The organism is Tenuibacillus multivorans, from assembly GCF_900103915.1.
GTDB lineage: Bacteria > Bacillota > Bacilli > Bacillales > Alkalibacillaceae > Tenuibacillus > Tenuibacillus multivorans.
In genome coordinates this window covers 287367-402709 of record NZ_FNIG01000001.1, presented here as the reverse complement: position 1 = coordinate 402709, position 115343 = coordinate 287367, and the positions used below count along the sequence as shown (strand labels likewise).

Sequence of the window (115343 nt, the reverse complement as noted above, 5' to 3'; positions counted from 1 at the left end):
GTTAAAACCTATCCTAAACGCACTGGTGACATAAAATTTTTTTGGAACGGGAAACCATTATATAAACAATTTTTTGATGATATACAAGAAGCGAAAGATTATGTTTGTATTTCTTTTTATATCGTGAAACGGGATGCCTTCAGTGATCGGTTTATGGACTTACTAACTTACGCAAGTGAACGAGGCGTTTCAGTCTATCTAATGATTGACCTTTTGGGATCCTATACCATTAGTCGAAAAAAAGTCGAACGGCTTAGACGTTCAGGAGCAAAAGTCTGCTACAGTAACCCATTACGGCTACGTTCCTTATGTCAGTCCATAAACAATCGAAATCATCGTAAGTTTTCAATTATTGACGGGAAAACGGCTTATATCGGTGGCTATAATATCGGTGATGAATATATTAATGATACTTCAAATTTCCCCTTATGGCGGGATTATCATATAAGGATAACGGGTGATGTCATCCAAGATATTTTGGATGTTTTTACGGGAGACTGGGAGCGGAATACTCAGGAGAATTTAGATTTACCAGTAAATACGGTTAAATCGGGTGATGTCACGTGCCAAATTACACCTTCCGCGGGAGGAACGCTCCAAGCTACCTTTAAGCAATTGATTCATAGTGCCAAACATTCGATAGAGATTGGATCACCTTATTTTATCCCAAGCGAGGAGATTATTCAGCTCTTAGAACAAAAAGCACGCGAAAAGGTGGACATCACGATTCTTTACCCCCATCAATCTGATCATTTGTTTGTAAAAGAGGCATCCACATCCTATTTAATTCGGATGGAAAAAGCCGGGGCGAATGTTCGTTTATTCACGAATGGGTTTTATCATGCAAAGGTAATTTTTATCGATCGTTCGGTTTGTGATATCGGAACTGCAAACTTCGACAGGCGAAGCCTTTTCAGTAATGAAGAAATTAATTTTTTTATATACGACAAAACTAAAACGGAAGAGATCTATCGTTATTTTGAAAAGGATTTACAAGACAGTATGCCCTTATATGAAGACTGGATCAAGCACCCTAATCCACTTACGTATGGCATTAGAAAAAATTTAGCCAAACTACTTCGTCCGCTTTTATAACATCAACCCTAAAGTTGGTGTTATTTTTTTGGTTTTCACAAAGTGTTACTATAGCCACCGCAGTTAAAATACACTTCGCTTTCCGCGGGCAACGCTTCAGCCTCCTCGTGAGCTAACGCTCACTGTGGGGTCTTCAGCTGTTGCTTTTCCCGCAGGAGTCTTCGTGTATTTCAACTGCTTGTAAAGATCTTTCCATATAAAATGATTTATTAAAACAGCAATCTTTTCGAAAACAGCCTATTTTTTGATTATATGGGGTTGCGTTTTATCGTAAAAACGAATATTATATTAGTTGTTGTTTAAATTGTTCGTTTTTAGGGAGTGTGTACATGAATTTTCAATTAAAAGAGAGGCAAACGACGATTAAAACGGAGATTATAGCTGGGATCACCACTTTTTTAACGATGGTATATATCGCGTTTGTTAACCCTTCCATTTTAGGGGATGCAGGAGTTCCATTTGAGCAAGTGTTTCTAGCCACGATTATTGCAACCGTGGTTGGTACGCTGTGGATGGCGTTATTCGCTAACTATCCAATTGCTGTCGCGCCTGGCATGGGGTTAAACGCCTATTTCGCCTATTCAGTTGTGGCAAACAATCCGGAAATCAATTACAGCATTGCTTTTGCTGCTGTCTTTGTTTCAGGTCTTTTATTCATCATTTTATCTGTTACACCGCTTCGAAAGATTTTAATCGAAGCTATTCCGGAAAACCTAAAGTACGGTATAACGGCTGGTATTGGTTTATTCATCGCCTTTATCGGTTTCCGTTTAACAGGAATTGTTACAGCTGATCCTGTTAATCTAGTTAAATTAGGTGATTTAACGAGCCCTTCAGCAGCCCTAGCACTTACTGGCTTAGCCATTACGATTATTTTAATGGCGTTGAATGTGAAAGGTGCTATTTTTTACGGTATTGTTGTAACAGGGGCTGTCGCCTTTTTCACCGGACAGTTACAGTTTGATAACGGCATCATGTCGATTCCATCCTTTGAGCATGGTTTGGCTGTTGTTAATCCATTTACAGCCATTGGCGATGTCATTCAATACAGTCTTTATACGGTTGTTTTTTCATTTTTAATCGTGACGTTATTTGATACGACCGGCACGATGATTGGTGTCGCTCAACAGGCTGGATTAATGAAAAATAATAAGTTTCCTCGCGTTAGACAAGCATTACTCAGCGATTCAGTAGGTACAACGGTTGGGGCGCTGTTCGGTACAAGCCCGACAAGTGCTTACATTGAATCATCGTCAGGTGTTGCTGCTGGTGGTCGTACAGGGTTGACTACCTTAACCGTATCGATTTTGTTTTTATTGGTCTTGTTTTTCTCACCACTCGTAGAAGCAGTCGCTAATTTATCAGCGATTACGGCACCAGCATTAATTATTGTCGGAAGTTTAATGATTAGTAATATTGCTAAGATTGATTGGGACCAAATTGATGAAGCGTTCCCGGCGTTTTTAATCATTTTGATCATGCCTTTTACATCAAGTATTGCAACTGGGATCGCGTTTGGATTTATCGCCTACCCCGTTATGAAAATCGTGATGGGTAAAGCGAAGCAAGTTCATTGGTTATTGTACATTTTTGCACTACTGTTTTTATATCAATTGATCTTTTTGCCGCATTAATCCCAAAGTGAACCCCTGCTATGGAGCTCCATAGCAGGGGTTTTATACTTTAATGCTTTTTCATATCATCAATAAATGTCCAGGCTTCTTGCAGGTCTTCTTCCGTATAATTTTGCTTGCTTTTAACGGTTAAAACCTTTTCCTCAACCTCTTCTTTAGTAAAATTATCAAAAAAGAGCATCGTCGATACAAGTTCTAAAAACTTCGAGCTTTGTTCATTCATTTTGTTAATTAATGCAGTCATATTAGGCGTATCAACATTTGAATCCGTTAAAAAGCTTGTCCCGTTATCGGTAAGCGTATAACGATATTGATAGTAGCCTTTTTCCTGTTCCTTTTCTTCTACTAGAAAACCTAAATTACACAGTTCCTCAATCCGTGTTGATAATTCTTCAGAGTAAGGTCCATAAAAATGAAAGGAATACCGTTCAGAAAAATTGAACCCTGTTTTTTTCAATATGTAAACCATCTTTTGAAGGCGTTTCCGACCAACCACTTCCTGGGCTTGCTCGAAAAACGCCATTAGTTTTGCGTGATCTTCTAACATGTCTTCAGCCCCTATCCCTTTAATATTTCTCTAATCCGTCGTTTGATGTTGCTATCTTCGGGAAGTTGGTTAATGAAATCCTCGGCATAATATAATTTGTGATCCGTTCGTTTTTTGCCGGAAATAGCTTCAACAATATCCGATTGACGTGAGAGTTCTTTAAGTTCACCGTTCGGCATTTGTAGTAAGATCGGTAATCGTTCTTCATCTTCACCCTGGCGATAAAAGTCATAGGGTAAATCCGATGATGAATCGACTTCTAAATAATAAGACGGGTCAATTCCCGCTTCCGTAAAGTAATCCTTCAAGTCCATCAGCTCGCGATACTGGTTGCCAGGGTTAAACTCAATATATTTAAATAAATCGCGGTCAACAAAGCGACGACACAAGTCAGCTAGAATCGCATCGTCCTCTTCCTGCCAAATATGAAAATAGTAAAAAGCAACATTCTCATCTAGCTTTAAGTAATCTTTTAAGGAAACGTCATGATCAAAGAAGCTAATAAAATGCATGGGCTCCAATTTAAATGCGTAATTCGATTCATATAATTCCTTCGCACGATGTAAGATTTTTGTCAGAATAACCTCTGCACTTCTTGTGACTGGATGGAAATAAACCTGCCAATACATTTGATAGCGGCTCATGATGTAATCTTCTACCGCATGCATACCACTTTCTTTAACTACCGCCTGGTCTTCCATCGGGCGCATCACACGCAAGATTCGTTCCATATCGAAATGACCGTAACTGACACCCGTAAAATAGGCATCGCGCTGTAAATAATCCATCCGATCCGCATCAATTTGACTGGAAATCAGACTGACGACTAACTTATTTCGATACGTCTTATTAATGACATCGGCGACATCTTGAGGAAATTGAGGATCCACTTTTAATAAAACCTCATTTACCTTTGTATCACCTAAAATAATTTCTCTTGTGAAATCCTCATGATCTAAACCAAATACCTTTTCAAATGAATGAGAAAACGGGCCGTGCCCTAAATCATGAAGTAGTGCTGCACAGAGACATAGCATACGGTCATCGTCATTCCAGTTCGGCTGCCCCCGGAAATTCTCTACAATTCGACGAACAATTTCATAAACCCCTAATGAATGGCTAAACCGACTATGTTCAGCCCCGTGGAAGGTTAAATAAGTTGTCCCGAGCTGCTTAATACGCCTTAGCCTTTGAAATTCCGGCGTGCCGATCAAGTCCCAAATTAACTGATCACGAACATGAATGTAGCGATGAACTGGATCTTTAAACACTTTCTCTTCGCTTAATTGCTCATGGCGATATGACATCTTTTCCGACCTTTCTACAAGATATATCATTTATTATAACGATTTTTTAGCTGAATGACATCCTTTTTTAGATAAAAATTAATCTATGTTTTGGAGTCGCCAATTTTGGAGGTGGAGTCGCCAACCTGGGTGCTGGACTCGCCAATTTGAAGTACGGACTCGGCGAATCGAATTCCCAGAACACCAAACCTAACCTATTTAAATGATCCAAATTTGAACGTTTGCATCATTATTGTAGTATACAATAAATGGAAGTATGATAAAATGGTGGCACAGGAAGGAAACCAAAGCGAACCAAAAATAGTATGAAAGAAGAGGGAGAAATCGATTAAATGACTAAAACTGTAACAAAGTGGGACAACAGTTTAGGTATTCGCCTACCACAAGCCATGGCCAAGAACAAAGGATTAAAAGATGGCTCACAAGTCCATTTTGAAGAAGTAAAGAAGGGAATAGATTTTCAGGCACGGCCTATGAAGATAGTTGAGCAAGCACCAAGTTACACAACGAATAACTGTGTCCATTTCATAAAAAAAATCCTCGACGAATAGACGTATAGTTCATTTGAAAAAAGAGATACTCGGTCTATGAGTAACTCTTTATTTTTACCCACATTTTATGACCCCTTACTGATTCCAATCATTCGAATCATCATCTAAAAAAGAAGGTGGTTCTTCTTCTTTAATTCCATATTCTTGCTTAAGAAATTGGGCTAGAATGGATTGATTAATTCCCCTTTTAACAGCTGCTGCAATAACAAAATATAGAATCAATAGTCCAATTGCCCAAAATATGAGCGACATGAAAAGTTCCCCCATGAAATACCTCCTAAAAAGCTTTTATCTTATTCTCTAGCTTCTTTTATATTGAGTAACCCGTCAACAAGCAGGACGAAAAACGCTACCCAATGGAGAATCATACCAACAACAGGAATAACTGCAATGACGGAAACCGCTATACCAGTGATAGCGCCCCACTTGGCATAACCGTAACGCCAGGATAGAATTAAAATCCCAATATAAAATAATAGCATAAAAAGCAAAGGTCCCCATGCGTTCGCAAAAATAAAGGCACCACCTACAAAAGGAATACCTAAGAAAAACTCAATCCCCGACGCTATAAGCTTTAAGATTGCCACAATCATTTGAGTCACATCCTTTAATTCCAGTTTATTTTATTATAATAGGTTATAGTTATATTCGCCATTTTTATTAAAATCGATTAAACTACTAACTGTAATCTTAACTGAAGGAACGATCATATGAATCATACACTTTTAAATTTTAAAACGATAAGAAAAATCGACCATCGTAACGCAGCCGATGTCGACATTATAGAGTCATTTGCTACGGATGATACGCTTTGTTTGACCGCAAGTGAAATAGGCGAAACAGCGATTCGTTACTGGGTGCATCAACCTACCGTTGTACTTGGCATCCCGGATAGTCGTTTGCCTTATATTGACGAAGGCATTCAATATATAAAGGATCAAGGCTACCAAGTAATTATTCGTAACTCTGGTGGGCTAGCTGTTGTGTTAGATGAAGGTATTTTAAACATATCACTTATTTTCCCTGAAGCTAAAACCTTCGATATTCACGATGGTTATCAAGCGATGGTTGAATTTATCCGGTGGGTTCTTAATGATGAAGGTTGTCCAATTGAAGCCTATGAAATCGAACAATCCTATTGCCCTGGTGAATACGACTTAAGCATTGATGGTAAGAAGTTCGCAGGCATTTCTCAGCGCCGGGTTAAGAACGGATCGGCCGTACAAATCTATCTTGATATTGAAGGAAACGGACAAGAACGCGCACAGTTATTGAAAACATTTTACGAGATATCGTTAAAAGGTGAATCAACTAAATTTAAGTATCCGGATATTGATCCTACTGTCATGGCGTCACTCGATCAACTTTTTCAAAAAGATTTGACAGTCGAGCAAGTGATTAAACGAATTGAAGATAAGCTAAATACACATGGCGTCACCATTGATGAACGGCCTTTTTCAGAGCAAGAAAAACATTGGTATAAGAATCGTCTTGAGCTCATGCGTGATAGAAATAAGAAAATCCTATAATAATTATTCAACTTTTGAGAACTATTAATCCGATATTGAGAAAAAACTAGCTAAGATTGAGAACCTTTCTGCCAGGATTGAGAAAAACTTAGCCAAGATTAGGAACTGCTGAGCCGGGATTTTTGTTAAATTTTTCGCCAATAATTGTTAACAAAACGTTCACGTGCTTTTCCTTTTAATCGTGCGCATGCCTTGTGATATAGTTAAATTGTAAATGAATTGAAAATAAGGAGTGAAACCAATGCCAGAAGCAGTTGAAACGTTAGATGGTTGGTATTGTTTACATGATTTTCGCCAAGTTGATTGGACAGCTTGGAAATTAGCATCTGAGGAAGAACGCAAACAAGCCTTAAAAGAACTAGACGAGCTTCTTTCAGGCTGGGAAGAGGTTGAATCTAATAAAAACGGAAGCGTCGGATTTTATCAAATCATTGGTCAAAAAGCGGACTTATTATTTATGAATCTTCGCCCAACAATGGAAGAGTTAACGGAGCTTGAAACAGCTTTTAATAAAACAAAAATGGCTGAATTTTTAATTCCTGCCTACTCATTCGTGTCGGTTGTTGAACTTTCAACTTATATGGCTAAAGGAAAAGACCCTGATACAGATCCAGAAATTCAAGCTCGACTTAAACCGATTTTACCAAAATGGGATCACATCTGTTTCTACCCAATGGATCGCAAACGTGAAAGCGACAATAACTGGTTCATGGAGGAAAAAGATGAACGCGGCCGCTTAATGTATGAACACGGTATGACTGGACGCAAATATGCTGGTAAGGTTCGCCAAATTATCACAGGTAGTATCGGTTTTGATGATTGGGAATGGGGCGTGACCCTTTATGCTCACGATATGCTTCAATTCAAGAAACTCATCTATGAAATGCGCTTTGATGAAGTTAGTGCCCGTTTTGCGGAGTTTGGCGAATTTTTCGTTGGCCATCGCAAATCAAAAGATGATGTTGAAAAAATCATGGACGTTTAATTCCCATTATTATGATAGCTGAGTCACAACAGTGGCTCAGTTTTTTTATGCCTTAAAACCTCTCTTCGTTTATTTTTTAGTCATTTGTACCAAAAAGTACAAGCCTACTAATCAACTTTTACCCAATTAAACATATATATGAACTAGTGAGTTATAGAAGCTTTAACAAGTGGCGTTTTCCCTCCACTATTCGGTGAATCTGCCTAGAAAGAGGTGGTATAGATTGGCAGTCATTGCATATAACGAGGCTCAATTAAAACAACTAGCAAGATTAATGCGGGCCGAGGCTGAAGGCGACGGACAATTAGGGATGCTTCTCGTTGGAAATGTCGGTGTCAACCGAGTAATTGTCGAATGTTTAGATTTTGAAAATATTGATTCACTTCCAGATATGATTTTTCAATCACCGGGCGGATTTGAAGCTGTTCAGGAGTCTTATTTCTACCAACGGGCCAGAGATCAAGATATTCGCCTAGCTAGAAGAGTCACTGCTGGACAGGAGTTTGAACCTGGCGATGATTCGTTGTGGTTTTTCCGTCCGTCTGGCGATTGCCCTGCCCAATGGTTTGGACAATGGAATTCTGGGCGATACAAATCACATTGTTATTTTACACCGACACAAGGTGAATGTCCTAGTTTATTTTAATTTCAATAAATTTTTTAAATATGATAGGGAGGTTGATGATTGTTGGATCAGTCAAATGATAGGGCACATCAAGACAAAAAGAAGACACCTGAGAAAAAATCCTTCAACAACCCCAATAATTTGAAAGGCTCTGAAGGAAAGAAGTGGTCAGGAGGTGCTGGTGACGGCAAAAAAATGACGTTACCAGGAAAAGGTAAATTGCCAGGGTTAGCTGGTGGAATGGGAGGTAATACTGGAATGAGTAATTATCAAGGTGGTCAGTCATCAGGAATGCAGCAAGGTATGGGACCTCAGGGTGGTCAAGGAATGGGCGGCTTCCCAGGCGGGCAAATGCCAGGGCAAGGTATGATGCCAGGCGGTTTTCCTCTGCCTTCGGGTAGCGGCCAAACTGGTGGTGGAATGCAGGGTATGCCCCAACAAGGTCAAGGCGGGCAAATGTCCGGATCAGGCCAAATGCCGATGCCAGGCCAAGGACAGATAGGTCAAGGAGGGCAAATGCCTATGCAGGGGCAAATGCCTATGCAGGGACAGATGCCAGGCCAAGGACAGATACCTGGTCAAATGATACAAGGAGCGATGCAACAGTTACCACGTGAGCGCTCATATATCGAGAACATCCTACGTCTAAACCGTGGGAAGTCTGTTACAGTTTACATGACATTTGAAAACAATGAAAATTGGAATGCAAAAGTCTTTAGAGGAATTTTAGAAGAAGCAGGAAAAGACCATATTGTTGTTGCAGATCCGCAGTCAGGAAAATGGTATCTACTGCTTATGATTTACTTAGACTATGTTGTGTTTGATGAAGAAATAGAATATCAATATCCATTCGGGTAAGTCTGATACGTTTCCAGCTTGGGGCTGGAAACGTTTTTTGTTTCTTTTTAGGGACCTACATTAGTCATGATTTATTATAGGGTGATTATTGTCTTTATTGGGGATTCATTATTGTCATTGGGGAATCACAGGAGCTAATGGGCACTCAGAACAGTTCTTTGGGCGAAAAATCATGTTCAATGGGGAATCTTTGGCCTTCATTGGGGAATCAACATAGATCAATGGGGAATTAGCACCGCTCATTGGGGATTCAGCACAGTAAACAATAAAAAAGCTTTGACCGCATCTCGGTCAAAGCTTTTCCTCTTACATTTTTTCTGGCGCTTCCACGCCAATTAACCCTAATGCGTCTTTGATGACGACACGCACGGCTTTGACTAACGTAATTCGAGCCTGCGTTAATTCTGGTTGCTCTAAATCGATTACTTTTACAGCATTATAAAAGCTGTGTAAGTCTGAAGCTAAGTCAAACACGTATTGCGGGATGCGGTGAGGCATCCGTTTTTCCGCTGCATCGGCAATCACCTGTGGATAATCACCTAACCGTTTTAATAAATCTACTTCTTTTTCGTCTTGAAGCAAAGAAGTATCAGCCGCTGCGCCGACGTCTACTCCTTTTTCTTCCGCTTGTCTTAACATACTACAAATACGGGCGTGAGCATACTGGACATAGTAAACTGGATTTTCAGTCGATTGTGACTTCGCTAAATCCATGTCAAAATCTAAATGGGCATCATTAGAACGCATGATGAAGAAATAACGCGTGGCATCAATCCCAACTTCTTCAATCAGTTCCTTCATCGTAACAGCTTTCCCAGTCCGTTTACTCATTTTCACTTTCTCACCGTTTTCAAATAGGCTCACCATTTGCGCTATTTTGATATCTAAAATATCTTTCGGGTAGCCCAAAGCTTGAATCGCTGCATGCATTCGCGCCATATAACCGTGGTGGTCCGCACCCCAAATATTGATTAGTTCATCAAAGCCACGTTCAATTTTATTTTGGTGGTAAGCTATGTCCGGTGTTAAATACGTAAAAGTACCATCCTGTTTTACAAGGACACGGTCTTTATCGTCACCGAACGCTGTCGATTTAAACCAAGTGGCACCATCCGCTTCATAAACATAGCCTTTATCCTTTAATTTTTGAACCGCATCATCCACTAGGCCTTTATCATATAAAGATGTTTCAGAAAACCATGAATCAAACGGAACACGGTAGTTTTCAAGATCCTTTTCAATTCGATCTAATAAATGCTTTAACCCATATTGACGGAATTCTGATAGGCGTTGTTCTTGAACTAATTCGGCAAAACGTTCACCATGCTCATCAACTAATGACTGGGCTAGATCGATAATATCTTGCCCACGATAACCGTCCTCTGGCATATCTATGTCTTGTCCAATCGCCTGAAAATAACGTGCATTGATGGATTGAGCAAGGTTATCAATCTGATTCCCTGCATCGTTAATATAGTACTCGCGCTCGATGTTATAGCCCGCTTTTTCCATAACGTTTGCTAGACCATCACCAAAAGCTGCACCACGGGCATGGCCTAGGTGTAGTGTACCAGTTGGGTTCGCAGATACGAACTCAATTTGTATACGCTGTCCCTTACCTGTATTAGACGTACCATATGCTTCACCTTGATCTAAAATCGTATTGACAACTCCCGTTAATGACGATTGATCAATAAAGAAATTAATAAAACCTGGGCCAGCAATTTCAATCTTTTGTACCGATGCCTTTTCGGTATTTAAATGCTCGACGATATCTTCTGCGATTTGACTTGGTGCTTTCTTCGCAATACGAGCCAATTGCATCGCCATATTAGTCGCATAATCGCCGTGAGCTTTGTCTTTAGGTGTTTCCAAAACAACTTCAGGAAGCTCTTCCTCAGTCGCTAACCCCGCTTCTATGACAGCTGAGGCAATTTCTTGTTTTAACGTAGCTTCGATTTGTCCGACGATATTCATTCAGCATCCTCCTCTTGAAAGTGCAACTCAAACACGTGTCGACGTGGTTCTTGATCATTTAGCGTTACATCATAGTTCATATATATTTTGCCCGACCGATTGCCGATTCCTTTCACAAATTGCATTCGGTGTGTCGTTGTTTCCATACGAAATTTACCATATGGATGATAATAAACACACTCCGTACTTGCACCGATTCGAAAGACTTGGTGCATTTGTAAAGGGCCTTCCCTTTTAACTGAAATTCGGTCATCTTGAATCACGATTGTCGTGACCACGAAACCTAAGTCTTCCATCTGCTCATCATATTTTATCATATGGATGTTACCTTTGTGGACGTAAGAGCCTTTTTCCGTTTTGGAAATGGATTCATTCCCATTCTCATCCTCTATTTCTGTATCAATCTTTATATTAATTGGAATCGTATGACTAGCCAAATTCAATCTTCCTTTCTATCTTACCCAACTAATCCTGATGGTTAATCATTATATATTTTGCCATATATCGATCTATTTGTTTAGTTACATTTGAACCAGACGAAAAAAAACTGTGAAACATTATTATATCGAAACGTGTAGATAAATAGAAGAGAAGAACGTTTAAAACTCAGTCATTTTCTCCATAATATTAAAGAATGTTAACTACAGGAGAGATGACCATGATCAGAAAACTATTACGATTGTTTCTACTAACCGTTGTTTTCGGACTATCAACTGGAGCCGTTATACTCGTCTACTCTGTTATACAAGGCCCCCCTAAATACGAGATAGCTGATAACACAATTGTTTATGATCAAAATGAAGACGTTATTTCCGTGGAACATGGTATTCAAAACCGATTTTGGGTTGAATTAGACGATATCTCTCCCTATGTCATGGATGCCTTTATCGCAGCCGAAGACGATAACTTCTATAATCACTTTGGATTTGATATAAAACGTATTGCAAGTGCGGTTTATCATAATATTCTAGCGATGGACAAAGTACAAGGCGCAAGCACCATCACCCAGCAGTATGCCAGGAACATCTTTTTAACCCATCAAAAAACCTGGGAACGAAAAATACAAGAGGCTTTAATCTCTCTCAGACTCGAAATCTTTCAGGATAAAGACGAGATTCTAGAAGGTTATTTAAACACCATTTATTTTGGACATGGACAGTATGGTATTCAAGCAGCCAGTCAGTTTTATTTTGAAAAGGATGCTGATGATCTTACGTTAGAAGAAGCCGCTTTATTGTCTGCTATACCTAAAGGACCGTCTGTTTATTCACCACTCAATTCATATGAAAATGCGATGAATCGTAAAGATTGGATTTTGAGACGGATGTATGAAACAGACAAAATTACAGCTTCCTCCTATCAACAGGCTAAGCGAATTGATTTAAGAATTGCCGTAACGGCGTCGGAAAAAGAACCCGAAATCGGTCAATATTTTACGGAAACTGCCTTAAATCGAGCGTCAGAGCTACTCGGGATTAGCCGACAAGAATTGGACAGTAAAGGATACGATGTTTATACAACGATGGATCACCAAGCCCAGGAAAAGCTTGAACAAACAATTCAAGAGGAAATGCCCGCTGATACCGAGATGCAAATCGGAGCTGTCACAATTGATCCAACCTCAGGTAGAGTGGTCGCCATGCAAGGCGGCAAAAACTATGAACAGTCACCTTATAACCGTGTAACACAAGCCAAACGCATGACAGGTTCTACCTTTAAACCGTTTTTATATTACGCTGCCCTCGTTTACGGCTTTACACCTTCGACCCAATTAGAAAGCCGAGAGACGAGCTTCACCTTAGAAAACGGTAAGGTTTACTCTCCTGCCAATTATAGTGACAGCTATGCGGACCGACCCGTCACACTCTCCCAAGCGGTTGCGGTTTCCGATAATATTTATGCGATTAAAACGAATCAGTTTGTCGGGCCAGAAAACTTAGTAGATGCCGCTAAAACGTTTGGAATCGAGGCGGAATTACCTTCCGTTTTATCACTTGCATTGGGCACAGCTTCTATTTCTGTTATGGATATGGCAGAATCCTATAGTGTTTTAGCCAATGAAGGTTGGTCAGTCAAACCTTACTTGATTGAAAAAATAGTGGATCGTGATGGCAATATTGTTTATCAGCATCAGGCCAAGACACCCGAGCGTTTACTTGAAGAAAACCATGCCTTCGTCTTAACGCATCTCTTAACCGGGATGTTCGATAAGCGGCTTAATGGTTATATGTATGTAACAGGGTCATCGATTGCCGATCAGCTTACTCACGAATACGCCGGAAAATCAGGAACTACTCCAAGTGATAGCTGGATGATTGGGTATTCACCGCAATATACAACTGCCGTCTGGACTGGGTTTGATGATAACCGTGAAATAAAAAGAGTACAGGATTCACGAGCTGCTAAACAGGTCTGGGCGACTTATATGGAACGATTACACAAAGAAATGCCTGTTCAAACGTTTAATGCTCCAACAGGTGTCGTTGGACTACAAGTTGATCCGATAACAGGTAAGCTTGAAGGCCCTGCCTGTGAGGATCGAACACGTTTAACGTATTATATTAAAGGCACTGAGCCTAAAGAGGTTTGCACACAATAAATGGGGTTGGCGTGATTCGCCAACCCCTTTTATTAGTCCTAATAAACATGTGATGTTAAACCCATGTTTAATTTCATTTTACAAAGGAATTTTAAAAGTTACAATCGTAATGCTAAATGTTCACAATTCATTCATAAATTAAGCAAAGGCTTGCTTTAATTCATCACTTGCATTTTCCCAATACTCTGAGTTGAAATCACGCAGAAACTCACCGAGTAATTGTTTCGATTTGTCATCCATTTGGTCAACAACGATTCGCCCCTTAAGCGATTTATCCATTCGGTTAACATGTTCAGCTAAAATTTTATACCCCCGGCGTGCTTCACGGTCTACTTCTAAATAACTAGCTGCAACGCCATGGTAATATGGACCCTCATCTTTACGCTCAACAGTAACCCAAACAAGCCAGTAAGGTTTACCATTAGGGACTTCTTCTTTATCTGTTACAAATTTAATACGTTTTTCAACTTCACTGCGCGCGTGCATCGCGCCCATATCGACCCACACTTTTTCGTCTGTAGGATCTACGACAAGGGGTGACATATTTTCTAAGCTAATGGTTCCACCACCGCTATAGCTTGGGTGTCCATCAATCGGGTCATCCTTCATAATCGTAAATTGATTGCTTTTTTTATTCTCTTTATCATCAAACGATTTCATCGAGAAACCCTCCTAAAATGTATCTATATCTATTCTGCCATAATGGGTATGGTTTATAAAGTAAGACATATATCTGGTAAAATCACCATCAAATAACCCACCTGCATACCTACAGATGGGTCAAAATTTAACCTACCATTTTCATAACTCCTATGCCGAGCAATACCCAGCCGACTAAAAAGGCCACACCGCCGATTGGTGTAATCATCGCAAATGTTTTGATTGTGCTAAGCGAATAAATATATAAGCTACCCGAGAAAAGAATAATACCGATTAAAAACGTCCAACCCGCTGATGCGAACATACTGCTGTCAAAGCGGAGCAGCATCATACCAGCTATCAATATCGCTACGGTATGAAACATTTGATATTGAACTGCTTTTTCCCAAGTTTGTAGCATTTTTTCACTTAATCGTCCTTCTAATCCATGTGCACCAAATGCACCTAAAGCGACTGCTAGAAATCCATTAACGACACCAATAAGTAATAATGCCTTCATGTTAAATCCCCTTTTACATTTATGTTAAAAATCAAAGATTGAATCGCCGTTTGCATCATCTTCTTCTAAACGACTTTCGCGCTTCGTCGTTTTTTTAGACGGTGATTGAGAGATACCCATCATTCGCGCTTCTGCCTCACTCATCTGAGGTTGCTCTGATTTGGATTGACTAATTGACTCAGAGGTTTCTTCATAGGAATTAATGACCACATCAGCTAGCGACTTGATCACATGCATTTTCGATAGTACATGTTGCTGTGAAGCTGATGAATCCACTTCCTCTAACTCCTTCTTCATTTGTCGAATGATCGCATGATATGAAACAGGCATCCTTAACTCACCTCCATCGCAAAACTACTACTAGTATAACATGGTACACCTTAATTACGCAGTTATATCAAACACTTGTGCAATGACTATAACTACTAAAATAATCGGCACGACAAACTTCACAATAAAATACCATACATTAGCAAGACTTTTGCTTTGAATTTCACTGTTTGCTAATGCTTGTTCTTTGTTTAAATACAAACCAACAAAGAGTGCCATTAATAACGCACCTAATGGCAGCATAAAGTTTGCCGTTATATAATCAATCGAACCTAGAATATCACGATCACCAATTGGTGTGACACCACTCCAAATACCATACCCAAATGATGAAGCAACCCCTAGCACGAAAATAATCGCCGTACACAAATAGGTTGCGGCTTTTCTTGTCATGCCAATCGTCCGTGAGAAGAAAGCTACTGGTAGTTCAAGTAACGATATGGCTGACGATAACGCTGCCATTGACAATAAAACGAAGAAAACAATACCAATCATATTTCCTAAAGGCATACTCGCAAAAATACTTGGTAATGTAATAAATACGAGTGGCGGACCTTCGCCGATACTTAAACCAAAACTAAAGACAGCTGGAAAAATGATAATACCCGATATGATGGCAAAAACGGTATCCATTAAACCAATCCCGACTGTTGCCGTGGGCAATTTATCTTTTGCCTTTAAATAACTACCGTACGTTAACATACCTCCAACACCTAAGCTCAAGGAAAAGAAAGCCTGACCGAGAGCTGTTAGATATAACTTAGGGTCACCTAGCAAGGACCAATCGGGTTGGAATAAAAATTTTAATCCCTCAAAAGCACCGTCTAACGTTAAAACAAATCCCGCCATAAAAATCATTAGAAGCGCTAAGGCTGGCATTAAGAATACATTAGCTTTTTCAATTCCACCTTTAATCCCGCGAATGACAATGAATAATGTGATCCCTAAAAACAAAGCCTGCCAAAATAACGGGTAAATCGTACTAGAAGTCCATTCACCAAACACTTGACCGAAACCACCGTCCGGCTCTGTCCAAAAAGCTCCTGTTACATATCGATATAAATAAAATAAAGACCACCCTGCGACAACACTATAGAAGCTAAGAATTAAAATTCCACCGATGACACCCATAAATCCTGTCCAGTGCCATTTCGTCCCCGGTGCTAAATTCTGAAACGAACCGACAGCATCCTTTTGCCCAGCCTTACCTATACTGAATTCAGCTAACAATAAAGGAATTCCAATCAAAAACACAAAGCCAAGATAGACGAGTAAGAAAGTCGCTCCACCTAATTCCCCTGTAATATATGGAAAACGCCAGATATTACCTAACCCTACAGCAGATCCCATAGCTGCTAGCATAAAACCCAGCCTTGTCTTCCAATAATCTTGGTAACTCTTCAAAACAATCACCTCACAATATCTCAATTTTAATTAATATAGCATATGTCATCGCTATCAAAAAAGTAGCAATTTCACATCAGTTAATATAAATAAAAACACTGCAAAGCTTGCAGTGTGTTAACTCTCCCGTATTCCCTCATTTATCTTTTTATTTTTTCCTCTGTTCTGTACTTTTGCCAAACCCAACTGACAAAGTCTTTCTCTCTAGGGTAAAGATCCCGTCCTAACCTTGTCTCAAATCTGTTGACAAACCTATCATACTTCAGCATAAGACTAATTTCCTCCCCACACCTATAAACTAGATACCCACCACTAACATATTCGTGTTGTCAACAAGATATGACATTAAAATCTGCTGAAGAATACAACCTATTTTATATTATACACAAAAATGAATGGTTTGTAGAGTATTTTTTGAAAATTTCTAAAATTCTTTTAGGGATTTTTAATATTTTGTATCGAACTTATAGTTCATAAGTCGTTTTCTCTGCTCATCAGCCCCCATTAAGATTTCAGCAGCACTTTTATATCTTTTTAATTGATATAATGTATAGCCTAGTAATTGATAATAGAACGTTAAATCAAACGATTGGCCAGTGATTCTAAAAAAAGGAATAGCTTTCTTTTTTAAATAATCTATTAATCCTTCCTCATCCTTTTCGATAAGTAGATTTAATACATGAAATTTAATTAAATAACGTTCAATATTATACTCTTTCGCCATCGACATACCTGAACCAATATACTTCACCGCCATTTCGAAGTCTTCTTTCATATAATATAAGTGGGCGATTAAATACCGACAATGTAACAATTCAGGTTCGTTAATATTAAATTGTAAGCATCTTTTTAGTGACAGTTCAGCCTGATCAAAATCCCTTTTTATAGCCTGAATAAAACCCAAGTGAAAATAGATTTTCACAATGGCTTTGACATCAAATTTATCATCAATTAGGGTGATTAATCGTTGTAAATGTTGCTCAGCTACGTTTAAATCATGGGCATAAATATAGTTAACGCTAATGACAATTTCACATTCAATAATTCTCGTATAATATAATTTGTCTTGAAAGATTCTTAGAGCCCGACGTGCATAAGCATTGGATGTTAGGACCTTTTCAAGATGACTATAAACAATCGCCAACAATATTAATAGTTCAGGATCTTCAACGTCCTTTGAATATTCCTCAGCTTGTTCTAATTGATTTAACGCATCAATATATAGGCCTTTGTTTTTATAATATTCACCCGTAAACTTATAAAAACTATATGCATCTACTGCTTCAAACAGTGTTTCATATTCATAAATCGTTTGGTATAGTTGATCTGCTTTTTTCACTTGATCAGTCATTAAATAATAACCAAACAGTGCAAGTTCATATAAAAACTCAATATCATAATGCGCCTGTGTATCGGTACTGCTTTGCAGCTGGATATAAAGCTTTTTAGCATTGATCAAGTCGTACTCATGAATATATGTCATCCACTGTTTGACCTGATGTAAATTATGAGTATCAGCATAATTGGTTAATTTGTACTGATCAATATTAAGGCGTTCAGCAATTTGAAATAAAATATCCTCATTAGCAGGAATTTGATTATTTTCAATTTTACTTAGTTGTGTAACAGAACAAATTCCCTCAGCTAATTGTTCTTGAGTATAACTTTTCTTATTTCGGTGCCATTTGATCATTTTCCCTACTAACGTCATGTCAACATACCTTACTTTCTAATTAGTAAATTTTGCTCATTTTACCATATTATAATACACAAAAAAAGATGAGACAAAGAAGTCCCATCTTTAAACAATTGCCCAGTTTCCATTTTCAATAATCGGTTCTTTTTGACCGTCTTCTGTGACACCATAGACGACCAAATCAGCTGATCCAATCATAAAGTCCTCATGAATTAAGCTTGTATTAATCCCTTTTTCTCTTAATTCATCTTGACTCAACTTCTCCCCATCCTTAAGATTAGTTGGATAAGCTTCACCTAATGCCATATGACAAGAGGCATTCTCATCATACAAGGTATTAAAGAAAATCAAGTCAGATTGTGAAATTGGCGATGAATGTGGAACAAGCGCTATTTCGCCAATACGAACCGCCCCATCATCGGTTTCAAGCAAGTGCTTCAACGTGTCAGCGCCTTGTTCTGCCTCAAAATTGACGACTTTACCTTTTTCAAACGTTAACGTAAAGCCATCAATTAAATTACCATTATAATTTAAAGGTTTCGTATTTTTAACCGTACCATTAATGCCTTCTCGGTGTGGTGCCGTAAAGACTTCCTCAGTTGGCATATTCGGGTTAAATTCTGCACCATTTTCCGCAATCGCGCCACCACCAGCCCAAATATGACCTTCGGGAAGCTCAATTGTCATATTGGCTGTTTCTGATTGGAACTCTAACGCACGATACTGCTTGTCATTTAAGTAATCACGAATTTGATATAACGTTGCATTATGTTTGTTCCAAGCTTCAATTGGATCATCTTGGTCCACTCGAACGATTGAGAAAATTTGTTCCCATAAGTCTGTTACCGCTTGATTTACATCCTTATCGGAGAAGATTTTCTTCGCCCATTTTTCAGTTGGAACTGACACAATCGACCATTGTACACGGTCGTTCATCATGTAGCTTCGATATTCACTTAATGCCTGACCTGAAGCCTTGGTAGCCTTAGCCACACGTTCTGGATCTACTCCTTCTAATAAGTCAGGATTCGGTGCATAGACTGATAAAATGGCACCGCCATCTTTAACATGACTGACTTGTTTATCTACTAACCAGTCTGGGACATTTTCTAAAATGTGAATGGGTTCACGGTCATATTTTTGACGCGTTAAATATTCATCCGACCAATTGACTAACACACCTTCTGCTCCTGCATCATAAGCCGCATCCACTACATAGTGGACAAACTCTCGCGCTTCAATCGGTGCGTTAATATAGAGTGATTGTCCTTCCTGGATATTGACGCCTTTTTGAATCGTTAATTTTGCATATTTTGTTAGTTGTTCCTTTGTTGGTATCATCATGACACTCCCTCGATCACTTTTCTCTTCTATTATTTCATATTTTGGTAAGCAATAAAAGTTTTTCCTCGTTTTATTTACTACGTCTACCGCAGTTGAAATACACTTCGCTTTCCGCGGGCAACGCTTCAGCCTCCTCGTAAGCACAATTCGCTTACTGCGGGGTCTTTATCTGTTGCTTTTCCGCGAAGAACTGGACGTTCAAGTGTCGGCGTTGGCCACAGGACGTGGCTGATTTAGCCGACCAGGAGTCTTCGTGTATTTCAACAGCTTGAAGAATTTTATATCATACAAATTTATCTGTTAAAACAATGTCTTTTAGAAAACAGCCCTTCCGAAGAAGAGCTGTTTCCTTAGACATCTGACATGTCGATTTGATTAGCTGATGGGTCATTAAATCGTTCTTTATTAAAATTACCTAAAACCCTTGATGTCAGTGTTCCTGATGTCATAGCACCATTAACATTAAGTGCCGTACGACCCATATCAATTAACGGTTCTATAGAAATGAGTAACCCAGCTAAGAAAACTGGTAAATCCATCGCTGATAAAACGATTAAAGCTGCAAACGTGGCACCACCACCGACACCTGCGACACCAAAGGAGCTAATCCCAACGATGAGAATCAACATAATTAAGAAGGTTGGATCTAGTGGGTTAACGCCGACTGTTGGAGCGATCATAACCGCAAGCATAGCCGGATAAATTCCAGCACAACCGTTTTGTCCAATCGTAGCACCAAAAGATGCTGACATATCAGCAACCCCGTCCGGTACCCCAAGATTATTCTTCTGGGTCTGAATATTCAACGGAATGGTCCCTGCACTAGAGCGTGATGTAAACGCAAAGCCAAGAACTGGTATCACCTTTTTCACATAGGTTAATGGGTTTAACCCTCCAAAGCTGATAAACAGTAAATGAATACCAAACATTATCAATAAGGCAACATAGGATGCTAGGACAAACTTGGATAACTCAACAATTCCGGCAACGTCTGTCTTGGCAACAGTATTAGCCATTAAACCTAATATCCCGTATGGTGTTAGGCGTAATATTAAAGTCACAATTCGCATGACGACTCCATAAACTGAATCGATTATCTTCGTAAACATTTCAGCTTGTTCTGGCTTTCTACGCCGTAACCCAAGTACGGCTACACCAATAAAAGCAGAGAAGATAACAACCGCAATGGTGGATGTGGCACGATCACCTGTCATATCCTGAAATGGGTTCGTTGGGATGAACTGTAAAATTCGCTCAGGCGTTGACATGTTTTCAACATCACCTAAACGTTCTTCTAAGTACATCCCGCGCTCTTGTTCCGATTGACCAGCTTCAATTTGGTCAGCGTTCAAGTCAAATGCTAATGAAGTCCCGACACCAATAACGGCAGCTATCATAGCCGTTCCAACTAATATACCTATAATCCAACCTGACATCTTACCAAGCTGTGATGTCTTTTCCAAATTCGTAATGGCTTTAATGATCGAGACCATAACTAAAGGGATGACAATCATCATTAATAATCGAATATAACCGGAACCAATGAGTGAATACCATTCAGTTGTATCGGCTACAAGATTACTTTCAGATCCATAGGCGACTTGGAGAAAGATACCAAGTAATACACCTAATCCTAGCCCAGCAAAGACACGTTTACTAAAGGATACATGTTTCTTTTGCATTTGAAATAACACAACAAGCAACAAAAACATAATCAATGCATTTAATACGAGTAACATTTCTCGATTCCCCTTTCTATTTAATTTATATATATTTTATAATTTCGATGTGGTTACTAAAGACTATTCCAAGAGAAAAGCCCTCACATCTTTGTGAGAGCACCCTTTACGACTTATGATTCTACCCAATTATTGATTCTTGCTGTTACACCTTGTAAAAACCCTTCATCTAGCGCATCTTGATATATCGTTTCAAACGCACGTTGTTTTTCCTGTATTTCCTTTAAAACTTCAGTCGCTCGCTTCATTTCATTTTTGTATTTTGATTTTAGCTCTAATATTTGTTCTTGATATTCTTGGTCCGGATTCCCATCTACAAATAATTCGTAGACATCAAAAATTTCATCCTTCGATCGTGATGGTTCGTGTTCATGAGGGTCTGTTGCGTCAAATATGGCTACACTCAGTTCTCTTATGATGACCATATCTAAGCTTTCAGGGTCAAAACCACAATGGTAGATCTCAATATCATAGCCACGATCTACAGCTTCATTGACGATTTTTTTCAACATCGTAGATTTACCGGTTCCTGATCGTCCTTTGATATAAATGCGCTCTTCCAATTCTTCAGTTAAATTCATAACAAAATCAACGGGTCCATTAGACGTTGCTGCACCTAAATACCGGTGAACCACTGACGATTTCTTATTCAACCAGCTTGTGCGAAAGAGTCGCTCAATGAGATTCTTTGTCTCACGATTGGCCTGGTCCACATTTAAAAATTTAATATAAATATTTTCAACTTCATGATGGTAACTTAAAGCCGTTTCAAAATGTTTGACGGATTGTTTGTATAAATTTTTAAGTTCAGACCGGATTTGAACAAGAAGTTTCTCATTTTTCTTTAAATGTTCTTGATCATATCCTTCGCCAATATAAATGAGATTTTCGAAAAGCTTCGGGAATACTAACCGTTTACTACTCATCTTCGTTCGGTCAATGACAGCTATTTTTAATTTGGGAATCACAACTGCTTCGAGTTGATTTGGTTCAATATGGTTATAAACACATCCTACTTCATACTCTTTTTCATACTTTTCGACTATATCATTTAGTATGGGATGAACAATTGAAGTGAACCCGCCTTCAATATACAAAACACGATCAAGCTGAGATATTAAATCATCATAAAAACGATAATAGCCTCTTGCCGTTGTTCCCCCTAGGAAGTAAGGTCTTTTCATATTTTGCCCCCTCAAGTATCAGTCAGTATATTAGTATATGTTTGTAAAATAAAAAAAGAACTAATCCAACCAATGGATTAGTTCTTTCATCGATTAATCATTTAACGGTTCTAGTTCTTCTTCCGCTATGTCTTCCTTTTTTGAACCAAACCAGCCTATTGCGGCAATCGCAACGAGCACGATATAAAATATCGCCTTCCATAAACCAGAATGGGCAAAATCATATGGTATCCAACCGATATCTTCGTGGGACATCGTAATGACAGCTAGCTTAACACCAACCCAGCCTACAATAATAAAAGCTGCTGTTTCTAAACCAGGGCGTTGTTTTAACAATTTGACAAAATAGGTGGCGGCAAAACGCATAATGATAACACCGATTAAGCCACCTAGTAAAACAACTGTAAATTGGCCTCCATCCATGCCACCGATTTGTGGTAGTGGGGTTCCTGGTAAAGCAACAGCTAAAGCTACTGCAGCTAAAATGGAATCTACCGCAAAAGCTATATCTGCGAACTCTACTTTAACAACCGTCATCCAAAAGCCAGATCCTTTGACATCCCGCTTGGCATTTTCCTCCTCTGCAGTTTCTTCTTCATCTTTTTTAACGTATTTCTTAACAATATGATTAACAGCAATATAAAGTAGGTATATGGATCCTATCGCTTGGACTTGCCAGACATCCACTAAAAAGGAAATAATAAATAATGATCCTAAACGTAATATGAACGCACCAAACAGACCATAGAACAACGCTTTTTTACGTTGTTTTTCTGGCAAATGTTTAACCATAATAGCTAAAACAAGGGCGTTATCTGCTGCTAAAATCCCTTCTAATCCAATTAAGACGAGTAGTACCCAACCGTATTCCAGTAATAGTCCTGCTTCCATTATTCGATCGCTCCCTTACCCTTATAGTTTAAATACAAACCATGTCTTTTTATACTGAAAAAATAAAATAAGGGCTTTTTGTAGAAGGCTCTTTTCGTAAACTTTGTTGCTATTTAGCATGATATTGATTCGCTATCGGCGGACGCTTTCCGCGGGCACGGCCTCAACTTCCCAAAGCTCACTACCGTTCACTTTGCGTGATTTTCGACTCGTGCTGTCCCGCGACGCACACGACGTGCTAGTGTCGGCGTTGGCCACAAATGCTACTTGCGTTACATCCTTGCGTAAGTTTGCGCCGAGTAACCGCAGGCGCAGGACGTGGCCGCCTTTAGCCGACCAGGAGTCGCCGCCTATCGCTCATCAATATTCTTTCACCCATTATCTGATCATTGGTTCTAAAACAACAACAAATACGAAAACAGCCTAGTGGAAAAAGAAAAAGCCTTTACCGCAAACGTAACGGTAAAGGCTAAAGACATATAAAAAACCTTTACGTAACGTCACGTTAACGTAAAGGTCTCGCTCACAACATAGGATCGTTGTCGTTATAGCCGGAGAATATATCATCTCGAAATGACGACTATAACGTTACAAGCTACTCCCCTTTTAAGAGATATCATTTTATTTTGTTACTTTTATCATAATAGATGTCTTGTTTTAAGTCAATTAAGAAATTAGACACAAGCTAAACATAACCCAATGAAGTTTATTCACTCCATTGGGTTATATAAAAATCCTATTATTCAGCTGTAGCTGCTTCGATTTCTTCGATTAACTTATCTAAAATAGCACCATCTACAGTTGAGACTTCGTTACGATAGAAGTCACGAACAGGAACTGCTAATTCTCTAAACGCTTCACGTTGTTCTTCAGATAATTCAACTACTTCTGTTGGTGTATCAGTATCAGTCTTAATTTGTTCTAAGAAATCCTCGTTTTGAGCTTTTTGTTCTTCAAATACCCATTCTTGCATTTCATCTACGGTTTCATCAACCATAGTCTGTACTTCTTCACTTAAACCTTCATACCACTCAGAGTTAACAGTTGTTGTTGCAACATAGTTGTTGTGTCTAGAAAGCATCATATAATCTTGCACTTCGTTAAATGATGCATCCGCAATAAAGAAAATTGGGTTTTCTTGACCATCAACTGTACCTTGATCTAGACCAGTGTATAGGTCACCCCAGCTCATAGACTGTGGATTTGCACCATAAGCTTCGTATGACTCAATAATTAATGGTGACGTTTGAACACGCATCTTGAAGTTTTCAAAATCACTTGGTTGTTCTAAAGGTTTATTAGCAGTCCACTGCATGAAACCTTCTGACCAGAATGATAGTGGTGTTAAACCATGTTCTTGATATTGTTTAACTAAATCTTGGTTTAACGCTTCACTCGTATTTAGAATTTCCTGTGTTTGTTCAACACTATCCGGGAATAAGAAATGCAACGCAAAGATTTGGCTTTCTTTAACCATGTTACCAATGAAACCAGGTGACGTAACCGCTAATTGAACGGCACCGTTTTGTAGCTGTTCTACTTGGTCAACTTCATCTCCTAGACCACCAAATTCATATGGTGTAACCGTGATTTTTCCACCTGATTTCTCAGAAATACGATTCGCGAATTCTTCCGCATACTCATATTGAACTTGTCCGTCTTGCTCTTCCGTTACGAATAACCATTCTTGTTCTTCTATATCACTAGCTGATTCAGATTCACCTTCTGATGAATCGCCTTCACTACCTGTATCACCTGTATTATCTTCTTCCGGAGTATCTTCTTCAGAACCATCATCTGAACCTCCGCATGCTGCTAAAAACAGCCCTAATGTTAACATTAATACTGCTAACAAGAAAAACTTTCGTTTAAAAATTGTAAAAACCCCCTATGTTATTTAAAAAAATTTATGTCAAGATCTCCCTTATAATAATAAAAGAGAAATCTCTTCAAAGAAAATGAGTAAAATAGATATTAACACCATGATTATAATGAAAGGTGGTGTCCCTTTAATGACTTCCATATATGGCTTATTAAACACCGCACTGGCCGTGAATATATCGACCCCAAATGGTGGTGTTGCCGACCCCAATGCTGCCTGGAAGGTAATGATAATTCCTAAGTGAATTGGATCAACCCCCACACCTTCAGCAATTGGTAAGAAAATTGGTGTTAACACTAAAATCACAACAATTGGATCTACAAACATACATCCAATAAAGAAGAATAGTGTCACAATAAGTAAAACATATATTTGACTTGGATCTGAACCTAAAATGGCTTCAGAAAGCATCTGTGGTATTCTTTCTAAGTTCACTAAATAGGCGAATACTTGCCCGCCTGCAACTAATATGAATACAGCAGATGTGACCAACCCAGTCGATAAAGCAATACTTGGGATTTGCTTTAAATGTATGGATCGATAAATAATGACTTCCAAAGCTAAGGCATATAAGACAGATACACCTGCAGCTTCAGTTGCAGTGAACCATCCCATATAAATACCGCCAATAACTAATATTGGGAATCCAAGTGGTAATATAGCATTTTTTAATGCTTGACCACGCTGCTTCCAGGTTGCCTTATCCGTAAGCGGGATATTTTTTATCTTAGCATAAATTACACTATATGTAGCAAAAGCCAAGAATACGATAACACCCGGTATAATACCTGCTATGAATAAATCTCCAATCGATTCTCCTGACACGAGACCATACATGATTAAACCAATACTTGGCGGAACTAATAGAGCTACGTCACTGGCATTTATAATTAATGCCATCGCGCTTGAATCCTTATAGCCTGCTTTTAATAAACGTTCACGCATTGGTCGACCAACCGCAACAACTGTAGCCTGTGTGGAGCCTGAAATAGAACCAAATAAAGTACAAGCTGCCGCAGTAGTTACCGCATAACCACCACGAATATGACCAATAAAAGATCCAACCAAATCTAGGAGGCGATTAGATGTTCGACCTGATGTCATAATATCCGCTGCAAATATAAACAACGGAACACATAATAACGAATATGATTCAATCCCTGTAATTAATTGCCCAACCATAATCGATGAATCTAAATTAAAAGTTGTATAACCTAATAATACAACGAGAAACGGAGCAAGAATTAAAGGAATCATCATAGGGAAATTAAACAATAGTAAAACTACCATAATCCCTAACATTACCGTCAGCATATAGATTTCCTCACCTTATTAAATTTATACTTGCATCTGCTCATCGGCATCACGATCCTCTGGTTTGATATCGTTATAATCTAATGCATCCGTACCGATGTAAACTTCTTTATTGACAATATTAACGTATAGATTACGTAAATATTGTATGCCACCCATTAAGAATCCTAATGGAACAAACATATACATCAAATACAATGGAACTTCTAGTACAGTAGTCGTTTTACCCGTTTCATAAATTCCATTGACATAATTGTATGAAACATACGCTAAAGCAAATAATGCTAAAGAAGTACCTAGAGGAATAATGATAGCCATGGCCTTACGCAAAAACCACGGAACTGTATCGTAGACAGCAGACATACTGATGTGTCTTCCCTTTCGTGCAGCGTAGCTAATCCCCATAAACGTTGAAATAATAATCGCAAACTTAGCTATTTCTGCATGAAACACAATACTTGGTCCAAATAATTCCCGACTTATAACATTCGAACAAACCATTAAAGCAATAATAATAACTGAAGCACTTAATATGAATTCTTCAATTTTTAAAATCGCACGATCAATGGCGTTCAAAGCTTTAACCAAAAAATTAGATTGCGAGTTCTCTTCACTCTTATTCACTATTTTCCTCCCTCCATGCCATGCTATATTTTAACAAAAATATGTAATTGCCCATGCGTTATCTATTTAATAATATATGATTATGACATTCTCTTACAAATGGCATATGATGTGATTTAAATCAATTTAATATATTATAGGTGTATGTTTTTGGTCATAAAATTATTATTCTTTATTATGTTTTGAATTACTACATTATAGTTAAAATTACTCACAATCTGCCCATAAAGGAAATGATATCCATTAAAATATAATGATAATTATTATATTGTTAAAATATTCTGACATAATAAGCTGTTTTTGTCTACCCTATTTCTATAAAAAATAAACCAGCTATCTAAAAAAATCTTGATAGCTGGTTCGTGTCATATTCCTACATTTGATTCGGTTTTTGTAGACTGACCACGGTATCTCCCGTTTCAGCTCGAACGTCGTTAGTTGGTGTAAAGAAATCAATGGATCCTGATTTTCTCACAACCAATAATAAAATACTTTCATCATTTAATTCTTCTAAAAATTGCTCAAACGAAAATTGTTCCGTAATCATCGTCCTTTTGAAAAGATAACCTTTATTAATTTTTTCATTTAATAAGCTCCAATTAGCCCGTTCCTCAAATAACAATCGACCACTAATGTGATTACTAACATCCTCCAATTGATCGCCTTGATTAACCTGAAGGGGGAGCTGGTATAAATGTTGTCGACCAAATGCCGGGGTAAATGTAGAGCTAATTAACGTGTTGTACGAGTCATATTCCGTTAAACTAATCATATATTCGTACGGGGTCAGGTCTATTTGATAATCTGTTTGTTCTGACAATATTTCCCCATGCTCATATGGGACACCCAAGCGACGCGCGTGTGACAAGCGACTCCATGACGAATCACTAATTAGAACAGGTATATTTAAATCTTCTAAAACTTTGGCAAAATTCGCGGAAAATTTACTTGATCCAACAATTAATACACCTGGTTTACTTTCAGCAGATAATCCGAGTTTTTTCGCTATCCAACTTAATGAAAAGCCGTGTGCACATACCGTTGCAAATACGAGACCGAATGTTAAGGACGTTAAGATATCTGCATCAGCAAACCCTGCATCTAATAACACTTCAGCAAAATATCCAGATACCGTTAAAGCTACAATCCCACGTGGAGCAATCCAACCAACTAACAGTTTTTCCTTTAAGGTAAGATCGGTATTAATCGTTGATAAAAATATACTTAAAGGTCGATTAATAAATAACATAAATAATATAAAGAAGATAATATGCCAATCAAATATAGATAAAAGCGTCTCACGATTGAGTGAAGCCGTTAGCAAAATAAAGACAACTGATATGAGAAGAATCGATATATTTTCTTTAAAATGCCTCATATCTCCGATTGATGAGATATGCATATTAGCAATCGTAATCCCCATCACCGTTACCGCGAGTAACCCCGTTTCGTGCATGACGGTATCACTGAAAACGAAAGCCATGATCACGCTAACCAATACAACTGGTGACTTTAAGTATTCAGGTACAAACCCTTTTTCAAACATCCAGCCGATCCCATAACCAAAAAACGCACCGATAATAACGGCTATTAAAGAAGCAAATAAAAAGGATAAAACTGTGGTGAAGGTCACCTGATCCATGGTTAAAAATTTAATAAATTCATAAGCAAACACAGCTAATAAGGCACCAAATGGATCAACAATAATACCTTCCCATTTTAATATCGCTGCAGGACGAGGTTTTAACTTAGCTTGACGAAGTAACGGTAAAATGACGGTAGGTCCAGTGACAATAAAGATAGCACCAATCACAAATGCTACCGCCCAAGATAAACCTGCGATATAATGCGCAGCTAGGGAACCAATAACCCACGCCAGGAACGCACCGATTGTCGTAATCCGACCGATTGGACGCCCTAATCCCTTAATCTCTCTAAAATCTAAATTAAGACTTCCTTCAAATAATATAATACCTACGGCAATCGAAATAAGTGGTCCGTATAGTTCTCCTAGATCCTGTTGTGGATTTATAATACCAAAAATTGGCCCGGCTAATAGCCCCATAACCGACATGACAACAATTGCTGGCATTCGATAACGCCAGGCGATCCATTGGGAAACAACGCCGAGTGAGCCAATGAGCATTAACTTAAATAATAAACTCTCCATATTGAAATACCTCTCCTAATTGACGTAAAAGACTCATGCATTAGTGTATTTTGTGTTATATTGACAATGGTGTAATTTAAAATCACTTATTTTATAATTTCACGCTTGAAATTATATATATATTTGGGAGGGGAGTCAATGACTGAGATTGCTTCATTATTATTATTAATTATTATTTTAATTTTGCTCATCATTCCAGGGTTTTTCATGATCTATGGATACTTTGTTGACCGTAATCAGCAAAGACATTCCGTTTTAAAAAATTACCCATTAATAGGTAGGATGCGCTATTTTTTTGAAAGTATTGGACCTGAGCTGAGACAATATTTATTTACTGAAGATAATTCAGGTAAGCCTTTTTCTAGAAAAGACTATCAAAACATTGTCCTGCCCGCTAAATACAACAAACGTATGGTCGGCTTTGGATCACAACGAGATTTTGATCAACCAGGTTATTACATAAAAAATACGATGTATCCAAAATTAACCGAAGAATTAGCTATTGAACAAAGCCCCGTCATTGAATCGTATGTTTATAACATCGAAAAAGAATATCTTTTCTCACGTAAGGAATATCGGACTAAAACTGATATCCAACCTTATTTACTAGATGATGACCATGTGATTGTAATCGGCGAAAATTGCCCAAACCCTTTTCAAGTTAAAGGACTCATTGGTATGTCTGGAATGAGCTACGGTGCTTTAGGGGACCGTGCCATTACAGCGTTATCCTTAGGGCTTGGACGTGCTGGAGGAACATGGATGAACACAGGTGAAGGTGGCGTTTCCGACTACCATTTAAAAGGTAATGTAGATTTAATCATGCAAATCGGACCAGGGTTATTTGGCGTGCGGACCCACGAAGGTGAGATCTCCTGGGAGGAATTAAAGAAAAAAGCAAATATCGAACAAGTCAAAGCCTTTGAATTAAAGCTCGCTCAAGGTGCTAAAACTCGAGGCGGACACGTTGAAGCTGATAAAGTCACACAGGAAATCGCTGAAATACGGAATATTCCACCTTATCAAACGGTTGATAGCCCGAACCGCTTTAAAGAATTTGACGATCCATATACGATGCTTGAATTTATTGAACGTATTCGAGATGTTGCTGGGAAACCGGTTGGGATTAAAATCGTTGTTGGTCAACAGCGCGATGTAGATGACTTGGCTCGTGCGATGAAGGAGACGGGCAAAGCACCTGACTTCATTTCCGTTGATGGCGGTGAAGGTGGAACCGGTGCAACCTATCAAGAGTTAGCCGATAGTGTTGGTTTACCAATCAAATCAGCGATTCCGATTTTGCATCAAGCCTTAATTGATCACAATGTCCGTGATCGAGTGAAAATCATCGCATCAGGTAAGTTATTTACACCAGATCGAATTGCGGTCGCCCTTGCATTAGGGGCTGACCTTATCCAATTGGCTAGAGCATTTATGGTAACAGTCGGTTGTATTTTGGCTCAAGTTTGTCATACTAACCACTGCCCAGTCGGGGTTGCAACTACTGACTCTAAGCTTCAACAAGCCCTAGATATAAAAGAGAAATCCTATCGCGTTACCAATTATGTCGTGTCTGTTCGCGAAGGGTTATACAATATTGCTGCGTCAGCTGGCTTAGAATCACCGACTGAATTTAAAGATGAACATGTATCATATAAAGACCTTTACGATGTTATTTATGAAAACCACCTCATGACAAGTGAAAAATAACAACATATCAATCAATGGACTCCGTTTATTCGGAGTCCTATTTATTTTGTGTTAACTTTACTCACAAAAATTAAAAAACACACTTGATTTCTCCGAAAAATAGGTATATTATAAATATAATTTACATTCAATGTTATAAAAGTTAACAAAATTTAAGAGGAAAGGAGATTCTACATGAAAAAAGTAGACGCGATTATTCGCCCAGAAACGTTTCAAGAACTTCGAGAAGAGTTCGACAATCTTGGCGTTAATGGGATGACCGTTTCAGAAGTAGCTGGGTGTGGTCAGCAAAAGGGACAAGAAGGTATATTCCGAGGTAATCGATATGAAATTAAACTTTATCCAAAGGTTAAAGTCGAACTTGTCGTTGATGATCACGAGATTGATCCAATTATTGAAACCATTGTTAACACTTGCTCAACTGGGGAGGTTGGCGACGGGAAAATCTTTATTTCTCCAATTGAAAATGTTTATCGAATTCGGACAGGAGAAGTTGGTAAAGAAGCATTAATATAAGGAGGAAACTTTATGATTAAAAAATTATCGTGTTTAACAGCAGGTTTAATTTTACTTCCGACGATGGTTCATGCAGATACACATGAAGATCTTGCCCCTGTTATTGATTCCATTGATATGGTTTGGATGATGCTTGGTGCACTTCTTGTATTCTTTATGCATGCAGGTTTTGCTATGGTCGAAACAGGCTTTACTCGTTCTAAAAACGCATTAAATATTTTAATGAAAAACATGATGACGATTTCCATCGCATCTGTTTTATATTTTTTATTTGGTTTTGGCCTTATGTTTGGCGAAAGCTTAGGTGGATTTATTGGTTCAACAGGGTTCTTTTTACAAAGCGAAATGGATCAAATCGGTTTCTTTGTTTTCCAAGCGATGTTTGCCGCCACATGTGCAACGATTATTTCTGGAGCGGTTGCAGAGCGCATGAGGTTAAGCTCATACCTATTACTTACACTTTTCATGACGGGTCTTATTTATCCAATTGTCGGCCACTGGGTATGGGGTGGCGGTTGGTTAGCTGAATTAGGTTTTGTAGATTTTGCTGGTTCAACAGTTGTTCACTTAACAGGTGCTATTGGTGGTTTAGCAACTGTTTTATTCCTAGGACCACGACTCGGTAAATACACAAAAGGAAAAGTAAATGTTATTCCAGGTCACAACATTCCAATTGGAGCTTTAGGGGTGTTTATTCTATGGTTTGGATGGTTCGGGTTTAATGGTGGAAGTACCTTAGCGGCAGATACAAGTCTCATTCCAACCGTTATTGCAACAACATTACTATCAGCTTCAGCTGGTGTTGTCACATCTGCACTATATTCTTACTTAAAATTTAAACGTATCGACGCAACCCTTACATTAAATGGTGCTTTAGCTGGGCTAGTTGGGATTACAGCAGGTACAGCAAACGTTTCTCCAGTTGGCGCAATCATCATCGGTCTAATTGCTGGCGTAATTTTAGTTGAGGGCGTTCAGTTACTAGATCAAGTTCTCAAAATCGACGACCCTGTCGGCGCTATTACAGTTCACGGGATATGCGGTATTTGGGGTACTATAGCGGTTGGTTTATTTGCAGTTGAAGGTGGATTATTCTACAGCGGTGATGTTACCCTACTAAGTATTCAGGCAATCGGCGTAATAAGTGTAGTTGCTTGGACACTAGTTGTTACAAGTGTCGTTCTCTTCTTTGTCACTCGCTTTGGATCAATTCGGGTATCTCGTGAAGAAGAGGTTTCTGGATTGGATTTCTCCGAACATGGATCCACTGCTTATGAAGCTACGAACAGCATCTACAATGAAAACCTGGATACTCGAGGTGAATTCGGAGTGGGATTAATAAAACGCCTTGACGGAATAGAGAGCACTGAGCCTGATTCAGGGCACCAACCTTCTTGATGTAAATAGGAACTCGCAACTATGTGAGTTCCTATTTTTATATGGTAAAGTGATGGGAATTCACATCGGCTAGGCATAGAATCAAAAAAAAGCCATAGCTCAATCTAGAGCCATGGCTATCCTGTTATGATGGGTTTTTCATATAATGTTCTTCATACTGTTCACGACGACGTTTAGCCGCTTCACTTACCTGTTCATCAGCGTGGTAAGATGAGCGAACAAGCGGTCCAGCCTGGCAATGTTTAAAACCTTTTTGGAAGGCAATTTTCCGTAATTCTGCAAATTCCTTTGGCTCGTAGTAACGTACCACGTTTAAATGGTTTCGCGTCGGCTGTAAGTATTGTCCAATCGTTAAAATATCGACATCATGCTCAAGTAAGTCATCCATCGCTTGAAAGATTTCTTCTTTTGTCTCTCCTAAACCTACCATAATACTTGATTTCGTTGGTACATCTGGCGCTACTTCTTTTACGCGTTTTAGTAACGTTAAAGAACGATCATACGTGGCTTTGGAACGAACTGTTGGTGTTAAGCGACGAACCGTTTCAATATTATGGTTGAAAATATCCGGCTTCGCATCCATTAATGTTCTTAAGCTATCATAGTCACCTTTCATATCTGAAGGTAATACTTCGACGGTTGTACCCGGATTACGATGACGAATCGCTTTAACAGTTTCCGCAAAAACGCCTGCTCCACCGTCTTTTAAGTCATCACGCGCTACAGCAGTCACAACGGCGTGGCGAAGTCCCATAATTTCCACAGATTCCGCAACACGCTCCGGTTCCTGCCAATCTATTTCGGTTGGTAGCCCTGTTTGAACAGCGCAAAAACGACAACCACGGGTACAAACGCGACCTAAGATCATAAAGGTTGCGGTTTTTCGAACGGCCCAACACTCATGGATATTTGGGCAACGCGCTTCCTCACAAACCGTATGTAAGTTTTTCTCGCGCATCATTTTCTTTAAGCCCGTATAGTTTTTATTCGTGTTGAGCTTAATTTTTAACCATTCCGGCTTTCTAACGTATTCATTCTTTTTTGTCATCCATTCCACCCCTTCATGTGATTAATGACTCCCCTTTTTACCTTTAGAAAAATTCCAATCATCTGACTGGTATTTTTCTTTAGCCAAACTGATGACCTCTTGCTCCTCTTCTGCTGTTAACTCATATGGCTTAAGTTGTATATCTAAGCCTTTTTCAAATCCATGATAAAAGGCTTCCTCCACCTCATCTAACGTCAGGTTGCGGCCTAGATAAGCTTCCATAGTTGTAGCTTTATCTGCAAACTTAGTCTTAACACGTTGACGTACGTTATCACTAGGGTAAACAAATAAATCAAAAAGCTGATCGTTATCCATACTAATCGGAACAGATCCATGCTGTAAGATGACGCCTTGCTTACGCGTCTGCGCACTCCCAGCAGCTTTCTTACCATCAATGACAAGCTCATACCAAGATGGTTCATCAAAACAAACGGCTGAACCGGTATTATTCAGTTTCCCTTCTGGTACGGCCATTTCAGCATCAATGTTTAAATTCCGATAACCTTCTAATAAACCTTTCGTAATAACGCGATATGCTTCGGTTACGGTCTTAGGCATTTTCGGATGGTCTTCTGACACAACGACACTATAGGTCAATTCGTGATCATGCAATACAGCACGACCTCCAGTTAGGCGACGTACAAAACCAAAACCATGCTTTTCTACGTTATCTATATGTATCTTTCCATCAACCTTTTGGAAATATCCAACTGACATCGTGGCCGGATCCCATGTATAAAAGCGTAATACTGGCGGAATCTGGCCCTTACTATGCCAATGCAGCAAACACTCATCAAACGCCATGTTGTAAGCTGCATCATGCGAGCCTGTATTAATAAAATACCATGTTTCTTTGGTCATGATGAACACTCACTTTTTCTTAACGATTTATTCCAACAATTTCATCTTAACAATATAGAAGCAAAAGATACACCGAAATCTGAAATAATTTTAGTTTAATTTTAAAACATTTCGCTCAAAATGTGCTATATTATGGGTAGAACAAGAATAAAGAGAGCCTTCTCTAATGGTTAAGGAGTTTTTAAATCATGATTGGTGAGCGCGTCAAAAAATATCGAGAAAAACAAAATATGTCTTTAACAGAACTGGCTGAACGTGCTGGCGTAGCAAAGTCGTATATAAGCGCTCTTGAACGCAATATTCAAAAAAACCCATCCGTTCAATTTTTAGAAAAAGTAGCGTCGGAATTAAACATTACCATTGACCATTTAATCAAAGATGATATGGATGAAGATGAATCGTCAAGTGGGCTTGATGCGGATTGGGAGGAACTAGTTCGAGAAGCGATGAATTCGGGGGTCTCTAAAGAAGAATTCAAGAGTTTCTTAGAGTTTAATAAATGGAAATTGAAGAATGATGATTAAACCGCCTTTCCTTGATAGGCGGTTTTGTTAAGTAAAAATGGAAAAGCCCCCAATTAGGAGGCATTTTCGGATACTCTTTTAGCTTGCACAATTAGTCTGTGAGTAGGGTTATATATAGGCTCACATGTAATTAAGGTTATAATGGATTCTTCAGCATTAGATTTTAAAACTGACACGTCATTAGGTAAAACAACCTCTGTTTGAAAAACAACGTATTTTATCTCTCCTTCTAATGTCTCAACAGTCAATCGATCACCTATACGCATTTCATCCAGTCGATTAAACAACCGACCGTGTTTGTAAGCTCGATGTGCAGCTATCCCCGTATTCCCAACTTCACCTAGTGGATCTGTTTCGTTTAAAATACCAGCACCTATATTTAAGTTTTCCTCAGTTGCCCCTTTTAGCAACGGGAGAGTTAAATTGATTTTATCTATATGCAAAAGGCCGACAACATTTTGGCTCAACTGGGGTGATTCGATGCTGGCGTTCGGTTCACCTTGCGGATCATCACCATGTAATTGAATTTCTTCCCTTGATTGACTTTCAAATAAATCATCTAATTGTTGAAACTCTTCCACGAGTTGTTTTTCTTGTGATGCGTAAATTTGTTTTTGCACATGCGGGAAAACGATTAACCCAATTCCGATTAACATTAGAAGAACTGCTATAAACCGTTTCATCTCTTATCGCCTTCATACTTTTCTACCTTTCGTTTTCTTTTAAATAAAACAGTTCCTACTATTAATAACAATCCACCTGCAATATAAAACTGATATGGAATCTCTTCTCCTGTTTCAGGAAGGAGGCTATCACTTTTAACGTCTTCTACTGTTGACTCATCTGTCACATCATCTGGTAAAGGCTCTAAAGGCCCACCTTTGCCGTCGCCTGGGTCGTCTGTATCGTCGCCCGGTGTAGGTTCTGGTGTATCTTCTGGATTAGGTTGTGGATCTGGATCAGGGTCCGGGTCTGGATTCGGTTCTGGATCTGGGTCTGGTTCAGGATCTGGGTTCGGTTTTGGATTTGGGTCTGGATTTGGTTCTGTTGGTTGTGCTTCAGCCCAGATTAAAATCTTAAATTTAACTGCAAGTCCCTGAAACTCATTCCCTGATTCATATGGTAAAGTAGCCTTAAATTCTATTTCATCCGTTTCACCTTTTTCTAAAAAACGAGGATCAAATCCTGTGAAATCTGCTAAACTTCCCTCATAAAGCTCAGCATCTTCAGAATCAGTGACTTCTAACAAAAATTGATTAAAGAGTTTTTTTGACCCGCTTTCAAATTTAGATTCAGCATGAAAATAGTAATCATGATCTCCAGTATTCTCCACCATTAAATTTTCTCGCATATAATCGCCAGGCTTTAGGTTTTCAACGTCAAATAAAAATTCCTCATCAACATCAATTGAGACATGGTCGGCATATGATTGCATAGGCGTAACCAGTAAGAACAAAACCATTATTATAAACATAATAGATTTCTTAACCAACTCAATGCCTCCTTCCTATTCGTTATGTAAATGGGTAGAGGGATGGAGCCTCTACCCTATAAATTATTCACCATTATTGGCTTCTTCATTTGTTTCAATATAGCCATTTTCTCCTAAATCTTCCTCAGTAATTTCTTGGCCATCCCATTGAGTAGCTTCGAATGAGAAGGTTAAAGTTGCTGAATTGGCTTGGAAGATGTTCTGATAATACTCATTAGTTTCTTCCCCATCAACCACTAACATTTCATCTGTATTATCAATGAACTCAACTTTTAGGCGAAGAACATCCTCATCATATGGATTAAGTGGTAAACCTTCCCAGCTGTCATTTGTTTCGGTTGTCACATTTAGACGATGACCTTTCATATAACGGCTGTCATTAATAGCTGAATAAACTGCATTTCTTGCCTCTGCAATTTCGGTTGAATTAGAATCTTTACTACCGTCGCCATAGATAGAATCTGATGCTAAGTAAAAATCTTTTAAGGTAACGTTATCTTCTTCATCTATCAAATCTTTTTCATAGTTTCCACCACTCTCAGCGCCTAGCGTAATGATAGAAACTTTGAATTGATTTAGATACTCTAGAACATCTTCATTTGCTTGGTCTACCCAAGCATCATCTGGCGCTTCCATCTCATTCACTGCAAAGTATTCCTCTGGCGTCTGAAAATCAACTGATTCAATGGCCATTAGAACTTCTTTAATTGCCAATGAGCCATTATTAACAAATTCGATGTCACGAGTAATGTGGTCGCCAGGTTTTAAGTTAGAAACATCAAACGTGTAAGGACCGTCATATTCGCTCAAATCCATTTTTAACGTACCTGTAGCGAATGAAGCATTTGTATCTTCTACATCGTTAAACGCTGCAAATGTCCCACCGGCTACTAATGCAAGCCCTAAAGCGGCAGACATTGAAGCCATTATTAAATTTTTCTTAAGCTTCATATAACCTCTCCTGTATTTATTGTATTTTTATCATCTTTTTAGAGCTCAGTGATTAACCGTCGCTACGATCTTCACCAGGCATTTGAGTCGCTTCAAAAGTCAATCCGATATCTGCCCGCTCGTTTTGGTACTTGTTTTGAATAAAGTAACGTGAGCCATCAAATCTTGTATCATCGTCCTCAAACGTAAATGTAATTTCATACATTAATGCTTCTTCCGGATTTAATGCAGCTTCATCATCGCCTGTGCCTGTAATATCACCGCTGAAGCCTTGGAAATTATCTAAGGTATCATTATAGACAGAATTTCCCTCAGCATCTTTCACTTCTACATTAAATTGTGAAAAGAAATCAGAATCTGAATTGTTACCAGCACCATCATAAAGCTTTTCATTTAGGTTTAATGCATCTTCATCATCCCAACCAGAAACTTCAATGTCAGTAAGTATTTGATTAATATCTAAGCTGCCATTGTTTTCAAGGACAAGAGTTTCTGTCCAATGGTCACCTGGCTTTAAGTTTTCAAGCTCGAAATCAATCGTTGACTCTTCGCCAATAACTAAGTCAAGAGTTCCTGCTGCAAACGTGTTTTGTGTTTCTTCCACGTCGTTAAACGCAGCCCATGTTCCTCCTCCAATTAATGAAATTCCTAGTGCTCCTGTTAGAACACCGATACCAAGTTTCTTTTTGATATCCAAAATAATTCCTCCTTCTTACCTCTCCCCTGAGGCATTTGTAAATTTTATATATTTCATCGCAACTAACTTTTAGTTAATTACGATAAATAACACTATGAAACATTTTCTGATGAACTAGATTCGTTTTTCGTCTTTTGTTCTTCTCGGACCGCTATATATATAGATTTAGCTGAACTAAACAGTAACCAAACTCCCGGTATGAGTAGTAATATAACTAAACCAAATTTGGAATTCGCAAAGTCCATGGCATAGCCCAAGTAAGGGATATTAATACCACCATGTACCCCGTATATATTTGCCGGTAAAACAGCATTAGGGTCAGCGTATTCATTATGATCACCTTTAGTACGGAACATCAGTTGGTTATCATTGTTAATCACGTCAATAATTCTGTGTGTGACAAATACACCTTCTTCTTGCTGGAACATAATCGTGTCGCCTACCTTTAAATTACGGGCATCAAACTGTGTTTTCACCCCTATAACTGCACCTGTTTTAATGGCTGGCTCCATTGAACCGGAGTAGACCACTTTAAGCTCTTGACCAAAAATGCTTGGTTTACCATCCGTCATGACGGATGTCAGCACTAGTGTTGCGACAATCAATAACATTCCGATCAATAGGGTATTTACAATTCTTCCAGTCCACTTAATCAGTTTGACCTTCATCTTTTCCACCTACTTTTTGCTCAGATTCATCTGTATTTTCCTGAGTGTTTTCTTTGACTGCCTCTCCATCTGGTGTAGGTTGTCTGTCTTTTTCTGGTCCACTGGATTCATTCTCACTAGTGTTAGTTTCTTCAGATTTTGGAGCGTCCTCTTCTTGTTCGGTATTGTTTTCTTCATTTATTTGTTCCTCTGAAGATGTTTCTTCACTTGGTTCATTTTCGTCAGATGTGTTTTCTTCTGGAGTTTCGTGTTCTTTGTTTTCACCATTCTCTAGGTCTTCATTTTGTACTTCTTTATCGGGACTTGGGTTTTCGTTTCCGTTATTTAAACTTTCATCACCATCATTGCTGTTTTCTTGGCCATTACCATTGTTATCACTTCCGTTACCTTGACCGTTGTCATTATTTTTGCCATTGCCGTTCCCGTTACCATTACACTGTCCATTACCATTTCCTTGGCCATTGTTTCCACACTCATTATCTTTGTTATCGTTTTCCTCATTGCCGCCCTCATCGCCAGTTGCATCCTGGCCTTCCTCTACGTCGCTTGGGGCTTCAGCACAATCCTTTACTTGAATAGAATTGCTATAGCCACCGTTATCGCCACCTGGATGACCTTCTGGACGAATAAATCTAAATTTATATTTTCCGTTTTCTAAAGAACCGTTATATTCTAGATTCGTTGACTCACCTGATTTTAGGAGAGGAATATCTCCTTCAAAGATCACATCACCATTATTACCTTTAGATATCTTTATCACATGGTATTTCCATGGTGATAACATATCGCCATCACCACTGTTTCTGACTTCAGCCCATATTCCTGTACATGAACCACCAGAGCCCATACCATCAAAATCTAGTGAACTCTTATCCCATTCCCCAGGTTCATCAGGTAATTCATCTTCACTTAATTCCCATTTAACATGCAGTGACGATGATATGTCCTCAATGTCATTAAAGGCTGCATTCGTTGAACCAACCATCAGTGATAAAATTAAAAAGAATAAATATATACTAATTAATGGTTTAATGTATAAATTTCTACGAAGCTCTTTTTTCCTTCTTTCTGTTAAACGACCTCTCCTCATAATGATAAGAACCCCTCCTGGTAGGGAATTATTGTTCTATGTAAAGAATTTTTGTAGAAGTTTGTTCTTTATATTGAACACATATATAAGTATAGTTGTTTATATTAGGTTTGAAAAATCCAATTTTCGCCCCAAAATTCTCAATAATGAACAAATATTGTTCTCTGTTGAGAACAATACCCCTTTTACTTAAAATTCCTTAAGTTTTCTCCATTTATCTTTGTTCTTTATAAAGAACACCTATACAAAATAAAAAACCTTGCTTCACTTCATGAAACAAGGTATCGGTCATTTGTCCTATTCACTTGCAGCTTCTAATTGCCTGCGAAGACTGATTAATTCTTCTTCTAGACGTGATAATGTTTTTTCAAGCATTGTGACATTACCTCCGTTAGCTTCCAATTTATCTAAATCACCTTGGATACGGATATAATCCATCTTAAGTTGGTCAATCTCTTGTTGAATCTCCTGCTTCTTCATTTCATCACCTCATTCTCTCTCTTTCTATTACTATTGTAAGAAAAATTAGAAGTTTTTCCAAACAAAAAGGCTAGGTATTTTTTCACCTAGCCTATCTATGAAATATAAAGTTTTCTAACACGAGCTGTTGGGCTTCTGTTTGACCTTCAAGCTCATAATCAATTTCAAATGTTTCTAGATCGTATTGGTATTTAGAATTTAACAGTTGAACCTCAAACACTAAGGTGATATAAGGTGCCTTTAATTGATAGTTTTGCATGCTTTTATAAGAATCGATAATCTGACGGTTTTCTTCTGAATATTTATAAATGACATTCGTTTGATTCGTCTCATCTACATAAGTTTGTATATTAATGTCAGAGTGATCAGCCGATAAGACTTGGCCTTGATCCGTTATAATTCTAATATCGTTTATCTCAGGTAATTCGTCACCTGTCCATTTAAGTTTTTTACCAATATATACTCTATCGTGCTCATCAAACAGTTCATCTTGGGCTCCGGCATGGCTCATGCTAACGAATTCACCATCACTACTGTTCGCTTCTACAACTAAGTAACCAGCCAAACCAATGATGATAATAGATAACCCGAGAAACAATCGATGTAGCTTTTTCATCTGAATTTTATCGCAGGATACCCCCACTTCAAGGAGTGGGAAGGGCTTCTAGCCCAATGAGTAAGTGGGGGAGGAATGTGATGTTGCGTTAGCAAACATTCCGACTACGATTTCCTCCTTTCAGTTGTCATTCTTCCACTATGGTATAATGAAAATATATTAATGAAAGGTGGTGAAATAGAATATGGAGTTCACGCTTACGGCTAAAGTCAAAATCAATCCAACAACCGAGCAAGCCAAACTATTACAAGACACCGTACATGCCTATCGAAAAGGATGTAACTTTGTGTCTAACATCATTTTTGAAAGCAAGTTGTTATCACCGGCTAAATTACATAAAAGAACTTATCGAGAACTTCGATCCATTTTTGGACTTCGCTCTCAAATGGCCCAATCTGTCATGAAAACCGTGATCTCCAAATACAAAACGAATCAATCGAATGGTCACCAATGGTCTTTAGTAGGCTTTAAAAAACCACAATATGACTTAGTTTGGAATCGTGATTATTCTCTTGCCAAAGGCTTATTGTCTGTTAATACATTACAAGGTCGTATAAAAGTTCCCTTTAACATAGAAGCAATGGAGCAATACTTTGATGGAACTTGGACATTCGGTACGTCTAAACTTGTTCATAAACATGGTAAGTGGTTTTTACATATCCCCATTACAAAAGATGTGCCTGAGATAGATGAACACGACGTTAATCAGGTTGTTGGAATTGATTTTGGGCTTAACTTCGTTGCAACTACTTATGATTCTAAAGATGAAACAACGTTCTTTAAAGGTTGTCACATCAAACATAAACGTGCTAGGTACAAACATCTTCGTCAACAATTACAACAAAAACAAACGCCATCTGCTCGAAGACGTTTAAAGGCTATTGGCCAACGAGAAAACCGTTGGATGCAGGATGTTAACCACTGCATTAGCAAGGCACTCGTTGACCAATATGGTAAACATACATTATTTGTTGTAGAGGATTTAACCGGTGTTCGTCAAGTGACCGAAAAAGTACGATTGAAAGATCGATACCAAACGGTATCTTGGTCCTTCTATGATTTGCGTCAGAAACTGGAATACAAAGCCATCATAAAACAAGCTAAAGTCATGGCCGTTGATCCAAAATATACGTCTCAAACGTGCCCTAAATGCGGTCATACAGACAAAGTAAACCGTAACAAAATGAAGCATGTTTTTTGTTGTGTAGCATGTCACTATACGTCGAATGATGATCGTATAGGGGCCATGAATCTTCAGCGAAAAGGAATTGAGTACTTGGCTGAAGTAACATCATAAGCATGCCTTATGATGTTGGGTAGCTGTCAGCCTGCCCTAATGTGACACCAATTTAAGATAGGAGATTATAAATCGTTAGCACTATTGGGTCGTCACAAGCCCCCACTTCAAACAGACCGTGAGGTCGTTAAGTGGTGGGTAGTTGACCTAATGGTTCACTCCAATAGAACTTATGATTTAGTATTTTGATCCTATAAGTTTATTTCGACAAAGTGAACCAAATTCCTTTAAAAAAACTAAGGCTTATCGCAAAATTAGCGAATGCCTTAGTTTTTTAGTGTAAAAACCTTAAATATAAATTATTGGCTAAGTTCTTTCCCCTTTAAATAAGAAAAAAGAACGTGGCTTGCAACTCGGCTTGTCATATTTCGAATATCGATAGTTGGATCGATCTCGACGATGTCCATCCCTTGAACCATCTCATGTTTTGCCGCTTCTTCAACAGCTGTTAATAATGTCCAACTATCCATTCCACCCGGGCCTATTGCTGGGCATCCTGGTGCAAAAGCCTGATCAAGAACATCCATATCGACTGACAGATAAATTAAATCGACTTTATCCTTAAGGTAAACAAGTGATTGTTGAATGATGTCTTCAATGTTTTGACGATAAACATCCTGCATCGTATATACCTGTACACCTTGATCCTTGGCATAATCAGCGTATGCCTTAGCATTTGTGAAATCTCTTATCCCAATTTGAACGATATGCTCACCCTTTAGAACCTGGTTTTCAATCGACCGTCTAAATGGTGTGCCATTTGTCGGGCCACCGTCTTCTAAGTTTCGTAAATCGTGGTGAGCATCAAACTGAATGACACCTATTGTTCCTTTATGCTTTTGGTGAGCTTTGATTGATGGAAAACTAACTGAGTGATCGCCACCGAAAACGATGAGATTCTCGACTTCTTGTTTGGCCAACACGTGATCAATCGATTTATAAATACGGTCCTGCGATTCAAGAATATCAGTCTGTTGCATGACAACATCACCAAAATCAACAATCGATTGGTCGCGAAAGTCATGGCCTGAATGATTCGCATAAGTCGAATAACTCGCCATCGCCTGACGAATAGCACCCGGAGCGAATGATGCTCCAGAGTGACTAATCGATGGTTTAGATAAAGGGGCGCCTAAGACACCGTATTTAACCGGACCTGTGTGCTTCTTATCCGGAACGAGTAATTCATTAAATTTTGTCGTATGGCGATCCACAAACTTCGCTTCTCCTGCTGGTTTTAAAAAATTAGACAAGGAGATCACCTCGTTTGTAAAGCTTTTGTCCAGATTTAATCACGGTATTCACGTGATTGACGCCATAATGATACGGGATGTACATGTAATTCGGCGCGTCCCAGATGACGACATCAGCCTGGCGTCCTTTTTTAATTTGTCCTGCTACGTCACCACGGTTAATCGCATGAGCCGCATTAACCGTGACAGCATGCCAGATTTCTTCAGGTGTCATTTTCATTTTTAGAGCTGCTAATGACATGATCAGCTGGATATTTTCCGTGACGCTACTTCCTGGGTTAAAGTCAGTCGAAATAGCAATAGCCGCACCCTCTTCCAGCATTTTTCTTGCGCGAGCAAATTCACCTTTGCCCAAATAAAAGATTGTACCCGGTAAGAGAACGCCGATTGTGTCTGAACCAGCTAATTGCTTGATGCCTTCGTCAGTTGCTACAGCGAGGTGATCGCCTGTCTTAGCACCAAGCTCGACCGCAAGCTGTGTCCCACCTAACGGATCAATTTCATCCGCGTGAATTTTTAGGTCAAAGCCGTGGTCTTTAGCTTTTTGCAGGTAACGTCGCGATTGTTCGACGGTGAACACACCTGTTTCTGTAAAAATATCGACGAATTCGGCTAGATTCTCGTCCTTAATTTGATTGAACATCGCTGCCATGTCATCTAATAACGCATCTGGGTCATCCTTGTACTCTTCTGTAATCGCATGTGCGCCAAGAAAGGTTGAGACAAGGTCAAGCGGATGGTTTTCTCCCGCTTTTTTGGCGACACGAAGCTGTTTTAATTCTGTTTCATGATTCATGCCGTAACCACTTTTCGCTTCTACTGTCGTAATGCCATAAGTCGCCATACGATTAAGATGAAACATCGCTTTTTCATAGAGTTCTTCTTCCGTTGCTTTTCGTGTTGCACGAACCGTTGATAAAATCCCGCCACCTTGCTTCAAAATGTCTAGATACGGTACCCCTTGCTGCTTTAATGCCATCTCATGTTCACGTGACCCACCAAAAACAAGATGCGTATGTGGCTCAACAAGCCCAGGTGTTACGAGCTTACCTTGGCAATCAATTTTTTCATCTGCTTTGACATCTGCCAACTCATCATTCGGGGCGATCGCTTCAATTTTTCCATCTTTAATGAAAACCGCATAATTTTCTTTCACATCTAACTCGTTCATTGCTTTACCGTGAACGGGCCCTTCTTGCTGATCCATCGTTAGGAGCTGTCCAATATTATAAAGTAGTGTTGTTTGTGTCATGTAGAAATCCTCCTATGAAAACTATTTTATAGTCAGGTAAGTTATTGGGGTGAGTCGCCATCGATTTGATTCGTCAACCCGGAGTTACCCCACCCATTCAAAATTTATTAATCATCCAACATTGGGATGTCGACACCTTTTTCGTGAGCTGTTGTCTCTGCTAATTCGTATCCTGCGTCAACATGGCGCGCGACTCCCATACCTGGGTCAGAGGTTAAGACGCGTTCTAAACGTTCAGCCGCATCCTCTGTTCCATCAGCCACAATAACCATACCGGCATGTAACGAGTAGCCCATACCAACACCACCACCGTGATGAACAGATACCCAGCTTGCACCGTTCACCGAATTAATTAAAGCATTTAAAATTGGCCAGTCAGCAACGGCATCTGTTCCATCCTTCATACCTTCCGTTTCACGGTTAGGCGATGCCACCGAACCTGCATCTAAATGGTCACGACCAATAACAACCGGTGCGGAGATTTCTCCTGATGCGACCATATCGTTAATGATTTTACCAAAACGAGCACGTTCGCCATAACCTAACCAGCAAATGCGTGATGGTAGCCCTTGAAACGCCACTTGTTCACGCGCCATGCGAATCCATTTACATAGATGCTCATTATACGAAAACTCTTGTAATAAAACGTCATCAATTTTATAAATGTCTTCTGGATTTCCAGATAACGCAGCCCAGCGGAAAGGCCCTTTTCCTTCACAAAACTGCGGACGGATAAAGGCTGGAACAAATCCTTGGAAATCAAAGGCATTCTTAAGTCCTTCGTTATAAGCTTCCTGACGAATGTTATTACCATAGTCAAACGTAATGGCGCCAGCTTTTTGTAAATCGAGCATTGCCTTAACGTGGGTTTTAATGCTTGTAAGTGAATCCTGCAAATATTGATCTGGATTGTCTTGTCGCATTTTCGTTCCTTTTTCCATGGAATACCCTGTCGGTAAGTACCCATTTAAAGGGTCATGTGCTGATGTTTGGTCTGTGACTAAGTCAGGGATTTCTCCACGTTCAACAAGCTCCGGGAGCACATCAGCGGCATTACCTAATAAGCCGATTGATAATGGTTGGCCAGCAGCTTTCGCCTGTTTGGCTAAATCCAGTGCTTCATCTAATGACATTGCCATTTTATCTAAATACTTGTGATCAATCCGGCGCTTGATTCGTGATTCATCAACCTCTACAGTAATAACAACGCCGTCATTCATCGTGACAGCAAGTGGTTGAGCACCACCCATACCACCGAGACCTGCTGTCACTGTTAACGTACCTCGAAGTGATCCATCAAAGTGCTGACGAGCCGCTTCTGCGAATGTTTCATACGTCCCTTGTAAAATCCCTTGTGTTCCAATATAAATCCAGCTTCCTGCCGTCATTTGGCCATACATCATTAAGCCTTTCTTCTCAAGCTCACGGAAATGATCCCAATTCGCCCACGCTGGAACTAGGTTTGAGTTTGCGAGTAAGACACGCGGAGCATCTTTATGCGATTTGAAAACGGCAACAGGCTTCCCGGATTGGACGAGCATCGTTTCGTCCTCTTCTAACCGTTTTAACGTTTTGACAATCGCTTCATAACTCTCCCAATTACGGGCAGCCTTCCCGATTCCACCGTAAACGACTAACTCATCTGGGTTTTCAGCTACTTCAGGGTCCAAGTTGTTCATTAACATGCGTAAAGCTGCTTCCTGAACCCATCCTTTTGTGTTTAACTCAGTCCCTCTTGGGGCACGGATTTTCTGTTTAACATCTTTAGACATATGCCATTCCTCCTCTTAAGCTAGTAAAAATGCAATTGGTGTTGCAATAATAAGCGTTAAAATAACGCGTTCTACATAAATGATCACTAAATCGGAAATTTTTACTGGAATTTGGGTTGATAAAATAACTGGAATAGATGCAGAAAAGAATAAGATTGATGATATCGATGTTACACCGATAACAAATTTTGTAACAAACCCTGCTTCAGCCACTAACAAGGCTGGCAAGAACATCTCAGCGATTCCCATAGCAGCACCCTTAGCCGCTAGCATGGCATCAGGAATCTGCAATAAAGCCGTAAATGGATAAAAGATATATCCTAAAATATCAAAAAACGGTGTAAACTCGGCTAATAATAACCCAATTAAACCAACTGATAGAATTGATGGAAGTATACTCATCACCATGATGAATCCATCTTTTAAGTTGATCCATATATTTTTACTTAATGACGGGGCCTGTGATGCCGCTCTAAGACCATTCGTCCAGGCCTCTTTAATAATATTACCTTCTACTTTTGGTTCTTCCACTGGTTCACCTGTGTAGTACTTTTCATCTACACGGTTTAATGGCCAAATTCTAACTGTAATCGCTGTAACGATAAACGTAATGATGAGGGTCGTCCAAAAGAACGTATTCCAAATATCCATAAACCCTAAAGTTGAAGCAACAACAATCATAAATGTTGCCGATACAGTTGAAAATCCAGTCGCAATAATCATGGATTCTTTTAATGAATATTTACCTTCTTTATAAACGCGGTTTGTGATTAATAATGCAATTGAATAACTACCAGCAAAGGAAGCAAAAGCATCAATCGCAGAACGACCTGGTGTTTTAAAAATTGGTCGCATGATCGGTCTCATAATAGTTCCGATAAATTCTAGTAAACCGTAACCGACAATAAAAGCTAGAAATACAGCACCAATTGGAACCAATAATCCGACTGGTATCACTAAGCTATTAAATAAAAATGGTCCAATATCTGGGTCGAATAAAAAGGCTGGTCCAACCTCAGTTATAAGCATAATCGCTACAATCAGACCCAATACTTTTAGGCATGAGAAAACAATCGTCACTAAATCCTTATTCCATTCCTTCTTATAAAAGGGATAGATTGCCCCAGCCAAAATCACTATTAAGGCATAGTAAGGAACTATTGAGGGAAAGGTTTCTTCAAACCAAGTGACAATATGATCTAGCATAATCGTTGAATTATCACCGATCGTAACTGGTACAAAAAATACGAATAACCCGATAAAACTAAAAATAATTAACTTTATAATAGTGTTAAAACTTGGTGTTAAATCGCTTTCATAATTGTGCTGAACTTTTCTTAGAGGTTCATTAGACATTGATATCTCCTCCTTTATCTCTATTGTATGAGATAAAGAGACGAGATTTCTTTTATAATTTTCAGAATTTATTAAGTATTTTGTTGGTTATTAATCGACATATTTTACCTTATTTCAATTTTTTATAATTATATTGCTATTTTTTAATGATATTGTTCTTATACGCATTAGGACTCATACTATTCCACTTTTTAAACATTCTACTAAAGTATGATTGGTCTTCATAGCCAACTAAGTAGCCTATTTCCTGCATAGACTTTTCAGTTGTTTCTATTAAATGTTTGGCATTTTCAATTCTTACTTTTTGGATATATTCACTCATAGACTGGCCAGTTTCCCTTTTAAAAAGATGACTTAAATAGTATTTATTTTTACCCACTTGGTCAGCCAATCGATGCAGTGATACTTTTTCAAAATAATGATCCTCTATATATTCTATTAGCCCTTGGGTCACTTTAGAATAAATAGCTTCTTCGGATTGGTTAAGATTACTGAATAAGCTATAGCAAAAATAGACAAGTTTTTGGACAATTACGGATAGTTCTTCACCATTCAGGATGTCATTAAACATAAGTTGATATTGCTTTTCTAAGCTTAAAAGATCCTCATTTCTTAACATGAATCTTCTAATATTGGCCATGACACTCGTTAACTTAATTCGAATAAAATCAGGGTGCGGGAATTGATCTAAATCATTATATTCGATTAAAAATAAGTCAAACAAATATTCCTTAATACCTTGCCGATCTTGATGGGTTAAAAAATATACAAGCTTCTCTTGTTCTTCTGGTGTCAAGATCGGGTCAATCGTATGCAAAGCGAACGGGTGACCATAACGAAAAACTTGATTAATGCCATAATAAAATTTTCGTTTAATGGAAGTCTTGGCTTCAACATAGGAATCCCTAAGCTTATAAATATCTGTATACTCATTGCCTAAACCAACCGTAATAGAGATATCATATTGTTCTTTTAATAATCGCAGCAATCTTATAAAAATACTTTCAAAATCCGTTAAACGGGCATCATGATGTAAAGCCTTTACATTAAAAATAAGAACAATCCACTCTTCTGTTGGGATTACGTAAGGACTATACTCTTGAAGTTCCTCTTGAATAATCTGTAGAACACGACTTCGCCCCATTTTCAGGTTAGTAGTCGAATCAATTTCAATTACAGATACGAACTTTGGATCCTTGCTCTTACCCCGTTCTAATAGTTCTCTTACTTCGCTCATTTCAAAGTGATAATCAAATAACCAGCGATACATGTTGCTATCTTGTGTGACAGCGTTACTTTTCGTTTGTTTGTCACTCAGGTTAGCATGACGAACAATTTTTCGTACACTCGCTGACCATTCATTAGGGGATATCGGTTGAATAAATAATCCCTTAGCATTAACTTCTAATGCTTCCCGAGCTGTTCGGAAAGTTTGATGAGCTGAATGAATAATAATCGTTCCATCCATATACTTTAGTAAATTTTTGATGCGTAACCATTCAAATTCATTGAACAAATCTAAATTAATGATTAATAGCTCAACCTTCTCCTGCCTTAAAACCTGTTCAACCTTTTGTGGTGTGTTAGCTCTCAATATTTCTTGATGAGGAATTTGATTCGTCGAAATTAACCATTCGATTCCTTTTTGTTCTAATTCATCCGCTTCAGCAATTAAAAACCTCATATAAATCACCTTCTAATTTTTCATCCACGCTTGCAAAGCTTCTATATCCTTTGAAAACACTCGATCTTTCTTAATACTTGGGACAATCTCTCTTGCAGCGCGGTAGAGTGATTCGGTTTCATTAGCCATTAAATGGGTACCACGAAGTTCTACCGCCTGCATGGCGCAAATTAATTCAATAGCGATGACACGTCTAACATTTTCAATAATTTGTGAAGCATGGCGTGCCCCGATTGTTCCCATGCTGACGTGATCTTCCTGGTTAGCTGATGATGGGATTGAATCTACACTTGCAGGATGAGCTAGCGTTTTATTTTCAGAAACGAGTGATGCAGCGGTATACTGCATAATCATTGCCCCCGATTGTAATCCCGGTTCTGAACTTAAAAACGGTGGTAAGTCGTTCAGTTGCGGATTAACGAGTCGCTCAATTCGACGCTCAGAGATATTCGCAACCTCAGCCATACCGATTTTTAATAAGTCCATTGCAATCGCAATCGGTTGACCATGGAAATTGCCGCCTGATAACACTTTTCCTTCATCTGAAAAAATGAGTGGGTTATCGGTTGCAGCGTTGATCTCAGTTTCTAATTTTTCCTTTACATACATTAAGGTTTGCCAAGAGGCACCAAGCACTTGTGGAATACAACGGATTGAATAGGCATCCTGAATACGGACTTCTCCTTGCTCTGTCGTTAATTGACTATCGGCTAAATATTCACGAATGCGCCCAGCTACTTCCCGCTGTTCCACATGGCCTCTTGCAGCATGAATTAAATCATCAAAGGCATCGATGACACCATTAAGCCCTTCCATTGTCATGGAAGCAATTTTTTCTGTGTTAAATAATACTTGTTCAGCATCTAAATAGGCTAAAACACCCACTGCTGTCATGGCCTGCGTTCCGTTAATTAGCGCTAGCCCTTCCTTGGCCTTTAGTTGAACTGGATCAATTTTTTCTTGATTAAACGCAATCGGTGTCGGTACCTTTTCACCCTTATAAAACACTTCCCCTTCCCCTAGTAAAACTAACGTGAGGTGAGCCAATGGGGCGAGATCACCACTTGCCCCAAGTGAGCCTTGCTGCGGAATAACAGGATGGATACGATGGTTAAGTAAGTCAACGAGTCGTTCAATAATGACCGGTCGTACACCCGAAAAGCCTTTTAATAATGCATTAGCCCTCAGTAATATCATTGCCCGACTGACTGCTTCAGAGAAAGGTTCACCGACACCACAAGCATGGGAATGGATTAAGTTTAGTTGCAATTCATCGAGGTCATTTGACTCGATTTCAACATCACTAAACTTGCCAAAGCCTGTATTAATACCGTAAACAATTTGGTGATCATCAATATATTCTTCAACTGTAGCACGGCTTTGGTTAACTTTTTCTAAACTTGTTTTGGATATGGAAACGTTTTCAAAATCGTATATAACATGTTTTACTTGCTCTAAAGATAAATGAGTACCTGTTAATTCCATGCTTTCACTCCTTTTGATGTAAACTTAAACAATTTTGACCTGAACTTAAATAAAGATTATTAAAACTTAAACATTTCCTTAATCAACTTAAACAAAAAAATGTTGAACTTAAATAAAAATACTCTCAACTTAAATAATTCCAGAATTTTAGACAAAAAAAAGGCTAACTCTCAGTCTACTTCTGAGAATTAGCCCCCTCACCACTAGTAACTCTGGGCGATTTATTATATGTGATTAATGCCTAATCCCGTAGTCTCATGCTCCAGTCCTTTGATTGGAGCGCCAATTGTGCCGTAAAGTGCAACGGCAATCCATTCCCCTTCAGCTTTATTTTCATAAGGTCGACCACGAACAATACTGAATCGTAATCCAACCGTTCGCATGACATCACCGAGCATGATTTGCCCCCGCGTCACGCCTTCTAAAGCTTCCAGGATTGCATGGTATAACGCATGCATTTCTCGATAGAGTGTTTCATTAACTAATTCATTTCGTTTAGCAGCTGTTTCAATTGCTGAAACGACTTTTTGTAAATCCATCGAACCCGTTTTTCCTAAACAAAAGGAAAAACCAGATTCTTTCACGCGTGTGTCGGCTTCTTCTAACTCATGACTATTAGCTAACACTAAAAGAAGTGCGGATTTGCCGATACCCGCTTGCATTGGTTTATTCATTTGTAACACCAACAATTTCCTTCATACCTAAATTGTAATGCTTATATAGCCAATTGTCAATTATGCTTTTTGATTTGTTGTTGGATCCCACGGAAAATCTGCACCAAATTTATTAGCAAGCTCTTTTGAATCCTTTCGTCTGTTATTACGATATTCAGCTCGACTAGATGCTCCTTCATGAAGCCACTTTTCTTCTTTCGATTCTGGATAAACGGGTGGCACTTCAGTTGGTTTTCCATCATCATCGATGGCCACCATTGTTAGAAAGGCTGTTGTACAAACCTCTCTGTCCCCAGTCAATAGGTTTTCTGTTACAGCTTTTACGAAAACCTCCATGGATGTCCGATGTGTCCATGTGACATAAGCTTCAAGGCAAATCGTATTCCCTTCTTTTACAGGCGTTAAAAAGTCAACGGAATCAATCGACGCAGTTACAACCGGCATACGTGCATGTCTTGCTGCAGCGATTGCTCCAACATCATCAATATAAGCCATTAATCGACCACCAAATAAAGTTCCATGACTATTTGTATCTGGTGGCAGAACATGAGAATTTCTAACCGTTAATGAATTTACACATGGTTTCGCTTCCAAATGCTCACCTTCTTTTATTGCTTTTTTCTTATTATACCACGGATCATCATTGTTACCCATACCTGAAAAATACAATAAAGCCATGACGTTACGAAACGCCATGGCTTTCTAATTAATTAAATCTCGTCACGCTCTTCTTTTTTCTTTATACCTTGTTCAATCGCCAATTTGTTCGCAATTTTAACTGAATCCCAAACGGGTGGAAGTAGCAAGATTGATACAGGCACGGCTGAGACGACGATAAAGTTTTGCAACATGCCGATGCTACTATCATCCCCTCCACCTATCGATAATAACGCGACCGCCACAGCTCCAAAAATTAACGCCCAGAAAACACGAACATATTTACTTGGATCATCATTACCGGTAACGGCAACCGCAGAGGCATAGGCCATCGAGTCAGCTGTTGTTGCCACAAATATAATCGTGATAATGAGGAAACCAAAGGCAAACCAGCTACTCGCCGGCAATTGGTTTAAAATCGCCATCACCGCGGCTTCTTGACCAATATCATTTAGCGGACCGGAAATAATACCCGGTTCTCCCATTTCAAAGAATACACCAGATCCACCTAGTGTAGCGAACCAAAAGTTGCTCACAATTGGTGAAATAATCGCAACCGCTACGATTAATTCACGAATCGTCCGTCCACGTGAAATACGAGCGATGAAAATAGACATCATCGGCCCGAAACCGATAAACCAACCCCAGAAAAAGACGGTCCACCAGTTTAACCATTCTGTATCACCACGTGTTAGACTCATCATAATATAGTTTTGAATTTGAAACGCTTCGGCTGTTAAGAAGGCGTCTAAAACAAAAAGTGTCGGTCCAACAATTAAAATTAAAATCATGAGGATAACAGCGAATGCGACATTAAATCGACTTAACAGCTGAATCCCTTTGTCGACACCTGTAATGGCTGAAATCGTAGCAATGGTAATTAATATAACAATAAATGCAATTTGCATAAATAGTGTACTGGGAACACCAAAAATTTGTTCAAAAGCATACGCAGCTTGTAGACCTAAAAACCCTATTGCTCCAATAGTACCAGCAGCTACAGCTATAATCGATGTTACATCAGCCGCTAACCCAAAGAAATTATACCGCTTAAAAATTTTATCACCGAAGATGGGATAAAGAATCGTTCTTGGCTTTAAAGGCATGCCTTTATGATAATGGGCATACATTAAAACAATAGTCGCAACGGTCCCTAAAACCGCCCATGCCGAAAAACCCCAATGGAAAAAAGCTTGTGCTAATCCGGGAATAGCACGATCCCACTCACTTAAATTTTCGGCACTAAATAATGGTGGCGTCGTGATATAGTGTGACATTGGCTCACTTGCAGCCCAGAATACTCCACCACTCGCCAGTAAGGTCGTTAAAACCATCGCAATCCAGCGAAAGTTAGAAAATTGAGGCTCTTCCTTTTTCCCTAATTTGACTCGACCATAACGCGTAAACATTAAAATAAGTCCGACGATTAATGTTGCTAGCATCAGTAGCTGCCAGAATAAACCAAAGTATGTTGCTGAAAAATTAAAAGAGTTATTTACAACCTTTGTAGTAAACTCAGGCATTAAAAATGCTAGTAAAATGAATAAGACTAAAAAGCCACCGCTTATAAATAACGAGGTCTTTTGAACACCTTCCCCGAGATAGTCATCCGTTTGATACTTTTCCTTAATTTTCATTTTGTTCCTCCTATATTTTCAATACATACGTTAAAAATTGTATTTAAATGTCGAAAAATAGTCAAAATAGTATTTGGAACTATGTTAGAGAATTTATATCTATTCACTCGTCTTCTTATGTTAAGGATAAAATTTCTAATTAATTTAACGCTAAATAAAACATTTTGGATGATTTATAATTTTCTCCCTACGCAAAAAGCTTCATGTTTGTACGCTTTAGTTTGTCACGAACTATATTCCACTATACAATAATGAATGTAGCGAAAGGAGATTATTATGAATCTAAAAAAGTTACGACAAATACGACAAAACGGGCAGGTTGAAGAGGCAAGGGAATTAGCTTCATCCTATTTAGAAAATGACCCTGACCATCCTCAATTATTATTAGAAACAGCCTTTATTTATGACCAATCAGATATGGAACCTCAAGCGATTACATACTATAAACAAGCGTTGGAAAATGGGTTAGAAGATAATGATCGTCGCAATGCACTACTAAGTCTCGGAAGTAGCTATCGTGCAGTTGGCTTATATGAGAATGCGAGAGAAACTCTTGAGGTCGGTATGAGCGAATATCCAGATTACAATGCTTTTTATATCTTTTTTGCCATGACGTTATATAATTTAGGTGATTCAGACCTTGCGATGGAAATTTTAATGACCAAACTGCTGGAAACGACAGATGATGAATCCATTCAAGCATATAAAAAAGCCTTGGCCTTTTACGCAAGCCGATTGGACGAGGTGTTTAACTAAAGAACTGACAAATCGGAACTCGATTGATGACATTGAGCTATTTCAAAAAAATATCAGGTTACTTTGAGAACTATTTCATCAATTTCGAGAAAAAATCCAACAACATTAAGAACTTTTCCTTTAACATTGAGAACTTCTTATTCAATTTTGAGAACTACTCCTCTAACATTGAGAACTTCTCTATTAATATTAAGAAAAAGAAGGCGAATTTCTGTACGAAATTCGCCTTAACTTATTCACAATTTTTGTTTTAATTTTTCTAGCATGTCAGCTGTCATTCGATCGATATCATAAGAAGGGTTAAAGCCCCATTCCTCTTTAGCACAGCTCGCATCAATTGAGTCTGGCCAGCTATCAGCAATCTTTTGCCTGATTGAGTCCACTTCATATGATAGTTCAAATTCTGGTATGTGCTTTTGAATCGCTTTTTCAAAATCCTCAGGTGCTGCACTCATCGCGGTTACATTAAATGCATTTCGATGAACAAGCTTATCCCCGTCAGCTTCCATCAGCTGAATAATCGCTTGTATTGCGTCAGGCATGTACATCATATCCATATATGTACCCTGAGCAATGTAAGACGTATACTTCCGGTTTTTAATCGCTTCATAATAAATTTCAACTGCGTAATCCGTTGTGCCACCACCTGGTTCCGTCACATAAGAAATCAAGCCAGGAAAACGAACCCCACGTGTGTCAACACCAAAGCGTTGGTAGTAATAATCACACAATAGTTCTCCTGATACTTTATTGACACCATACATCGTCGAAGGTCGTTGGATCGTATCCTGAGGTGTGATTTGTTTCGGGGTCGTATGACCAAAAGCGCCAATCGAACTAGGCGTAAAGAATTGTAGTTCCAAAATCCGGGCTACTTCTAAAGCATTAACGAGACCACCCATATTGAGATCCCAGGCAAACTTTGGATTATTTTCAGCTTTTGCCGACAACAATGCTGCTAAATGCATAATGGTATCGACATTATATTTTTGTGCTAATTCATGCATTCGATCAGCATCGGTTACGTCTAATGTTTCGAATGGTCCACTCGTTACAACTGGACTATCCGTTTCACGAATATCGGTCGCTACAACGTTATCTGAGCCATATTCATCACGTAGTGCCATTGTCAGCTCAGATCCGATTTGACCGAGTGCACCTGTGATTAATATCTTTTTCATCGATGTTTCCTCCATTTCCCCTTTATTTTCAAACACGATGTAAGTTTGAAAATTATATCAGTCCCATTTCTTTACCGACTTTTTCATAGATGCTTAACGCTTCATCAAGCATGTCTTTTGTATGAGCTGCAGTCGGCATATTACGAACTCGACCGGATCCTTTAGGAACTGTAGGGAAAACAATGGCTTTCGCATAAACACCTTCTTCATACAAACGTTTGCTAAATTCTTGTGTCGCTTTAGCTTCACCAATAACACAAGGCGTAATAGGTGTTTCACTATCACCGATGTCAAAACCTAATTCTTTAAGGCCTTTTTTCAAGTAATCACCGTTTTCCCACATGCGGTCGTGAAGCTCAGTCGATTCCATCAAAAGGTCAATTGCTTGTGTACAAGCTGTCACATCAGCGGGTGATAATGACGTTGAGAATAGGAACGGACGAGAGCGAACCTTTAACCAATCGATTAGGTTCTGCTTACCTGCTACATATCCACCAACGACACCAATCGCTTTAGAAAGTGTCCCCATCTGGAAGTCGATGTCATTTTGTAAGCCAAAATGCTTAACCGTACCGGCACCTTTACCTAATACACCAGAACCGTGCGCATCGTCGACATACGTAATGAGATCAAACTCTTTAGCAATCTCAACAATCTCTGGTAGCTTAGCAATATCTCCATCCATGGAGAATACACCATCGGTAATCACCATAATTTTATTGTATTGACCTGATTCTTTTGCTTCTTTTGCCTTTTGATGTAAATCTTCCATATCGGAGTGATTATATCGTAAAATTTTTGCCTTCGATAAACGGCAGCCGTCAATAATTGATGCATGGTTTAGCTCATCTGATAAAATCGCATCATTTTTATCCATGACAGCTGAAATGGCAGCCATATTACAGTTAAATCCAGATTGATAGGCAATCGCTGCTTCTGTTCCTTTAAATTCAGAAATTTTTTCTTCTAATTTCACGTGAACATCAAGCGTTCCATTAATGGTACGGACAGCACCTGCCCCAACGCCATGAGAATCAACTGCATCCTTTGCGACTTCTTTCAAACGTTCGTCTGTTGCAAGACCTAAATAGTTGTTTGAGGATAAGTTGATTAGTTCTTTTCCGTCAATTGTAATCCTCGGTCCATTTGCTCCTTCGACAACATTGATTTCGTTGTATAGCCCTTGTTCTTTTAATTCTTTTAAATTTTCATCTAAAAATTGATTTAACGTTTCACTTGGCATTACGTTATTACCTCCTATAAATACGTTAAATATTCAAAACCCATTCTATGATAACATTTTTTACGAAAAGAAAGAACTTTAGCCATTAAAAATTAGATTGTCTTCGAAAGTATATTGTTATAACTTCGCAGTTGAAATACACCTCGCTTTCCACGGGCAACGCTTCAGCCTCCTCGTAAGCACAATTCACTTACTGTGGGGTCCTCAGCTGTTGCTTTTCCTGCAGGAGTCTTCGTGTATTTCAACTGCTTAAAAAGAGCAATTCCTTACAAATTTATCTATAAAAAGTAGTAATCTTTAGAAAATAGCCAATTTAAAAACCTAGCCCGTTTAAGAGCTAGGTTAAATATTAATAATTAGGTTTCATATCACCTGAAACAATTTTTTCAATATGGTGACAGGCAGCACGGTGTCCTTCTTCCATATGGTCCAAATTGCGTAATTCTGGAATATCCTGTTTACAAAGATCCGTCGCAAATGGACATCTTGTATGGAAGCGACAACCCGTCGGTGGGTCGATTGGTGAAGGAACATCACCTTTTAGCACGATTCGTTCTTTCTTATTTTCTGGATCTGGTGTTGGAATTGCAGAAAGTAACGCTTTTGTATAAGGGTGTTGCGGATTTTCGAATAATGATTTTTTATCAGCAATTTCTACCACTTTACCTAAATACATAACCGCAACACGATCAGAAATATGACGAACAACACCTAAATCGTGAGCAATAAATAAGAACGTTAAATTAAATTCACGTTGAAGCTTTTTCAATAAGTTTAAAACCTGTGCCTGGACGGACACGTCTAGTGCCGAAACAGCTTCGTCACAAACGATTAGCTTTGGTTCTACTGCCAAGGCGCGGGCAATACCAACACGTTGACGTTGCCCACCAGAGAATTCGTGTGGATAACGGTCGATTTGTTCGGCGTTTAGACCAACCGTTTCTAATAGTTCAATGGCACGCTCACGTCGTTTATTTTTTGGAACAACATTTTGAATTTCCATTGCTTCAGTTAAAATTTTGGCCACTGTTTGACGTGGGTTAAGTGATGCGTAAGGGTCCTGGAAAATAACCTGAATATCTTTACGACGATTACGCATTTCCCTTTTGCTAAGTGAGAGTAAATCTTCACCATCAAATTCAATCGTACCCTCAGTAGGGTCATCTAAGCGAAGAATAGCACGTCCAGTCGTTGATTTACCACAACCGGACTCCCCAACAACACTTAGCGTTTCACCTTCATATATTTCAAATGAAACGTCATCCACGGCTTTTACGTGGTTAACGGTTCTTCCAAAAAATCCACCTTTAATTGGAAAGTATTGTTTTAGATGATTAACTTTAAGAAGTTCTTTCTGGGCCATTGACTTTCACCTCCGGATCGCCGTCCCAACGCTCTGAATAAATCCAGCAGCGTACTTGGTTGTCGTCACTAACTTTATCTAATGATGGTAGCTCTTCATAGCACAAGTCTGTCGCGAATGGACACCTTGGTGCGAAACGGCAACCTTTTGGCATATCGTTGGGACTTGGAACATTTCCTCTAATTGGCTCTAATTCATCAACGTCAACATCATGACGTGGAATAGAGTTTAATAATCCAACTGTATATGGGTGTTTCGGTTCTTTGAATATCGTTTTAACATCGGCGTATTCAACGACTTTACCACCGTACATAACAGCAACATAATCACATGTCTCAGCTACAACACCCATATCGTGGGTAATCATAATAACCGACATGTCAAATCGATCCTGTAAATCATTAATTATTTCTAAAATTTGAGCCTGAATCGTAACGTCAAGTGCCGTTGTTGGCTCATCTGCGATTAATAATTCTGGATTACATGCAAGCGCCATTGCGATCATGACACGCTGTCGCATACCACCAGATAATTCGTGTGGATATTGCGTAATACGCTTTTTCGGTGATGGAATACCGACTAATTCTAGTAATTCCACACCTTTTTTCGTTCCCTGTTCTTTACCCAAACCTTGGTGAACCTTTAATGTTTCACGTATTTGTTGACCAACCGTATAAACAGGGTTAAGTGACGTCATAGGTTCCTGGAAAATCATTGAGATTTCATTACCACGAATGTCACGAATCTCACGGTCACTTGCTTTTGTTAAGTCTTTATCTTTGAAGTTAATTTCACCGCCAACAATCTTACCTGGGTGTTCTAGTAATCGTAAAATGGATAGAGCCGTAATACTTTTACCAGAACCGGATTCTCCAACTATACCAATCGTTTTACCTTTTGGTAGTTTGAAAGAAACCCCGTCAACGGCTTTAACTTCTACATCTTCTGTGAAAAAAGACGTTCTTAAGTCCTTTATATCAAGAATGATTTCTTCACTCATCATATTCACCTCTTTCATTGAAAGACTAGTCTAAATCAATACGTTTGTTTAAGAATTTATAAGATATATCGACTAATAAGTTTACAAGCACGAAGATAACAGCAATGACTAATACAGCTGCTTGAACAGTTGGGAAGTCTCTTGCCAAAATACGGTCAACGATTAATTTACCCATACCGTTAATGGCGAAAACAGATTCTGTTAAAACCGCACCAGCTAGTAAACTACCAAACTGTAAACCTACGACCGTTACAACTGGAATTAAAGCGTTCTTTAAGGCGTGTTTATAAATAACGAGCCTTTCACTTAAACCTTTAGCTCGAGCTGTACGAATATAATCCTGTGTAACGACATCTAACATACTGGAACGTGTCATACGAGCGATAACGGCCGCACCCATCGTTCCAAGTGTAATAACTGGTAGGACAATTTGTTCGGCTGATCCCCATCCGGTTGCTGGTAGCCAACCTAAATTAATAGAGAACCACTGCATTAACATTAGTCCTAACCAGAAGTTCGGCATCGATAGACCGAATAACGCGACTAACATAATGGATACGTCAGCCACAGAATACTGTCTAACAGCAGATATAATTCCAGCAATTAAGCCGAGGAAAATACTGAAAATCGTACTATAAACTGATAACTCAAATGTTACCCAAAACTTTGGCCATAGCTCTTCACTTACAGGTAAGCTTGTTCTCCACGAGTTACCAAAGTCTAATGTGACAACATCTTTTAGAAAGTTTCCATATTGCACTAAAATCGGATCATTTAACCCGAGTCGTTCTTCTATTTGTTCAACTGTGTCTTTTGGTGCACTCTCTCCGGCGATAATATGCGCGGGATTACCCGGAGATAGGTGCATTAATGAAAACACTAGAATCGTTACACCAAGTAATACTGGTATTAACTGTAATAAACGTCGAACTATAAATTGAAACATTGTTGCACCTACTTCCTATTTTTTCATTTTTGGATCTAAAGCATCGCGTAATCCATCACCGAATACGTTGAATGCAAGCAAGATAATCATAATACCTAGGCCTGGGAATAAGGCGATATGTCCTGCATCCCACATAAAGTCGCGTCCATTACTTAGGATCGCCCCAAGCTCTGGAGAAGGTGGCTGTGCCCCTAAACCAAGGAAGGACAGACCACTTGCAGATAATATGGCTGTCGCAACAAATAAACTTGCCTGTACAATAATTGGTGATAAGATGTTAGGAAAGATGTGTTTGAAAATAATCCGCGCATCTGAAGCACCTAAAGCCCGCATCGCGTCTATATATTCTAAGTTTTTCGTCGCAAGCGTTGAGCCCCTTACAATACGAGCAAATGTTGGAATTGCAAATATCGAAACGGCAATGACAACGTTTTGTAGACTCGCACCCAGAATACTAATTAAGGCTAAAGCTAATAAAATCCCCGGAAATGCCAATAGGACATCCATTAAACGCATAATAATCGAATCGACTCTTCCTCCATAATATCCTGAGATAATACCGACTAAGACCCCGACTATTCCACCTAATATAGTGGCGAAAAAGCCAATGCCTAGCGTGATACCTAATCCGTGAATGACCCTTGTAAATACGTCTCGACCATGATGGTCCGTTCCAAACCAATGTTCAGCAGATGGCCCCTGCAACTTAACCATATAGTCCGTGTCATGAACTGGATCATATACCGTAAAGAATGGACCAACAATAGCAATGATGATTAATGCAATGATTAAATAGCCTCCAATTAAGGCAGACTTATTTTTCTTCAATTTTTTATAAAAGTCTTTTGCTGATCTTTTAAATGGACTATCTACTTTTTTCTTTTTCTGTTCAGTAGATTGGTTGTTCGCTTGTTCAGCATTCATGTTGTTACCTCCCCCGTCTAACATAATATTGTAGTTTTTTAACAAAAATCAGAATATTTTTGCTTGTCAAAAAGGCATCAATCCAAGGAAACACTTACAATCTATCATACAATTTATCTATCAAATTTACAATAATGTTGTCGAAAATATGTCTGGTAATTCTTACAGATTAAATAGTATGAGTAATCATTAAGATAAACGTTCAAATTTTCTTGATATTTATCCTACTATCATATATATTATTAAGTGATTACAAAATACATGTGTAATCAAAACATAAAATTAAGGGGGCTATTCAACTTATGAAGTCTAACAAGATTTTATGGCTCGTTTCTCTATTAATGATGCTGTCATTAGTACTAGCAGCTTGTGCTGGTGATGGTAGCGGTGAGCCAGAAGAAGAATCAGATAATAATGAAGAAACTGGTTCTGAAGACACAGGTTCTGAAGAAGAATCAGAAAATGAAGGAGATAGTGGATCGGCAAGCGGTGGCGATTTAGTTATTGCAATCCCTTCTGATGTCGTATCCATGTCGACTCATGGTTCTAACGACGTTCCTTCTAGTAACGTTCAAGAGAACATCTACGAAACGCTTACTGACCTAGATGAGAACCAAGAAGTTGTTCCAGGTCTTGCTGAAGAATGGGAAGAAGTAGACGAAACAACTTGGGATTTCCACCTACGTGAAGGTGTTAAATTCCACGATGGCGCGGAATTAACTGCAGAAGTCGTTAAACAGAACTTTGATCGCTTAGTCGATGAAGAAATTGCTTCTCCACGTGCTTTCTTATTTGAAGCTGTAGAAAGCGTAGAAGTGGTGGATGACTACACGGTACGTATTAACTTGAAATATCCATATGCGCCACTATTAGCTAACCTTGCACATAGTGGTACAGCAATTATGAGTCCGAACATTATCGAAGAGGACTATGCTCAAATGGAAGAGGGTGGGGACGTTGATGCTTATATCAACCAAAACCCTGTAGGAACTGGTCCTTTCGTATATGAAAGTTGGGAACCAGGCGGTCAAGTTGTATTATCCCGTAATGAAAATTATTGGGGTGAACCAGCTAAATTAGATACCGTTACGTTCAAAGTTGTATCTGAGCAAAGTACACGTATCGCTGAATTAGAAACAGATGCTTCTCACGTGGCTGATGCTATTGGTCCAAACAACGTGTCACGTGTTGAAAACACTGAAGGCATGAGCGTACTTTCAAGCCCAAGTGTTTCATTATCTTATGTAAGCTTTAACGTAGAAAAAGAACCTTTCGATGATCCTAAAGTACGTCAAGCTATTTCAATGGCCGTTAATAAAGAAGAAATCATTCAAGGTATTTACAATGGCGCGGGGATTCCAGCGATTGGACCTTTAGCACCACCTGTATTCGGTTATGACGAATCTGTAAGTGGACTAGAATACGATCCTGAACGTGCTAAAGAACTGCTTGCTGAAGCAGGCTATGAAGATGGTTTCTCTACAACCATTTGGACGAACGATAACGAGCAGCGTGTTGATACAGCTGTTGCTATTCAAAACCAATTATCAGAAATCGGTATCGATGTTGAAATCGAAGAGCTTGAATGGGGTGCTTACCTAGAGCGTACAGCTAACGGTGAACACGACATGTTCATCCTAGGTTGGTCTACAGTAACATCTGATGCGGACTATGGAATGTATCCATTATTCCATTCGTCACAACACGGTTCACCAGGTAACCGTTCATTCTTATCAAACGATGAAATTGACTCTATTTTAGATGAAGCTCGTCGTGAAACTGATCCAGAAGCACGTAAAGAGCTATATTCACAAGCTCAAGAAATGTTAGTTGAGATCGCACCAATGATTTATATACACCACCAAGAATATCTTCTAGGTGTAGACGAAACTGTTCAAGACTTTGGTATTGATGCTCAAGGTATCTACCAAATCAAAGATGCATATATCGAATAATAATATATTCATCAAAAAACCGAGTGCTTGATGGCACTCGGTTTTTTGATGTTTATATGACTAAAGACTTATTTTTAAAATTTACTGAAAATTTACTTAAACCTCAGCTCATCTCTTATATAATGAACTTGTACATATTTTATATAAGGAGGATGACATGTTGAAAAAGAGTTTTTATTTCGTATTATTAACCCTCATTTTTATGCTATTAGGAATGACTCATCTGAGCGCTGACACCCATGATGACTTAATCATCTCAGAATACATCGAAGGAAGTAGCTATAATAAGGCAATTGAATTGTATAATGGGACAGGTGAGACGATTGATTTAGCTGATTATTCCATTGTTAGTTTTACGAATGGGGCATCACAAGAGCCTGGTGATGGTTATGCCAATGAACTCGATTTAGAAGGCGAGTTAGATCCCGGTGAGACATCTGTGATGGCACATAGCGACGCTGATCAGGCCATTCTAGACCACGCCGATGTATCCGGTAATTCGTTTGTTTACAACTTTAACGGCGACGACGCTATCGTTCTGTTTAAACACTATAACCCTGATACACGCCAAGGAGACGTCATCGATTCGATTGGAAAAGTTGGTGAGGATCCAGGAAACTATTGGGGCGATCAAGATAACAAAACTCAGGATATGACGTTAGTTCGTGATTTTTCCGTAACAACAGGTGATCGTGATGTAAATGACGATTATGACCCTTCTCTAGAGTGGATTGCTTTCTATAAAGATACTTTTGACTATATAGGCTCTCATGACGAAGTTGAGCCTCCATCAGATGATGTGGAAGAAGAATACTATCGAACCGTTGACCGCATCGTTGATGGCGATACGATTCATGTAAATGAACCGATTCTAGGAGAAACAACCATCCGTTTTCTAAATATGGACACCCCAGAAACCTACCACCGAGATGATTATGATGAAGACTTAATTACAGAGGATGCTAATCATTCGCAAAAATACCACGGTGAACAAGCTTCATCATATTTGGCATCTTTAATCCAACCAGGTGATGAAGTCATTATTAAAGTTGGTGAAGAGCCATTAGATGACTACGGGCGTGTACTCGCTGAAGTCATTAGAGAAGAAGATGGACTGAATACCAACTTAGAATTAGTGAGAGAAGGCTATGCATCAACTTACTTTATTTGGCCAATTGGACCAGATGAGACGTATCAAACATATCAAGATGCCGTTAGTGAAGCTAAGGATAACCAAAAAGGCATTTGGTCAGAGGATACACCACTTATGGAATTACCATTTGTGTTCCGTAACAGATATGATGACGATGAATTTCATCGTTTTGTCGCTAACTCTGAAACAGGCTATTATTATCAACCAGACGATTGGGCTGAAGTTCCCGTCGAGGTACGGATTTTCTTTGAGGACGAATTAACAGCCTTAAACGAAGGGTATGAGCCAGCCTTTGAACGGGATGAACCAGTTATTGCAGAGGTTCGAACAGCAGAGCTTGGTTCCAACGTTCTCATAGAAGGTACGGTCACCCATATCGTTGAAAGTGGCGGATTAACGAACTATTATGTTCAAGACCATACAGCTGGAATAGTCGTTCGTACAGGTGACCTTGACGCTAGTGTTGGGGATGAAATCCAAGCTGCGGGTGTTACCGAGGAATACTACGGCATGCTGCAAATTATCGCAAGTAGTGCTGAAGTACTAGCAGAGGATAGCACGCCAATTGAACCAACGTTTATTAGTTCTAATGAAATTGGTGAAGACCTTGAAGCTCAACTTGTTAAACTAGAAGACGTTGAAATTTTATCCGTCAATCAGCATGACGATTATCAAGCCCGCGATGCTGATGGTGAGTTTGTCATCGACAATGATGCAGGATTTTTAGAGGTCGGTGAAACCTATGATGAATTGATTGGTATTGTCGATTACAACTTTGACGAGTTTAAAGTCATGCCTCGTAGCGAAGACGATGTCATTGATGATCTTCCCATTCAATCGATTCAATCGGCACGTGAAGCTAGCTTGGATACACGCGTACACATTGAAGGTATTATTACCGCTGCCTTTTATGCCGGCGGAAAATATAATTACTATATTCAAGATGATACGGCTGGAATAGTCGTTCGTGCTAATGATTTCGGTACAGAAGTCGGAGACAAAGTAAGCACTATGGCGCGGATCGAAGACTACTTCGGTTTACTTCAGCTACAACCAAGTGATCAAAACGTAGAGCTAGTTGAGGAAAATGTGGGTGTCCCTGAAGCTCAGCTTATTACATCCGATGATATAGGTGAATCATTAGAAGGGCAACTCGTTACGATTAAAAACGTTACCGTAGAAGATGTTGATGGAAATCACAACTATCAGGCACATGATAGCGAAGGTTCATTTGTGATCGACTCTGACACAGATTTAGTTGATACAGGTCAAGCCTATGATGCCATCACGGGTGTTTTAACCTACAACTTTGATGAATATAAAATCATGCCTAGAGATGCTGACGACATTGTCGAACAAACCGAATTTGAATTTTCATCAGATTATATCGTTGACCTGGCTGACGAACTTGGTAACGAAGAAGCCTTAAACATTCTCGAACAAGAATTAACTGAAGTCATTCAGACAAATGGAAATACTGAGCAGCATATCCGTTCAGCTATCCATCATATTAACAAAGCGTTAGTTAAATACCAAAACAGCGGTAAAGATGTTTTCTTAAAGAAAATAGATCACGAAATCAACAAATTATTTAAGCGCCAAGTTTCTTAAATGGAAAGAACTCGCCATTAACGGCGGGTTCTTTTCTATGTTTAACTTATACAACTTGGGGAATACCATTATTAGAAGCATCTTATGAAAAGGGTGATAATGATAATGGATGAAAAAATGCAAACACTTATTGACGGACTCAATGAGGATTTAAGGAATGAATACGCAGCTGCAATCATGTATACGAACAATGCGGCTGTCGTTTCGGGCTTGTATCGTTCAACGTTAAAGCCTTTTTTCGAAGGTGAGATTTCAGACGAGCAAGGACACGCACTCTACTTAGCGGAAAAAATTAAATCATTAGGAGGAACACCCTCAACGGATGTTGCGCCTGTCCCACAAGAAACAGAAGTTAAAAAAATGCTAGAAGCTGCCAGGGATTCTGAAAAAGCAACGATCGAACGTTATGAAGAGCGTAAACAATTAGCTGAAGAACTACAGCTCACTGAATTGGCTAATAGGATGGATGATATGATCGCAGATGAAACCGAACATATGGAAGAACTCGACCGCCTTTTAATGGATCCACATTTTCAATAAGTTTTTCATGAAAAAATCCGTTGACTCAGCAACGGATTTTTCTCATTATGCTTTCTGTTTTCTCTTCTCGGCACGTTCACGTTCACCTTTATTTAAAATCTTCTTACGTAAACGAATCGACTCAGGGGTTACCTCACAATATTCATCATCATCTAAATACTCAATTGCTTCTTCTAAAGTTAATTGACGTGTCGACTTAATGGTTTGTGTATTGTCTTTATGTGCTGAGCGAACATTGGTTAATGCTTTTTCTTTCGTAATGTTAACCGTTAAATCGTTCTCTCGATTATGCTCACCGACAATCATACCTTCGTACACTTCTGTTCCAGGCTGTACAAAAATCAAACCGCGGTCTTCAAGTGCCAAAATACTGTAGTTAGTCGCTTTACCTTTTTCTTGTGATACTAAAACACCTTGGCGGCGACCACCAACTCGGCCACCTACAGTTGGTTCATAGGAGTCAAACGTATGATTAATAATACCAAAACCGTGTGTTTGGGTCATAAACTCTGTCGCATAACCAATTAAGCCACGAGATGGCACCTTAAATTCAAGACGAACTTGACCATTTCCCGAATTAACCATATCAAGCATTTCTCCCTTACGCTCACCAAGCGATTCCATAACAGCACCCTGGTACTCTTCTGGAACATCAACTTGAACACGCTCCATTGGTTCACACTTAACACCGTCGACTTCTTTAATAATAACCTGTGGCTTAGAAATTTGTAGTTCAAAGCCTTCACGGCGCATGTTTTCAATTAAAATAGATAAATGCAATTCTCCACGACCGGAAACAATCCACTCATCAGGGGATTCTGTCTCTTCTACGCGAAGACTAACGTCCGTTTCAAGTTGCGTCATCAAGCGTTCTTCAATTTGGCGAGCTGTCATATATTTACCTTCACGACCAGCAAATGGACTGTTATTGACGACAAACTTCATTTGTAGCGTTGGTTCATCAATACGCGGAATTGGTAGCGCATCCGGATTCTCTAAGTCACAAACCGTTTCACCAACGTTAATATCTTCCATCCCGGCAACGGCAACAATATCGCCTGCTTCCGCTTCTTGTATTTCAGTTCGTTTTAAACCGATAAAACCAAACAACTTTGTCACACGATATTTCTTCATACTACCGTCTTTTTTCATCAAGGCGACATGCTCACCCACTTTTATCCTTCCCCGATAAACACGACCGACACCAATACGACCGACATAATCATTATAATCAAGCATCGTAATTTGGAATTGAAGTGGTGCATCGACATCACGTTCTGGTTTTGGTACGTGATCTAAGATGATGTTGAAAACTGGCTCCATCGTTTCATTTTGTTTTTCAGGCTCTTCACCAGAAGTTCCGTTTATCGCTGAGGCATAAACAACTGGGAATTCAAGCTGATCATCATCAGCACCTAGCTCGATGAATAAATCCAGCACCTCATCAACTACCTCTTCCGGTCTTGCGTTCGGGCGGTCAACTTTATTTAACACAACAACTGGTTTTAGCTTATCTTCCAATGCTTTTTTCAACACAAAACGTGTTTGCGGCATGACACCTTCATAAGCATCGACGACAAGTAGAACACCATCTACCATTTTCATAATACGTTCCACTTCACCACCAAAATCGGCGTGTCCTGGTGTATCTAAAATATTGATCCGCGTATCATGATAATTGATGGCTGTATTTTTCGCTAAAATCGTAATCCCGCGCTCTTTTTCTATATCATTTGAATCCATGGCACGTTCATCGACGTTTTCATTTTCGCGAAACGTTCCTGAATAATGTAACAACTGATCGACTAACGTTGTTTTTCCGTGGTCAACATGGGCGATAATCGCGATGTTGCGAATGTCTTTATTCTCTTGCATAAAAACTCTCCTATTCTGTATGCAAAGAAAAATATACGAGTATTTTTCCTTTAAGGATTCGTTGATGTAACCGAATACTAACTCAACCTTTATATTATAACAAAAACATATCGATATACCTACATCCATTGTGAAAAAATTGGCTTTCAAAATACTTTTAGTCATCCTATACTGAAAAATCCCTCCCCATAACGGAAAATGGGAAGGGAATTGTTTTTTCTATCGGTGTATATATAGGCACTATCGGTGTTTTTTGAATTTCTATCGGTGTATTTCGGAATTCTACCGGTGTTTTTTGAATTTCTATCGGTGTATTTCAGAATTCTATTGGGGTTTTTGACTATTTACCTAGCTAGTCTAAAATTGGTATAGTCGTTAACAAAAATGTCTATGAAAACCGGGCAAGGGAACAGTTCGATTGCTTTACTCCACAATCACCACATGATGATAAATGTAGGATTCATGATTTAGGTCATCTCATCTAGAATTGGATACACCGCTTCGACACCTTTTTCTGCGATGGTACAGGCTATTCCCAATGGTGTCTCCCAAAATGAGTCTGGGATCACAGGATTTTTCATTGCCGCAGCTTGAAAAAGCGATTGATAAATTCGATTTAAGTGTTCTTCCGTTGTACGTCGATCACGTTCTTTTTCACCCCGCGCCATTAAAAACAAATAGCGCATCGACTGAAAAATATTATCGCCTGGCATAAACGTAAACTCTTTAAACAATCGTAACTGCTTTTCTGATCGTTCTGATAAGGCCTGGTTAATCGCCAAATCATCCAAACGTTCATATAATTGACGATTTAACATTTTGAACACACGTCGTTTTTCATCCTGCATCACGTCATCCGTATATACCGTTTTTAAAAAATCAAAGGCTTCCTCCCTTGTCCAAGCCATCGATATCCCCCTACTCATTTATTGGCTCATTTGAATAAGCAACCTCGCCACCTTTTAAGCCGATATATAGGTCTTGGTCCTTGAAAAACCAGACATCCTTCTCATCAATTTGAAATGAAATATTCTGCTTCTCCGTCTCAACTGTCGGTTTATTGGCGCGGCTTAAGTCCATCGCAACGGAAAAACCATCCTGAAACACACTTGTTCCACCATACTTAGGATAAAACCGGACGACATCTCCCTCGTCTAAATCCATTTCATCCATGAACCATTCAATTGCTTGATCTTCAATATGAATATTCAAATTAAAAGCCCTCCTGTCTATTTTCATCTTATCGAAATTTTTATTTAAACGACAACGATAAGCCTATTAATTGCAAAATCTTATAAGCTATAATAAAATTCAGAAATCATATACAGAAAGAAGAGATAAACATGACAGAAGAACGAATCGGAACCCTCTATGCTATGGGTGCTTATATTCTTTGGGGATTTCTGCCGCTTTATTGGAAGCTAGCTGAGCATATTTCATCTTGGGAAATTTTAGCTCATCGTGTCATATGGTCTTTTGTTTTTATGATTGTACTCATTATCGTCATTCGGCGCTGGAGACTATTTATTAACGAGTGGCGCAAGATTATCTCTGATAAGAAAAAATTCTTTGGTATCGCCGCTGCTGGTATTATTATAAGTTTAAATTGGGTACTTTTTATATGGGCTGTCAATAATGATCATGTCTTAGACGCTAGCTTAGGCTATTACATAAACCCACTTATTAGTATCTTTTTTGGTTTTATCTTTTTAAAAGAACGTTTTTCAAAGTTACAATGGATTGCGATTGCGTTCGCTTTCGCGGGTGTGTTTTATATGACCTGGAATTTTGGATCCGTTCCTTGGGCGGCTTTAGGTTTGGCGATCTCCTTTGCGATTTATGGATTAATTAAAAAAGTTGTCGATCTTAATGCCATTTTCGGATTAGCAATCGAAACCTTAATCGTGATACCGATTGCATTAGTTTATATTGTGTACCTTGATGTGATTGATGTTGGCTCATTAAGCTTTTCACTTGATGGACTCATTCTAATCGGTACAGGCGTAGCAACCGCTGTTCCACTCCTATTATTCGGTCAGGGTGCCAAACGCATTCCATTATCCCTTGTCGGGTTTTTACAATATTTTGCCCCAACGATTATGCTATTACTAGGTGTCTTCCTATTTAACGAAGCCTTTACATCGGTCCACGCCATCACGTTTATCTTAATATGGATTGGCTTAATTTTATATTCGTATGAACGAATACGGTCACATCGAAAAGTGGGATAATCATTATTCCACTTTTTTCTCCCTCAAAAAGAAAGCGCTTTCAACTTTTATGTTACAATATTGGTAATCAGATAAATTTTGCTTGTTAATTACAAAAGGGAGGGCATTATCGATGAAGGAAAGACGCTTTGAAACCGAAGTTGTACACGTTGGCTACGACTCAAAAGAACACTTAGGAAGTCTATCATCACCAATCTTTCAAACTTCAACGTTCACGTTTGAATCAGCTGAACAAGGGGAAAAACGATTCGCTGGTGAAGAAGCAGGCTTCGTTTACAGCCGTTTAGGCAACCCGACAGTCAGTACACTGCAGGACAGAATCGCGGCCCTGGAAAATGGAGAAGCAGCGCTTGGCTTTTCATCAGGAATGGCTGCTGTTTCTGCGACACTCATTGCGTTAACAAAAGCTCATGATCATATTTTATGCTCCCAAGGACTTTACGGGTGCACATTTGGTTTATTATCGATGATGGAAGATAAGTATGATATTCAATCAGACTATATCTCAATGGAAAGTGAAGAACAAATTCGTGAAACCATTCGACCTGAAACAAGCTGTATTTATGTCGAAACACCGATCAATCCAACGATGAAAGTTATAGACCTTGAAATGGTTGCGCGTGTTGCCAAAGAATACGAAATACCAGTTGTTGTCGATAATACTTTTTCGAGCCCATACTTACAACGACCACTCGATCTAGGCTGTGACATCGTAATTCACAGTGCTACTAAATACATCGGTGGACACGGTGATGTCGTTGCGGGTCTATTAATTGGAAAAGAAGAATTTATCTCTGAAGTGGCCATGACTACTCAAAAAGACGTCGGTGGCGTCATGTCGCCTTTTGATGCTTGGTTACTTTTAAGAGGGTTAAAAACATTACCCATTCGCATGGAACGTCACTCCGAAACCGCAGAAAAAGTCGTAGAACAGCTTAAGGCACATCCTAAAGTTACTCAAGTTTATTACCCATTTGACCCTGACAATCCTGACTACCATATTGCGAAAAAACAAATGCGTCTTGGCGCAGGTGTGATTTCATTTGAAATTCGTGGTGGTAAAAAAGAGGCACAGGAATTCTTAAATCGACTATCATTCTTAAAGATTGCAGTAAGCCTTGGTGATGCTGAAACCATCATTCAACACCCAGCGACGATGACACACGCAGTGGTTCCAGAAGATCGTCGTGAAAAAATGGGTATTTCCAACACATTAATCCGAATGTCCTGTGGCTTAGAAGCCTGGGAGGATATTTGGAGTGATTTAGAACAAAGCTTAAACCATATCAACGTTGCAGAAACGACTATGACTCAAGATTAATGTGGTTGGGGCAAAAATATCTAGAGGGTGATGAAAGGCGAACAATATCATCTAATATAATTAAAAATGAACGGAGTCAAAATGCGTAGACGCCTGCGGGAACAGCACGAGTCTCGAGACCCCGCAGGCAGCGCTTTTCTGCCGAGGAGGCTCGAGCCGTGCCCGCGGCAAGCGAAGCATTTTGACGTAGTGAATAACATCTGAACTCATTCATGAATAATTGAATCTAGTTCGGATTTTATGTTTTTAATAAAGTTTTATCTCAGCCCCTTTTATCCTAATTCATGAATTGATCAACTTGATCTTTGTATTCATTTAACTTTTGCAATGATTGAACAATCTCTAAATCTTGAAATGCATTTGGATCAAACTCACCTTGATCTATTTGACTATTCGCCTCATCGATCGCTTGTAAAATTTGATCGTTCTGATTTTCTATCTGACCGTGCACACCTTCAGCAATACTTGGTGGCTCTATCTCATTAAATGATTCCGCTTCAGCTTCAATATCATCCATAATCCCTTTTAACTGTTCTAAGTCTTCAGTCGTTAATTGATCCTGGTTTAAATAACCTGAGACATCATTTTGAAACCCGATCATCGTTTCAATATATTGTGTTGTTTTTTTGCCATAATCCACTGTTTGATTAACCTCTTCTATTAACCCACAACCTGATAACAATAAGACACTTAATACTATAGAAACTATTCGCATCACTCTACTCCTTTTCTATTGATCCTTTCTATACTATTATAACGCTTTCTACTCTATTCTAGTATTAAATTACCTTTACAAACCATTCGACAAATATAGGCATAAAATCATGAATATGTTATACTAAAATAAGTATATTTGACTAGGATAAATAGACTAAAAAAAGATGTGGGGTATGTATATGACCGGAATGGATTTAACGGTTCAATCAGCGCTAAGCTTAACCCACCACGACTATTCACACCTACAGATTTATCAAGATATTTTTGCAAACTTTCCCGATGGAATTGTGACGATAGACCGGCATGGTCATATCATAGATTATAATCATCAATTTTTACATATGCTCAATTACGATGAATCCGATTTATATCGAAGACAAATAGATCAGTTTGTGGCACAAGATTATCGTCAAGAAATAAAAGACTACTTTGACAATGTTCTAACTGGACATACTATCAACCATTACACAAAATTTTTACACCAAACTGGCTTCGAGCTACCGGTAAAAGTGACCAGTACACCAGTTATACAAAATCAACATGTGATTGGTTTTTATACGATTGTCCATGACCTCATAGAGACAGAACGTCATTTACAAGAGATTTCAGATATTAAAGAGAAATTAATTTCCACTCAAACAGTTGCGGATATTGGTAGCTGGGAGATTAATGTTGATACATACGGTGTTTACTGGTCTGATCAAATTTATAAGATTTATGATCGTGAAGAGTGGAAAGAAGAACCCTTAGACCTTGGGAAAATCTATAACATGACACACCCTGATGATCACGATCAGCTAAAGAATGCCTTTGACTCAGCTTTAATCCATGGGACAAGCTTTCAAATGGATTATAAAATTGTGACGAAGCAAAACGACGTACGCATTCTTCATGCACGTGCTGATGGCATTTTCGACGATAACAACAAGTTAACGCGCTTAGTCGGCATTGTCCAAGACGTTACAAAGCTGCGTGATATGGAAGTAAGCCTCGAGGCTAATCAAGACCGTTTACAAAAAATATATGATTCATTAGACATGATCGTCTGTTCCTTTAACCTTGATAACAAGCGTCTCGACTATGTGTCTAAAGGTATTGAACGCATGATTAATGTCAAACGTGAACATGTCTACCGTGATGATTTTAATTGGGCGTCATTTATTCACCCAGCTGATTTGAAGAAGTTTTCACTAAATCGAAGACGGGTATTGCGCGGGGACAAAGTAAAGCATGATTACCGCATTATTTCGCGTAACTCTCAAATTAAATGGGTGGAAGAACAAGCGATTCCGATTTTTGATGAAAACGGTAAAGTTACACAGGTCGACGGCATTTTAGTCGATTTTACTGACCGCAAGCTTTACGAACAACAGATGGAGTTCATCGCTAACCACGACCATTTAACCGGTCTAAAAAACCGCCGCAACTTCGAACAATTTATCCAAAAGCTCATTTTAAATCATAAACGACAACCGTTTTGGATCATTTATTTAGACCTAGATAATTTTAAATCGATTAACGACTCACTTGGGCATGATATCGGCGATAAAGTCTTAGTCATGAGTTCGACTAAGATAGAAAATATTGTTGAAGACCGCGGGATATCCGCTCGTTTAAACGGCGATGAATTTATAATTGCCATTAATAAACTCCATCAAGGTGAAACCATCGATGATATCGCATCAAGACTCAAAGAATCTTTACAACGTAAAATGATGATTGATGAATACCAGCTTCAGGTAACGTCAAGTATCGGGATCAGTCGCTATCCAGATCATGGGTCATCTTTAAACGAACTATTAAATAATGCCGATCGTGCGGTCTATTTCGTTAAAGACACTGGTAAAAACGCGTGGCAAATATACGAATATAGCGTCGATCAAGAGGTTTATAATGATTTTCAGCTCGAACAAGAATTAAACTTTACGATTGAAAATGATCAGTTGGAGCTATACCTTCAGCCAATTATTGAAGGCTCCCATTCAAATATTAGACTGGCTGAAGCACTAGTACGCTGGAAACATCCGGTTCATGGTTATATTCCACCAAACGTGTTTATTCCGATAGCTGAACGGTCTGGTTTCATCCATCAAATCGATCATTTTGTTTTACAGAAAACATGTGAAACGATCCAACAATGGCGGGAAAAATACAATATTAAACTAAGTGTCACAAACAATGTATCGCCTAAACGCTTTTTAAGACAATCGTTTAAAAGTAATGTAGTTGAAACGCTTAAGCACTTTCAAATCAATGCGAATCATATTATATTTGAGATAACGGAGACCACATTAATTCACGACCCAGATATCGTCACTAAAACGATTGAAGAATTTAGAAAAATAGGCATCCGTTTCGCCCTTGATGATTTTGGGACAGGCTATTCGTCGATTGCTCACTTAAGTTTATTCAATATTGATTTTCTTAAAATTGACCGCCAGTTTATTCAAAACATTCATGAGAACCAACGTAATCAAGCAATTCTTAAAGGGATTATCAACTTTACAAATGAACTTGAAATCCCAATCATTGCTGAGGGGATCGAAACGAAACATGAACTTGAGTACTTAAAGCAATTAAACTGTCACTATTTCCAAGGCTATTATTTTGCAAAACCAAGCAACTTAACGATTTTCCAAAAATTATTAAAGCAAACGTTTACGGTCTAAGGTGAGTGGGTGTTTCCTCTCACCTTTTTTATGGTGTGATTGAGTGAGTACTCTGAAACCCCAGTGGGCACGATTAAAACCCCAATGCTCTATCCTAATTCCCCAAAGAACCACTGTGAGTGCCCCATAACAACCGATGATTCCCCTATGATCAACGATAATTCCCCAATAAAACTGATTTTTTGCCCAATGAGGAACTCTGAATGCCCAATTACCTGTTCCGATTCCCCAATACCTACGCTGAATCCCCAACATAAGCTTCGAATACTCAAAAAACTATTCGAGTACTTTAACGCAAACCTATGTTGACCAAGTTTTTTAAAGAAATCTATGATATATTGAATGAAGGAGGGATTTACGATGTTTGATATCACAGAAGAGTTTGCTAAACAATTAGACGCACAAGACCCACTAAAGGGTTATAAAGACGAATTTTACATAAAAGCCAATCAAATTTATATGGACGGTAATTCGCTGGGCCTTATGTCCAAGCGGGCCGAACAATCCGTCCTTAACGTTATGAATGCTTGGAAGAAATATGGAATTGACGGTTGGACTCAAGGTGACTACCCATGGTTTTATTTATCCGAAAACCTTGGTGAAAAAGCCGCCCCTTTAGTCGGTGCAAAGCCTGAGGAAGTTGTCGTGACAGGATCGACGACAACCAATTTACATCAGCTTGTCGCCACCTTTTATCAACCAAAAGGTAAGCGTACTAAAATTCTCGCGGATGAATTGAATTTCCCATCTGATATTTATGCGTTAAAAAGTCAAATAAAACTACACGGATTAGACCCTGATGAACACCTCATTCGGGTTAAAAGTCGTGATGGTAGAAGTTTAGATGAAGAAGATATTATCGCCGCGATGGGTGATGATATCGCATTAGTGGTGCTGCCTACCGTTTTATATCGAAGTGGTCAGCTGTTAGACATTGAACGCTTAACAAAGGCTGCCCACGAACGCGATATTTTAATCGGTTGGGACGGCTGCCATTCAGTCGGTGCGATTCCTCATCAATTTCATGAAGTCGGTGCCGATTTTGCGTTTTGGTGTCATTACAAATACGTGAACAACGGCCCTGGTGGTGTGGCAGGACTCTTCGTCCATGAGAGGCATTTTGATACTGAGCCGAAACTGGCTGGTTGGTTCGGATCGGATAAGCAAAAACAATTTGATATGGAGCATGATTTTACCCCAGCTGAAAGCGCTGGCGCCTTCCAAATCGGAACCCCTCATGTTTTAAGTGTGGCACCGCTTATTGGTTCGTTGGAATTGTTTAATGAAGTCGGCATAGAGGCTATTCGGCAAAAGTCATTAAATGCAACATCTTATCTTATGTATTTAGTCGATGAACTTTTATCAGAATATGGTTTTACAATAGGGAATCCGCGTGATGATGAGCATCGTGGAGGGCATGTTTGCCTTGAACATAAAGAGGCCGCCAGTATTTGTAAGGCTCTAAAAGATCATCATATTATCCCGGATTTCCGTGCCCCAAATGTGATTCGATTGGCACCTGTCGCTTTTTACGTCTCCTATCACGATGTTTATCAAACGGTGATGACGATTAAAGATATTATGGAAAATCAAACGTATAAGCAATACAAAAATGAGCGCGACATTATCGCTTAAGGGGGGATTGCATGATTATCGATATTTCTCGTTTGTTAAATAGCCATACGCCTACCTGGCCAGGGGACACGCCTTTTTCCTATGAATTAACCTGGTCACAAGAGGAAACAGGATCCGTTAACGTTGGACAGTTTACAACGAGCTGTCACACGGCAACACATGTCGATGCACCGTTTCACTTTAAATCGGATGGTATGACGATTGAAAAACTGCCACTCGAGGTTTTCGTAGGTAATGCCTTAGTCATTGATGTCTCGACAAAAGGACAAATCACAACAGATGATTTCAAAGGACTTAATTTATCTAATATCAGACGCGTTTTACTCAAAACGGAAACATGGACGGGCAATGAGTTCCCAACGCAAATCCCTGTGATCGACCCTGAGCTCGGATCATTTTTCTTAAAAAACGGGATTGAGTTACTCGGCGTTGATTTACCATCCGTCGATCCATTAGATAGTAAAACCTTAGACACCCACCACGCGTTATTGAAAAATGGCGTTCACATATTAGAAGGCTTACGACTATCAGATGTCGACCCAGGCATTTACCGATTAACCGCGCTCCCGCTTAATATTGAAGGTGCGGATGGCAGTCCTGTTCGTGCTATTTTAGAGACTTTGGACTAGGTTTGCTAAAAAATGTAACCCAAGATAAACTTGAACAATCAATGGCCTAACTTGAACAATTTTGTATGGAACTTGGACAAAAAGATTAATAACTTGGATAATTCGCCGGTAAACTTGGACAAAAACTTAACAAACTTGGACAATTACAATTTATGAGAATTTAATTAAAAGGACTCGCAACAGCGAGGCCTTTCCTCTTATAACTTCGTACGTATATTCCACAACTCTGGGAAAAAGTAGTGATCAAGCACCTTTTTTAAATAGCCGACGCCTGATGAGCCGCCTGTTCCTTGTTTATGGCCAATAATCCGTTCAACTGTCTTCATATGACGGAAGCGCCACTGCTGCATCCAATCTTCAATATCAACGAGTTTTTCAGCAAGCTCATATAAATCCCAATATTGATCAACGTTCTGATAAACCTCAATCCAAGCCTGTTCTACACTTTCATTAGCTTCATAAGTTTTCGTCAAATCACGCTCTAGTACCTCAGAATCAATGTCAAAGCCTGCCTTCGCAAGTGCTTCTATCGCAAAATCGTATAATCCTGGCGCTTCATAAGCTTCTTGAAGCTCCTGAAGTAACTCAGGATCCTTTTCATAAATTTTTAAAACGTGTTCTGTCTTATACCCGAGTGCAAACTCAACCATACGATATTGATAAGATTGAAAACCTGAAGCTTGCCCCAAATAATCTCGAAACTCCAAATACTCAGCCGGTGTCATCGTTGCTAATACATCCCACGCTTGAATGATTTGGTTTTGAATTTTTGATACGCGCGCTAGCTTTTTAAAAGCGCTATCAAATTTTTCTTTCCGTATCGCATCGGATGCCGCCTTAATCTCGTGTATCGTTAGTTTGAGCCACAATTCACTAACCTGATGAATGATAATAAAGAGCATTTCATCATGGTGATTCGACAGCCGGTGTTGCGAATTTAAAATTGATTCTAAATCTAAATAATCCCCGTAGGTCATCCGTTCTTTAAAATCCGTATGAATTCCCTTTTCATCTTTAAAAGACATGCACTGTCACTCACCTTTTTTCTTTTATCTTAACACACAATTAAGGTTAAAATATCTGCAGCTATGATAAACTATAATAAATCACGAATGTTGAATTCGACTTTTTCCTATTGGTAAACTATGAATAGAAAAAGAACTAAAGGATGTGGAAAGATGCGTGTTGTCAATAATATTGCTGAATTAATCGGTGATACACCATTAGTTAAACTAAATCGCTTAAATCCAGCAGGCGGTGCTGATATTTATGTTAAATTAGAACTGTTTAATCCAAGTGGTAGCGTCAAAGACCGGGCTGCTTTTAATATGATTGTTGAAGCTGAAAAACAAGGCTTATTGAAAGAAGGATCCACCATTATTGAACCAACAAGTGGTAACACAGGAATTGGCCTTGCCATGAACGCAGCTGCCCGTGGTTATCGAGCCATTCTCACCATGCCTGATACCATGTCAAAAGAGCGGATAAATTTACTCAAAGCTTACGGTGCTGAGGTCTTTTTAACACCTGGTGATCAGAAAATGCCAGGAGCCATCGAAAAGGCAAGGGAATTACTAGATGAAATTCCAAATAGTTTTATGCCAATGCAATTTGAAAACCAGGCTAATCCAGATGCCCATCGTCATACGACTGCAAAGGAAATTAAAGAAGCGATGGATTACCTTGGTAAACCGCTATCGGCGTTTGTCGCAAGCTCTGGAACTGGAGGTACTGTTACGGGTACAGGTGAGGAGTTAAAGAAAGTTTATAACGATTTAACCGTGCATGTGGTTGAACCTGATGGCTCTCCTGTTCTTTCGGGCGGTCAACCAGGTAAACACAAGCTTGTCGGAACAAGCCCTGGATTTATCCCAGATACATTAAACCTCGATGTTTGCGATGAAATCATTCGAATAAACGATGATCAAGCTTATAAAGTAGCCCGTCGTTTAGCAAGAGAAGAGGGTATTTTAGTTGGCCCATCTGCCGGTGCTACATGTTATGCCGCGATTGAAGTCGCTAAACAAAAACAGCCTGATGAAGTTGTTGTGGTCATTGCCCCTGATACAGGTGAGCGCTATCTATCAGGAGATTTATTTGATTTTTAGTTAATATATGGGGAACCCTAATCTCACTCACCAATCATATTGGGAGTGAGATTATCTTGTTTATTTAAGTCAAGGCCTTATGAAAATTTCTAAAAATTTGATCATTCCAATCGACAAATATATCGTTCTTTGCTATTATTTAGATTAACGAAATAATCGGTATCCGAAACATCAGAAGGAAGGGTCAACATTGGAACAAGAGTCTCTAGGAAAACGTAATTTGGCGATCATGTGGTTCGCCAATTTTTTTATTGCAGGTAGCATGACCATGGTCATGCCATTTTTATCACTTTATATCGAAACCTTTGGCAATTTTTCAGATGATTATGTGCAAACATGGGCTGGCTGGACGTTCGGGATTACCTTTTTAACCGCCTTTGTCGTCTCACCTATTTGGGGGCGAGTTGGCGATAAATTTGGACGAAAACCTATTTTAATCACAGCAGCATTTGGCTTAGCTGTTAGTATCTTTTTAATGGGTATGGTTCAATCTGTTTTTCAATTATTTTTACTACGTTTGGTTATGGGTGTGTTTACCGGTTTCATCCCGACATCTCAAGCCTTAATTTCAACCCAAACTCCGAAAAAAATATCAGGCCGTGTCTTAGGTACCCTGCAAACCGGAAACGTCACCGGTACGTTAATGGGACCTCTATTAGGGGGTGTATTAGCTGATTCATTTGGCTATGCTCAAGCCTTTCAAATGACATCAGGAACGATCTTTTTGGCAGGTTTATTTGTTCTTTTTGGGGTTAAAGAATTCCGAGTTCAAGATGAAGAAAATGAACAGCAAAATTATTCTAGAAAAGAAGTTTTTCAATTTATCATTAAACAGCCGATGTTAGTTTCTGTTATTATTTTATCCATGTTTATTCAAGTGGCGCACTTTGCCGTACAGCCGATTCTGGCGTTATATGTCAGTGAACTCAATGGTCCAGAAAATATCGCACTCATCTCGGGTATCGCCTTTTCCATTACAGGGCTCGGAAACTTACTAATGACCCGGCGCTGGGGGAGGCTAGGTGATACATTCGGTTATATCAAAATTCTGATGCTACTTTTATTAGGTGCTGGTATCGTTTATCTTCCTGGAGCCTTTGTGACAGCTGTCTGGCAGTTAATCGTTGTCCGATTCCTACTCGGTGTCACGTTAGGCGGGCTAAACCCTGTCCGCATGGCGTTTATTCGTCAAAAGGCACCAGTCGCGATGCAAGGCGAAGTCATCGGCTATAACACGAGCCTGCGTTTTCTAGGAAACGTAATCGGCCCTGCACTCGGTGGTGTAGTTGCCGGCTGGTATAGTATTTCGACGGTCTTTATCATGACGAGTTTTATGCTAATGGCTTGCGGTGTCGCCTTATTCTTACTGAAATGGCGAGAAGACCATACTAAATCAAATGTACCGTCGAAAACAAAGCACTCGACATCATAATGTTTTAGTGAAATAACTTATTTGTCAGGCCCGTGAATTTGCCTTACAATACGAATGAAGAGAAATGAAAGTGAGGGAGTCCCATGAAAAAAGCATTAGTTTTAGCAGGTTCAGATACTAGTGGTGGCGCTGGCATTCAAGCTGATATTAAAACTTCTCAGGAAATTGGTATTTATCCGATGACGGCTCTCACAACCATTGTGGCACAAAACCCTTCTACCAATTGGGCTCACGACGTATACCCAATTGATATAGAAACCGTAAAAGCGCAGCTTCATACCATTTTAAATGGTGTCGGAGTTGATATTATGAAAACGGGGATGCTGCCAACAGCGGACGTCATCGAGCTTGCAGCAGATGTGATTACCAAGCATAATCTTTCTGCTGTCATTGACCCTGTTCTCGTTTGTAAAGGACAGGATGAGGCGTTACATCCTGAAAACGCCGAAGCTCTCCGTGATGTATTGGTGCCAAAAGCACTTGTTACGACACCCAACCTATTTGAAGCCGGTCAGTTAGCGGGTATGTCTAACATTACGACGGTTGAAGAAATGAAGGAATCTGCGAAACGAATTTATGAACAAGGTGCTCAAAACGTCATCGTAAAAGGTGGCTCTGAGGTTGAAAGTGATCAAGCCGTTGATGTTTTCTACAATGGCGATGAATTCACTTTGATCGAAACGGACGAAATTGATACGACATACACGCATGGTGCTGGCTGTACGTTCGCTTCTGCGATTACGGCATATATCGTTAAAGGCCAAGAACCACTTGAAGCAATCCGTTCAGCTAAAACGTTTATCACAAATGCGATTGAGGGCGCTTCGGAACTAAATCAATATGTCGGTTCTGTTAATCCATTTGCCAACCGAAAAAATCATATTTAAGTCTAATAACTGAGGGCATCCCGTCCCTCAGTTATTTTTTTTTGAGCACTCATGTGATGGTTTTGAGAAAAAATAAAGCGACTTTGAGAAAGACTGCTTTCGTATTCTATGTTGCTTTTCAACAAAGCAGTTGAAATACACTTCGCTTTCCGCAGGCGTCCTTTTGAGAAAGAAACCTTTTTTGATTGTTTACACACGCACATGTTATAATATTAAAGAATATAATTCCTATTAAACAGGTAGGAATACTATATAAATGAGGTGAAGTGCATTGGGTCGTGAATTTATGCATATATTTGATGAATGGGCAGACACATACCAAGATGCTGTTTCTGGCCAACAAATAGAATATAGATCTGTTTTTGAACATTATGAGGAGATTTTAGATGCCGTAGCAGATCGGGTATCAGGCAAAACCATCGAATTTGGAGTCGGGACGGGAAATTTATTTGAAAAACTCTTAAATAAACAGATTGACGTGATTGGCATTGAGCCAAATGAAAGAATGCTTGAAATTGCAAAAAGCCGTTTTCCAAATACAAAGATGGTGGATGGAGACTTTTTGAACTTTCCTAAAACAGAAAACGTCCACAATATTGTAAGCAGCTACGCGTTCCACCATTTAACGGATGATGAAAAATCTCAAGCCTTCGAACTATATCATCATCTTTTAGTAGATGATGGTGAGGTCATATTTGCTGATACTTTATTTAAGGATGATACACATCACCAACGAGCAATTGATGATGCTAAAGAGAAAGGCTTTTCCAATTTAGCACAAGATTTGATGCGAGAGTACTATACAACCCTTCCGAAAATGGAAGATATCATCACCAAAGCTGGCTTTCAAGTTAGTTTCAAACAATTAAATGATTTTGTTTGGTTAATCCATGCTAAGAAATGATATATACGTTATCATAAAGTTAAAATCAATTGAGAGGAGTATTCGATATGAGTAAAAAAATGAACGTTGAAAGTTTTAATCTCGATCACACAAAGGTAAGAGCACCTTACGTCCGTCTAGTAGGTATAACTAAAGGACAGAACGGTGATACGATTCACAAATACGATATTCGCTTTAAACAACCCAACCAAGCACATATGGAAATGGATGGCCTCCACTCCATTGAGCACTTAATGGCGGAAAACATTCGTAACCACTTAGGTAACGTCATAGATATTGGTCCAATGGGTTGCCAAACAGGTTTTTATTTATCTGTTATCAATCATGATGACTATGATGAAATTTTAGATGTTTTAGAAAAAACTTTCCGAGACGTTCTTGAGGCTGATGAAGTTCCTGCATGCAACGAAGTTCAATGCGGTTGGGCAGCCAACCATAGCTTAGAAGGTGCAAAAGAGCTCGCTCAAGAAATGCTTGATCATAAGGATGAATGGAAAGACGTGTTCGGAGAGGAAGCATAATTAATGAACTACGTATCAAACATTCAAGATCTAATCGGTCATACACCATTATTTGAAATAACCCATATCGACATCCCGAACCAGTGTCGGATTTTTGCTAAACTTGAGTACTTTAACCCAGGCGGCAGTGTCAAAGATCGCCAGGGTGTTGAATTGTTAAAAGATGCTCTGGAAAAAGATGATTTAAAACCTGGGGGCACGATTATTGAACCGACTGCTGGGAATACCGGGATCGGACTTGCCTTAGCCGCTGTCAATCAAGGGTTTAACGTTATGTTTGTCGTTCCTGAGAAATTTAGCATCGAAAAGCAAACCTTAATGAAAGCGCTTGGTGCCAAAATTGTTCATACCAAAACCGAAGATGGTATGAAAGGTGCGATTGAAAAGGCAAAAGAGCTTGAGACTGAAATCGAAAACTCTTTTTCCCCCGCTCAGTTCTCTAATCCGGCTAATCCAAATACGTATTATAAATCACTTGGTCCTGAGCTTTATCAAGACTTAAACGGTAACATTGATGTTTTTGTAGCTGGTGCTGGAACAGGCGGTACGTTTATGGGAACGGCGCGCTATCTTAAGGAACGAGACTCCAATATAAAAACAGCTATTGTCGAACCAGAAGGCTCTATTCTTAATGGTGGCGAATCAGGTCCACACGAAACAGAGGGTATTGGAATGGAATTTTTACCTGATTACATGGATACAGACTACTTTGATGGAATTCACACCATTCCAGATGCGGAAGCCTTTAAGCAATTAAAAATACTATCACAAAAAGAAGGTTTATTAGTCGCTTCTTCCTCTGGTTCTGCTTTTGCTGCTGCTTTAAAAGAGGCTGAAGTGGCAGATAAGGGAAGTCACATAGTCACGGTCTTCCCAGATAGTAGTGAACGCTATTTGAGTAAACAAATATATGAAGGATGGGATTAAATGAGAAAGAAAACACAATTAATCCACGGTGGTATTTTTGGAGATGAAACAACGGGTGCGGTTTCGACTCCAATTTACCAAGTAAGTACGTATAAACAAGATTCTGTCGGTCAACATCGTGGTTTTGAATATTCTCGTACAGGCAATCCAACGCGACATGCGTTAGAAGAGTTAATTAAAGATGTTGAAGGCGGAAAACGTGGCTTTGCTTTCGGGTCTGGTATGGCTGCCATTACATCGGTAATGATGCTTTTTAATAGTGGCGACCACGTTGTTTTAACCGATGATGTTTATGGTGGAACATACCGTGTCTTTACAAATGTGTTAAACCGTATAGGTATTGAAGCTACTTTTGTTGATTCAAGTCAATTAGAAAATATTGAATCGGCTATACAAGACAATACGAAAGCCGTTTTTATTGAAACACCGACTAATCCGCTTCTTAAGGTGACAGACCTTCAAGAAGCTGCGAACATGGCTAAGAAGCATAACCTATTAACCATTGTCGATAACACATTTACAACACCTTACTTCCAAAACCCACTAAGTTTTGGTGCTGATATCGTACTACACAGTGCCACAAAGTACTTAGGCGGACATAGTGACGTTGTCGCTGGTTTAGTTGTAGTAAATGATGAGCAGCTCGGAGAAGACTTACACTTTATTCAAAATTCAACAGGAGCTATTCTTGGACCACAGGATTCCTGGCTTCTCATGCGTGGTATTAAAACACTTGGTATCCGTATGGAGGAGCATGAACAAAACACAAAAGCTATTGTCGATTTTCTAGAAAAACATCCTGTTGTTGAAAATATTTATTATCCAGGTCTTCCTAGTCACCTAGGTCATGAAACGATGAAAAAGCAATCGTCAGGCTTTGGTGCGATGATTTCATTCGACGTCGGTTCAGGAGAAAAAGCGGATGAAGTTTTAGCCAAACTACGTTATTTTACATTGGCCGAAAGCTTAGGGGCCGTTGAAAGCTTAATCTCTGTACCGGCTAAAATGACACACGCTTCAATCCCGCATGATCGCCGTCTTGAATTAGGCATTACCGATGGATTAATCCGTATTTCTGTAGGTCTTGAAGATATTGACGATTTATTAGAAGATTTAGATCAAGCTTTGAGCTAAACTAAACCCTCACACAATATTTCTGTGTGAGGGTTTTATAATCATTCAACCACGTTAAACCTAAATGCCCCAGCGCTTGTTCGAACATAGACTTTATAATCACCATCACCGACTATACCTTTGATGCGATTATGGGACCTCACATCAAATTCCAAAGGTACTTCTACGTCACCACTCCCAGCACTTGCGCTAAAATCCAATCGCATATTGTCTGGCGTTTTTAAAGTGTTAATCACCACTTCACCGACTGATGAATCGACGTCAATGTTTTGTTCAAGTTTTTCAAGATTAATGACAACTCGACCTGCACTCGTATCAACATCTAAATCACCTGTAATTTGGTCAATATCGACAGCTCCGGCAGATGACTCAATCGTCGTTTGATTACTTTTAATTGAGGCCAAATCAATTTTCCCAGCACTTGTTTCGATGTCTAGCTGGTTAGCTTGCAAACCTACAACATCGATTTTAGCTGCTGCGACATCCAAATTAACAGCTTTAAACGTTTTCTCAGGTAGATACAAATTGATCTCATTATGTGTTCCAAGATTAAATATAAATGCCATCGGAAATTGTTCTTTATTTATCGATAATTCATCCCCTTGTTGGTCAGCAATGAATTGGTCTGTTGCTCCCGCTATTGGGCTCACTTCACCTTTATATTCCACAGTAATATCCCGCTCCGTTGTCGGCTGAATATTAATTTTAGCATTTTGCACATCCAAATCAATTCGTTCAATATCAGCGCCACTAAATGTTTGGTGATCCTCAACTAAATCACGCTTACCTAAAAACATATCCGTTACAGAATCACCGCTAACCATCATGGTTACCATAAGTCCAACGAAGCTAATGACCAATACAATAACTGAAATCTTAGCAACCTTTTTCACCTTAATACCCCCTAACCAGCTTCACATTGAAGTTAATGTACATTAAAATCACTTGATAAATCCATTTACCTACATAGAATAATCCAATACCGATTAACACACCTAAGGAAATACCTATTCCCATGGCGAAAAAGCTTGCCATGGCATTCCCAAGACCATGTATAACGGTGTAATAAAAAATCAGCATTGGACTAAAAATAAGTGTCAAAACAACACTGTATAAGCTTAAGTAGGCCACTATAATAGCCATGGCTGGACCAACAACAAAAATTAAGTTAACCATGATTAGAATGATGGCTAAAAAGACCATACGGACATGATCTGAGCTACTTTTTCGTTCTTCCTGTTTAGGTACAGACATCTCTGCCATTATATTGTCAGCCGCTTCATGAGGGGTTCCTAATTCATTAATGATGTCAATTTCCGATTTTCCATCTTGCAACCCAACATCAAAATGTTCCTGATAATCAAATAAAATTTCATCCCGATCTTGCTTAGAAAGCGGAGCAAGCCGTTGTTTTAACTCCTTAAGATACTGGTCTTTATTCATCCCCTAACGCCTCCTTTATCAACACATCAACGTTATGTGAGAACATTTTCCACTCGTTTACTAAAAAATCCATATATGATTTCCCCTTTTCGGTTAATTGATAGTACTTACGAGGCGGTCCTTCTTTTGATTCAGCTAAATATGTTGTACAATACTCTTCCTTCGTTAATCGCCTTAGTAACGGGTATAATGACCCTTCCGCTAAATCAATACTTGTTGAAATATTTTGCGCTAGCTCATAGCCATACTGATCCTTTTTATAAATTAAAACTAAAACACAGAGCTCTAATACGCCTTTTTTAAATTGTGCATTCATTACTATACCTCTTTTCACGGTACTGAATATTGTTCAATACTAATTCTTGGATATAGTTTACCACGCAGTACTGAATAATACAAGGTAGTAAAGAATATTTATTTATTCATAATAAATCGTTTAGCGCATAAAATAGTCCTTTTTTATACACCTTAAGAATTGTACCACTGTTTATAAAGGAGGATGACAATGAATCAGCAGCAAAACCCAAACAGTCAAATGAAGGACTCCAGTCAAATGCCTGCACAGCAAAGCCATTCAGCACATGAAATATTCGATGCTAGAGAATCGATTGATGGTTTAATCGGGACTATGGAACATTACAAAATGTATGAGCAAGGGATTCAAGATCAACAGTTGCAGAACATTTTAAACAGTCAGTATCAATATATGAGCCAGCTGTATAATACAGTCGTTGATGCTTTCCAAACAGGACAACGTCCCCCACAGCCAACAACGAACTACAATATGGAACTCAGTAACGATGTCACTTATGGCTTAAGTCCTAGCCAGCCGAAACAACCGAAAACAAACCCTCAACAAATAGATGATCAATGCTATTCTAGCTTCATGCTTGGTCATCTAAAAAATTGTGCAACTTCCAGCACAATGGCTGCATTAGAAGCAACCAACCCTGTTGTTCGACGTGTGTTCCAGGATAGCATTCCGAACTTCTGTGAAATGGCATATGAGGTATTCCTATATCAAAACGATAATAACTATTATCAAGTCCCTCAGTTTGACCAGCAAACGCAAAACCAGTTGCTTAATAGCTATACGCACACGCAAACTCAGCAACACTAAGCGTTAACCTCACTCGCAGATGGCGGGTGAGGTTTTTTACCCGGCTCTATGTCCACTAAAGCTTTTGTATCCCGTTTATGCAAAATCCCCATGAACCGGACTGAATGCCCAATAAAAGGCAATAATTCCCCATAAATTTATGCTGAGTGCCCATTGTCAGCCTCTGAATGCCCAATGTACGTCTATAATTCCCCATAAACTATGCTGAGTGCCCATTGTCGGCCTCTGAATGCCCAATGTACGTCTATAATTCCCCATAAAATAAGCTAAGTACCCATTGTAGCCTCTAAGTAACCCATATAATTTCCCTATGATTGTGATCTCCAATAAAAAATATGTTTGTCCAAGACAAATAAAAAAGGACACCGACTTTCGGCATCCTCTTAATGCAAGCCAACAACTTTTAATCCTTGTGATTCAAGATAAGCTAAAATCTCTGGAAGTGCGTTCAGAGTATGTTTGTTTTCATGAAGAATGTAAATTCCACCTGATGGATCAACGGATTTAAAGTAATTAATGATATCCTCTTCTTTTCCTGCTTCCCAGTCTCTCGGGTCTCGGTTCCACATAACGGTTTTTAAATTATTTTGACTTAAAACCTCAATCACTTCATCGTCTGTCGCCCCATATGGCGGTCGGAATAAATCAACCTGATGTCCAACTAAGCCTTCAAGACCTGTCACCGCTTCTAAAACATCATTTTCTAAAACTCCAGGTGCCAGTAGGCTTAAATTCTGGTGCCCATATGAATGGCTACCTATGACATGTCCTTGTTGTTCGACATATTTAACCTGATCAGGATATTTTTCAATTTGGGTTCCAACGAAAAAAAATGTCCCGGCAACACCATGTTCAGAAAGAATATCTGCAATCTCCTTTGTAAAGGGTGATGGACCATCGTCAAATGTCAAAGCTACATACCCTTGAGGTAATCCGTAAAATAGCTCTTCCTCGACTTTAAACATCGGAAAATTAGGTTCTTCCGATTCGGAAGTCTGTACAACTTCAATGCTTTCATCCTTAACTAATTGTAGATGCCTATCCAAATCCGTCGATAATAAATAAGTTTCTTGATTCAGGTCAACGTCACTCGATTCCGTTGCGAAAAAATGCTCATTTGAAAAAGCAAGTAATAATGCTAAAACAGAAGCCACTATTAATCCTCTGCGAAACATTTTAGGAATGGGTATGGCTTTCCACCAATCGGTTGACTTATGCTGATGGACAACCTCATCAACTTTAATGGAAGCCCATTTCTGACCCGTATCCTCTTTGGTTTCTACTTCAGATCCCCCTTGATCATCCTGGCTTTGTTCTTCGGGGTTGTCCACTTCTGAGTTAGACGTCATATTTTCAGGAAGCTGAATAAACGATAGGTTCTCAACATGTTTAAAGGTTTCAGCTTGTTTTAGCTGTTCAATCTGGTTCGTATAATGCTCAGAACAATTAAAATCAATTTTCCACTGTTGATGACCATCAATCGCCGTTAATGTACTTGAGGAGGAGTCAGTAAAAGGATCCCGCTTAGACGTTAACGACAATCGAATCAGTTGTTCAAACGAGTTTAGAGATTCAAGCATCGACTGATACGTTTCATCATCGAGCTTAAGCCAAAAAAGCTTTTCATCCTGATCGAAGGATAAACGAACCTTCGCATAGCCATTATGTAATTGAATGAGTTCTAATAATTTAAATGTGTATTGCATGTTTTTAACCTCATTTCCCAACAAGTCGCAGTCATCAGTGTCATGTTAGAGGTCCCACTACACCGCCCTATATCTCTATTGCTGCCATAAAATAAACCAAATTATACAAATAATGAAGCCGACCAAGCGACTTCATTGCCCGTTTTTATTTATTTTCAGGTTCAAATGTTTTAATTCTTTCTTTATTCTCTGTCTCTTCTTCTTCTTTGGGATCTGGTTTTGTCTCTAATTCATCATCTAAGTCATAAGCTTTAAATGATGAACTCATACGGTTATTGAAGTCCTTGAACATACCAAGTAAATAGGAATTTTCTTCGCGTATTTTGTAGTATTTCTTCTGAAGGTTTTCATTTTTCGTTTCTAACTCGCGAATTTTATCCTCAAGCTTTTGTTCTTTTGAAATGCTTTCCATTTGGTGACGTTCATATGTTTCATTTAGTTTCGCATAGCGTTCCTCTTCTATGTTAATATTATTCTTCAATTCTTCAATCTCACGCGTTAAACGCATTTGCATTTCTTGGTAATCTTCCATCAATTGATCGTATTTCATATTCCGATTAGCAATTTGATCGTCTAGACGTCCAATCTCGGTGTCCTTGTCAGACACGGTTTGCTCTAGCTGTGCTTTTTCTTGCGTTAATTTATTTACATAATCATCACTATGCTTTAACCGGTCTCTTACATCATCTAAATTTTGCTTCACTAAATCACGGTCGCTCATCATCTGATCAACCGCTACAAGCAAATCTAATGCAATTTTATCCTTTTTTCGATAATCTTTCGGCTCCGGCATCGGATCATAGCTAGGTGTAGAAGGTTCGGAGTGCGATTGTTGGTTTGGTTCATCTTCATTTTTATCACGTTCAAAAAGCTTCGCTGCCTGGAATTTCTGATATTGCTGCTTTTCGTCCTCTTTCACCGCTCCATGTGACGTTGCAAAAGCTGGCTGCGCTTTTTTGACCGAAAGATTTTGCCATACGTTTTTAAAAAATTGACGGATATCCATATACTCACTCCATGAGAACTTAAACTTTATAAACAGATATGAACTGTTTACGTATTTAATAGAATATTAATATTTGTAACACGAACGTAAAATAATACTTACTCTAAAAGTACCATTAAACCACAATTTTCGCAATGAATTTCGACACTTTTCTGAATTATTTTCTATAACGATAAACTATTTTTTAACAAGATCCTTTAACTCTTGAATTTCTTGACGCAAGCTTGAGATTTCCTCTTTTAGATCATCTTCATCATCCGATTCCATCGATTCAACTTTTTCAAAATTATTGACAATGACACCTACGAATAAATTAAGCACGACAAACGAACCGGCCAAAATAAATGAAACAAAGTAAATCCACGAATATGGCGCCTCTTCCATCACTGGACGCATCACGCCACTAGCCCATGATTCTAAGGTAATCATTTGAAATAAAGTTAAAGCAGTATGCTGAATCGTACCAAAAAATTCGGGACTCACACTACCGTATAAAACGGTACCGATGACACTGAATATATAAAACACAATCCCCAAAAGCAGCATAATTGTACCTAGCGAAGGCAGTGTCATCAATAAAGCATTGACTAATTTTCTTAACGAGGGGATGACCGATATAGTTCGGAACAGCCTTAACACACGTAAAATACGTAAAACCGTTACGTATGTTGAACCCACAAAAATATAGCTAAACGCGACGATTAAAAAGTCGAATACATTCCAACCATCTTTAAAAAAGTCACGGGTTGGATGTGAAGCGATTAACTTTAAGGCGATTTCAATCGTAAAAATAAGTAAAATCACAAGGTCTAATACCTGTAGTAAATCACCGTATTGTTGATATACATTTGGATAAGTTTCTAATCCGATTAAAACAGCATTTATTAAAATTAATATGATAATCGTATTTTGAAAGCTCTTATTATCTACTATTTTCTGACTCCATGAACGCATCATTTACCTCCCCTTTTGCATAAGCAACTAAACTAAATTATACGTTTTTCACTTAATTGGTTTCAATAGAAATTCAATTAAAGTCGTGATAAAATAGTTAACAATATAATACGATCCATAAGTTTTCTAGGGTTCCGCAAGTGGCATTCATTTGGTCTGGTCCGAGAGAAAACGCACGGATTTTCCGTGACACGGAGGGACAAAAGCCCGGGAGATTTTCACAAATCTCTCGGGCTTTATTTCACTTTAGAATGAAGTTATTAATGGGTTAAATAATAATACTAAGGCTTTCGTGATAAGAGGTGATTGTATGCAAAAAGCTTGGTTACAAATTTTCATCGGAGCTGTATTTGAAGTCATTTGGGTGATTGGACTTAAGCATGCTAGTAGCGTTCTTGAATGGGGCGTGACGGTTATAGCAATCGTCGTAAGCTTCTACCTACTCATTATAGCCGGCGAAAAACTCCCAGTCGGAACGTCGTATGCTGTTTTTGTAGGGCTTGGTACGACTGGAACAGTCATTAGCGATATAGTCTTCTTTAATGAACCTTTTAATATCACAACCATTTTGCTTATTTCTGTACTTCTAGTGGGTGTTATTGGCCTTAAAATAGTTAGTGAAGAACGAGGTGAATCTTAATGTATTGGATGTCACTTATTTTAGCCGGTATATTTGAAATGTTAGGTGTTTTAAGCATCAATTTTGTCCATCAAAAGAAAAATTGGCAATCGGTCTTAATTTTAATCATCGCATTTTCATTGAGCTTTGTCTTTTTATCTTTTGCTATGGTTGAACTGCCGATGAGTACGGCCTATGCGGTTTGGACTGGAATTGGCGCTGCTGGTAGCGCCATTGTCGGAATGATCTTTTTTAATGAAAGCACCACAATATTAAGAATTTTATTTATCAGTTTGATTATAGCGTCTACGGTCGGATTGAAAATAGCATCGTAGGAAATAGATCGATAGAGGACTTCCGTATAGGAGGTCCTTTTTTTATTGCTAGTGCTTTGAACCGGCTCACTGCCTGATACCATGCATATTTACAATTTCTTAACCTTATCTTTACACCAGCTTTACAGACATATTCACACGTCCGATTTATGATGAATGTGAAAGTTAAATAAAACACACTTATAAGGGGGACATTTTCAAAATGAAAAAAATGTCAAAGCTTTTCACTCTATCAATCTTGGCTCTATTTTTAGTAGCTTTAGCAGCTTGTGGGAGTGAAGAAGATACAGAGAACGAATCTTCTGGTAACACAAGCGCTGATAACAATGAGGAACAAGAAAGTGAGTCTAGCTCAGACGAATCTAGTGAACCAGAAAACGAAGAACTAGAGGGAAGCGTTGTTATTGATGGATCAGGAACCGTTTATCCATTAATGTCAGTACTAGCAGAGGAGTATATGCTTAATGTTCAACAAGGCGTTTCAGTTGAAGTTAGCCGCTCTGGTACAAGTGCTGGTTTTGAGAAATTTTTAGTTGAAAATGGTACAGACTTTAACGATGCATCACGCTTAATCAAAGAAGAAGAAAAAGCAAAAGCTGAAGAATTAGGAATTGACGTAAAAGAATTGAAATTAGCTTTGGATGGTTTAACAATCGTCATTAACCCTGAAAATACCTATGCAACGGAATTAACTGAACAGCAAGTGATTGATATCTTTTTAGGAGAATATACAACGTGGTCAGATATTAACCCTGACTGGCCTAATGAAGAGATTCAAACTTATGGTCCAAACGAAAACCACGGAACGTATGAATTTTTCTACGAAAATATATTAGAAGAACAAGATTTAGTTGAAAGTGCTAACCTACAACAAAATTATTCTACCCTTGTCACGTTAGTGGCAGAAGACCCGAATGCAATTGGTTTCTTCGGCTTTGGTTACTATGATAACAACAAAGATAAAGTGAGAGCTGTAAAAATCGACTTTGGCGAAGGCCCTGTAGAACCATCACTTGATACGATCGCTGAGGATGGACCTTATGCCAACTTTACACGCCCTGTATTCACTTATTTAAATACAGTAATGGCTAAGGAAAAACCACAAGTACTCGATTATGCGATTTGGGTAATGGAGAATGTTAACGATTTTGCAGGGGAAGCTGGATTCGCACCTATTCCTGAAGAAGAAGCTGAGCAATTAGCTAATGATCTTAAAGAACTTAAGTAATAGTCTGGCTAAAATGAGAGTGTTATGCTCTCATTTTAGCTTGCTTTTACAGACAAGGAGGAACGGACATGACGACTAACAGCGAATCTAACCAAAACACTGTTCCTGTCAGAGAGATGATTGAAGAGAAAAAAAAATCAAGGAATTTATCCAGTGTAACCGAGAAACTTGTCCCTACTATTCTATTTCTTTTCGCTATGATATCGATTCTAACAACAATTGGCATTATATGGACTTTATTCAGTGAAACGGTCGAGTTTTTTAAACGTGTATCAATGACAGAATTCTTTACAGGAACCGAGTTAAACCCTTTAAGCCAAAATCCCGATTTTGGAATTTTACCGTTACTTAACGGTACCATTATGTCTTCTGTCATTGCGATGTTAGTCGCAGGACCAATTGGGATAATGGCTGCCATTTATTTAAGTGAATATGCTTCAGATCGAGTTCGTCGAGTACTTAAGCCAATGCTTGAAGTACTTGCCGGTGTACCAACTATCGTCTATGGTTTCTTTGCTTTTACTTTTGTCACACCTATAATTCGCTCAATTTGGCCAGAAGTTGGGGCGACTAATATCTTAAGCCCGGGCATTGTCATGGGCATTATGATCATTCCAATGATTGCATCATTATCTGAGGATGCCATGTCGTCTGTTCCGAACTCAATACGCGAAGGTGCTTTTGCCTTAGGAGCTACCCGATTAGAATCAACATTTAAAGTTGTCATTCCAGCAGCTTTATCTGGAATAATCGCATCATTTATCCTTGGAATTTCACGCGCTATTGGTGAAACGATGATTGTCACCATCGCAAGTGGAAGCTCAAAAAACTTTACGTTTGATTTAACGCAATCCATGCAAACGATGACTGCTTATATTGTAGAAGTGGCTGGTGGAGAAGCCCCAGCTGGATCAACCATTTATTTTAGTTTATATGCTGTAGCTATGACATTATTTGTTTTCACATTAATTATGAATTTACTTGCACGATATGTCTCTCGTAAGTTTAGGGAGGAATACTAACATGAAATACCTAGACTTGAAACAAGTTCAAAAAAGGCTGAATACACGGATTGTTAAAAATAACATCCTTCAATATATATTTTTGCTTGCAACCATATTTGGACTAATCGTTTTAGCTATCCTGATCTTTCGCGTGTTCACACAAGGCATTGGTTTTATTAACTTAGACTTTTTAACTGGACGATTATCTACTGACGCGAATCGAGCCGGTATTATGGGAGCCATTCTCGGGACATTTTGGCTTATGGTTGTTGTCATACCGATTACACTTATAATCGGTATTGGAACAGCGCTTTATCTTGAGCTTTACCAAAAAAATGGACGTATTCAATCTTTTATCCAGACGAATATTTCCAATTTGGCCGGTGTCCCGTCCATCGTATATGGGATCCTTGGTCTAACGATTTTTGTCCGTGCGCTTGATTTCGGAAATATTGTACTAGCAGGTGGGTTAACATTATCCTTGCTCGTCTTACCGATAGTCATTGTCGCATCGCAAGAAGCTATACGAGCTGTCCCTCAGCATTTAAATGAAGCTTCTTATGGTATGGGAGCAACTAAGTGGCAAACGATTAGACGAATTATTCTTCCAGCGGCTTTGCCGGGAATGCTAACGGGATCAATTCTAGCTCTCTCACGCGCGATTGGTGAGACAGCTCCATTAACCGTAATCGGGATTCCAGCCTTAATCATTCCGTTTCCAGAAGGGATTTTTGATAAATTCACGGCTTTACCGATGCAGATTTATTATTGGACATTAGATTCATCACTCGTTGATGAATATGCCAATCTAGCCGCTGCTACGATTATTGTTTTGCTTTTACTTTTATTCATTTTAAATTCAGTTGCGATCCTGATCCGAAATAAATTTCAACAACGCTACTAAGTGGGGAGTGATAATATGAGTCTATCAACTGTTCAAGAATCAATAACAAAAGAATCGCCTAAAGCAGCAGAAAATATCGTGTTCGATACCAGGGACCTTAATCTTTGGTATGGCGAAACACACGCCCTAAAAAATATAAACCTAGCGATTAAAGAAAGGGACATTACTGCGATTATTGGGCCTTCAGGGTGCGGTAAATCAACCTATTTGAAAACGTTGAACCGTATGGTCGAAATGATCCCAACGGTTCGTACTTCAGGCGACATTAAATACAACGGCAAAAGTATTTTAAATAAAGGCTTTAAAGTTGAGGATCTAAGAACACGTGTTGGGATGGTGTTTCAAAAACCTAATCCATTTCCTAAATCCGTTTATGAAAATGTTGCCTATGGCCCAAAAATTCACGGCATCCGTAATAAGAAAATATTAGATGAGATTGTTGAAAAAAGTCTTCGAGATGCCTTTATTTGGGAAGAAGTAAAAGACCGTTTAAAAGAAAATGCTTATGGATTATCGGGTGGTCAACAACAGCGTTTATGTATCGCCCGAACTCTAGCCATCGAGCCTGATGTTATTTTGATGGATGAACCAACATCAGCATTAGATCCTATTTCAACATTAAAAGTTGAAGAATTAGTCCAAGATTTAAAGCAAGATTACAGCATCATTATTGTAACGCACAACATGCAGCAAGCAGCACGTATTTCTGATAGAACAGCCTTTTTCTTAAATGGTGAAGTCGTTGAATTTGATGATACCGAAACCTTGTTTTCCAACCCAACTGATCAACGTACAGAAGATTATATTACGGGACGCTTCGGCTAATATACCGTATGGAGAGGAGCTAAAGCTGTGGTTAGAGAAAACTTTGAAGATAAGTTACAAGTCTTGAAGCAGCAAGTGCTTATAATGAGTGAAATGGCTAAAGTCTCGCTCAGTCAATCTCTATTGGCTTTAGAACAACAAGATCAAACGCAAGCTCAATCTGTTTTTGATCAAGATAATAAAATCAACCAAATCGAAGACGATATTAATGATCAAGCGATTTGGCTTATTGCTAAGGAACAACCTGTTGCGAAGGATTTACGTCGGTTAGTGATGACCTTAAAGGTTACAAACGATATCGAGCGTATCGGTGACCTTGCCGTCAATATAGCCAAGTCTGTTCTGCGTATCAATAACGAAGAACTTCCAGTTGAAAAACAACAGGTTTTAACGACCGCATCAGTCGTCGAACAAATGATTGACCTTGTAACAGAGGCATACGTTGAAGAAGATTTGGAAAAGGCATTTGAAATTGCTCGAATTGATGATCAAGTCGACCGCCAATATGGCGATTCTATACAAAAAATGTTGACTTATATGACACAACATCCGAGTCATATAAGTCCTATCACACAGCTCGCTTTTATTAGTCGGTACTTAGAGCGGGCTGCTGATCATACGACAAACATTGCTGAGGCTATCATTTATTTAGTCAAAGGCAAACATGTCGATTTAAATAACTAATCCCCTAATTGATGAATAGATACCCCCTAATTACAAAAGAGCTCTCACCTTAAAGTGAGAGCTCTTTTGTATGATGTAGAATTGTTTCAACCGTTTCTAAATCTGTTTTTGTTCCCCATTCAAAATCTAGTTTATATTGCTCGTGACCCTTGCCAGTTATGATGACCCAATCACCTTCTCTTGCTAATTCGATTGCTCGTTCAATCGCAAGCGTCCTGTCGGTAATCACGTCACCACGGTTTTCATCATAATGAGTATTAAAATCAAATAACGTCTTCTCCATTTCTTTCGGATCAATTCCGTTAAGATCATCAAAAGTTAAAATATAATAATCACTCACGTCCAAGGTTTGCTTCATCATCATTAAACGCTTAGATCGATCACGCATACCCCGGAACCCGAAAACATGAATGATCCTCCTGGCCCCACATTGTTTTATCGTATTTAAACAATGATAAAATCCATTTGGTGTATGCGCATAGTCGATGACAACATTCTTATTTCCCGGGAAATAGACAATTTGAAACCGTCCATCAACCTTTTCGACATGATTTAAACCATAAATCGACTTTTGCCTTTCTAATCCAATAAGCTCTCCAACCATAATCGCAAAAGCGGCATTATACCGGTTATGTAACCCAGGTATTTTAAGTTCTAAAGTTTCATCTGCTTTGTTACCCTTGATATAGACTCCATGTTGATCGGGTAATATACGTATATCTTGATTCGGTTTAGTGCCAACAGTCAAAACAGGCTTGCCCAGTTTCAAAAGTAGTTGGTACGCTTTTCGCCCCCATTCATCATCCGTATTAACAATAGCCTGTCCATCCTTTTTCAATAAATCAAAAATCATCGACTTCGCTTTAAAATAATCTTCCATACTATGGTGGTAATCAAGATGTTCACAATCTAAATTCGTAAATATAACCGTATCAAACTGTATTCCAGCTACGCGGTGCTGTTTTAAAGCATGTGATGATACCTCTATAATGATGACATCATCTTCACATTCATATAGCATTCGCTGTAAAGACACTGCACCTGGTGTTGTATTTTTACTCGGTGATGACTTTCCGTTAATCAGATACTCAATCGTGCCAATTAAACTAGATCGGTACCCATTTTGATCAAATATGGCTTTAATCATATAACTTGTCGTTGTTTTACCATTCGATCCAGTTACGCCAATAACGATTTTATCCTTTGATGGATTGCCGTAAAAACGACTCACCATCTCACCCAATACCTTTTTAGAGCACTTAACCTGCACATAAGGTATATCTAAACTAAGCGAACGTTCACCAATAATGACACTCGCTCCTCGTTTAATTGCTTCATCGATATATTGATGACCATCGTGGCTATAACCCTGAACGGCAATAAAGACATAGCCTGGTTCAATTTCACGAGAATCATCTGTTAATCCTTTTACATCTATATCAGCTAGGTTACGTTCGGTTAAAACATCACAATCTTCTAGTAAATCCGTTAGCTTCACTTGGTGTTCCCCCAAACTTGTCAAAACCTTGTTCTAGTTTACCCAAATATATCAATGGAATAACACATTTTCTGTAGGTCAATAGTACAATTTTATTGTTAGTCAAAAATAAAAACCTCGGATGCTTGTTAAACATCTGAGGTTAAATTGACATTATTAAGATGTTGCTCTTACAGGTTGAGTTGTCTGCTTTTGCGAGCGATTTTTTCTTGTCAACAAGTAAAAAATCGGCGTGTCTAATACCGCAATACCTAATTTAATCACGTACTGACTGAGAATCATCACCCATAAGCTTGGGACGTTTCCGATAAAGGCAATCGTAATAAAGACCATTGTATCAATTAATTGCGAAATCGCGGTACTTAAGTTATTACGTAACCATTTAAAACGTGTCTGTGTTAGCTTTTTCAACGTAGAGAAAACAAATACGTCCACAAACTGGGACGATAAATAAGCTGCTAATGACGCCAAAACAAAACGGGCATTTTGTCCTAATAATGTTTCATATGCTGCTTGGGACTCAGCTGCAAAAGGCGCCACTGGTAATAGCTGGCCAAAATAAATCATGATACTCGCGAAAATTTGCGCGATAAACCCGAAGATAATCGTTTGTTTGGCTTGTTCTTTCCCGTAATTCTCATGCACAATATCTGTAATTAAAAAGGTAACCGCATAAACGACCACTGCTGCTGGAACGGTGAAGTTCTCTCCAAACATGACCAGTTTACCAGCAATCACATTGGCAACCACTAACGCACTCGCAAAAATGACATTTAATAAAATTAATTTTTGATCTTTATTCATCACGGTGTCTCACCGCCTTAGTCGTTAGCTCAATACCACCGCGCGCTGTTTGGTATACCGTCACATGTACCTCTTCCGGTTGGATGGCATAAACCACATCATCCGCGATTTGTGCTGCTAACGATTCGCAGAAAGCACCCTGATCTCTAAATGACCATAAATAAAACTTTAAAGATTTCGATTCGATGCATTTTTCTTGTGGTGTGTATGTGATTTCTACACGTCCAAAGTCTGGTTGACCCGTTTTTGGACAAACCGCCGTAAATTCCAACGCATTAAACGTAATCGACTGAACATTCGGCGCATCGAATGCCTCGTTTTTTAATATTTCGCGCCCTTCCTCGACGCTATTTGGTCTAGGCATTGGACCTGACCTTGGTAGATAGTAGTTCTCTGTCATTATAATCATCTCCTTAGTTTTGATTAAGCAGGATTTCGCGAACTGCTCTATGTGCGAATGCACAAATTAATATTATAGCAGATAAATACAAAAGGAGAAAGGTCATCATTTTAAAGTCGCACATAAATCATAAAACTCACGCGTATATTCAAATAGTCGCGCATAAAATTAGTTTTTCGCGCAAAAAAAGCGAGTGAATTAACACTCGCTTATTCGGTACATACTTTTTCAACAAAACGCTTCAGTACATGGACCGTTTGGACACAATCATTAAGTGATGACCATTCTTTAGGGTTATGGCTAATCCCGTCCTTACTTTGGGTAAATAGCATCGCTACAGGAACGTGACGGCCGACGATCATCGCATCATGTCCTGCGCCACTTGGTAGCAAGTAAGGCTCACCTCCTAGCACCTCTCGTGTCGCTTCAGCTGCTTTCTGTTGCATATTTTCAGGGATTTCAACCGGGTCCACATTCATCATTTCGTCTAATTGAACCTTGATGCCGTGCTGTTCAGCGACGTTTTCGGCACATTCTTTAACTAAACGAACGATTTCTTGTTTCCATTCCGCTTTAATATCTCGAATATCAACGGTCAATTGAACCTTGCCAGGAATGACATTCACCCCATTCGGTTCAACTTCCAACTTGCCAATAGTTGCTACGCCTGTGTCACTGACTTGAGGTGGGAAATCTTTAACTTGAACGACGAAGTCACTTGCCGCTACTAGCGCATCCCACCGATCATTCATCGGGGTATTTCCTGCATGCCCGGCAGCGCCTTCAAAAGTAACCTTAAGCCATGTCGGCCCTGCAATACCTGTCACAACCCCAACAGGTAGTTCAGCTTTTTCCAAACGTTTCCCTTGCTCGATATGTACCTCAATAAAGGCATGTACCTCATCTAAATCGCGTTTAGCGTTAGCTACACCCTCTGGCGTCAACCCTACCTCTTTTAACACCTCTTCATATGGTCGTCCGTCATAGTCAACACGATTTTTCTCCTCTTCCGAATCAATGTTTCCGACAAACGCCTGACTTCCGGTCAAACCACCATTAAATCGTGCCCCTTCTTCATCGGTAAAGACCACCACTTCAAATGGTCGTCTTGGTTGGTATCCTTGATCACGCCAAGCTGACACCACTTCTAATGCAGATAGCACTCCCAATGGACCGTCAAAATGTCCACCGTGCGGCACACTATCAAGATGCGAACCTGACAGAACAGCTGGTAAATCCTCCTTCCCTTCTAACCGGCCATACACATTACCTGCTCCATCCATACGTACAGACAAGCCTTCTTCTTCCATCCACTGCATCACGAGTTTTTTAGCCTGTAATTCTTCTTGAGAAAATGAAATTCTCAGACAACCACCATCATCTGTCCAGCCCGTTTCAGCTAAAGCCGATGATCTTTCAGCTAGTCGCTTACCATTCACGCCTGAATGTGTATGTTGAACATTATAAGAATCCATTAAACGATTATAGAATGAACTCATAAAATCACTCCTATTCTCTATCAAAATTTCTTAACGTTAGTAAGAAGAAAAGTATAAAACTTACAAGAAGAGTCGTTCCACCCACGATAAAATAAACGGTTACCAGGCCATCAGGTAGGCCAAACGGTCGAACAAAATAAAGCCACATCCCAGTTGTTAAACCAAATGAACCCAAAATACCGCTCCATACATGAAGTATCGCAATATTAGACTTCACCTTATAAAATACTTTATAAAAAACAGCCCACGCAAACAACGTTAACCATCCGACCACTAAAATATGGGCATGAATCGACTTAAACTGATAATCCATCGTCCCTGCCATATGTGATCCAATAAATGCACCTACAACTGCGAATAATGCTGAAAAACGTAATAACAACTTACTATAGTTCTCCATACCCAATCACCTTTCATACATGGTATAATAGCATTTAATGTTACCCTTAATTATGACATAATTATTGAAAGGTGTAAGGTCAATGAGCGAAAAATCTATTAATTCGATGTGGCAAAACTTTTTACAAACGTTAGATGAAAATGAAGCTAAACATGCAACTTATGAGGCATGGCCTTTTGGTGATGGTCCAGAATTAGCGAATGAGCTAGGAGCCTTAGTGAAAAGCGGTGATAAAACCGCCACGTGCTCTTTACATCAGCTTTATGTTGAAGGTAATGAACCTCTACCTAAAGTAGGCGAATACAACATTATTACGGATTGGGATGGTAACGCCCTTATCATCACGCAAACTAAAAAAGTTGATGTCATCCCTTTTAATGAAGTGAGCGAAGAATTTGCCTTTAAGGAAGGAGAAGGCGATAAAAGCTATGACTACTGGCGTCGTGAACACCTTAAATTCTTTAATCGGGAACTTGCGAACAGTGGTCAAGAATTTGATGAAAACATGCTCGTAGTATGCGAGGAGTTTGAAGTCGTCTATCCTAGAACCCCATAATAGACTTTGGATACTTTGTGATTAAATTCATCCATTTGTACAATGCGAGCTTCACGCAAATACTCTTTTCCATCAATATGCCCAAGTTTAATTTTAGGGTAATGTTCCATCATGGTCTGTACCTGGGGTAGCAAACCGTGACACACACTGCAACCCTGTCGTGATATATAAAGAAAAGATAATTCATGGTTGTTAACGAATGTATTCACCTCTTCCATCCGCTTTAAATTTTTAAACTGTCGCACCAAAATCACCTCTTCTCCCACTACTCTGTCCCTCTTTAAAAATACTATAAATAGACCGCCTTAACAGAACGGTCTATTTTTCATCCGAATCTTGATTGTGAATGTATTGCTTTAATTTGTCTAAATGGTCGCCATCTTCCTTTTTTATAATCCGATTAATCAATGGCTTCATCATTATATTTCGCAACCCTTTCGCCTTAATTTTACCTTCAAATTCAACCCTTGTCCCACCATCAACTTCAGAAAACGTGTACACATAATCTAGATCCAAGCCATTTTGCTCACTATGAATCGCAAACCGTTTGTTCGGTTCGTATTCGACCACTTCTAACATGTTTTCAACCTGTGTTTGACTTATTTTTCGTGTTTCTTTAATTTTCGATCCAACACCAATTGGAGCATCTCCGACAATTTCTATATCCGCAATATGACTTAATACTTTTGGGGCGTATTCATACGTTGTCGTTACGCGAAACACTTGGTCAATTGGTGCATGAATATGTACGTCTCTTTTAAATCCCATCACGTTCACTCCTCTTATCATTAGTTTAACACAAGGCATATAAAATCTCTTAAATCTATGCACCTTCCCTAAACACTCATCACAGACAAACATAAGATGAAATAGGTTAGGTGATTAAGATGAAGCCCTATATTAAAAAACAAGTTATTTCGACTAAAAGCGTGTACGATTGGCAAACCTCAACCTCCGATATGTTGATTCATCTATCAATCAAGCTTCCTAATAGGGTTTTAAAAGTTGATACGTATCAATACAATGCCTTATCAGATGGTGTTAAATCAATTTATTCTAACGAAGATGAGTTAAAGCAATACGGGAAACGAGGTATATTAGATCCCCAATCTATTTCTTATATGAATTTATTTATTAACGGTGTTCTACAACCGCCAAACACTTATGAAGTTGAAAAAGGAACGCTGAAGTTAAAAACAGCCGATATTCCTCCTAAAGATACACCCATTATTCTTCAGTTTATTAGAATTTATCAAAGTTAAACCAAATAAAGAAAGGGTTTCATTAGCGAAACCCTTTCAAAAATTGCTAAGTTATCACATTTGTTGTAGAAGTTGGTGAATAATTAACAACTTCTAATACAATAGCTGTATTTACTAGAATCGGGTCTCCATCTGCCGGTACGTCAACATTCAATGAACCAACTGCCGTTGCACCTGGCGTATAAGTGGATAACCCTTGCATTTGTGCGACACCATTAATATAGATCTTAAAATAGCTATTATCGGTAGCTAAAGCTGGTAGTTCAGTAACCGCTGCACCATCATCACCAAAGAAATCAGCTGTATCAATCGATAACGTCGACCCTGCAGCTGTTTCTGTATCGGTTACATAGAAAAACTTCTCTACCGTTGGACCAACTGTTGTTACCGTTGACGCCGCAACATTTAGCTTCATTAATTCTAAAGGCATGATTATCCCCCTTAGATCCTAGAATTACATTATTATTGTATGTAGTGAATAAGTGATTGCTTTAGACAAGTTCATTAATTTTAGAAGTTTGGATTTTTTAATTAGACACTTTGTCAGCATTATAAACAAAAAAAGCACGCCTAAACGTGCTTGACCTACCGACTCGAAAACATTCCGATGATTTCAATCACAGCTGGACCTAATAAAACGATAAATATACACGGGAATATAAATAATACGAGTGGAAATAACATTTTAATCGGTGCCTTCATGGCCTGTTCTTCGGCTCGTTGTTTACGGCGTTCTCTAACCTCATCCGACTGAACACGCAAGGTTTGAACCATTCCGACCCCAAGCTGTTCCGCTTGAATAATGCTACCAACGAGTAATTTAACATCATCAACTTCTAGTCGCTCGCGTACACCAGATAAAGCTTGACGACGCGTTTTTCCGAGTTTTAATTCCTCCAGACAACGTCGAAATTCCTTGGATAATACACCTTCCTGCTTGGATACAACCTTACCTAAAGCGGAGTCAAAGCCAAGACCCGCTTCCATACTGACAGCTAATAAGTCAATGAAATCAGGAAGTTCCTTCACGGCTTCGGTATAGCGCGTTGCTGTTTTCATTCGTAAATAAACAACCGGTAGATAGGCGGCTAATCCCAGGCCTAGCACTGCGACAAAAAGTCCACGCCCAAATGATAGATTTCCAATTAAGGCTAGAACACTAAATAAAAAAGGAATTAATAGGTACAAAATCATTTGTACAAGACGGTATTCAAACGGGGTTAGCCCCATAGGATTACCCGCGCGCATTAGTTTTAATTCTAGTTTTTCTTGTTTTTTATTCGGCATTTGTCGCCTGAAGCGACGTTTAAACTCTTTTAGCTTTGGTTCGATTATGCGTTGAAAAAGTGAGCGATCTTTCTCGTCATCTTCCTCAGTGATATCCAAAGCTGCCGTTCCACTCACACCATTAATATAAGACTTACGCGATGTAATCTTCTGCACCTTTTCTTTTCGATATAGGATGAAGCCACCGATTATAAATACAATGGTCATCATATATAATACGACTAACATGACTTCACACCTCAATCGACGTGATTTTTTGAATAAAGATAAATCCAATAACCATCGAGATACTTGCTATAATGATGAGCACGACACCAACTGGATGGGTAAAGAGAACACCCATATACTCAGGGTTCATCACATAAAGCATGCCAGCTAAACCAAACGGTAGTAACCCAACGACGACACCGGACATTTTTCCTTGTGCGGTCAGTGTTTTAATTTGCCCTTGGATCTTGATTCGTTCTCGGATTGTGTGGACGATTTTTTCTAACACAACAGCTAAGTTACCCCCGACTTGACGCTGGATGACAATCGCCTGAATCATTAAATCCAAATCATCGCTCGGTACGCGCTCTTTCATACGGTTCAATGACTCCTCTACTGTTGCCCCATATTGCATTTCTTTGAGTAATTGTTCTAGCTCTTCCTTAACAGGGGAGGGGGATTCATTTCGAACATTTTGCATCGCTTGCGGAAAACTAAAACCAGCGCGTAACGCACTTACAATTGAAGAAATCATCTCGGCTAAATGGTCGTTAAACTGATTGATTCGCTGTTTCTTCTTTCGTGCTACAACAAAACGCGGAATCATCATACCAAAAATGGCTCCGATAAAAAGGAGTAGAAAATGGTCAAATATTAAATAAAATAGCCCCGCAAAAAAAGCAATGGAAATCCATTTAAACATGACATATTCTTCTGGTTTAATGGGAATCCCGGCCTGATGAAGCTCCATTTCAATTTTTTGACCTTTATCCTGTTTTTGTAATCGTTTGCGGATGCGCTCCTTCGTCATGCGGAATTCAACCGCCATTTTCACTTTCTCATCTTTTTCTGGCGGTTGCTCGGGCTGTTCTTCAAAAATATACTGCTGGACCCTTTCCTTCATCTTTTGATCTTTATAAAAAAGACGATGGAATATGGCTAAGAAAAGCAAGGTCGAGGTGAGTAGAACTCCTGCTAACATGACATACTCTAGGTTCATACATTCCACTCCTCTTCACGTACAAAGACGTTCGTCGGAATATGAATATCCGTATTTTGAATTTGATCAAAAAACTTTGGTCGAACACCAGTTGGAACGAGATGCCCCTGGATTTTTCCTTCCGAATCTACGCCTGTTTGTTCAAATTCAAAGATGTCCTGTAGTACAATGACATCGCCCTCTAAGCCTTGCACTTCCGTAATTTTCACAATTTTCCTTGAACCATCTTTAAGGCGGGATTGCTGAATAATCAAATCAATCGCACCTGAAATCTGATCACGAATCGCTTTAATCGGTAGCTCGACACCTGCAAGTAATACCATCGTTTCAAGACGCGATAACATATCACGTGGACTGTTCGAGTGACCCGTTGCTAGTGACCCATCGTGACCGGTGTTCATCGCTTGAAGCATATCAAGCGCCTCCGCCCCACGAACCTCACCAATTACAATGCGATCTGGGCGCATACGCAATGAGTTCCGAACTAAATCACGAATCGAAATCGCACCTTTTCCTTCTAGGTTAGGTGGACGTGATTCAAGAGATACGACGTGATCCTGTCCTAATTGCAGCTCAGCCGCATCCTCAATCGTCACAATCCGTTCGTCATTTGGAATAAAATTAGAAAGTACGTTCAACGACGTCGTTTTCCCGGAACCCGTACCACCACTAACAAAAATGTTGAGACGAGCTTTAACGCAAGCATCAATAAAGGTTGCCATCTCCTGTGTTAAGGTTCCAAAGTTAACTAAATCATCTATCTTGAATGGATCCGTTGCGAACTTACGAATCGTGAGCGTCGGTCCATTTAGTGCAAGCGGTGGAATAATCGCATTGACACGTGAACCATCCGGTAGACGCGCATCTACCATCGGACTGCTTTCATCGATACGTCGGCCCAGTGGTGCTACAATTTTTTCTATGACATGATGCACATGGTCATCATCTCGGAATGTAATATCGGTTAACTCAAGCCTTCCATCCCGTTCGCAGTAAACTTGATCTGGTCCATTAACCATGACTTCAGACACATCTTCATCCGCCAAAAGTGGATTAATCGGACCATAACCCGTTAGGTCATTGACCAAATCATCAACGACACGCTTCCGGTCAACCGTTCGAAAGGCTTCATTTTCTTTGATTAAGTCAACCGCGATTTCTTCCACCTTTGGAACGATTTCTTCCTTCGGTTGATCGCCACTTATTTCCTTTAAAATCTCCTTATGGACTAAATCTTTAAAAGCGATGTGTTGTTCATCAAGTATTGGACGACTTTTTGCTGGCTTACTTTCCTTTTTCGGTTCGGGCTTTGGTGCCGTCGCTTCCTTTTTCTCCTGTGTGGGTTCTTGCGGTTTTACCTTTTCTTCAGCTTTTTGCTCCTGCTTATTTAAACGTTCTAATAAACTCATGACGACACCTCCAACGACTTAAACTAGCCTCGTTTTCCTTTCTTCCGATTTATTTGGAAAACATCTTTCCAAGTAGCGAACCTTTTTTCTTCTCTTGCGTCCCGCTCTGCTCATCAATCAAAGCTTGTGCCAGCTTAAAAATACCTTTTGCTACATCTGACTTCGCATGGCTTACCACAACGGGAACACCTAAATTCATCGACTGTGAGGTTAACTTAAAGTTATTCGGAATGTGGCGAACGTCTTCAACTCGTAACATCCCTGGTACCTCTTCCGTTTTAATCAAACTATCCATGTTATATCGATTTAAAATTAACTCCAGCTTCTGATCAAATTGGAGCTGGTGTATCGTTTCCAGCATCATTTTTGTATTTTTCAAAGATGCTACCTCTAATGTCGTAACCGTTAGAACCTTATCTGCCTCTTCCATAAAATCAACCGTCTTATCCTTCATGCCGTATCCTGCATCGATGACGATATAATCAAAGTTACGCTTCAACAATTGCACCGTTTGTCGTATTAAATCACCTGTAACTAACTCGGCATATTCCGGACGATCCGGTGCTGTTAATACTTTGACACCACTTTCATGCCGCGTTAAATAATTTGTTATGTTATATTCGTCTAAGCGATCCTGTTCGTCGACGATATCTTTCATCGTAAATGAAGGCTGCAAATCCATCGCTAGCCCGACGTCACCAAACTGAAATTCGCCATCAATGAGTGCAACATCAACGTTTTTCTTACTTAGTGCAATCGCTAAATTAACGGATAGTACCGTCTTACCTACACCGCCTTTACCACTACAGACGGTAATGACTTGGCCTTCTTTTTTCTTTATGTCTTGCTCTACTTCAGCCATATTGCTCCCCCCAATCGGCTTAAGTGGTTATTCTTCGCTATCTTCTGCTTCTTCTTCAGGTACAATACGTGAATGTAAGGCTAAATGGATTGATCCCTGTTCACTTGCATTCACTAGCGCCACAACATCACGTGGCGGTAACTCTAATGTCACCTGACTGTACTCGACGTAGTCCCCTCCATTGGGGTTCGTCACCATTTTACGACCGACCGATAAAACACGTATTTCTTCTAGTAAGATGACAGATTCGGAAGCATCTAATAGATTTTCGGAAATGCCAGATGTTAATCGACTACTAATTTCAGTATTGCCGCCTTCCCCCTCTGCCTCATCCTCTATCTGATATGTAAAAATCACATCGACATAATCTTCCGGCTCTATTAAATTCGTTACAGACCGAACCATATCCGTATCAATTGAAACCGCACGATAGCCATCTCTTACCTTACGTGACACTAAGCGCTGTTCTTCCTTACTTGATTTCAAGCGATGGGAAAGCACAACCTCACCTTCAACCATTCCAGCCGTTGCAAACTTCCCCTGCACGTCATCAACTGACGACAAAGTGGCAGCATGTGCTTGGTCTTTAGGAATCGCCTTCAATGTGACATCTTCCCCGGTTAAACGCTGATTCTCAGAAACATCATTCGTAAGCACGACAACTTCTGTCACCGGTGTTTCCTCAACAGGCGCTGGTTCGTTATTTTGATTCGTATAAAAAAAGATAGCGGTCGTAATGATACCCATTAAGATCGCTAGTAAGAAAAAAATCCTTGATTGCATACCTTCACCTACTATCTACTCTGAAAGTTTAACAATAAATGCTCCACGATTGACGGCCCCATCCTCTTCAAAGCCTTTATCAATTTCTTTAATGAAAATGCCTTTAATCGTTTTTTCGTCACCATCCATTGGCTCTGTGAGATAAAAGTGAGCAAACCCGACAATCTTAACTTCTTTCATCTGGTTTTGATTATGATTATACGGTTCATAAACGGGGATTAATAAAATACGACGACAATCCGGTTCATCCATATCACTGCAGCTATTAACTAAAATATCGACTGCCTCTTTTGTTGGTCCGGCAATGTTACCCGTCTGTGTGTCAATCACATCTCCAATCTTAAATTCCCCATCAGATCCGTGTAAGAGCGTCTCTTTATAAGTTCGTGCCCCTGGGCCATCCAAAGCTAAAATCCCAAAGAATCCTGTATCAACACCTGATTCATCAACCTTTAGGGTGTACTCTTCGCCATACTCCAAATCTACTGACTTATCGATTCCAAGTGGTGCGACACCCGTTGCACGTCCCATCACAGCAATTCGGGCCGTTGCATCGACATTGACATCTACTGAATCAACTCCAAACAGCTGCATAAACGTTGTTCCTACTGGCTTCTCAAGTTCGACCGTCACCCTTCTTTCAGGAATGATGGTCGTTTCAATTAACGAATCAAGTTCTTCATGATAGGTCAACGTTTCATCAACTATTTGTTGCACAACCTCTTGTTCCTCGGTTAGCTCTTGTCCACCCGATAACACAGCAGCATTAGCTGACTTTTGTAAATCAGCATGCGTTGAATATAGCAAGCCACCATCGACAACTAATCCTGTTAACGCAAGCAGACCCGTAAACGATATCGTCACTAAAAACGTCGCGTTCGCACTTTCATTTTTTATAAAACGCTTGATCATCATACCGCTCCCATCATTCAATCCTGATTGTCGATTCAGACGTTAATTGAATCGCATCGCCAAAAATTTGTTCAGCAAATGGTGTAATCGGTTGAATAGGGTAATTTAGCGTCACCGTGATATACTCACCAGACTTACGAAGATCTTCAGATGGTGAAATCGAAACGGTGAGATTTTCCGGTTCACCCGTTTGGAAATGGTTTTTAGCAAAATCAATAATTTCCTCGTTCGAATAACCAAATCCACCTAATCGAACCGTCTCTTGCGCTGTAAAATGTAGGCCAGAGTATGAATACATCATACGCCCAACATCAAATACACCGATTAACATAAGCATTAATAATGGTATAACTAATGAAAATTCGACAATGGATTGCCCTTTTTCATTACGAAACATTAAATCACCACACCCTCTAGAAAAAAGGTTAGACAAGCACCACCGACAATCGCGACACCATAAGGAAACGTTCGCTGCATCGTCTCTTTATCCGGTTTCAATAATTGCATTCCATATCTCATGTTAGAAAAAGCGTAATAAAGACGTTTAAAAAAGTCCTTTCGTAATACGATTAAGGCGATTCCAATCAGTCCACCTAATAGCGCCATATACACCGCTGTCGCAAAAACAAATGCTGGACCTTTTATCGCTCCGATGACCGCAAGTAGCTTGACATCACCAGCGCCCATTCCACCCATCAGATATGGAATCAATAAGATGCCAAATCCAAGAAGTAAGCCCAATATTGAGCTCTTGATTCCATCAAAACCACTAAAAATAGGATGAAGGAGGAGAGCAAGGATTAAAGCAGGAAAAAGTACTTTATTGTAAATTTTCCGTTGTTTTAAATCAGTTAAAAAACTAATCACTAATACAGCGAATAATAGCAAGTCGATTAAGATTTCCATTGCTCAGGCCTCCATTCATTTATAGGACGTAATTAGACTTTATTCAGTTCCTTCAGAACCAGGAACTTGATCAAATTCGTCTCTAATAGTCTCAAAGACACCTAGTATTTTATCACCAAACACCGCTAAAACACCTACAACTCCTACCGCAATTACACCTAACACTAACGCGTATTCCGCCATCCCTTGTCCTTCTTCTTCACGAATGAATTGAGTCAAAAACTTTTTCACTTAAAACAACTCCTTTTAAAATTTTTTAATAGATTTATCGTAATTCTAGTTGGTGTCCAATTTGTAATGTCGAGTGCGCCACGGTACCAGTGGGGAGTTCAAGTACCGAGTGCGCACCCTTTCTCCGTTTCCCAAACTTACCTGGAGGAAGATTCTCGTCAATATCAATGACATATAGACTCTTGTTGCAATACACAACATCAATGGGGTAACGCATAAAATGTGTGTGTACCGACTGGCAGGGTAAGATATGCAACCCGTAACCTGAATTCAGTTCGTCTGTAAACATTAAACCTTTTAACCGTTTCGTAAAGGTGTAAGCCGATTGAATATAATGAGCAATTTCTTCATCTGTACTCAGGTTACGAAGAATCACTTCTGTCACCTCCATTACATAAAAATTACCCCGCCATTACCGAATGACGGGGTTCATTCATGTATGAAGGTACCCAAATACCTCTCTAACAAATTCCGGATTGTTAAAAAGGATAACGTGTAGCTATCATACATGTCCCTGATCCTTCGGTAGCTGGCTGGCTTTGTGTTTTTACACTGTAGCCCCTGTAGCTTTGCGTCGCTGGCTTTCACCAGTTTTGCCTTTGTCGAGATTAGGTCAAATATAAAGTTTTCTGACTAATCTCTTGAGTTCATCATAATGGATGGCTAGATAATTAGAAATCGGACCAATTGACTAATTTAATACCGCTTCACCGCGTCAAACGACGATTATGTCATCGATAATAGTTATTTAGTTTCATAAATTTAAGTCTAATTATGTCGAAAAAAGTTAATGATTACAAAATCAATAGATCTAAATATCTAAAATTGGACTCTTTCGAAAAATCTTATATTTTATGTCGGTTTTTTTATAATTCAGTCCTTTCGTTCCGTTTTAAGTCGTTGTTTCGCTCATCTATCAACAGGAAGTACTAGTTCTATTTCATTAATTAGGCTAATAGAGTGGGATTTGTTAAGATAGTAGGGAACTTAAGCATTAGAAAGAGTGAACATAATGAGACGACTACAGTTTTATTTATATACAAGTTTTGCTGCACTATATATGATTAATCTATTTTCCCAGCAAGATTGGCTAACCGACATTCAAGGTGTCATTGGGATCGGTGCCTTTCTTGTTTCAATCGTTGGCTCAAACCGAACCTATCAAACAATTGGAATCATATTTTTCTTAATATCATCGGTTTTATTTTTCATCTATGATTTACCCTATTCGTCTATTACAACTTACTTTACGTCAATGGGATTGCTTTTGACCTTACTTTATATTATCCCATTTATTAACCATTACATGATTGTTGGTGAGTACGATCAATCCTTGTTTGAAATCTTACAAAAAAATACGCCGAACCTCGGTAAGTTCTATGTGAAATCCTATTTAACAAGTTACGTGCTAACAATTTTCATTTTTCTATCTATGATCCCGCTCGTTTTTTCACTCATTAAGGAAAAAACAGCAGGCTTTAAGGAAAATTTAACGCAACAATTCGCAACACGGGCTGTTTTGCGTCCGCTCGCGGCCGCTAATACGTGGAGCCCAATTGAAGTCTATATCGCACTCGTTGTCGCCTACACCGGTTCATCTTATTTAGTTTTATTACCTGTCTTACTCGGATTTTCACTCACGATGCTGTTACTAGATACATCGTTAGGTTATTTTAAATATCGAAAAATTAAATTGCAGTCAAATGATCATACGCATTCGAAAGCCAATTACCGTAAGCTAGCATCACTCGTCTTATTTTTAATTTTGTTTATTACCATTGCAGCATTAACCCACACGTTGACAGGCCTTGTGTTCTTTGATGCGATTATACTCGTGATTATTCCATACACCATGCTCTGGGCACTTATAACAAAACGATTCCAAACCTTTGTCCGCTATAACCAACAGGTGTGGGGCGAACAAATTTGGACAATGCAAAACTTTATGATGCTGTTACTTCCAGTCGGTGTATTTAATGAAGTGGTTGGGGCAACACCTATTTTTGATCAAGTGATGGCATCCTTTGCCTGGCTTGAAAACACACCACTTTTACTGTTTGTTTTTATTCAGTTAAGCTCGATGATTTTAGCCTTTTTCGGCTTCCATCCATTAGTTACCCTTAGCTTACAAGGGTTATTCGTCACTCCGTTTTTGGATACGATTAATCCACTTAGCATCTCAATTGTTATGATCATATCAGTAATTTCGAATGACATGACGGGAACGTTCAACATTCCGATTACAATGCTAAATCAATATTTTAAACGCAACCCATACCAGTTAACGCTTTGGAATATTGGATATGCACTCATCTTCGGTGGAACCGGCGTTTTGATTGCTTATTTATTATTGTAGATTAATAAAAGCCACCTGCTCCAGGTGGCTTTTATCCTTCATACAATTCATCAAAATGATGTACCATTTCAAAATCCAAATCCGTTAACCCGCGCATTTCCCATGATGAAATTTTTAATGTCACGACCTTATAATCAATAGCAATGTTGGGGTGATGGTTTTTGCTCTCAGCATACTCTGCAACTTTGCGAACAAATTCAACCCCATCTAAATAATCCTTAAACTTATAGCGGCGACGGATCCATTTTTCATCAACAAGCTTCCAATTTGGTAGTTTGTCTAGTTCTTGTTGAACTTGCTCATCTGATAAACGCTCCACAATCAACACCTCTTTTTAAAATTTTTACTCTACCATAACCATTCCATAACGAAAGGAAACAACCCTTTATTTTCTGGCCTGTTTGGTATTCCGTATGTTTATGAATTAGGTTTGTTCCTGTTTAATAATTGCTTATCTTCGGCAATCATAATATACCTTCCGCTTTCCTAAAAATTTGATCTTACCATCCCGTACTGCCTTTTCCCAACTCGCAATGGCCAACTCATCTAATGCTTTTCGTTCATCCATTGACCGTGCTGGTTTACTTTTTAAACGCTTCACTTGTTCCGAGTATATGCGCCGGTTAACCTCAGTACGGTTACCTTCAATATTTTGTTTTATCTCACTTAACTTAAACTTACGCATATACGGCACCACATTATATTCATTATTATATATCTTTCCCATTAATCCTGCTAAAAATATTAACAAAAAAAGAACCGCCAAAATCATGGCGATTCCATCTATAATAAATATATAGGGGAGGCTAGTTCATCAAATAGGTCTTCCAATCTTCCAATGTTAAGGGTTTACTAAAGTAGTATCCTTGATAAATCTCGCAACCAAAATCCTTAATTATCGATAGATGTTGTTCCGTTT

General features: G+C 39.0%; 116 protein-coding genes and 2 riboswitches (2 of these 118 cut by a window edge). Of the genes, 40 read left to right on the top strand and 76 right to left on the bottom strand.

All coding sequences use genetic code 11. The annotated features are described in order from the left end of the window. Positions 1 to 1095, top strand: partial view of a phospholipase D-like domain-containing protein gene (locus BLP77_RS02065; protein WP_093855436.1) — the 3' portion only. The gene continues 75 nt to the left of window position 1, outside the view; 1095 of the gene's 1170 nt are visible here — the last part of the coding sequence; its start codon lies beyond the left edge, outside the window; its stop codon occupies positions 1093 to 1095. Positions 1096 to 1424: 329 nt separating this feature from the next. Continuing rightward, positions 1425 to 2729, top strand: a complete 1305-nt coding sequence (locus BLP77_RS02060; protein WP_093855435.1) for an NCS2 family permease — start codon at positions 1425 to 1427, stop codon at positions 2727 to 2729. A 49-nt stretch (positions 2730 to 2778) separates the two neighbouring features. On the opposite strand, the gene BLP77_RS02055 is transcribed toward BLP77_RS02060, so the two are convergent. Together BLP77_RS02055 and BLP77_RS02050 are read right to left on the bottom strand one after the other, a co-directional pair. Continuing rightward, a complete protein-coding gene (locus BLP77_RS02055; protein WP_093855434.1) occupies positions 2779 to 3276 on the bottom strand; it encodes a YwgA family protein in 498 nt (165 codons plus the stop codon). Between the two features lie 11 nt (positions 3277 to 3287). Next, a complete protein-coding gene (locus BLP77_RS02050; RefSeq protein WP_093855433.1) occupies positions 3288 to 4583 on the bottom strand; it encodes an HD domain-containing protein in 1296 nt (431 codons plus the stop codon). Positions 4584 to 4915: 332 nt separating this feature from the next. Between BLP77_RS02050 and BLP77_RS02045 the strand changes: the two genes are divergently transcribed. Then, positions 4916 to 5134, top strand: coding sequence for an AbrB/MazE/SpoVT family DNA-binding domain-containing protein (locus tag BLP77_RS02045; protein WP_093855432.1), 219 nt, complete (start codon positions 4916 to 4918; stop codon positions 5132 to 5134). A 75-nt stretch (positions 5135 to 5209) separates the two neighbouring features. On the opposite strand, the gene BLP77_RS02040 is transcribed toward BLP77_RS02045, so the two are convergent. After that, positions 5210 to 5401 carry a hypothetical protein gene (locus tag BLP77_RS02040; protein ID WP_093855431.1) on the bottom strand — a complete coding sequence of 64 codons (192 nt, stop codon included), beginning with the start codon at positions 5399 to 5401 and terminating at the stop codon, positions 5210 to 5212. A gap of 26 nt (positions 5402 to 5427) precedes the next feature. Continuing rightward, entirely contained in the window at positions 5428 to 5727 is a 300-nt protein-coding gene (locus tag BLP77_RS02035) for a hypothetical protein (protein WP_093855430.1), read from the bottom strand. Between the two features lie 117 nt (positions 5728 to 5844). Between BLP77_RS02035 and BLP77_RS02030 the strand changes: the two genes are divergently transcribed. The 4 genes from BLP77_RS02030 (at position 5845) to gerQ (ending at position 9131) form a co-directional block, all read left to right on the top strand. After that, complete coding sequence (locus BLP77_RS02030; RefSeq protein WP_093855429.1) at positions 5845 to 6663, top strand: lipoate--protein ligase family protein; 819 nt, start codon at positions 5845 to 5847, stop codon at positions 6661 to 6663. A gap of 241 nt (positions 6664 to 6904) precedes the next feature. Beyond that, the gene (gene hemQ / locus BLP77_RS02025; RefSeq protein WP_176752930.1) at positions 6905 to 7648 is read left to right on the top strand and encodes a hydrogen peroxide-dependent heme synthase; all 744 of its coding nucleotides are present in this window, start codon (positions 6905 to 6907) and stop codon (positions 7646 to 7648) included. A gap of 223 nt (positions 7649 to 7871) precedes the next feature. Further along, positions 7872 to 8294: a cell wall hydrolase gene (locus tag BLP77_RS02020; RefSeq protein ID WP_093855427.1), complete on the top strand. Its 423-nt coding sequence runs from the start codon at positions 7872 to 7874 to the stop codon at positions 8292 to 8294. A gap of 270 nt (positions 8295 to 8564) precedes the next feature. Beyond that, the gene (gene gerQ / locus BLP77_RS02015) at positions 8565 to 9131 is read left to right on the top strand and encodes a spore coat protein GerQ (protein ID WP_371859598.1); all 567 of its coding nucleotides are present in this window, start codon (positions 8565 to 8567) and stop codon (positions 9129 to 9131) included. Between the two features lie 306 nt (positions 9132 to 9437). On the opposite strand, the gene argS is transcribed toward gerQ, so the two are convergent. Together argS and BLP77_RS02005 are read right to left on the bottom strand one after the other, a co-directional pair. Further along, entirely contained in the window at positions 9438 to 11108 is a 1671-nt protein-coding gene (argS, locus tag BLP77_RS02010) for an arginine--tRNA ligase (protein WP_093855426.1), read from the bottom strand. Then, positions 11105 to 11545, bottom strand: coding sequence for a YwiB family protein (locus BLP77_RS02005; RefSeq protein WP_176752929.1), 441 nt, complete (start codon positions 11543 to 11545; stop codon positions 11105 to 11107). Before BLP77_RS02005 ends, argS begins: the two co-directional genes overlap by 4 nt. A gap of 221 nt (positions 11546 to 11766) precedes the next feature. Between BLP77_RS02005 and BLP77_RS02000 the strand changes: the two genes are divergently transcribed. Next, positions 11767 to 13707 (top strand): transglycosylase domain-containing protein, encoded by a 1941-nt coding sequence (locus BLP77_RS02000; RefSeq protein WP_176752928.1) that lies wholly within the window; start codon positions 11767 to 11769, stop codon positions 13705 to 13707. A gap of 138 nt (positions 13708 to 13845) precedes the next feature. Here the strand turns inward: BLP77_RS02000 and BLP77_RS01995 are convergent, their stop codons facing one another. The 13 genes from BLP77_RS01995 to BLP77_RS01935 all read right to left on the bottom strand — a co-directional run bounded on the left by BLP77_RS01995 (position 13846) and on the right by BLP77_RS01935 (position 29444). Further along, positions 13846 to 14367, bottom strand: a complete 522-nt coding sequence (locus BLP77_RS01995; RefSeq protein WP_093855423.1) for a YwhD family protein — start codon at positions 14365 to 14367, stop codon at positions 13846 to 13848. Between the two features lie 127 nt (positions 14368 to 14494). Further along, positions 14495 to 14866 carry a DUF423 domain-containing protein gene (locus BLP77_RS01990; protein WP_093855422.1) on the bottom strand — a complete coding sequence of 124 codons (372 nt, stop codon included), beginning with the start codon at positions 14864 to 14866 and terminating at the stop codon, positions 14495 to 14497. A 24-nt stretch (positions 14867 to 14890) separates the two neighbouring features. Then, the gene (locus BLP77_RS01985) at positions 14891 to 15196 is read right to left on the bottom strand and encodes a DUF5327 family protein (RefSeq protein ID WP_093855421.1); all 306 of its coding nucleotides are present in this window, start codon (positions 15194 to 15196) and stop codon (positions 14891 to 14893) included. 54 nt (positions 15197 to 15250) lie between these two features. Further along, the gene (locus BLP77_RS01980) at positions 15251 to 16609 is read right to left on the bottom strand and encodes a sodium-dependent transporter (RefSeq protein WP_307723635.1); all 1359 of its coding nucleotides are present in this window, start codon (positions 16607 to 16609) and stop codon (positions 15251 to 15253) included. Positions 16610 to 17045: 436 nt separating this feature from the next. Next, entirely contained in the window at positions 17046 to 18311 is a 1266-nt protein-coding gene (locus BLP77_RS01975) for a helix-turn-helix domain-containing protein (RefSeq protein WP_093855419.1), read from the bottom strand. 90 nt (positions 18312 to 18401) lie between these two features. After that, positions 18402 to 19637 (bottom strand): aminopeptidase, encoded by a 1236-nt coding sequence (locus BLP77_RS01970; protein WP_093855418.1) that lies wholly within the window; start codon positions 19635 to 19637, stop codon positions 18402 to 18404. Positions 19638 to 19990: 353 nt separating this feature from the next. Continuing rightward, a complete protein-coding gene (locus tag BLP77_RS01965) occupies positions 19991 to 21379 on the bottom strand; it encodes an L-cystine transporter (protein WP_093855417.1) in 1389 nt (462 codons plus the stop codon). A 113-nt stretch (positions 21380 to 21492) separates the two neighbouring features. Beyond that, positions 21493 to 22563 carry a hypothetical protein gene (locus tag BLP77_RS01960; protein WP_093855416.1) on the bottom strand — a complete coding sequence of 357 codons (1071 nt, stop codon included), beginning with the start codon at positions 22561 to 22563 and terminating at the stop codon, positions 21493 to 21495. Between the two features lie 93 nt (positions 22564 to 22656). Then, positions 22657 to 23454 (bottom strand): TerC family protein, encoded by a 798-nt coding sequence (locus BLP77_RS01955; protein ID WP_093855415.1) that lies wholly within the window; start codon positions 23452 to 23454, stop codon positions 22657 to 22659. Positions 23455 to 24193: 739 nt separating this feature from the next. Next, positions 24194 to 25309 (bottom strand): DctP family TRAP transporter solute-binding subunit, encoded by a 1116-nt coding sequence (locus BLP77_RS01950; protein ID WP_245686777.1) that lies wholly within the window; start codon positions 25307 to 25309, stop codon positions 24194 to 24196. A gap of 69 nt (positions 25310 to 25378) precedes the next feature. After that, positions 25379 to 26650, bottom strand: a complete 1272-nt coding sequence (locus BLP77_RS01945) for a TRAP transporter large permease (RefSeq protein ID WP_093855414.1) — start codon at positions 26648 to 26650, stop codon at positions 25379 to 25381. A 24-nt stretch (positions 26651 to 26674) separates the two neighbouring features. Then, on the bottom strand, positions 26675 to 27274 hold the full coding sequence (locus BLP77_RS01940; RefSeq protein ID WP_245686776.1) for a TRAP transporter small permease: 600 nt from the start codon (positions 27272 to 27274) through the stop codon (positions 26675 to 26677). 373 nt (positions 27275 to 27647) lie between these two features. Further along, positions 27648 to 29444 carry a cation:proton antiporter gene (locus BLP77_RS01935; protein WP_093855413.1) on the bottom strand — a complete coding sequence of 599 codons (1797 nt, stop codon included), beginning with the start codon at positions 29442 to 29444 and terminating at the stop codon, positions 27648 to 27650. A gap of 138 nt (positions 29445 to 29582) precedes the next feature. Here BLP77_RS01935 and BLP77_RS01930 point away from each other — a divergent pair, with 138 nt between their 5' ends. The 3 genes from BLP77_RS01930 to BLP77_RS01920 all read left to right on the top strand — a co-directional run bounded on the left by BLP77_RS01930 (position 29583) and on the right by BLP77_RS01920 (position 33068). Beyond that, the gene (locus tag BLP77_RS01930; protein ID WP_093855412.1) at positions 29583 to 31154 is read left to right on the top strand and encodes an FMN-binding glutamate synthase family protein; all 1572 of its coding nucleotides are present in this window, start codon (positions 29583 to 29585) and stop codon (positions 31152 to 31154) included. Positions 31155 to 31328: 174 nt separating this feature from the next. Then, positions 31329 to 31670: a P-II family nitrogen regulator gene (locus BLP77_RS01925; protein WP_093855411.1), complete on the top strand. Its 342-nt coding sequence runs from the start codon at positions 31329 to 31331 to the stop codon at positions 31668 to 31670. A 12-nt stretch (positions 31671 to 31682) separates the two neighbouring features. Next, the gene (locus BLP77_RS01920) at positions 31683 to 33068 is read left to right on the top strand and encodes an ammonium transporter (protein ID WP_093855410.1); all 1386 of its coding nucleotides are present in this window, start codon (positions 31683 to 31685) and stop codon (positions 33066 to 33068) included. A gap of 124 nt (positions 33069 to 33192) precedes the next feature. Here the strand turns inward: BLP77_RS01920 and lipA are convergent, their stop codons facing one another. Both lipA and BLP77_RS01910 read right to left on the bottom strand, forming a co-directional pair. Beyond that, positions 33193 to 34116: a lipoyl synthase gene (lipA, locus tag BLP77_RS01915; protein WP_093855409.1), complete on the bottom strand. Its 924-nt coding sequence runs from the start codon at positions 34114 to 34116 to the stop codon at positions 33193 to 33195. Between the two features lie 21 nt (positions 34117 to 34137). Further along, positions 34138 to 34977 carry a lipoate--protein ligase family protein gene (locus tag BLP77_RS01910; RefSeq protein WP_093855408.1) on the bottom strand — a complete coding sequence of 280 codons (840 nt, stop codon included), beginning with the start codon at positions 34975 to 34977 and terminating at the stop codon, positions 34138 to 34140. Positions 34978 to 35165: 188 nt separating this feature from the next. Between BLP77_RS01910 and BLP77_RS01905 the strand changes: the two genes are divergently transcribed. After that, entirely contained in the window at positions 35166 to 35501 is a 336-nt protein-coding gene (locus BLP77_RS01905) for a helix-turn-helix domain-containing protein (RefSeq protein WP_093855407.1), read from the top strand. A gap of 53 nt (positions 35502 to 35554) precedes the next feature. Here BLP77_RS01905 and BLP77_RS01900 read toward each other — a convergent pair whose 3' ends face one another. The 8 genes from BLP77_RS01900 to BLP77_RS01865 form a co-directional block, all read right to left on the bottom strand. Beyond that, a complete protein-coding gene (locus BLP77_RS01900; RefSeq protein WP_093855406.1) occupies positions 35555 to 36184 on the bottom strand; it encodes a class D sortase in 630 nt (209 codons plus the stop codon). Continuing rightward, a complete protein-coding gene (locus BLP77_RS01895; protein ID WP_093855405.1) occupies positions 36181 to 36993 on the bottom strand; it encodes a TasA family protein in 813 nt (270 codons plus the stop codon). Before BLP77_RS01895 ends, BLP77_RS01900 begins: the two co-directional genes overlap by 4 nt. 63 nt (positions 36994 to 37056) lie before the next feature. Further along, positions 37057 to 37944 (bottom strand): TasA family protein, encoded by an 888-nt coding sequence (locus tag BLP77_RS01890; RefSeq protein ID WP_093855404.1) that lies wholly within the window; start codon positions 37942 to 37944, stop codon positions 37057 to 37059. A gap of 52 nt (positions 37945 to 37996) precedes the next feature. Beyond that, a complete protein-coding gene (locus BLP77_RS01885; protein WP_093855403.1) occupies positions 37997 to 38641 on the bottom strand; it encodes a TasA family protein in 645 nt (214 codons plus the stop codon). Between the two features lie 92 nt (positions 38642 to 38733). Beyond that, positions 38734 to 39309: a signal peptidase I SipW gene (gene sipW / locus BLP77_RS01880; protein WP_093855402.1), complete on the bottom strand. Its 576-nt coding sequence runs from the start codon at positions 39307 to 39309 to the stop codon at positions 38734 to 38736. Then, positions 39290 to 40399 carry an amyloid fiber anchoring/assembly protein TapA gene (tapA, locus tag BLP77_RS01875; protein ID WP_093855401.1) on the bottom strand — a complete coding sequence of 370 codons (1110 nt, stop codon included), beginning with the start codon at positions 40397 to 40399 and terminating at the stop codon, positions 39290 to 39292. The genes sipW and tapA overlap by 20 nt, the downstream gene beginning before the upstream one ends. A 297-nt stretch (positions 40400 to 40696) precedes the next feature. Beyond that, positions 40697 to 40879, bottom strand: coding sequence for an SE1832 family protein (locus tag BLP77_RS01870; RefSeq protein WP_093855400.1), 183 nt, complete (start codon positions 40877 to 40879; stop codon positions 40697 to 40699). A gap of 91 nt (positions 40880 to 40970) precedes the next feature. Continuing rightward, complete coding sequence (locus BLP77_RS01865) at positions 40971 to 41495, bottom strand: hypothetical protein (protein WP_093855399.1); 525 nt, start codon at positions 41493 to 41495, stop codon at positions 40971 to 40973. Positions 41496 to 41679: 184 nt separating this feature from the next. Here BLP77_RS01865 and BLP77_RS01860 point away from each other — a divergent pair, with 184 nt between their 5' ends. Continuing rightward, on the top strand, positions 41680 to 42792 hold the full coding sequence (locus BLP77_RS01860; protein WP_093855398.1) for an RNA-guided endonuclease InsQ/TnpB family protein: 1113 nt from the start codon (positions 41680 to 41682) through the stop codon (positions 42790 to 42792). A gap of 299 nt (positions 42793 to 43091) precedes the next feature. Here the strand turns inward: BLP77_RS01860 and hutG are convergent, their stop codons facing one another. From hutG to BLP77_RS01815, 9 genes are all read right to left on the bottom strand, one after another. After that, positions 43092 to 44051 (bottom strand): formimidoylglutamase, encoded by a 960-nt coding sequence (gene hutG / locus BLP77_RS01855; protein ID WP_143001390.1) that lies wholly within the window; start codon positions 44049 to 44051, stop codon positions 43092 to 43094. Further along, positions 44038 to 45297, bottom strand: coding sequence for an imidazolonepropionase (hutI, locus tag BLP77_RS01850; RefSeq protein WP_093855396.1), 1260 nt, complete (start codon positions 45295 to 45297; stop codon positions 44038 to 44040). The genes hutG and hutI overlap by 14 nt, the downstream gene beginning before the upstream one ends. Positions 45298 to 45404: 107 nt before the next feature. Continuing rightward, complete coding sequence (gene hutU, locus BLP77_RS01845; protein WP_093855395.1) at positions 45405 to 47069, bottom strand: urocanate hydratase; 1665 nt, start codon at positions 47067 to 47069, stop codon at positions 45405 to 45407. A gap of 15 nt (positions 47070 to 47084) precedes the next feature. Further along, the gene (locus tag BLP77_RS01840; protein WP_093855394.1) at positions 47085 to 48425 is read right to left on the bottom strand and encodes a YjiH family protein; all 1341 of its coding nucleotides are present in this window, start codon (positions 48423 to 48425) and stop codon (positions 47085 to 47087) included. A gap of 136 nt (positions 48426 to 48561) precedes the next feature. Continuing rightward, entirely contained in the window at positions 48562 to 50109 is a 1548-nt protein-coding gene (locus tag BLP77_RS01835) for a helix-turn-helix domain-containing protein (protein ID WP_093855393.1), read from the bottom strand. Between the two features lie 12 nt (positions 50110 to 50121). Then, the gene (hutH, locus tag BLP77_RS01830; protein WP_093855392.1) at positions 50122 to 51594 is read right to left on the bottom strand and encodes a histidine ammonia-lyase; all 1473 of its coding nucleotides are present in this window, start codon (positions 51592 to 51594) and stop codon (positions 50122 to 50124) included. Between the two features lie 224 nt (positions 51595 to 51818). After that, positions 51819 to 52268 (bottom strand): histidine utilization transcription antiterminator HutP, encoded by a 450-nt coding sequence (gene hutP / locus BLP77_RS01825; RefSeq protein WP_093855561.1) that lies wholly within the window; start codon positions 52266 to 52268, stop codon positions 51819 to 51821. Positions 52269 to 52328: 60 nt separating this feature from the next. Beyond that, on the bottom strand, positions 52329 to 52862 hold the full coding sequence (locus BLP77_RS01820; RefSeq protein ID WP_176752940.1) for an acyl-CoA thioesterase: 534 nt from the start codon (positions 52860 to 52862) through the stop codon (positions 52329 to 52331). A gap of 116 nt (positions 52863 to 52978) precedes the next feature. Then, positions 52979 to 54562 (bottom strand): BCCT family transporter, encoded by a 1584-nt coding sequence (locus BLP77_RS01815; protein ID WP_093855391.1) that lies wholly within the window; start codon positions 54560 to 54562, stop codon positions 52979 to 52981. 276 nt (positions 54563 to 54838) lie between these two features. Here BLP77_RS01815 and BLP77_RS01810 point away from each other — a divergent pair, with 276 nt between their 5' ends. Continuing rightward, positions 54839 to 55318 (top strand): tetratricopeptide repeat protein, encoded by a 480-nt coding sequence (locus tag BLP77_RS01810; protein ID WP_093855390.1) that lies wholly within the window; start codon positions 54839 to 54841, stop codon positions 55316 to 55318. Between the two features lie 236 nt (positions 55319 to 55554). Here BLP77_RS01810 and BLP77_RS01805 read toward each other — a convergent pair whose 3' ends face one another. The 6 genes from BLP77_RS01805 to BLP77_RS01780 form a co-directional block, all read right to left on the bottom strand. Beyond that, positions 55555 to 56499 carry an L-threonine 3-dehydrogenase gene (locus BLP77_RS01805; protein ID WP_093855389.1) on the bottom strand — a complete coding sequence of 315 codons (945 nt, stop codon included), beginning with the start codon at positions 56497 to 56499 and terminating at the stop codon, positions 55555 to 55557. A 52-nt stretch (positions 56500 to 56551) separates the two neighbouring features. Continuing rightward, positions 56552 to 57742 carry a glycine C-acetyltransferase gene (locus BLP77_RS01800; protein WP_093855388.1) on the bottom strand — a complete coding sequence of 397 codons (1191 nt, stop codon included), beginning with the start codon at positions 57740 to 57742 and terminating at the stop codon, positions 56552 to 56554. Positions 57743 to 58091: 349 nt separating this feature from the next. Beyond that, the gene (locus tag BLP77_RS01795) at positions 58092 to 59105 is read right to left on the bottom strand and encodes an ABC transporter ATP-binding protein (protein ID WP_093855387.1); all 1014 of its coding nucleotides are present in this window, start codon (positions 59103 to 59105) and stop codon (positions 58092 to 58094) included. After that, complete coding sequence (locus BLP77_RS01790; RefSeq protein WP_093855386.1) at positions 59083 to 60105, bottom strand: ABC transporter ATP-binding protein; 1023 nt, start codon at positions 60103 to 60105, stop codon at positions 59083 to 59085. Before BLP77_RS01790 ends, BLP77_RS01795 begins: the two co-directional genes overlap by 23 nt. A gap of 25 nt (positions 60106 to 60130) precedes the next feature. Beyond that, positions 60131 to 61051 (bottom strand): ABC transporter permease, encoded by a 921-nt coding sequence (locus BLP77_RS01785; protein WP_093855385.1) that lies wholly within the window; start codon positions 61049 to 61051, stop codon positions 60131 to 60133. Positions 61052 to 61066: 15 nt separating this feature from the next. After that, complete coding sequence (locus BLP77_RS01780) at positions 61067 to 61975, bottom strand: ABC transporter permease (RefSeq protein WP_093855384.1); 909 nt, start codon at positions 61973 to 61975, stop codon at positions 61067 to 61069. Between the two features lie 302 nt (positions 61976 to 62277). Here BLP77_RS01780 and BLP77_RS01775 point away from each other — a divergent pair, with 302 nt between their 5' ends. From BLP77_RS01775 to BLP77_RS01765, 3 genes are all read left to right on the top strand, one after another. Next, complete coding sequence (locus tag BLP77_RS01775) at positions 62278 to 63930, top strand: glutathione ABC transporter substrate-binding protein (RefSeq protein ID WP_093855383.1); 1653 nt, start codon at positions 62278 to 62280, stop codon at positions 63928 to 63930. A gap of 157 nt (positions 63931 to 64087) precedes the next feature. Further along, on the top strand, positions 64088 to 66694 hold the full coding sequence (locus BLP77_RS01770) for a thermonuclease family protein (protein WP_093855382.1): 2607 nt from the start codon (positions 64088 to 64090) through the stop codon (positions 66692 to 66694). Positions 66695 to 66799: 105 nt separating this feature from the next. Further along, on the top strand, positions 66800 to 67234 hold the full coding sequence (locus BLP77_RS01765) for a ferritin-like domain-containing protein (protein ID WP_093855381.1): 435 nt from the start codon (positions 66800 to 66802) through the stop codon (positions 67232 to 67234). 45 nt (positions 67235 to 67279) lie between these two features. On the opposite strand, the gene typA is transcribed toward BLP77_RS01765, so the two are convergent. The 3 genes from typA to BLP77_RS01750 all read right to left on the bottom strand — a co-directional run bounded on the left by typA (position 67280) and on the right by BLP77_RS01750 (position 70321). Then, positions 67280 to 69109, bottom strand: coding sequence for a translational GTPase TypA (typA, locus tag BLP77_RS01760; RefSeq protein ID WP_093855380.1), 1830 nt, complete (start codon positions 69107 to 69109; stop codon positions 67280 to 67282). 467 nt (positions 69110 to 69576) lie between these two features. Then, on the bottom strand, positions 69577 to 70017 hold the full coding sequence (locus BLP77_RS01755; RefSeq protein WP_093855379.1) for a hypothetical protein: 441 nt from the start codon (positions 70015 to 70017) through the stop codon (positions 69577 to 69579). A 10-nt stretch (positions 70018 to 70027) separates the two neighbouring features. Beyond that, on the bottom strand, positions 70028 to 70321 hold the full coding sequence (locus BLP77_RS01750; protein ID WP_093855378.1) for a HesB/YadR/YfhF family protein: 294 nt from the start codon (positions 70319 to 70321) through the stop codon (positions 70028 to 70030). Positions 70322 to 70452: 131 nt separating this feature from the next. Between BLP77_RS01750 and rarD the strand changes: the two genes are divergently transcribed. Both rarD and megL read left to right on the top strand, forming a co-directional pair. Beyond that, the gene (rarD, locus tag BLP77_RS01745; RefSeq protein ID WP_093855377.1) at positions 70453 to 71340 is read left to right on the top strand and encodes an EamA family transporter RarD; all 888 of its coding nucleotides are present in this window, start codon (positions 70453 to 70455) and stop codon (positions 71338 to 71340) included. A gap of 112 nt (positions 71341 to 71452) precedes the next feature. After that, a complete protein-coding gene (gene megL, locus BLP77_RS01740) occupies positions 71453 to 72661 on the top strand; it encodes a methionine gamma-lyase (protein WP_093855376.1) in 1209 nt (402 codons plus the stop codon). 277 nt (positions 72662 to 72938) lie between these two features. Here the strand turns inward: megL and BLP77_RS01735 are convergent, their stop codons facing one another. Then, on the bottom strand, positions 72939 to 73376 hold the full coding sequence (locus BLP77_RS01735) for a DUF6376 family protein (protein WP_093855375.1): 438 nt from the start codon (positions 73374 to 73376) through the stop codon (positions 72939 to 72941). A gap of 175 nt (positions 73377 to 73551) precedes the next feature. Between BLP77_RS01735 and BLP77_RS01730 the strand changes: the two genes are divergently transcribed. The 3 genes from BLP77_RS01730 to kynB all read left to right on the top strand — a co-directional run bounded on the left by BLP77_RS01730 (position 73552) and on the right by kynB (position 78311). Next, positions 73552 to 76047 (top strand): sensor domain-containing protein, encoded by a 2496-nt coding sequence (locus BLP77_RS01730; protein WP_176752926.1) that lies wholly within the window; start codon positions 73552 to 73554, stop codon positions 76045 to 76047. Positions 76048 to 76407: 360 nt separating this feature from the next. Further along, entirely contained in the window at positions 76408 to 77682 is a 1275-nt protein-coding gene (gene kynU / locus BLP77_RS01720; RefSeq protein ID WP_093855372.1) for a kynureninase, read from the top strand. Between the two features lie 11 nt (positions 77683 to 77693). Further along, positions 77694 to 78311, top strand: coding sequence for an arylformamidase (kynB, locus tag BLP77_RS01715; RefSeq protein ID WP_093855371.1), 618 nt, complete (start codon positions 77694 to 77696; stop codon positions 78309 to 78311). A gap of 197 nt (positions 78312 to 78508) precedes the next feature. Here kynB and kynA read toward each other — a convergent pair whose 3' ends face one another. Beyond that, positions 78509 to 79336 carry a tryptophan 2,3-dioxygenase gene (gene kynA, locus BLP77_RS01710; RefSeq protein WP_093855370.1) on the bottom strand — a complete coding sequence of 276 codons (828 nt, stop codon included), beginning with the start codon at positions 79334 to 79336 and terminating at the stop codon, positions 78509 to 78511. A gap of 153 nt (positions 79337 to 79489) precedes the next feature. Between kynA and cysK the strand changes: the two genes are divergently transcribed. The 7 genes from cysK to BLP77_RS01675 all read left to right on the top strand — a co-directional run bounded on the left by cysK (position 79490) and on the right by BLP77_RS01675 (position 86224). After that, positions 79490 to 80419, top strand: a complete 930-nt coding sequence (cysK, locus tag BLP77_RS01705) for a cysteine synthase A (RefSeq protein WP_093855369.1) — start codon at positions 79490 to 79492, stop codon at positions 80417 to 80419. A gap of 190 nt (positions 80420 to 80609) precedes the next feature. After that, positions 80610 to 81851, top strand: a complete 1242-nt coding sequence (locus BLP77_RS01700) for an MFS transporter (protein ID WP_371859603.1) — start codon at positions 80610 to 80612, stop codon at positions 81849 to 81851. Between the two features lie 83 nt (positions 81852 to 81934). Further along, complete coding sequence (gene pdxK / locus BLP77_RS01695) at positions 81935 to 82738, top strand: pyridoxine/pyridoxal/pyridoxamine kinase (protein WP_093855368.1); 804 nt, start codon at positions 81935 to 81937, stop codon at positions 82736 to 82738. A 271-nt stretch (positions 82739 to 83009) separates the two neighbouring features. Beyond that, positions 83010 to 83642, top strand: coding sequence for a class I SAM-dependent DNA methyltransferase (locus BLP77_RS01690; RefSeq protein ID WP_093855367.1), 633 nt, complete (start codon positions 83010 to 83012; stop codon positions 83640 to 83642). Between the two features lie 47 nt (positions 83643 to 83689). Continuing rightward, positions 83690 to 84163, top strand: a complete 474-nt coding sequence (locus tag BLP77_RS01685; protein WP_093855366.1) for an S-ribosylhomocysteine lyase — start codon at positions 83690 to 83692, stop codon at positions 84161 to 84163. Positions 84164 to 84166: 3 nt separating this feature from the next. Next, positions 84167 to 85090 carry a PLP-dependent cysteine synthase family protein gene (locus BLP77_RS01680; protein WP_093855365.1) on the top strand — a complete coding sequence of 308 codons (924 nt, stop codon included), beginning with the start codon at positions 84167 to 84169 and terminating at the stop codon, positions 85088 to 85090. Further along, a complete protein-coding gene (locus BLP77_RS01675) occupies positions 85091 to 86224 on the top strand; it encodes a bifunctional cystathionine gamma-lyase/homocysteine desulfhydrase (RefSeq protein ID WP_093855364.1) in 1134 nt (377 codons plus the stop codon). Positions 86225 to 86265: 41 nt separating this feature from the next. Here the strand turns inward: BLP77_RS01675 and BLP77_RS01670 are convergent, their stop codons facing one another. From BLP77_RS01670 to BLP77_RS01660, 3 genes are read right to left on the bottom strand one after another with little or no spacing between them, the layout of a single operon-like run. Then, positions 86266 to 87117, bottom strand: coding sequence for a DUF4097 family beta strand repeat-containing protein (locus BLP77_RS01670; protein WP_093855363.1), 852 nt, complete (start codon positions 87115 to 87117; stop codon positions 86266 to 86268). Position 87118: 1 nt separating this feature from the next. After that, positions 87119 to 87667: a DUF1700 domain-containing protein gene (locus BLP77_RS01665; RefSeq protein WP_093855362.1), complete on the bottom strand. Its 549-nt coding sequence runs from the start codon at positions 87665 to 87667 to the stop codon at positions 87119 to 87121. Continuing rightward, complete coding sequence (locus tag BLP77_RS01660) at positions 87660 to 87983, bottom strand: PadR family transcriptional regulator (RefSeq protein WP_093855361.1); 324 nt, start codon at positions 87981 to 87983, stop codon at positions 87660 to 87662. The genes BLP77_RS01665 and BLP77_RS01660 overlap by 8 nt, the downstream gene beginning before the upstream one ends. Positions 87984 to 88172: 189 nt before the next feature. On the opposite strand from BLP77_RS01660, the gene BLP77_RS01655 reads away from it, so the two are divergent. After that, on the top strand, positions 88173 to 88787 hold the full coding sequence (locus tag BLP77_RS01655; protein WP_093855360.1) for a spore coat protein: 615 nt from the start codon (positions 88173 to 88175) through the stop codon (positions 88785 to 88787). Positions 88788 to 89170: 383 nt separating this feature from the next. On the opposite strand, the gene BLP77_RS01650 is transcribed toward BLP77_RS01655, so the two are convergent. The 3 genes from BLP77_RS01650 to BLP77_RS01640 all read right to left on the bottom strand — a co-directional run bounded on the left by BLP77_RS01650 (position 89171) and on the right by BLP77_RS01640 (position 92453). Next, positions 89171 to 90493: a polysaccharide deacetylase family protein gene (locus tag BLP77_RS01650; RefSeq protein ID WP_093855359.1), complete on the bottom strand. Its 1323-nt coding sequence runs from the start codon at positions 90491 to 90493 to the stop codon at positions 89171 to 89173. Positions 90494 to 90638: 145 nt separating this feature from the next. Further along, on the bottom strand, positions 90639 to 91499 hold the full coding sequence (locus BLP77_RS01645; RefSeq protein ID WP_093855358.1) for a coiled-coil domain-containing protein: 861 nt from the start codon (positions 91497 to 91499) through the stop codon (positions 90639 to 90641). 177 nt (positions 91500 to 91676) lie between these two features. Further along, on the bottom strand, positions 91677 to 92453 hold the full coding sequence (locus BLP77_RS01640) for an ion transporter (protein ID WP_245686775.1): 777 nt from the start codon (positions 92451 to 92453) through the stop codon (positions 91677 to 91679). A gap of 115 nt (positions 92454 to 92568) precedes the next feature. Next, a riboswitch (guanidine-I (ykkC/yxkD leader) is annotated at positions 92569 to 92669 on the top strand. 94 nt (positions 92670 to 92763) lie between these two features. Here BLP77_RS01640 and BLP77_RS01635 point away from each other — a divergent pair. The 7 genes from BLP77_RS01635 (at position 92764) to phoU (ending at position 98052) form a co-directional block, all read left to right on the top strand. After that, the gene (locus BLP77_RS01635) at positions 92764 to 93093 is read left to right on the top strand and encodes a DMT family transporter (protein WP_093855356.1); all 330 of its coding nucleotides are present in this window, start codon (positions 92764 to 92766) and stop codon (positions 93091 to 93093) included. Beyond that, the gene (locus BLP77_RS01630; protein ID WP_093855355.1) at positions 93093 to 93407 is read left to right on the top strand and encodes a DMT family transporter; all 315 of its coding nucleotides are present in this window, start codon (positions 93093 to 93095) and stop codon (positions 93405 to 93407) included. Before BLP77_RS01635 ends, BLP77_RS01630 begins: the two co-directional genes overlap by 1 nt. 202 nt (positions 93408 to 93609) lie before the next feature. Beyond that, on the top strand, positions 93610 to 94635 hold the full coding sequence (locus BLP77_RS01625; protein WP_093855354.1) for a PstS family phosphate ABC transporter substrate-binding protein: 1026 nt from the start codon (positions 93610 to 93612) through the stop codon (positions 94633 to 94635). A gap of 68 nt (positions 94636 to 94703) precedes the next feature. Continuing rightward, positions 94704 to 95657, top strand: a complete 954-nt coding sequence (gene pstC / locus BLP77_RS01620) for a phosphate ABC transporter permease subunit PstC (RefSeq protein WP_093855353.1) — start codon at positions 94704 to 94706, stop codon at positions 95655 to 95657. 1 nt (position 95658) lies between these two features. Then, on the top strand, positions 95659 to 96543 hold the full coding sequence (gene pstA / locus BLP77_RS01615; protein WP_093855352.1) for a phosphate ABC transporter permease PstA: 885 nt from the start codon (positions 95659 to 95661) through the stop codon (positions 96541 to 96543). Between the two features lie 15 nt (positions 96544 to 96558). Continuing rightward, complete coding sequence (gene pstB / locus BLP77_RS01610; protein ID WP_093855351.1) at positions 96559 to 97368, top strand: phosphate ABC transporter ATP-binding protein PstB; 810 nt, start codon at positions 96559 to 96561, stop codon at positions 97366 to 97368. 27 nt (positions 97369 to 97395) lie between these two features. Further along, positions 97396 to 98052 carry a phosphate signaling complex protein PhoU gene (phoU, locus tag BLP77_RS01605; RefSeq protein WP_245686774.1) on the top strand — a complete coding sequence of 219 codons (657 nt, stop codon included), beginning with the start codon at positions 97396 to 97398 and terminating at the stop codon, positions 98050 to 98052. 49 nt (positions 98053 to 98101) lie between these two features. On the opposite strand, the gene BLP77_RS01600 is transcribed toward phoU, so the two are convergent. The 5 genes from BLP77_RS01600 to BLP77_RS01580 form a co-directional block, all read right to left on the bottom strand. Further along, complete coding sequence (locus BLP77_RS01600; protein WP_176752925.1) at positions 98102 to 99550, bottom strand: UDP-N-acetylmuramoyl-L-alanyl-D-glutamate--2,6-diaminopimelate ligase; 1449 nt, start codon at positions 99548 to 99550, stop codon at positions 98102 to 98104. 156 nt (positions 99551 to 99706) lie between these two features. Next, positions 99707 to 100354, bottom strand: a complete 648-nt coding sequence (locus tag BLP77_RS01595; RefSeq protein ID WP_176752924.1) for a queuosine precursor transporter — start codon at positions 100352 to 100354, stop codon at positions 99707 to 99709. After that, entirely contained in the window at positions 100347 to 100754 is a 408-nt protein-coding gene (queF, locus tag BLP77_RS01590) for a preQ(1) synthase (protein ID WP_093855348.1), read from the bottom strand. The genes BLP77_RS01595 and queF overlap by 8 nt, the downstream gene beginning before the upstream one ends. A gap of 209 nt (positions 100755 to 100963) precedes the next feature. Continuing rightward, on the bottom strand, positions 100964 to 102253 hold the full coding sequence (locus tag BLP77_RS01585; protein WP_093855347.1) for a M20 family metallo-hydrolase: 1290 nt from the start codon (positions 102251 to 102253) through the stop codon (positions 100964 to 100966). Positions 102254 to 102263: 10 nt separating this feature from the next. Then, positions 102264 to 102653: a hypothetical protein gene (locus tag BLP77_RS01580; RefSeq protein ID WP_093855346.1), complete on the bottom strand. Its 390-nt coding sequence runs from the start codon at positions 102651 to 102653 to the stop codon at positions 102264 to 102266. A gap of 82 nt (positions 102654 to 102735) precedes the next feature. On the opposite strand from BLP77_RS01580, the gene BLP77_RS01575 reads away from it, so the two are divergent. Then, positions 102736 to 103209: an ASCH domain-containing protein gene (locus tag BLP77_RS01575; RefSeq protein ID WP_093855345.1), complete on the top strand. Its 474-nt coding sequence runs from the start codon at positions 102736 to 102738 to the stop codon at positions 103207 to 103209. Here BLP77_RS01575 and BLP77_RS01570 read toward each other — a convergent pair. Then, positions 103191 to 103454, bottom strand: a complete 264-nt coding sequence (locus tag BLP77_RS01570; protein ID WP_176752923.1) for a thioredoxin domain-containing protein — start codon at positions 103452 to 103454, stop codon at positions 103191 to 103193. The genes BLP77_RS01575 and BLP77_RS01570 overlap by 19 nt on opposite strands. Positions 103455 to 103527: 73 nt before the next feature. Beyond that, positions 103528 to 103977 (bottom strand): SRPBCC family protein, encoded by a 450-nt coding sequence (locus BLP77_RS01565; RefSeq protein WP_176752922.1) that lies wholly within the window; start codon positions 103975 to 103977, stop codon positions 103528 to 103530. Between the two features lie 119 nt (positions 103978 to 104096). Between BLP77_RS01565 and BLP77_RS01560 the strand changes: the two genes are divergently transcribed. Further along, entirely contained in the window at positions 104097 to 104471 is a 375-nt protein-coding gene (locus tag BLP77_RS01560; RefSeq protein ID WP_093855343.1) for a DUF4183 domain-containing protein, read from the top strand. A gap of 46 nt (positions 104472 to 104517) precedes the next feature. Here the strand turns inward: BLP77_RS01560 and BLP77_RS01555 are convergent, their stop codons facing one another. The 11 genes from BLP77_RS01555 to BLP77_RS01505 all read right to left on the bottom strand — a co-directional run bounded on the left by BLP77_RS01555 (position 104518) and on the right by BLP77_RS01505 (position 112444). Next, positions 104518 to 104901: a DUF4183 domain-containing protein gene (locus BLP77_RS01555; protein WP_093855342.1), complete on the bottom strand. Its 384-nt coding sequence runs from the start codon at positions 104899 to 104901 to the stop codon at positions 104518 to 104520. Positions 104902 to 105056: 155 nt separating this feature from the next. Beyond that, complete coding sequence (locus BLP77_RS01550) at positions 105057 to 105986, bottom strand: type II secretion system F family protein (RefSeq protein WP_245686773.1); 930 nt, start codon at positions 105984 to 105986, stop codon at positions 105057 to 105059. Positions 105987 to 105990: 4 nt separating this feature from the next. Next, positions 105991 to 106965, bottom strand: a complete 975-nt coding sequence (locus BLP77_RS01545; protein ID WP_245686772.1) for a type II secretion system F family protein — start codon at positions 106963 to 106965, stop codon at positions 105991 to 105993. After that, on the bottom strand, positions 106962 to 108374 hold the full coding sequence (locus tag BLP77_RS01540) for a TadA family conjugal transfer-associated ATPase (protein ID WP_093855341.1): 1413 nt from the start codon (positions 108372 to 108374) through the stop codon (positions 106962 to 106964). Before BLP77_RS01540 ends, BLP77_RS01545 begins: the two co-directional genes overlap by 4 nt. A 49-nt stretch (positions 108375 to 108423) precedes the next feature. Then, positions 108424 to 109236 (bottom strand): CpaE/TadZ family protein, encoded by an 813-nt coding sequence (locus tag BLP77_RS01535; protein WP_093855340.1) that lies wholly within the window; start codon positions 109234 to 109236, stop codon positions 108424 to 108426. A gap of 27 nt (positions 109237 to 109263) precedes the next feature. Further along, positions 109264 to 110019 (bottom strand): Flp pilus assembly protein CpaB, encoded by a 756-nt coding sequence (gene cpaB, locus BLP77_RS01530; RefSeq protein WP_093855339.1) that lies wholly within the window; start codon positions 110017 to 110019, stop codon positions 109264 to 109266. A gap of 15 nt (positions 110020 to 110034) precedes the next feature. Further along, positions 110035 to 110931, bottom strand: coding sequence for a Tad domain-containing protein (locus tag BLP77_RS01525; RefSeq protein WP_093855338.1), 897 nt, complete (start codon positions 110929 to 110931; stop codon positions 110035 to 110037). A gap of 13 nt (positions 110932 to 110944) precedes the next feature. Further along, positions 110945 to 111328 carry a TadE family protein gene (locus BLP77_RS01520; protein ID WP_093855337.1) on the bottom strand — a complete coding sequence of 128 codons (384 nt, stop codon included), beginning with the start codon at positions 111326 to 111328 and terminating at the stop codon, positions 110945 to 110947. Beyond that, the gene (locus BLP77_RS01515) at positions 111328 to 111837 is read right to left on the bottom strand and encodes an A24 family peptidase (protein WP_245686771.1); all 510 of its coding nucleotides are present in this window, start codon (positions 111835 to 111837) and stop codon (positions 111328 to 111330) included. Before BLP77_RS01515 ends, BLP77_RS01520 begins: the two co-directional genes overlap by 1 nt. A 39-nt stretch (positions 111838 to 111876) precedes the next feature. Then, a complete protein-coding gene (locus tag BLP77_RS01510) occupies positions 111877 to 112068 on the bottom strand; it encodes a Flp family type IVb pilin (RefSeq protein WP_093855336.1) in 192 nt (63 codons plus the stop codon). Between the two features lie 34 nt (positions 112069 to 112102). After that, on the bottom strand, positions 112103 to 112444 hold the full coding sequence (locus BLP77_RS01505) for a DUF192 domain-containing protein (RefSeq protein ID WP_176752921.1): 342 nt from the start codon (positions 112442 to 112444) through the stop codon (positions 112103 to 112105). Positions 112445 to 112589: 145 nt separating this feature from the next. Next, positions 112590 to 112676, bottom strand: a riboswitch (cyclic di-GMP riboswitch). Positions 112677 to 113080: 404 nt separating this feature from the next. Between BLP77_RS01505 and BLP77_RS01500 the strand changes: the two genes are divergently transcribed. Further along, positions 113081 to 114424 (top strand): hypothetical protein, encoded by a 1344-nt coding sequence (locus tag BLP77_RS01500; protein WP_093855334.1) that lies wholly within the window; start codon positions 113081 to 113083, stop codon positions 114422 to 114424. Positions 114425 to 114455: 31 nt separating this feature from the next. Here the strand turns inward: BLP77_RS01500 and BLP77_RS01495 are convergent, their stop codons facing one another. The 3 genes from BLP77_RS01495 to BLP77_RS01485 form a co-directional block, all read right to left on the bottom strand. After that, complete coding sequence (locus BLP77_RS01495; protein ID WP_093855333.1) at positions 114456 to 114743, bottom strand: 4a-hydroxytetrahydrobiopterin dehydratase; 288 nt, start codon at positions 114741 to 114743, stop codon at positions 114456 to 114458. A 132-nt stretch (positions 114744 to 114875) separates the two neighbouring features. Then, entirely contained in the window at positions 114876 to 115109 is a 234-nt protein-coding gene (locus tag BLP77_RS01490; RefSeq protein WP_143001383.1) for a hypothetical protein, read from the bottom strand. A gap of 121 nt (positions 115110 to 115230) precedes the next feature. After that, positions 115231 to 115343 carry the 3' end of a sensor domain-containing phosphodiesterase gene (locus tag BLP77_RS01485; protein WP_093855331.1) on the bottom strand. It continues 1264 nt past the right edge of the window, so only the last 113 of its 1377 coding nucleotides appear in the window; its start codon lies beyond the right edge, outside the window; its stop codon occupies positions 115231 to 115233.

Bases quoted from the DNA above. Each gene is read 5' to 3' on its own strand.
- BLP77_RS02060 (WP_093855435.1), top strand. From the start codon at position 1,425: ATGAATTTTCAATTAAAAGAGAGGCAAACGACGATTAAAACGGAGATT.
- BLP77_RS02055 (WP_093855434.1), bottom strand. From the start codon at position 3,276: ATGTTAGAAGATCACGCAAAACTAATGGCGTTTTTCGAGCAAGCCCAG.
- BLP77_RS02050 (WP_093855433.1), bottom strand. From the start codon at position 4,583: ATGTCATATCGCCATGAGCAATTAAGCGAAGAGAAAGTGTTTAAAGAT.
- BLP77_RS02045 (WP_093855432.1), top strand. From the start codon at position 4,916: ATGACTAAAACTGTAACAAAGTGGGACAACAGTTTAGGTATTCGCCTA.
- BLP77_RS02040 (WP_093855431.1), bottom strand. From the start codon at position 5,401: ATGGGGGAACTTTTCATGTCGCTCATATTTTGGGCAATTGGACTATTG.
- BLP77_RS02035 (WP_093855430.1), bottom strand. From the start codon at position 5,727: ATGATTGTGGCAATCTTAAAGCTTATAGCGTCGGGGATTGAGTTTTTC.
- BLP77_RS02030 (WP_093855429.1), top strand. From the start codon at position 5,845: ATGAATCATACACTTTTAAATTTTAAAACGATAAGAAAAATCGACCAT.
- hemQ (WP_176752930.1), top strand. From the start codon at position 6,905: ATGCCAGAAGCAGTTGAAACGTTAGATGGTTGGTATTGTTTACATGAT.
- gerQ (WP_371859598.1), top strand. From the start codon at position 8,565: ATGCAGCAAGGTATGGGACCTCAGGGTGGTCAAGGAATGGGCGGCTTC.
- argS (WP_093855426.1), bottom strand. From the start codon at position 11,108: ATGAATATCGTCGGACAAATCGAAGCTACGTTAAAACAAGAAATTGCC.
- BLP77_RS02000 (WP_176752928.1), top strand. From the start codon at position 11,767: ATGATCAGAAAACTATTACGATTGTTTCTACTAACCGTTGTTTTCGGA.
- BLP77_RS01995 (WP_093855423.1), bottom strand. From the start codon at position 14,367: ATGAAATCGTTTGATGATAAAGAGAATAAAAAAAGCAATCAATTTACG.
- BLP77_RS01990 (WP_093855422.1), bottom strand. From the start codon at position 14,866: ATGAAGGCATTATTACTTATTGGTGTCGTTAATGGATTTCTAGCAGTC.
- BLP77_RS01985 (WP_093855421.1), bottom strand. From the start codon at position 15,196: ATGCCTGTTTCATATCATGCGATCATTCGACAAATGAAGAAGGAGTTA.
- BLP77_RS01975 (WP_093855419.1), bottom strand. From the start codon at position 18,311: ATGACGTTAGTAGGGAAAATGATCAAATGGCACCGAAATAAGAAAAGT.
- BLP77_RS01970 (WP_093855418.1), bottom strand. From the start codon at position 19,637: ATGATACCAACAAAGGAACAACTAACAAAATATGCAAAATTAACGATT.
- BLP77_RS01965 (WP_093855417.1), bottom strand. From the start codon at position 21,379: ATGTTACTCGTATTAAATGCATTGATTATGTTTTTGTTGCTTGTTGTG.
- BLP77_RS01960 (WP_093855416.1), bottom strand. From the start codon at position 22,563: ATGAAAAGACCTTACTTCCTAGGGGGAACAACGGCAAGAGGCTATTAT.
- BLP77_RS01955 (WP_093855415.1), bottom strand. From the start codon at position 23,454: ATGGAAGCAGGACTATTACTGGAATACGGTTGGGTACTACTCGTCTTA.
- BLP77_RS01945 (WP_093855414.1), bottom strand. From the start codon at position 26,650: ATGCTGACGGTAATGTTAGGGATTATGGTAGTTTTACTATTGTTTAAT.
- BLP77_RS01935 (WP_093855413.1), bottom strand. From the start codon at position 29,444: ATGGAGAGTTTATTATTTAAGTTAATGCTCATTGGCTCACTCGGCGTT.
- BLP77_RS01930 (WP_093855412.1), top strand. From the start codon at position 29,583: ATGACTGAGATTGCTTCATTATTATTATTAATTATTATTTTAATTTTG.
- BLP77_RS01925 (WP_093855411.1), top strand. From the start codon at position 31,329: ATGAAAAAAGTAGACGCGATTATTCGCCCAGAAACGTTTCAAGAACTT.
- BLP77_RS01920 (WP_093855410.1), top strand. From the start codon at position 31,683: ATGATTAAAAAATTATCGTGTTTAACAGCAGGTTTAATTTTACTTCCG.
- lipA (WP_093855409.1), bottom strand. From the start codon at position 34,116: ATGACAAAAAAGAATGAATACGTTAGAAAGCCGGAATGGTTAAAAATT.
- BLP77_RS01910 (WP_093855408.1), bottom strand. From the start codon at position 34,977: ATGACCAAAGAAACATGGTATTTTATTAATACAGGCTCGCATGATGCA.
- BLP77_RS01905 (WP_093855407.1), top strand. From the start codon at position 35,166: ATGATTGGTGAGCGCGTCAAAAAATATCGAGAAAAACAAAATATGTCT.
- BLP77_RS01900 (WP_093855406.1), bottom strand. From the start codon at position 36,184: ATGAAACGGTTTATAGCAGTTCTTCTAATGTTAATCGGAATTGGGTTA.
- BLP77_RS01890 (WP_093855404.1), bottom strand. From the start codon at position 37,944: ATGAAGCTTAAGAAAAATTTAATAATGGCTTCAATGTCTGCCGCTTTA.
- sipW (WP_093855402.1), bottom strand. From the start codon at position 39,309: ATGAAGGTCAAACTGATTAAGTGGACTGGAAGAATTGTAAATACCCTA.
- tapA (WP_093855401.1), bottom strand. From the start codon at position 40,399: ATGAGGAGAGGTCGTTTAACAGAAAGAAGGAAAAAAGAGCTTCGTAGA.
- BLP77_RS01870 (WP_093855400.1), bottom strand. From the start codon at position 40,879: ATGAAGAAGCAGGAGATTCAACAAGAGATTGACCAACTTAAGATGGAT.
- BLP77_RS01865 (WP_093855399.1), bottom strand. From the start codon at position 41,495: ATGAAAAAGCTACATCGATTGTTTCTCGGGTTATCTATTATCATCATT.
- BLP77_RS01860 (WP_093855398.1), top strand. From the start codon at position 41,680: ATGGAGTTCACGCTTACGGCTAAAGTCAAAATCAATCCAACAACCGAG.
- hutI (WP_093855396.1), bottom strand. From the start codon at position 45,297: ATGACACAAACAACACTACTTTATAATATTGGACAGCTCCTAACGATG.
- hutU (WP_093855395.1), bottom strand. From the start codon at position 47,069: ATGTCTAAAGATGTTAAACAGAAAATCCGTGCCCCAAGAGGGACTGAG.
- BLP77_RS01840 (WP_093855394.1), bottom strand. From the start codon at position 48,425: ATGTCTAATGAACCTCTAAGAAAAGTTCAGCACAATTATGAAAGCGAT.
- BLP77_RS01835 (WP_093855393.1), bottom strand. From the start codon at position 50,109: ATGAGGTTTTTAATTGCTGAAGCGGATGAATTAGAACAAAAAGGAATC.
- hutH (WP_093855392.1), bottom strand. From the start codon at position 51,594: ATGGAATTAACAGGTACTCATTTATCTTTAGAGCAAGTAAAACATGTT.
- hutP (WP_093855561.1), bottom strand. From the start codon at position 52,268: ATGAATAAACCAATGCAAGCGGGTATCGGCAAATCCGCACTTCTTTTA.
- BLP77_RS01815 (WP_093855391.1), bottom strand. From the start codon at position 54,562: ATGAAAATTAAGGAAAAGTATCAAACGGATGACTATCTCGGGGAAGGT.
- BLP77_RS01810 (WP_093855390.1), top strand. From the start codon at position 54,839: ATGAATCTAAAAAAGTTACGACAAATACGACAAAACGGGCAGGTTGAA.
- BLP77_RS01805 (WP_093855389.1), bottom strand. From the start codon at position 56,499: ATGAAAAAGATATTAATCACAGGTGCACTCGGTCAAATCGGATCTGAG.
- BLP77_RS01800 (WP_093855388.1), bottom strand. From the start codon at position 57,742: ATGCCAAGTGAAACGTTAAATCAATTTTTAGATGAAAATTTAAAAGAA.
- BLP77_RS01795 (WP_093855387.1), bottom strand. From the start codon at position 59,105: ATGGCCCAGAAAGAACTTCTTAAAGTTAATCATCTAAAACAATACTTT.
- BLP77_RS01790 (WP_093855386.1), bottom strand. From the start codon at position 60,105: ATGAGTGAAGAAATCATTCTTGATATAAAGGACTTAAGAACGTCTTTT.
- BLP77_RS01785 (WP_093855385.1), bottom strand. From the start codon at position 61,051: ATGTTTCAATTTATAGTTCGACGTTTATTACAGTTAATACCAGTATTA.
- BLP77_RS01780 (WP_093855384.1), bottom strand. From the start codon at position 61,975: ATGAATGCTGAACAAGCGAACAACCAATCTACTGAACAGAAAAAGAAA.
- BLP77_RS01775 (WP_093855383.1), top strand. From the start codon at position 62,278: ATGAAGTCTAACAAGATTTTATGGCTCGTTTCTCTATTAATGATGCTG.
- BLP77_RS01770 (WP_093855382.1), top strand. From the start codon at position 64,088: ATGTTGAAAAAGAGTTTTTATTTCGTATTATTAACCCTCATTTTTATG.
- BLP77_RS01765 (WP_093855381.1), top strand. From the start codon at position 66,800: ATGGATGAAAAAATGCAAACACTTATTGACGGACTCAATGAGGATTTA.
- typA (WP_093855380.1), bottom strand. From the start codon at position 69,109: ATGCAAGAGAATAAAGACATTCGCAACATCGCGATTATCGCCCATGTT.
- BLP77_RS01755 (WP_093855379.1), bottom strand. From the start codon at position 70,017: ATGGCTTGGACAAGGGAGGAAGCCTTTGATTTTTTAAAAACGGTATAT.
- rarD (WP_093855377.1), top strand. From the start codon at position 70,453: ATGACAGAAGAACGAATCGGAACCCTCTATGCTATGGGTGCTTATATT.
- megL (WP_093855376.1), top strand. From the start codon at position 71,453: ATGAAGGAAAGACGCTTTGAAACCGAAGTTGTACACGTTGGCTACGAC.
- BLP77_RS01735 (WP_093855375.1), bottom strand. From the start codon at position 73,376: ATGCGAATAGTTTCTATAGTATTAAGTGTCTTATTGTTATCAGGTTGT.
- BLP77_RS01730 (WP_176752926.1), top strand. From the start codon at position 73,552: ATGTATATGACCGGAATGGATTTAACGGTTCAATCAGCGCTAAGCTTA.
- kynU (WP_093855372.1), top strand. From the start codon at position 76,408: ATGTTTGATATCACAGAAGAGTTTGCTAAACAATTAGACGCACAAGAC.
- kynB (WP_093855371.1), top strand. From the start codon at position 77,694: ATGATTATCGATATTTCTCGTTTGTTAAATAGCCATACGCCTACCTGG.
- kynA (WP_093855370.1), bottom strand. From the start codon at position 79,336: ATGTCTTTTAAAGATGAAAAGGGAATTCATACGGATTTTAAAGAACGG.
- cysK (WP_093855369.1), top strand. From the start codon at position 79,490: ATGCGTGTTGTCAATAATATTGCTGAATTAATCGGTGATACACCATTA.
- pdxK (WP_093855368.1), top strand. From the start codon at position 81,935: ATGAAAAAAGCATTAGTTTTAGCAGGTTCAGATACTAGTGGTGGCGCT.
- BLP77_RS01685 (WP_093855366.1), top strand. From the start codon at position 83,690: ATGAGTAAAAAAATGAACGTTGAAAGTTTTAATCTCGATCACACAAAG.
- BLP77_RS01680 (WP_093855365.1), top strand. From the start codon at position 84,167: ATGAACTACGTATCAAACATTCAAGATCTAATCGGTCATACACCATTA.
- BLP77_RS01675 (WP_093855364.1), top strand. From the start codon at position 85,091: ATGAGAAAGAAAACACAATTAATCCACGGTGGTATTTTTGGAGATGAA.
- BLP77_RS01665 (WP_093855362.1), bottom strand. From the start codon at position 87,667: ATGAATAAAGACCAGTATCTTAAGGAGTTAAAACAACGGCTTGCTCCG.
- BLP77_RS01660 (WP_093855361.1), bottom strand. From the start codon at position 87,983: ATGAATGCACAATTTAAAAAAGGCGTATTAGAGCTCTGTGTTTTAGTT.
- BLP77_RS01655 (WP_093855360.1), top strand. From the start codon at position 88,173: ATGAATCAGCAGCAAAACCCAAACAGTCAAATGAAGGACTCCAGTCAA.
- BLP77_RS01650 (WP_093855359.1), bottom strand. From the start codon at position 90,493: ATGCAATACACATTTAAATTATTAGAACTCATTCAATTACATAATGGC.
- BLP77_RS01645 (WP_093855358.1), bottom strand. From the start codon at position 91,499: ATGGATATCCGTCAATTTTTTAAAAACGTATGGCAAAATCTTTCGGTC.
- BLP77_RS01640 (WP_245686775.1), bottom strand. From the start codon at position 92,453: ATGCGTTCATGGAGTCAGAAAATAGTAGATAATAAGAGCTTTCAAAAT.
- BLP77_RS01635 (WP_093855356.1), top strand. From the start codon at position 92,764: ATGCAAAAAGCTTGGTTACAAATTTTCATCGGAGCTGTATTTGAAGTC.
- BLP77_RS01630 (WP_093855355.1), top strand. From the start codon at position 93,093: ATGTATTGGATGTCACTTATTTTAGCCGGTATATTTGAAATGTTAGGT.
- BLP77_RS01625 (WP_093855354.1), top strand. From the start codon at position 93,610: ATGAAAAAAATGTCAAAGCTTTTCACTCTATCAATCTTGGCTCTATTT.
- pstC (WP_093855353.1), top strand. From the start codon at position 94,704: ATGACGACTAACAGCGAATCTAACCAAAACACTGTTCCTGTCAGAGAG.
- pstA (WP_093855352.1), top strand. From the start codon at position 95,659: ATGAAATACCTAGACTTGAAACAAGTTCAAAAAAGGCTGAATACACGG.
- pstB (WP_093855351.1), top strand. From the start codon at position 96,559: ATGAGTCTATCAACTGTTCAAGAATCAATAACAAAAGAATCGCCTAAA.
- BLP77_RS01595 (WP_176752924.1), bottom strand. From the start codon at position 100,354: ATGAATAAAGATCAAAAATTAATTTTATTAAATGTCATTTTTGCGAGT.
- queF (WP_093855348.1), bottom strand. From the start codon at position 100,754: ATGACAGAGAACTACTATCTACCAAGGTCAGGTCCAATGCCTAGACCA.
- BLP77_RS01585 (WP_093855347.1), bottom strand. From the start codon at position 102,253: ATGAGTTCATTCTATAATCGTTTAATGGATTCTTATAATGTTCAACAT.
- BLP77_RS01580 (WP_093855346.1), bottom strand. From the start codon at position 102,653: ATGGAGAACTATAGTAAGTTGTTATTACGTTTTTCAGCATTATTCGCA.
- BLP77_RS01575 (WP_093855345.1), top strand. From the start codon at position 102,736: ATGAGCGAAAAATCTATTAATTCGATGTGGCAAAACTTTTTACAAACG.
- BLP77_RS01565 (WP_176752922.1), bottom strand. From the start codon at position 103,977: ATGGGATTTAAAAGAGACGTACATATTCATGCACCAATTGACCAAGTG.
- BLP77_RS01560 (WP_093855343.1), top strand. From the start codon at position 104,097: ATGAAGCCCTATATTAAAAAACAAGTTATTTCGACTAAAAGCGTGTAC.
- BLP77_RS01555 (WP_093855342.1), bottom strand. From the start codon at position 104,901: ATGCCTTTAGAATTAATGAAGCTAAATGTTGCGGCGTCAACGGTAACA.
- BLP77_RS01550 (WP_245686773.1), bottom strand. From the start codon at position 105,986: ATGTTAGTCGTATTATATATGATGACCATTGTATTTATAATCGGTGGC.
- BLP77_RS01545 (WP_245686772.1), bottom strand. From the start codon at position 106,965: ATGAACCTAGAGTATGTCATGTTAGCAGGAGTTCTACTCACCTCGACC.
- BLP77_RS01540 (WP_093855341.1), bottom strand. From the start codon at position 108,374: ATGAGTTTATTAGAACGTTTAAATAAGCAGGAGCAAAAAGCTGAAGAA.
- BLP77_RS01535 (WP_093855340.1), bottom strand. From the start codon at position 109,236: ATGGCTGAAGTAGAGCAAGACATAAAGAAAAAAGAAGGCCAAGTCATT.
- cpaB (WP_093855339.1), bottom strand. From the start codon at position 110,019: ATGCAATCAAGGATTTTTTTCTTACTAGCGATCTTAATGGGTATCATT.
- BLP77_RS01525 (WP_093855338.1), bottom strand. From the start codon at position 110,931: ATGATCAAGCGTTTTATAAAAAATGAAAGTGCGAACGCGACGTTTTTA.
- BLP77_RS01520 (WP_093855337.1), bottom strand. From the start codon at position 111,328: ATGTTTCGTAATGAAAAAGGGCAATCCATTGTCGAATTTTCATTAGTT.
- BLP77_RS01515 (WP_245686771.1), bottom strand. From the start codon at position 111,837: ATGGAAATCTTAATCGACTTGCTATTATTCGCTGTATTAGTGATTAGT.
- BLP77_RS01500 (WP_093855334.1), top strand. From the start codon at position 113,081: ATGAGACGACTACAGTTTTATTTATATACAAGTTTTGCTGCACTATAT.
- BLP77_RS01490 (WP_143001383.1), bottom strand. From the start codon at position 115,109: ATGCGTAAGTTTAAGTTAAGTGAGATAAAACAAAATATTGAAGGTAAC.